The organism is Inquilinus ginsengisoli, from assembly GCF_050434925.1.
Classification (GTDB): Bacteria; Pseudomonadota; Alphaproteobacteria; order DSM-16000; family Inquilinaceae; genus Inquilinus; species Inquilinus ginsengisoli_B.
This window is the reverse complement of sequence record NZ_JBNDJK010000001.1, coordinates 5813489-5926022: the sequence shown is the minus strand read 5'-3', so window position 1 is coordinate 5926022 and position 112534 is coordinate 5813489. Positions and strand designations below refer to the sequence as shown.

Below are 112534 nucleotides of genomic sequence, written 5' to 3'. Positions count from 1 at the left end.
GGGCACTGTGGCGCCGGCGACCGACAGGGTCGGGGTCTCGATCCGCGCCAGGTACCACAGGATCGGGGCGCTCAAGCCTAGATGCGGGTCGTTGGCCAGGATCGGCGCGCCGGTATCGGTGCGGCTGGGCCCCACCACCCATTCGTTCGAGGCTGTGCGGGGTCCGAGCGGCGGCGGCAGCGCCTGGGCCAGCGCGGTCAGCATCGGCGCGGCCTGGTCGAGGGCGGAGAGGGTGGCGGGCGGCAGCGTCTCGAGATCGGGCAACAGGGTGCGGGCGCGATCCGGCCCCAGCCTGGCGATCACCTGGGCGCGCAGAATCTCGTCGCGGTAGTTGGCCGACAGCTGCAGCGCCATCAGCTTGCTCCAGACCAGCGAATCGGCCGGACGCCACGGCTCCGGCCGGGTCCACAGCAGGGTGAATTCGGGCGGCAGCGCGCCGGGGTGGTCGTCGATCCAGGCATTGACCCCGGCGGCGTAGCGGTCGAGGGCCGCCCGCGTCTCCGGCGACTGGGCGGCGACATCCGCCTCGGCCAGGCGATAGATGCCGAGCGTCCGCATCAGCTTGTCGAACCGCAGCCCGGCCCCGCCGATCAGCTCGGACAGCCGGCCGGCGCCGATCCGGCGCTGCATCTCCATCTGCCACAGCCGGTCGCGGGCATGCAGCCAGCCCAGGGCGAAATAGGCGTCGCCGTCGCTCTGGGCGAACATCGTCGGCACGCCGTGGCCGTCGCGATAGACCCGGACCGGGCCGGACAGGCCGTCGAGCGTGACGGAGCCCGATTCGGCGGGCACCCCGGTGCGCAGCCACCACAGGCCGGCACCGGCCAGTACCACGAGCAGCAACAGGAGGCAGGCCAGTGCGCTCGCGCCGCGGCGAAGCCATCTCATCGGTTGTGTCTCCGTGCCGCCCAGGATCGGTCGCGGCGTGCTGTGTTATAATAATCTGTCTGATTCGAAGCGAGGCGCCATCGAGGCGCAGGGGTCGATCCGCGGCGCCGGGTGCGCTTCGGTCTATTTGCATAGGGGGCTAGCCAAGCTGCCGGTCCTCCCCAGATGATGCAGACGTGCCGCGCGTCCGGCGGCGGTCAGCAGGATGGCTCGATGGAATCCTTCGCCGACGCCCTCGCCATGGTCACCGCCCTCCGCCCCGAGGAGCCGGTCTACTGTCTGCGGCCCCAAGTGCTGCGGGAGTCGGCGGCGGAGTTCCGGCGCCAGTTTCCCGGCACGGTGATGTATGCGGTGAAGTGCAACGACCATCCGGCGGTGCTGGCCGGGCTGCATGCCGGCGGCCTGCGCGATTTCGACGTCGCCTCGCTGAGCGAGATCGAGGCCGCGGCGGCGTTGCCCGGCGCCGTCTCGCACTACATGCACCCGGTGAAGAATCGCCAGGCGGTCGAGCTGGCCTATCGCCGCTACGGCATCCGCACCTTCTGCCTCGACCATGAGGAGGAGTTGGACAAGATCCTGGCCGTGACCGGCGGGGCGCAGGACCTGACGCTGGTGGTGCGGGTCGACATGCCCCGCTTCAATTCGGTCTGCGACCTGAGCGGCAAGTTCGGCGCCGAGATCGAGGCCGCGCCGGCGCTGCTGCGCCGCATCGCCGGCACCGGCAGCCGCGCCGGCCTGACCTTCCATGTCGGCTCGCAATGCCTGGACCCGGGCGCCTATGAGAGCGCGCTGACGATCTGCGCCGGCGTCCTGGCCAGGACCGGCGTGCCGGTCCCGGTGATCGATGTCGGCGGCGGCTTTCCCGCCGCCTATGTCGGCACCGAAGCGCCGCCGCTCTCCGCCTTCGTCGCCGCGATCCGCGCCGGCCTGGCCCGGCTGCCGGTCGACCCCGGCCGTGCCGTGTTCTGCGAGCCCGGCCGGGCCCTGGTGGCCGAGGCCTGCTCGCTGGTGGTGAAGGTCGAGTTCCGGCGCGGCCACCGGCTGTATCTGAACGACGGCGCCTATGGCAGCCTGGCCGACATGAAGCTGTTCCGCACCGTCTATCCGGTGCGGCTGCTGCGGCCCGGCGGCGCCGGCGGAAGGCTGGCCAGCTTCGCCCTGTTCGGCCCGACCTGCGACAGCTACGACAGCCTGCCCGGCACCTCGCCGCTGCCCGAGGATGTGCGCGAGGGCGACTGGATCGAGTTCGGCCAGATCGGCGCCTATTCCAACGTGCTGCAGACCCGGTTCAACGGCTTCGAGGCCCGCCGCTTCGTGCAGGTCGAAGATGGCGCGTTGCGCCCGGCCGCGGCGCGGGCGGCCTGAGATGGAGCCGATTGAACATCAGTTCCTCGGGCTTGGCCTCGGCGGCTTCCATCACCTGGCCTATGTCTCCTGGGGCGAGGATCGCGCGCAGCCGCCGGTGCTGTGCGTGCACGGGCTGACCCGCAACGGCCGGGACTTCGACAGTCTGGCCGCCGACCTGGCCTGGTCCGGCCGCAGGGTCGTCTGCCCGGACGTGGTCGGCCGCGGCCGCAGTGACTGGCTCGCCAACCCGGCCCTCTACGGCTATCCGCAATATCTCGGCGACGCCGCGGCGCTGATCGCCCGGCTCGACGTGACGGAGGTCGACTGGGTCGGCACCTCGATGGGCGGGCTGATCGGCATGATGCTGGCGGCCCAGCCGAACACCCCGATCCGCCGGCTGGTGCTGAACGATGTCGGGCCGTTCATCCCGCAGGCGGCGCTGCTGCGAATCGGGTCCTACGTCGGACAGGACCCGGCCTTCGCCGATTCCGGCGAGCTCGAGGCCTATCTGCGGCGGGTGCATGCGCCCTTCGGGCCGTTGACCGACGGGCAGTGGCGGCATCTGGCGGAGCACAGCGCCCGGCGGCGGCAGGACGGCGCGCTCGGCCTGGCCTACGACCCCGGCATCGCCGCGGCCTTTGCCGGCCCGGTCGCCGATGTCGACCTGTGGATGGTCTGGAACCAGATCCGCTGCCCGGTGCTGGTGGTCCGCGGCGCGGAGTCGGACCTGCTGACCGCGGCGACCGCCGAGCGCATGGCGGCGCGGCCCGACACCACGCTGCTCACCGTCCTCGGCTGCGGTCACGCCCCGGCGCTGATGGCGGCCGACCAGACCGCCGCGATCCGCGACTGGCTGGCGGCGGGCTGAAGCGGCGCTGCGGCTGTTCTGCTTGACTGAATGTTCCGTCTTTGTTCTAGTTCGGCATGACCAATACCGTTGCCACGATCAGCATCCCGCACCCGCAAGGCTCAGCCCAGCAGCTCCGCCGCCTCGACGGCGCCATAGGTCAGCACGCCCGAGGTTCCGGCGCGCTTGAACGCGGTCAGCACCTCGATCAGGGCCTTGTCGTAGTCGAGCCAGCCGTTCTGCGCCGCCGCCTTCATCATCGCGTATTCGCCGCTGACCTGATAGGCGAAGACCGGCACGCCGAAACCGTCATGCACCCGGCGGATGATGTCGAGATAGGGCAGGCCCGGCTTCACCATCACCATGTCGGCGCCCTCGCGCAGGTCGAGCTCGACCTCGCGCAGCGCCTCGTCGGTGTTGGCCGGATTCATCTGGTAGGTCTTCTTGTCGCCGACCAGCACGCCGGTCGACCCGACCGCGTCACGGAACGGGCCGTAGAAGGCCGAGGCGTATTTCGCCGAATAGGCCATGATCTTGACGTCCTGCCGGCCGGCGCCGTCCAGCGCCGAGCGGATCGCGCCGATGCGGCCGTCCATCATGTCCGACGGCGCCACGATGTCGGCCCCGGCCTCGGCCTGGACCAGCGCCTGGCGGACCAGGATCTCGACCGTCTCGTCGTTCAGGATCCGGCCGTCGCGGATCAGCCCGTCATGGCCGTGGCTGGTGAAGGGGTCGAGGGCGACGTCGACGACAATGCCGAGATCCGGCACCGCCGCCTTGATCGCGGCGATGGCACGGCACACCAGGTTGCCGGCCCGGCAGGCCTCGGCGCCGTCCTCGCTGCGCAGGGCCCGGTCGATCATCGGGAACAGCGCCACCGCCGGGATGCCGAGGTCGCGGGCGCGGCGGCAGGCCTCGGCGGCGCCGGCCAGGTCGAAGCGGGTGACGCCGGGAAGCGATTCGACCGGCTGCTTCTGGTCGCCCTCGACCACGAAGATCGGCCAGATCAGGTCGGACGGGCCCAGCCGGGTCTCGGCCACCAGCTCGCGGATCCAGCCGTCGGTGCGCAGGCGTCGCGTGCGGGTGGTCGGGTAGGCACCGGGGAAGGGCAGGCGGGACATCGGGACACTCGACGACTAGATGGCGGCGGCTGGGTCAGCGGGCGCACTCTAGGACGGAGGCCCGGCGGGAAACAACTCCGTGCGGCGCGCCGCCACGGCGGACGGCATGAGGCGAGAAACAGAACATGCACGCGAAGGGTTGATAACTTCCGTCGAGAGGATCAAAAATGTCCTCTGTGCCAACCTAAAGCATCGATCTAGCGCGAATTCGTCCTGAATGCGGTGCAAATTGCAGTGAACACCTGTCCTGCTGACAACACTTTCGTTTTGGATGATTTTGTCTAAAGTGGCTTTATGAGTGGTGGAACGGCGGTCTAGATAGTACAAAGCGCCAGTGGGTCGGAGGTCTGAATGCATCATCCCTATTACCGCATGACCGCGCTCATTGAGCGGCTTCACCGCTGCTTTCTGGATGTGGTCAAGGTAGAGTTGGACCGCTTCGGCGTCCAAGACATCAACAACGTCCAAAGTCTGATTCTGTACAATATCGGCATGGACGAGCTGACCATCGGCGAGTTGACCGCCCGTGGCTACTATCTGGGCTCGAATGTCTCGTACAACGTCAAGAAGATGGTCGAGAACGGATATTTGGCGCAGGAGCGGTCGCAGCACGACCGGCGCTCCACCCGGGTCCGCTTGACCAGCAAGGGGCAGACGCTGCGGTCAAAGCTCGAGACCATGTTCAGCCGCCAGGCGGATGCGCTGGAGGGCACGGGTCTGCGGGTCGGCGACGTCGAGACGCTGAACGCCACGCTGCGGCGGCTCGAGGGCTTCTGGTCCGGCAATCTCGCCTATACCACCGACCAGCCGGTGACCAGCGCGGCCTGAGGCCGCCTGCCGTTTGATCACGGAAAAGGCGCGTCCCGAGAGGGGCGCGCCTTTTGCTTATCCGCAGCCTGGCCGTGATCAGAAGGCGGCGAGGCCGGTCTGGGCCCGTCCGAGGATCAGCGCGTGCACGTCATGCGTGCCCTCATAGGTGTTGACCGCCTCCAGGTTCATCACATGGCGGATGACATTGAACTCGTCGGCGATGCCGTTGCCGCCGAGCATGTCGCGGGCCTGGCGGGCGATGTCCAGCGACTTGCCGCAGTTGTTGCGCTTCATCAGGCTGATCGCCTCCGGCGCCGCCTTGCCCTCGTCCTTGAGCTGGCCCAGGCGGTGGGCCGAGATCAGGCCGAGGGTGATCTCGGTCTGCATGTCGGCCAGCTTCTTCTGGATCAGCTGGGTGCCGGCGAGGGGACGGCCGAACATCTTGCGGTCCATCGTGTACTGCCGGGCGGTGTGCCAGCAGAATTCGGCCGCGCCGATCGCGCCCCAGGCGATGCCGTAGCGGGCGTTGTTGAGGCAGCCGAACGGGCCCTTCAACCCCTTGACGTTGGGCAGCAGGTTCTCTTCCGGAACGAACACCTCGTCCATCACGATCTCGCCGGTGGTCGAGGCGCGCAGCGAGAACTTGCCCTCGATCTTCGGCGACGACAGGCCCTTCATGCCGCGGTCCAGGATGAAGCCGCGGATCTCGCCGCTGTCGTCCTTGGCCCAGACCACGAAGACGTCGGCGATCGGTGAGTTGGTGATCCACATCTTGGCGCCGGACAGGCTGTAGCCGCCGGCGACACTGCGTGCCCGGGTCTTCATCGAGCCGGGGTCGGAGCCGGCGTCGGGCTCGGTCAGGCCGAAGCAGCCGACGATCTCGCCGGTGGCCAGGCGCGGCAGGTACTTCTGGCGCTGCTCTTCGGTGCCGTAGGCATAGATCGGGTGCATCACCAGGCTCGACTGCACCGACATGGCGGAGCGGTAGCCGCTGTCGACGCGCTCGACCTCGCGCGCGATCAGGCCGTAGCAGACATAGTTGACGCCGGCGCAGCCATAGCCGTCGATGGTCGAGCCGAGGAAGCCGAGCTCGCCCATCTCGTTCATGATCTCGCGGTGGAAGACCTCGTGCCGGTTGGCCTCGAGCACGCGCGGCAGCAGCTTCTCCTGGCAATAGGCGCGCGCCGCGTCGCGCACCATGCGCTCCTCCTCGGTCAGCAGCTCCTCGAGCAGGAGCGGGTCCTCCCAGTTGAAGGCGGCACGGCCGGTCTGTGCCGGCTTGGCGGCCGCGGTAGCGGCGGCGGAAGTCATGGGCGAACTCCGGAAACGATCAAAACGTGGCGCATAACAGCACAGGGGCCGGGACGCCGCCAGCCCGGCCCGCATGAGATATGCGGGCCAACGCTGCAGCGTCCCGGCCGGGGGCGCAGACGATCAGCCGTGCCGGGCCCTGCCCAGGCCGATCTTCTTGGCGAAGGCGGAGCGCTGTTCCGCATAGTTCGGCGCGACCATGGGATAGTCGGCCGCCAAGCCCCACTTCGCCCGATACTCTTCGGGCGACAGGCCGTAGGTCGTCCGCAGGTGCCGCTTCAGCATCTTCAGCTTCTTGCCGTCCTCCAGGCAGACGATGTAGTCCGGCTGGATCGAGCGCCGGATCGGCACCGCCGGCTTGGCCGCCGCCATCGTCGGCGCGGCCACCGGGCCGGATCCGACATTTCGCAATGCATCGTGAATGGTCCGGATCACCGTCCCGAGCTGATCGGTCGGAACCGTATTGCGGGAAATATAGGATGTCACAATCTGGGTGGTCATTTGCACCAGATCGTCGGCGCTTCGACCGTTCATGCTTGCTTGATCCTCCATTGTTCAAATCCTTTTCTATCTGTCGTCAACAGCGACGCCGAGGTCGCATTTGATATGGCGCGTGTCAACGATAATGGGAAAACTACTGACTATTGTGCAACTGCAAGCTGTGGCCGGATCCGACCGCATGCGCGCCGGAATTGAGCCACGTTCCGGCTCACTCTCCAAAGCAAAATATGCGAAGGTCAACCGTGCCCCATGTGACCGGACCAAAATGACTGACGCCGCCAAGACTGTCGCCATCGCCGCCGACCATGCCGGCTACGCCCTGAAGGACCAGCTCAGGGCCGTGATCGAGGCGCAGGGGCTGGTGGTGCTCGACCTCGGCACCAACGGCCCGGACCGGGTCGATTATCCGGATTTCGGCCATGCCGTGGCGCGGGCGATCGGGGATGGCCGGGCATCGCGTGGCCTCGTGGTCTGCGGCACCGGCATCGGCATCTCGATCGCGGTCAACCGCCATCGCGGTGTCCGTGCGGCGCTTTGCCACGACGTCACCACCGCCCGGCTGTCCCGCCAGCACAACGATGCGAACGTGCTCGCGCTCGGCGCCCGAATCATCGGGTTCGAGACCGCCCGGGATTGCCTTGCCGTGTTCCTGTCCACCGATTACGAAGGCGGTCGGCACGGAGATCGCATCGCCAAGCTCGACGTGCCTGCAGCCTGACCAGGATAATCGCCCCATGAGCTCTCCCGATTCCGCCGCCAAGATGACCGCCGCCAGCTCCCTCTTCACCGCCCGCCTGGAAGACACCGACCCGGCCGTGCTGCGTGGCATCGGGGACGAGCTGAAGCGCCAGCAGACGCAGATCGAGCTGATCGCCAGCGAGAACATCGTCTCCCGCGCCGTGCTCGAGGCCCAGGGCTCGGTCCTGACCAACAAATACGCCGAGGGCTACCCGAACCGCCGCTATTACGGAGGCTGCGAATTCGTCGACGTGGCCGAGATGCTGGCGATCGAGCGTGCCTGCAAGCTGTTCGACTGCACCTATGCCAATGTCCAGCCGCATTCCGGCGCCCAGGCCAACCAGGCGGTGTTCTTCGCCCTGCTGCAGCCGGGCGACACCGTGCTCGGCATGTCGCTGGCGGCCGGCGGCCACCTGACCCACGGCGCGGCCCCGAACCAGTCCGGCAAGTGGTTCAACGCGGTGCAGTACGGCGTCCGCCGCGACGATGCCCGGATCGACTATGACGAGCTGCAGCGCCTGGCCACCGAGCACAAGCCGAAGCTGATCATCGCCGGCGGCTCGGCCTATCCGCGGATCATCGACTTCGCCCGCTTCCGCCAGATCGCGGATTCGGTCGGCGCTTATCTGATGGTCGACATGGCGCATTTCGCCGGCCTGGTCGCCGGCGGCGTGCATCCCAGCCCGCTGCCGCACGCCCACATCGTCACCACCACCACGCATAAGACCCTGCGCGGCCCGCGCGGCGGCATGGTGCTGTCGAATGACCCGGAAATCGGCAAGAAGATCAACTCCTCGGTCTTCCCCGGCCTGCAGGGCGGTCCGCTGATGCATGTCATCGCCGCCAAGGCGGTGGCCTTCGGCGAGGCGCTGCGGCCGGAGTTCAAGCTCTACGCCAAGGCGGTGGTCGAGAACGCCAAGCTGCTCGCCGAGACAGTGCGCGCCGGTGGGCTCGACATCGTCTCCGGCGGCACCGACACGCATCTGATGCTGGTCGACCTGCGGCCGAAGAAGCTGACCGGAAAGGCGGCCGAGGCCAGCCTCGAGCATGCCGGCATGACCTGCAACAAGAACGGCGTGCCGTTCGACCCGGAGAAGCCGACCATCACCTCCGGCGTCCGCCTGGGCAGCCCGGCCGCGACCTCGCGCGGCTTCGGCCTGGCGGAGTTCCGCCAGATCGGCGAGATGGCGGTCGAGGTGCTGGACGGCCTGGCCGCCAACCCCGACGACAACTCGAAGGTCGAGCAGGCGGTGCGGGCCCGGGTCGAGGCGCTCTGCGCCCGGTTCCCGATTTATCCGGATCTCTAGGCCGGACCTCTGAGAGTTGCAGTTCGCGACGGGCTGGCGTCGGCCCGTCGCCGCACTCCATAGATTGTGGTACGCCCACAACGGATGGTATCCATTCGCTGTGGGCGAAACCATTTCCGGGGGGACCGATGCGCTGCCCGTTCTGTGGCCACGACGATACCCAGGTGAAGGATTCGCGGCCCACGGAGGACAATTCGGCGATCCGGCGGCGGCGCTTCTGCCCGGCCTGCGGCGCCCGCTTCACCACCTTCGAACGGATCCAGCTGCGCGAGCTGACGGTGATCAAGTCAGGCGGGCAGCGCGAGCCCTTCGACCGCGAGAAGCTGCTGCGTTCGATGCGCATCGCCCTGCGCAAGCGCGACATCGACATCGAGCGGCTGGAACGGATCGTCAATTCGCTGGTCCGCCAGCTCGAAAGCTCGGGCGAGAGCGAGATCCCGTCCAAGTCGATCGGCGAGATGGTGATGAAGGCGCTGAGCGGCGTCGACAAGGTCGCCTATATCCGTTACGCCTCGGTCTACCGCGACTTCCAGGAACCCGGTGCCTTCAGCGACTTCGTCGAGCAACTGCGCGGCGAGCGACCCTGACCGGCGTCTGGTTTCGTGTGGTTTCGCTGGAAACCACAGCGCGACCGTCATAGGGTGCCCGCCATGTTCAGCGGCATCATCACCGATGTGGGGCGCGTCGCGGCGATCGAGCGGCGAGGCGACACCCGCTACACAATCGAGACGGCCTTCGACACGTCGACGATCGAGATCGGCGCGTCGGTCGCCCATAACGGCGTCTGCCTGACCGTGATCGAGAAGAGCCCCGGCCGCTTCGCGGTCGAGGCTTCGGCCGAGACTCTGTCGCGCAGCACGCTGGGCGACTGGGCGGTCGGCACCGAGGTCAATCTCGAACGCTCGCTCAAGCTCGGGGACGAGATCGGCGGCCATCTGGTCTACGGCCATGTCGACGGCGTCGGCACCATCATCGACCGCCGGCCCGAGGGCGACAGCGTCCGCTTCACCATCGAGGCCCCGGCCGAGCTGGCGGACTATATCGCCTCCAAGGGCTCGGTCGCCATCGAAGGCGTCTCGCTGACCGTCAACGAGGTCGCCGACACCCCGTCCGGCACCTGCCGCTTCGGCGTCAACATCATTCCGCACACGCAGTCATGCACGACCTTTCGAAGCTTAAGCACGGATCGCCGCGTGAACTTGGAGATCGACATGCTGGCGCGGTACACGGCGCGCCTGCTGCGGGATCGCAAGACAACCGGCTGAGTCCCGACGATCAGGCGCTGCTCTCGCCGATCGACGAGATCATCGAGGAGGCGCGCCAGGGCCGCATGTTCATCCTGGTCGACGACGAGGACCGGGAGAACGAGGGCGACCTGGTGATCCCGGCGCAGATGGCGGATGCCGAGGCGGTCAACTTCATGGCCCGCTACGGCCGCGGCCTGATCTGCCTGGCGATGGAGCACAAGCGGATCGACGAGCTCGGCCTGCAGCTCATGACCCGCAGCAATGCCTCGCGCCACCAGACCGCCTTCACCGTCTCGATCGAGGCGCGCGAAGGCGTGACCACCGGCATCTCGGCCGCCGACCGCGCCCGCACCATCGCGGTCGCGATCGACCCGGCCTGCGGCCCGGCCGACGTGGCCACGCCCGGCCATGTCTTCCCGCTGGTGGCGCGTGATGGCGGCGTGCTGGAGCGCACCGGCCACACTGAGGCGGCTGTCGACATCTCGCGCCTGGCCGGGCTGTACCCGGCCGGGGTGATCTGCGAGATCATGAACGACGACGGCACCATGGCCCGGCTGCCGGACCTGGTGAAGTTCGCCCAGTTCCACAACCTCAAGATCGGTACCATCGCCGACCTGATCGCCTATCGCCGCTGCAAGGAATCGCTGGTCGAACGCAAGCTCGAAACCACGATCGAGAGCCGCTGGGGCGGCGAGTGGCAAATGCTGGTCTATGTCAACACCGCGCGCTACGCCGAGCATGTCGTGCTGGTGAAGGGCGACATCTCCGGCGACGACCCGGTGCCGGTGCGGATGCATGCGCTGAACGTGCTGGACGACGTGCTCGGCGATGTCCATGGCGGCAATGCCGGCATCCTGCACGGGGCGATGGCCGAGATCGGCCGCGAGGGCAGGGGCGTCGTGGTGCTGATCCGCGAGCCGCAGCCCGACAGCCTGAGCGAGCGGCTGCAGCGGCGGCTGAAGGGCATGCCGGCGAAGGAGAGCGGGCACGAGTTGCGCGACTACGGCGTCGGCGCCCAGATCCTGCTCGACCTCGGCGTGCGCAAGCTGATCGTGCTGTCCAATCATCCGCGCACTATCGTCGGCATCGACGGCTACGGCCTGACCGTGGTCGAGCAGCGCGCCATCGCTGGCCTCCAGGAGGATTGAGATGGTCGCCAAGACCGAAGAACAGCGGCCCGTGTCCTTCACCGGGCCGGCGCCGCACATCCTGATCGTCGAGGCCCGGTTCTACGAGGACATCACCGACGAGTTGGCGCGTGGCGCCGTGGAGGTGCTGGAGCAGATCGGCGCCACCTATGAGCGCATCGCCGTGCCGGGAGCGCTGGAGATCCCGGCCGCGGTGCAGATCGCCTCGACCTCGGCGCGCCGCTTCGACGGCTATGTCGCGCTCGGCTGCGTCATCCGCGGCGAGACCTCGCATTACGACACGGTGTGCGACGAGAGCGCCCGCGGCTTGCAGGACCTCGCTTTGCGCCACGGCCTCGCCATCGGCAACGGCATCCTGACCGTGGAGACAGAGGCCCAGGCCTGGGCCCGCGCCAAGGTTGCCGAGATGGACAAGGGCGGCGGCGCCGCCCGGGCCGCGCTGGCGATGATCGAGCTCAAGCGGCATTTCAAGCAACTCACGGCCTGACCGATGGCGACTCCCAAACCCTCCGCCAAGGCCCGCCGCAGCGCCGCCCGCTTGGCCGCCGTCCAGGCGCTGTACCAGCTCGAGCAGTCGGGCACGCCGCTCGACAAGGTGATCGCCGAGTTCGTCCATCACCGCTTCGGCGAGCCGATCGAGGGCGAGGCCATGGTCGAGCCCGACGCGCCGCTGTTCGGCGACATCGTGCGCGGCACCCGGGTGCGCAGCGATGAGGTCGACGCCCTGGTTTCCGGTGCGCTCGACAGCCAGTTTTCGCTGGCCCGGCTCGACCTGCTGCTGCGCTGCGTGATGCGGGCCGGCGCCTGGGAGCTGCTGGCCAACCTGCATGTGCCGGCGCCGATCGTGATCTCGGAATACGTCAACGTCACCCGCGCCTTCTTCGGCGGCAAGGAGCCGGCGATGGTGAATGCGGTGCTCGACCGCATCGCCCGCGAGCAGCGGCCCCATGAACCCCGGGACGGCGAACCCCGCGCCGGCTAGGAGCCGCCATGGGCCTCGGTGAGTTCGAGCGCATCGACCGCTACTTCCGGCCGCTGGCCCGCGCCACGAAGGGCGCGCTCGGCCTGGCCGATGACGCGGCGCTGCTCGACCCCGGCGAGGGCCGCGACCTGGTGGTCACCACCGACGCCATGGTTGAGACCGTCCACTACCTGGCGGACGAGGATCCGATGCGGGTGGCGCAGAAGCTGCTGCGCTCGAACCTGTCGGACCTCGCGGCCAAGGGCGCGGCGCCACTCGCCTATACCCTGACCCTGGCGCTGCCGACGCAGCCGGATGAGGGCTGGATCGAACGCTTCGTCGAAGGGCTGGCGGCCGACCAGGCGCTGTACGGCATCGGGCTGCTCGGCGGCGATTCGGTGCGGACCCCGGGAACCGCGGTGCTGTCGGTCACCGCCTTCGGCACGGTGCCGCAGGGCGCGATGCTGCGCCGCTCCGGCGCCCGGCCGGGCGACGACGTCTATGTCAGCGGCACGCTCGGCGACGCCGCGCTGGGCTTGCGCGTGATCCTCGGCCGGCTGCCCGGCCTGGCGCCGGACGCTGCCGAGGCGCTGGCGCAGCGCCACCGCGTGCCGGAGCCGCGCATGGCGCTCGGCCGCGCCCTGGTCGGCCTGGCCCATGCGGCGATGGATGTGTCGGACGGGCTGCCGGGCGACCTGCCGCATCTCTGCGACGCCTCCGGCACGGCGGCGGAGGTCGAGCTGGCACGGCTGCCGCTGTCCGACGCCGCCCGCGCCGCCATCGCCCTCGACCCGTCCCTGCAGGACATCGCCTGGGGTGGCGGCGAAGATTACGAGCTGCTGTTCAGCGCCCCATCAACGACAAGGGCGGCGATCGAGGCGGCGGCCGTGGCGGCGGGCACGGCGGTGACGCGGATCGGCCGGATCGCGGCGGGGCAGGGGGTGCGCCTGCTCGACCGGCAAGGAAGTCCCGTCGAGTCGCTGACCGGCTGGCGGCACTTCTGACCGCGCCGCCGCTTCGAAACGCCCTCAAACCGCCCGAATCGCTGCCTTGTAAGCCTTCCCGGCAGCCGCAAAGCAAAGAAATTTCACGCTGATTGCCCTGACCTTCCTGCTCTGGCATCGTTTGCGCGCAAAAGAAGCGGAGCCGGCCTGAAGCGGGCCGGTGCGTCATCAACAGGGGCGAGGGACTCAAGAAAATGATGTCAGCGGTCCTTGTCTTCGTGCTGGCCTGCGGCCTCGGCGCGTTAGCCTATGGCGTGTGGGCTTCACGGAGCGTGTTGTCGGCCAGTCCGGGCGATGCCCGAATGCAGGCAATCGCCGCCGCGATTCAGGAAGGCGCCGGCGCCTATCTGAACCGGCAGTATCTCACCATCGGCGTGGTCGGCGTGGTCATCGCCATCATCGTCTCGCTGCTTCTCGGCATCTCCGTCGGTATCGGCTTCGTCATCGGCGCGGTCCTGTCGGGCGCCGCCGGCTACATCGGCATGAACATCTCGGTGCGCGCCAATGTCCGTACCGCCGAAGCGTCGCGCCAGGGCCTGGCCGCCGGCCTTGCCATCGCCTTCCGCTCCGGCGCCGTTACCGGCATGCTGGTGGCCGGCCTGGCCCTGATCGCCGTCGCCGGCTACTACGCCATCCTGCTCGCCGCCGGCGCCAGCGGCCGCGGCCTGATCGACCCGCTGGTGGCGCTCGGCTTCGGCGCCTCGCTGATCTCGATCTTCGCCCGTCTCGGCGGCGGCATCTTCACCAAGGGCGCCGATGTCGGCGCCGACCTGGTCGGCAAGGTCGAGGCCGGCATCCCCGAGGACGACCCGCGCAACCCGGCCGTGATCGCCGACAATGTCGGCGACAATGTCGGCGACTGCGCCGGCATGGCCGCCGACCTGTTCGAGACCTACGCGGTCACAACCGTGGCCACCATGGTCCTGGCCTCGATCTTCTTCGCCGGCTCCGCGGCGATGTCGTGGATGATGCTTTATCCGCTCGCGATCGGCGGCATCTGCATCCCGGCCTCGATCGCCGGCACCTTCTTCGTCAAGCTCGGGCCCTCGAACAACATCATGGGGGCGCTGTATCGCGGCTTCGTGGTCTCGGCCGTGCTGTCGCTGGTGGGCATCCTCCTGGTCACCTGGGTGGTGGTCGGCTTCGGCGGCAACTACACCGTCGGCGGTGGCAGCTTCAGCGGCCTGTCGCTGTTCCTGTGCGGCGTCAGCGGCCTGGTCGTCACCGGCCTCTTGATCTGGGTCACCGAATACTACACCGGCACCAACTTCCGGCCGGTGCAGTCGGTCGCCCAGGCCTCGACCACCGGCCACGGCACCAATGTCATCCAGGGGCTCGCGATCTCGATGGAATCGACCGCGATCCCGGCGCTGATCATCTGCGTCGCCATCGTCGTCACCTACCTGCTGGCCGGCCTGTTCGGCATCGCCATCGCGGTCACCAGCATGCTGGCGCTGGCCGGCATGGTCGTGGCGCTCGACGCCTACGGCCCCGTCACCGACAATGCCGGCGGCATCGCCGAGATGGCCGACCTGCCGGCGGAGGTCCGGGTCACCACCGATGCGCTCGATGCCGTCGGCAACACCACCAAGGCGGTGACCAAGGGCTATGCCATCGGCTCCGCCGGCCTCGGCGCGCTGGTGCTGTTCTCGGCCTACACCTCGGACCTGAACTTCTTCATCAGCAATCCGGGCGCGCACCCGTACTTCCAGGGCCTGGTGCTCGATTTCTCCCTGGCCAACCCCTATGTCGTGGTCGGCCTGCTGATCGGCGGCCTGCTGCCCTATCTGTTCGGCGCGATGGGCATGACCGCGGTCGGCCGCGCCGCCGGATCGGTGGTGGAGGAGGTGCGCCGCCAGTTCCGTGAGGATCCCGGCATCATGGCCGGCACCAGCCGGCCGGACTACAAGCGCGCGGTCGACATGCTGACCAAGGCGGCGATCCGCGAGATGATCGTGCCGTCGCTGCTGCCGGTGCTGGCGCCGATCGTGCTGTACTTCGTGATCGAGGCGATCGCCGGCCGCGGGGCGGCGTTCTCGGCGCTCGGGGCAATGCTGCTCGGCGTCATCGTCACCGGCTTGTTCGTCGCCATCTCGATGACCTCGGGCGGCGGCGCCTGGGACAACGCCAAGAAGTACATCGAGGAAGGCAATCACGGCGGCAAGGGGTCGGACGCGCACAAGGCGGCCGTCACCGGCGACACCGTCGGCGACCCCTACAAGGACACCGCCGGCCCGGCGGTCAACCCGATGATCAAGATCACCAACATCGTGGCCCTGCTGCTGCTGGCGATCCTCGCCCACTGATCGCCGCGCTCACGACGAAAACCCCGGCTTCGGCCGGGGTTTTTTTACGGTGTGCGAGCATGACTGACAGCTTGGAGGTGGAAGTCCTCTGTCCAGCCTGATGGCGGTGAAGGACTAGCGAAGCGCAAGGGCGTCGCCGCGAGGCGGGGTCTGAAGGAAGCGTGGAGCAAAGCCGCGGCCCGATGGACAAGAACCGGATATGAGGCCTACCCGGCCGGACGAGCGAGCCGTTGATCGCGAAGTCCAGGGCCATCAATGGCCGGGGTGGTAAATCCGGCGGGCGTGCGGTGAAGGCGGTCGGTCTTACCTCGGGAGGTCTGCGCCGTGTCCCTCGGGACTGAGGTGGCCGCAAGGCCGCCTGATCGCGGCGCAGAAGTCAGCTGAGGGCATAGTAGGCGGCGGTTGCCGCCGAAGGCCCGAACGGTGGAAGAGGCCAGTAGAGCGGCGATCTCGAGCGAGCCATGCGGCAGAAAGATCAGAGCAAGCTGACCCTGGGCCCCTCGGCGGAGGGTGAAGCCCCGAGCCTTGCGGCCCAGGCGACCGAAGCTCGCGCGGCGAGAGCCAGCCTCGAACGCCCGGCGGTCGCGGGACCGTCGATGGAGATCATCCTTGACCGAGAGAACCTGAAGACGGCGCTGGCACGAGTGCGGCGCAACAAGGGTGCGGCGGGGGTCGACGGCATGGATGTCGACGATCTGCCGGCCCACCTGAAGCGGCATTGGCCCGCGATCCGGGCTCAGCTGATCAACGGCACCTACAAGCCGCAGCCGGTGCGGCGGGTGGAGATCCCGAAGGCGTCGGGTGGCGTGAGGCCGCTCGGCATCCCGACGGTGCTCGACCGCTTCATCCAGCAGGCGGTGATGCAGGCGCTGCAGGCGGACTGGGACCCGACGTTCTCCGAGGCCAGCTTCGGCTTCCGGCCGGGGCGCTCGGCGCATCAGGCGGTGGCCCGGGCGCAGACCGATATTGCGTCCGGCTACGGCGTGGTGGTGGATCTCGACGTGGAGAAGTTCCTCGATCGGGTCAACCACGATATCCTGATGGGGCTGGTGGCCAAGCGGGTGGCCGACAAGTGCCTCCTGAAGCTGATCCGCGGCTTTCTGACCGCGGGCGTGCTGGAGGGCGGCCTCGTCGGCCCGACGGAGGAGGGGACGCCGCAAGGCGGACCGCTCTCGCCGCTGTTGTCGAACCTGATGCTGGACGTTCTGGACCAGGAGCTGGAGAAGCGCGGCCATCGCTTCGTCCGCTACGCCGACGACTGCAACATCTATGTGCGCAGCCAGCAGGCGGGCGAACGGGTGATGGCCGGCATCGAGCGGTTCCTGGCCAAGCGGCTCAAGCTGAAGGTCAACAGGGCCAAGAGCGCGGTCGCCAAACCGAGCGCCCGCAAGTTCCTGGGCTTCAGCTTCACCGGCGGAAGAGAGCCGCGGCGCCGGATCGCGCCGAAGGCCATCGACCGCTTCAAGGCGAAGGTCCGGGTCCTGACGCGGCGCACCCGCGGCGACAGCCTCAAGCAGATCATCGAGGAGCTGTCCGTCTACCTGATCGGGTGGCGCGGCTACTTCGGCTTCTGCCAGACCCCGTCGGTGCTGCGCGCACTCGACCAGTGGACCAGGCGGCGGCTCCGCGCCATCGCCTGGAAGCAATGGAAGCGCGGACCCAAGCGCTTTGCCGAGCTGCGACGCCACGGCGTCGGCCGGGATCTGGCGGCCCAGACCGCCGGCAGCCCACACGGCCCCTGGCGGCTCAGCAACAGCCCCGCGCTCACCATTGCACTCCCCACCGCCGCACTTCAGTCCCTCGGTCTCGCCTCCATCGCCAACCCGCTCCCCGCTTAATCCGCCGAACCGCCGGATACGGACCCGTACGTCCGGTGGTGTGGGAGGGGGGAGCCGCGAGGCTTCCCCCTATCCCGATTCTTCGATCCGCGGCTAGTAGTTGCCGCCGGCGACCGAGCTGGCGACGCCGCCGGAGCCGACCGGGCGGCCCCGGGCGGAATTCGCGGTGGAGCCGGTGCCGTCGCTGTTGAAGCGGCCGATATTGCCCAGGAACTGCTCCAGGATGCCGATGCGGCGGCCCAGCGTCGGCGTCTCGCGCGACACCAGCGCCACCTGCTCGCCATCCTCCAGGTTCAGCTCCTTCAGCTCGGTCAGCGTGCTGGTGGTCGGGTCGAACTGCATGCGCAGGACCCGGCGTTTGGTCACCTCGGGGGCGAAGAAGGCCACCGTCTCGACCCGCTGGCCGATATAGTACCAGGTGTTGTCGTCGAAGGTGGACACCGTGGTCGGGGTGCCCAGGATCGTCGCCACATCCGCCTTGGTGCTGGTGCCGGTGTGGACCTGCTCGAGGCGGTAATCCTCGACGAGGTTGCCGCGCGTCGCCACCCGCGGCGTGCAGGCCGTCAGCGCCGCCGCCACGAGCAGGCCGGCCGCCATGGTCCGGACGACCCTTGCTCTTTCCGTCATCGCCTCATGTCTCCGCGCCCCGGAGGGCTCCCAATTGAAGGCTTCCCTCTAGCACACCACGTGGAGTTCGACCAATATCGCCGTCCTTCGCGCAAAAACCGATCGATCCCGTGCTGTCCAAGCTGTTCACCCGCCACCGCCGCGAACGCGTCGCCGCCGAGCTTTACGTCAAGCTGGTCGAGCAGGCGCGCAGCCCCGCCTTCTACACCGCCTGCGGCGTGCCGGACACGCTGGACGGCCGGTTCGAGGCGTTGGCCCTGCACGCCTTCCTGGTGCTGCACCGGCTGAAGCGCGAGGGGCCGCCGGCGCCGGACTTCGCCCAGGCCCTGTTCGACCACATGGTCAGCGACATGGATCTCAGTCTGCGCGAGATCGGCGTCACCGATTTCAGCATCGGCAAGAAGGTGAAGGCGATGGGGCGCGGCTTCTACGGGCGCGTCGTCGCCTATGACCACGGCCTGGCCGCCGCCGATCCGCAGGAACTGGACGCGGCGCTGCGGCGTAACCTCTATGGCACGGTCGAGCCGGAGCCGGGGCAGGTGAGGGCGGTCGCCGTCTATCTGCGCCGCGAGGTGGCCGGCCTGGCGGCACAGCCGGTGGCGGCGTTCCTGGCCGGCGAGGTCCGGTTCGGCCCGGCGCCCGGGCTGGTGGAGGCAGCCTGATGACGACCCCTGAATTCAGCCGCGTGGTCGGCGTCAACACCCTGCCGCGCGGCGGCCGGACGATCGCGATCGAGGCCGACGAGGCCGAGCGCGCCGGGCTCGCCCGCCGCTTCGACCTGTTGGCGCTGGACGCACTGCAGGCCCGACTCACCCTGACACCCGGGCGCGGCGACACCGTGGTGGTGACCGGCACGCTCACCGCCGCAGTGGTGCAGCGCTGCGTGGTGACGCTGGACCCGGTGCCTGCCGCGGTCGAGGACGAGGTCGAGGCCGTCTTCGCTCATGCGGCGGGGCGGGACGAGGCGGAGGTCGAGGTCGACCCGCTGGCGGCGGAGGTCGAGCCGCTGGCCGATGGCCGCATCGATCTGGGCGAGCTGACGGCGCAGCACCTGTTGCTGGCGCTCGATCCCTATCCGCGCTCGCCCGCCGCGCCGGAGCCCGCGGCCGAGCTGCCGGAGGGGGAGACAAAGACGCGCCGCCCATTCGCCGTGCTCAAGGGCGGCGGTGACGACAAGGCAGGTCAGTGACGGGCAAGGGATCGCTTTTCCTTGCCCCGTTGCGCCTTTTCCATTAAGTAACGCCCGTCCGAGGCGGCCCCCCTGGTGCCGCCTTTTCGAATCGAGAGTTCAAGCAAATGGCTGTTCCGAAGAAGAAGACGTCGAAGTCGCGGCGCGACATGCGGCGTTCGCACCACGCTCTGGCCGGCGCCTCCTACGTCGAGTGCGCCAATTGTGGTGAGCTGGCCCGTCCGCACCATGTCTGCGACGCCTGCGGCCACTATCACGGCCGTGAGGTTGTCACCGAGACGACCGCGACCGCCTGATCGACTGCGTCCGCATAGGGAATGTCCGACCCGGCGGCCTCTGGCCCAGTGACGATCGCGCTCGACGCCATGGGGGGCGATCGGGCGCCGGAAATGGTGCTCGAAGGGGCTGAGATCGCCCGCACGCACCATCCGGACGTGCACTTCCTGATCGTCGGTGACGAGGCGCGGATCGCGCCGCTTCTGGCGAAACGGCCGGCTCTGGCTGCGGTGTCGACGATTCGGCATGCCGCCGACGTCATCACCAACGAGGACAAGCCCTCCGCCGCGCTGCGCGGCGGGCGCAACTCCAGCATGCGCCTGGCCATCGACGCCGTGGCCGCGGGCGAGGCGCAATGCGTCGTCTCCGCCGGCAACACCGGCGCGCTGATGGCGACGGCGAAGGTCGTGTTCAAAACGCTGCCGGGCATCGACCGGCCGGCGATCGCGTCGTTGTTTCCAACGCTGCGCGGCGAGAGCGTCATGCTCGATCTGGGCGCCAACATCGAATGCGACGCCGAGAACCTGGTCCAGTTCGCCATCATGGGTTCGGTCTTCGCCAAGGCGGTGCTGGGACTGGTCACCCCGACGGTCGGCCTGCTGAATGTCGGGTCCGAGGCGCTGAAGGGCCCCGACACGGTGCGCGACGCCGCCGCGCGGCTGCGCGAGCTCGAGTTCCCCGGCCGGTTCGAGGGCTTCGTCGAGGGCGATGACATCCCGGCCGGGAAGGTCGACGTGGTCGTGACCGACGGCTTCTCCGGCAACATCGCGCTGAAGACCGCCGAGGGTACGGCCAAGCTCTACGCTACCTGGCTGCGCCATAGCTTCCGGTCCTCCTGGCTCGCCTCGCTCGGCTACCTGCTGGCGCGCGGCGCGTTCCGCCGGCTGCGGCACCGGACCGATCCGCGCCAGTATAACGGGGCGCTGTTCCTCGGCCTCAACGGCATCTGCGTGAAGAGCCATGGCGGCACCGACGGCGAGGGCTTCGCCCATGCCATCGATGTCGGGGTCGATCTGGTCATCCATGGTTTCAATGATAAGGTGAAGCAGGAGTTCAGCCGTTTCGAAGGCAGTCGGAACGGCGACGCCGCAGCTTCGACGGCTTCAACGACTGCTCCGATCGGGATCGAACAACCGCAATGACAGTCCGCCGCGCGCGCATCATCGGATGCGGTTCTGCCCTGCCTGACCGCGTTGTCACCAATGCCGAGCTGGCCCGCACGGTCGACACCTCCGACGAATGGATCGTCCAGCGCACCGGCATCAGCGTCCGCCATATCGCGGGACCGGACGAGAAGACCTCCGACCTGGCGCTGGCCGCCGCCCGCAAGGCGCTGGCCATGGCTAAGGTCGAGGGCAGCGATCTCGACCTGATCGTGCTGGCCACCACCACCCCGGACCAGACCTTCCCGGCCACCGCGGTGCGGGTCCAGGCCGCGCTCGGCATGACCCGCGGCGCCGCCTTCGACGTCCAGGCCGTCTGCTCCGGCTTCGTCTACGCCCTGGCGGTCGCCGACAACATGATCCGGCTGGGCCAGGCGCGCACCGCGCTGGTGATCGGGGCCGAGACCTTCTCCCGTCTGCTCGACTGGACCGACCGCGGCACCTGCGTGCTGTTCGGCGACGGCGCCGGCGCCGTGGTGCTGCGCGCGGTCGAAGGCGGCGGCACCACCGACGACCCCGGCATCCTGTCGACCCATCTGCATTCCGACGGCCGCCACGAGGACAAGCTGTACGTCGATGGCGGGCCGTCCTCGACCGGCACCGTCGGCCATGTCCGGATGGAAGGCCGCGAGGTGTTCAAGCACGCAGTCATCAACCTGGCCGAGGTGGTCGAGGAGGCGCTGGCCGCCAACGGCTTGGCGCCGGCTGACATCGACTGGCTGGTGCCGCACCAGGCCAACAAGCGCATCATCGACGCCACCGCCCGCAAGCTCGACATGCCGATGGAGAAGGTGGTGCTGACGGTGCAGAAGCACGCCAACACCTCCGCCGCCTCGATCCCGCTGGCGCTGGCTGAGGCCGTCAACGACGGCCGCATCAAGGCCGGCGACCTCGTCCTGCTCGAGGCCATGGGCGGCGGCCTGACCTGGGGCGCCGCCCTGGTCCGCTGGTAGCTTGCCGATAAGCAGTTAGCGGGCCTCGCCTTCGGGGTTCGTGAGGAAATTCGCCCAACGCTTTGGAATTGACGGATTATTTTGTGGAGGTTACCGTCCTGCGACGGTCTTCTTCGCAATTGCCCGTCGGGGGGGCGGCATGGCGGAAACGGTGACACGAGCGCAGCTCAGCGAATCGCTCTATCAAGAAATCGGCTTGTCTCGCAACGAGTCTGCTGACCTTGTTGAGACGGTGCTTGAAGAAATCTCCGAAGCACTTGAACGCGGGGAAACGGTGAAGATCTCGTCCTTCGGCACCTTCGGCGTGCGCCAGAAGGGCCAGCGAATCGGCCGCAATCCGAAGACCGGGCAGGAGGTGCCGATCCTGCCGCGCCGGGTGCTGGTGTTCCGCGCCTCGCATGTGCTCAAGGGGCGCATCAACGGCACCAATCCTCCCCTGGACGACGACGAGTAAGCCATGGCCGGAATGGCAGGATCGGAAGCGAAGCCCGCGCCGCTGCGCAAATCGGCGACGGCCTATCGCACGATCAGCGAGGTGTCCGACGACCTTGCCGTGCCGCAGCATGTGCTGCGGTTCTGGGAGACCAAGTTCTCCCAGGTCCGCCCGCTCAAGCGCGGAGGCGGCCGCCGGTACTATCGCCCCGAGGATGTCCAGCTGCTGCGCCGGATCCAGCGCCTTCTCTATGAGGAGGGCTACACCATCAAGGGCGTGCAGCGCCTGCTGAAGGAAGGCAAGTCGGCCGAGGCCGACGCGCCGTCCGCGGCGGCGTCCGACGAGGCCGGCGCCCCGACCGGGCCGGCCAGGCCCGTTGCGGTCACGCGGACCAAACCGGTCGCAAAGCCGCGCGACGAGCTGCAGCTCTCGCTGCTGGCCGGCGCCGGACGCGAGGGCCGCGCCCAGGGCATCTCGACCGAGCTGCGCGATGAGCTGACGGTGCTGCTGGCGGAGCTGAAGCGCCTGCAGGCCGCCTTGCGCGGCGACGCCTGACGGTTCTCAGCCGGCCTGCCGCTCCAGCGCGTCGCGGCTGATCAAGGCCAGGGCCGCGACCGCTCCAAGACATTCCCCCAAGCCCCCGACCAGGAGAGCCGGCCCCAGGCCGGCGATCAACCGGTCCGCTGGAGCGTTGACGTCGCCGCCATGGGCGGCAAAGACGGCGCCGAGGATCGCGACGCCCAAAGTCGCGCCGATCATCCGCGCCGTGTTCACCAGCCCGGCGGCGGTGCCCGACCGCTCCTGCGGCACGCTCGACACGGTCACTGCCATTACCGGGCCGGTGTTGAGGCCGAGCCCGACACCGGTGATCAGCAGCGCCGTCTCGACATAGAGCAGGCCGGTGCCGGCGGAGATCCAGGCGAGCAAGAGCAGCCCGGCCCCGATCAGCGCCATGCCGGCGGTCATCAGCGCCCGCGGCCCCAGCCGGGTCGCCAGTCGGCCGGAGATCTGCGAGACGAGGAAGAAGATCAGCGACATCGGCAGCAGTTCCAGCCCCGCCTCGATCGGCGTGGCACCGCGCACGGTCTGCAGATAGACCGGGACCAGGAACAGCATGGCGTACATGCCGAAGGTCATCGCCAGCGCCACGATCAGTGAGCCCGACAGGGCCGGGCTGCGGAACAGGTCGAGCGGCACCAGCGCCCCCTCGGTGCGGGATTCGACCGCCAGGAACAGCACGATCGCGATGAGGCCGACGGCGACGCCGGCAAGCGTGGCGGCGGAGATCCAGCCCCAGCGGTTGCCTTCGATCGCGGCCAGGGTCAGGGCGCCCAGCGCCATCATGGCCAGGCCCTGACCAGGCAGGTCGAGGCGCCGGCCTTCCGGATCGGCCGATTCGGGCACCGACCGGACGGCCAGCAGCAGGGCGAGGGCGGCCACCGGCACGACCACGAAGAACAGGCTGCGCCACCCCGCGGCCGCGACCAGGATGCCGCCGGCCGTCGGGCCGATGGCGAAGGCCAGGCCGTTGCAGCTGGCCCAGATGCCGATGGCATGGGCGCGCTCCTTGGCGTCGGGATAGGTCGCGGCCAGGATCGACAGCGAGGCGGGCAGCAGCAGCGCGGCGCCCAGCCCGGTGATCGCCCGGGCCGCGATCAGCACCGTGCCGTCCGGGGCGAGGCCGCAGGCCAGCGAGCCGAGGCCGAACATGGCCGCCCCGGCGACGAAGATCCGCCGGCGGCCGAACAGGTCGCCCAGCAGCCCGCCGGTCAGCAGCAGGGTGGCATAGACCAGATTGTAGACGTCCAGCACCCATTGCAGCGCACTGACCCCGAGGCCGAGGGCGGCGCCGATGGCATGGGCGCCGAGATTGACCACGGAGGTATCGATCTGGGCCACCAGCACGCCGAGGCACATGGCGAGGAGGACCAGGCCGGGCCGCGTCTGCGATCGGGGTGTGTTGATGGTGTCGGCTGAACACATGTCGGCTGCTCCCGCTGTCACAGAGGGAACGGTCGCAGCCCCAAGCGGGCTCCCGGCGAACGCTTCGATCCCGGTCGAAGCGTGCGGGCTCAGTAGTCCGTGATGCCGCTGCGCGGGACTCGCACCTCGCGGTGGATCCAGACGCTGAGCAGGATGCCGCAGCCCATCAGCAGCGTCAGCATCGCGGTGCCGCCATAGGACACCAGCGGCAGGGGGATGCCCACCACCGGGATCAGCCCGGTGACCATCGCGACATTGACGAAGACGTACAGGAAGAAGGTTGTGGTCAGGCCGATGCCGACCAGCCGGGCGAAATGGCTGCGGGCACTGAGCGCGATCATCAGCCCATAGACGAACAGCATGGTGTAGAGGAACAGCAGGATCAGCGCGCCGACCATGCCGAACTCCTCGGCCAGCACCACGAAGATGAAGTCGGTGTGCTTCTCCGGCAGGAACATCAACTGGCTCTGCGTGCCGGCGGTGAAGCCCTTGCCGAACAGGGCGCCGGAGCCGAGCGCGATCTTCGACTGCATGATGTTGTAGCCGGCGCCCAGCGGGTCACGCTCCGGCTCCAGGAAGGTGTAGACGCGGTTCTTCTGGTAATCGTGCAGGAACTCCCAGCCGATCGGGATCGCCGACAGGCCGAGCCCGATGGCGATGGCGAATTTCCACAGCCGCACCCCGGTGGCGAACAGCACCGCGCCGCCGGTCAGGATCAGCAGCATGGCGGTGCCGAGATTCGGCTGCATCAGCACCAGCCCGACCGGCGCCAGGATCAGCAGCAGTGGTACGATCAGCGCCAGCGGGTTGCGTACCTCGATCAGCGAGAATCCGTGGAAATAGCGGGCGAGGGCGAGGACCAGGGCGATCTTCATCAGCTCGGAGGGCTGGATCACCAGGGGGCCGAGATTGATCCAGCGCTCGGCGCCCATGCCGACATGGCCCATCATCTCGACCACGATCAGCAGGGCGAAGACGATGGCGTAGATCGGATAGGCGAGCTTCATCCACGTCCGGATGTCGACCAGCGCCAGCAGCAGCATGACCACGAAGCCGGTGGCGAAGCGGGTCAGCTGCCGGCTGGCCCAGGGCTCCCAGGAGCCGCCGCCGGCGGAATACAGCAGCATGACCCCGACCGCGGCGATGGCGCAGACCAGCACCACCAGGCCCCAGCTCATCAGCTGCAGCTTGGTCAGAATGGTATAGTGCGGGGTGTCGTCGCGAATCCGGAAGCTGCTCATGAACCAGGGCTATCCGCCGTCACCGTAAGGCGGCCGGACTATGCTCCGGCAGGCCCGCCCGGGCAAGGCCGGGGGCCGACACGGCGCGCCCGATGGAGCAACGAGGGAGGCCTATCCGCCTGCCGCGTGCGGTTCGACGCATTTGACCGGCGATCTTCGGGGCTGCATCATTTCATAAATATGCAGAGGAACTTTTATGACGAAAATTTGTGGGATCTGCATGCTGAGAGACACCGTAGATCTGGTTCCATTTCTGGTCGGTCATTATTTGAGGATAGGGTTCGATCGAATTCAATTCGTTGACGACCAGTCGTCGGACGGAACGTTCGAGCTCCTGTGCTCCGTCGCCAAGTCGAATCCCAGGGTAACCGTGGAGCGCGTCGTTCATGACATCTTGAAGCAGGCAGAGGTCATGTCCGCCGCCGCAAACCAGGCGCTTGCTGCAGGATTCAACATCGTCTTTCCGTTTGATGCCGACGAGTTCTGGAGTATCGACGTCTCCCAGATTCGGGTCGCGGCGACCAGGCCCGGCCTGTTTGTCGGACGGTGGGTCCAGTTCGTGCAGGACCGGTCGGAGCGGCATCGTCGACGGCGAGGGTTGTTCAGCGTCCGGTACCGTGCCCCGGTGCTGGCCGATACCGATCCCGCCACCGTCGAATCCTTCGATCGGTCATTCGTGTGCCTGACGGTGCCGAAGGTCGGGTTCGTCGCCGATTCCCCGGTGGCCCTGAGCAAGGGACAGCACGCGCTCACGCATGGTCCTTGCGAGATCCTGGCGCAGGATCTGGAGCTGTTTCATGTGCCGATCCGCTCGGCCCGCGAGATCAAGCTTCGGGCCGAACGAGCTGAACGGGTGTTGGCCAACACCCAGGGCGACGACCATTGGCAGACACGGTCCTTCCGCGCCGCCATGCAGGCGGGCCGTCTGGATGCCGTCTGGGCGGCGAACAGCGCAAGCACCGACGGTTTCCTTGACCTGCCCCGGCAGCGGATCATGCTGATCCGGGACAGCCGCTTCCAGACGCTGATGGCCCGGGCCTGGCTGTACATGCTGGTCCGCCACCCCTCGGCGCTTCTCGGGCGGCGGCGGTGGCCGGCGACGGCTCAATACGGGCAGTCGACGTCGCCGGTCTCGACATAGACGCTCTTCAGCTGGGTGTAGTGCTCCAGCGCGGCGAGGCCGTTCTCGCGGCCGAGGCCGGACTGCTTGTATCCGCCGAACGGGATCTCGACCGGGGTGATGTTGTAGTTGTTGATCCAGCAGGTGCCGGCCTGCAGCCGGGCGACGACACGGTGGCCACGGGCCAGGTCGCGGGTGAAAACGCCCGCCGCCAGGCCGTACTCCGTGGCGTTGGCGCGGCGCACCGCCTCGTCCTCGTCGGTGAAGGTCAGCACCGTCATCACCGGGCCGAAGATCTCCTCCCGCACGATCGACATGTCATCGTGGCAGGCGTCGAAGATCGCCGGCTCGACGAAATAGCCGCCGGCCAGGGCCGGGTCGGCCGGGGCGCGGCCGCCGCAGACCAGACGGGCGCCGGCCTTCACCCCGGCCTCGACATAGCCCAGCACCTTGGCCCGATGGTCGGCCGAGATCAGGGCGCCGACCTGGGTCGTCGGGTCCATCGGGTCGCCGATCCGCATCTTTTCGGTGCGGGCCAGCAGCAGGTCCATGAAGCGGTTGTGCAGCGGCGCCTCGACGAACACCCTTGTGCCGTTCGAGCAGATCTCGCCCTGGGTGTAGAAATTGGCCATCATCGCCGCCTTCACCGCGTTCTCGACATCGGCGTCGGCGAAGATGATCAGCGGCGACTTGCCGCCCAGTTCCATGGTGACGTGCTTCATCGCCCCGGCGGCGGCCGCCGCGACCTTGCGGCCGGTCGGCACCGACCCGGTCAGCGACACCTTGGCGACATCCGGATGGGTGACCAGGGCCTGGCCGACATCGCCCTTGCCCTGCACCACGTTGAACACGCCGGGCGGCAGGCCGGCCTCGGCGAAGATCCCGGCCAGCGCCACCGCGGTCATCGGCGTCAGCTCGGACGGCTTGAACACCATGGTGTTGCCGCAGGCCAGCGCCGGTCCGGACTTCCAGCAGGCGATCTGCAGCGGGTAGTTCCAGGCGCCGATGCCGGCGACCACTCCCAGCGGCTCGCGCCGGGTATAGGCGAAGGCGCGGCCGAAATCGTGATGGGTGCCGTGCAGCGACGGCGCCAGCCCGGCGAAGTACTCGATCGCATCGGCGCCGGAATCGATGTCAACCGAAAGCGCCTCGGCGATCGGCTTGCCGGTGTCCTCGACCTCCATCCGCGCCAGCCGGTCGCGATTGGCGCGCAGCAGGCGCACCGCCTCGCGCAGGATGCGGCCGCGCTGGGTGCCGGTCATGCCGGCCCAGCCGTCGAAGGCAGCCTTGGCGGCGGCCACGGCGCGGTCGACATCGGCGGGAGAGGCGGCGGCGACCCGATCGATCACCTGTCCGGTCGCCGGGTTGATGGTGTCGAAGGCCGTGCCGCTTCCTTCGACCGCGCTTCCGCCGATATGCAGCCCGATGGTCATGGCGTTCTCCTGTTTCAGCGCTGCGCCGTCTGCCAGTTGGGCGCTTGGTAGACCGGGGCGTTGGAGGGCGGCAAGGGCGTGCGGCCCAGGATGATGTCGGCCGCCTTCTCGCCGATCATGATGGTCGGCGCGTTCAGATTGCCGCTGACGATCGACGGCATGATCGAGGCGTCGACGATCCGCAGCCCCTCCAGCCCGCACACCCGGGTCTCTGGGTCGACCACCGCCATCTCGTCGACCCCCATCTTGCAGGTGCAGGAGGGGTGATAGGCGCTGTCGGCCTTGGCCCGGACGAAGGCGTCGATCTCGTCGTCGGTGCGCACCGCAGTGCCGGGCGAGATCTCGGGCCCGCGATAGGGGTCGAAACCGCTCTGGGCGAAGATCTCGCGGGTCAGCCTGACGCAGGCCCGCATGTCGGCGCGGTCCTCCTCGGTGGTCAGGTAGTTCGGCTGCAGGATCGGCTTGGCCCGAGGGTCGGCCGAGCGCAGATCGACCCAGCCGCGCGAGGTGGCGCGCATGGTCCCGGCATGGGCCTGGAAGGCGTGGCGATCGCCCGGCTGGCGGCCGTGGTCGTTCACCACCGACGGCAGGAAATGGTACTGGATGTCCGGGTGGGGGATGCCGGCGCGCGAGCGGATGAAGCCGCCGGCCTCGAGATGGGCCGAGGTGGTCAGGCCGCTGCGGAACAGGAACCACTCGACCCCGACCTTCGCCTTGTAGAGCGGGTTCTCGACGCTGTAGAGCGTGATCGGCTTGGTGCACTCATACTGGATGTACATCTCCAGATGGTCCTGCAGGTTGCGGCCGACGCCGGGCAGGTCGTGCACCACGGCGATGCCGTGCCGGCGCAGTTGGTCGGCCGGGCCGATTCCGGACAGCATCAGCAACTGCGGCGAGTTGATGGCCCCGCCGCACAGGATGACCTCGCGGGCGGCGCGGGCGGTGCGGACCTGGCCGGCCTGGGCGTATTCGACGCCGACGGCGCGAGTGCCCTCGAACAGGATCCGGGTGCTCAGCGCCCCGGTCTCGATGGTCAGGTTCGGCCGCGACCGGATCGGCTTCAGATAGGCCTTGGCGGCCGACCAGCGCTCGCCTTGATGGATCGTCATGTCCATCTTGCCGAAGCCTTCCTGCTGGTAGCCGTTCATATCGGCGGTGAACGGGTACCCGGCCTGCTGCCCGGCCTGGATGAAGGCGTCGAACAGCGGGTTCGGCTGGCTGCCGGTCGACACGTTGAGCGGCCCGTCGGCGCCGCGATAGTCGTCGCCGCCCTTGGCCCGGGTCTCGGCGCGGCGGAAATAGGGCAGCACCTCGGCATAGGACCAGCCGGCGGCGCCTTCCCCGGCCCAGCGGTCGTAGTCATAGGCATGGCCGCGGACATAGACCATGGCGTTGAGCGAGGAGGAGCCGCCGAGCACGCGGCCGCGCGGCCAGTACATGCGGCGGCCGTCCATCGCCGGCTGCGGCTCGGTCTCGTAGTACCAGTTGTACTTGTCGTCGCCGAGATTGTAGGTCAGCGCCGCCGGCATGTGGATCTTCCAGGTCCGGTCCTCGGGCCCGGCCTCCAGCACCAGCACGCGGTTGCCGGGCTCGGCCGACAGCCGGTTGGCCAGGACGCAGCCGGCCGACCCGGCGCCGACGATCACGTAGTCGAATTCTGTCGTCATGGCTTCCACTCCTCCGGCTGCGGCCGCATGCTAGCGGGGCCGCAGCGGGCAATGAGTCCGGTTTGCGTCACGCCATGCCGGAAATCGGCCAGCGGCGGCACGCGGGCCATCGTTAGACTCGCGCGGAGGCGCCTTGCCGTTGGTCCGGCGGCAATGTGCCTCGCTGCAACGAAGAAAATCGTGAACAGGCGGGCAAACAGGAGAGTCGCATCATGATGTCGTGGCGTTTGAGCGGGCTGGTGCTGGGGCTGGCCTTGGCCGCCGGGACGGCCCAGGCGGCCGATCCGGCGAGCTGTCAGAAGGTGCGGTTCTCCGATGTCGGCTGGACCGACATCACCGCGACCACCGGAGTGGCCTCGACCATCCTGAAGGGGCTGGGCTACGAGCCCTCGGCCGAGGTGCTGTCGGTCCCGGTCACCTACGTCTCGCTGAAGAACAAGAACATCGACGTCTTCCTCGGCAACTGGATGCCGACCCAGGCGGCGGACGTCCAACCCTATCTCGACGACAAGTCGGTCGAGAACGTGCGCGTCAACCTCGAGGGCGCGAAATACACCCTGGCCGTGCCGGACTACGTCTTCGAGGGTGGGGTGAAGGATTTCGCCGATCTGACGAAAAGCGGCGACAAATTCGACAAGAAGATCTACGGCATCGAACCCGGCAACGACGGCAACCGGCAGATCCAGTCGATGATCGACAAGGATTCCTTCGGCCTGAAGGACTGGCAGCTGGTCGAATCGAGCGAGCAGGGCATGCTGTCCCAGGTGGACCGGGCGATCCGCCGCAAGGAATGGATCGTGTTCCTCGGCTGGGCGCCGCACCCCATGAACAAGAATTTTACGCTGCAGTACCTGTCGGGCGGCGACGACTTCTTCGGGCCGAACTACGGCGGCGCCACGGTGCTGACCAACGTCCGCGCCGGCTATCGGACAGACTGCCCGAATGTCGGCAAGCTGCTGGACAACCTGGTCTTCTCGCTCGAGATCGAGAACGCCGTGATGGCCGGCATCCTCGACGAGGGCAAGTCCGGCGACCAAGCGGCGGCCGACTATCTCAAGGCCAACCCGGATGTGCTGACGCCCTGGCTGGCCGGCGTGACCACCTTCGACGGCAAGGACGGCCTTGCCGCGGTCAAGGCGTCGCTCGGCCTCTGAGACTTCCCGACAGGCGCGCCGCTGCCCCGGCGGCGGCGCGTCGTCCAAAAGGCCGGAACAAGAAGGACGCCGCATGGACCAGCTGAGCGCGCTGCTGTCCCAGAAGATTCCGCTCGGGCTGTGGATCAAGCACCTGACGGATTTCCTGACCGACAATTTCGCCAGCGTCTTCGATGCCATCTCGATCGGCCTCGGCACCGGGATCGAATGGCTGATCGACGTCTTCCTGTGGCCGCCGCCGCTGGTCTTCATCGCCCTCGTCGCCGTCCTCGCCTATGTGCTGCACCGGCGCTGGCAGCTGGTCGTGATGGTGGTGATCGGCCTGCTGCTGATCCTCAATCTCGGCTACTGGACCGAAACCATGCAGACGCTGGCGCTGGTGATCAGCGCCACCTTCCTGTCGCTGGTGATCGGCATCCCGATCGGCATCCTCTGCGCCCACCGGCCGCTGGTCTACGCCGTGATCCGGCCGATCCTCGACCTGATGCAGACGCTGCCGACCTTCGTGTACCTGATCCCGACCCTGATCCTGTTCGGGCTGGGCGTGGCGCCGGGCCTGATCTCGACCGTGGTCTTCGCCGTGGCCGCGCCGATCCGCCTGACCTATCTCGGCATCCACGGCGTGCCGGGCCCGCTGCTCGAGGCCGGCGAGGCCTTCGGCGCCACCAGGCGGCAGCTGCTGTTCAAGGTCGAGCTGCCGCATGCCCTGCCGACGATCATGGCCGGGCTGACCCAATGCATCATGCTGTCGCTGTCGATGGTCGTCATCGCCGCGCTGGTCGGGGCCGACGGCCTGGGCAAGCCGGTGGTGCGCGCCCTCAACTCTGTGAACGTCCCGATGGGCTTCGAAGCCGGCCTCTGCATCGTCATCCTGGCCGTGATCCTCGATCGTCTGGTGAAAAGCGAACGGCCCGTCGGAGGGGCGCATTGATGTCCGACATCCTTCCCGCGGTCCATTTCAACGCCATCGACGTGATCTTCGGGCCGACGCCGAAGCGGGCGCTGGCCCTGCTCGACCAGGGCCGTACCCGGGCCGAGATCCAGGCGGAGAGCGGCGACACCCTGGCGGTCGCCGGGGCAGAGCTCTCGGTCCCGCCGGGCGAGCTGTGCGTCCTGATGGGCCTGTCCGGTTCCGGCAAGTCGTCGCTGCTGCGCTGCGTCAACGGCCTCAACAAGGTCACCCGCGGCCGCATGATCGTGCGCTGCGACGGCCAGGAGGTCGACGTCGCCAGCTGCGACGAGACCACCCTGCGCAAGCTGCGCGCCGACTGGGTGTCGATGGTGTTCCAGCAATTCGCGCTGATGCCCTGGCGCACCATCCGCGAGAATGTCGGCCTCGGGCTCGAGCTGCGCGGCATGCCGAAGGCCGAGCGCGACCGCGTGGTCGACGAGAAGCTGGCCCTGGTCCATCTCGACAAATGGGCCGGCAAGTACCCGCGCGAGCTGTCCGGCGGCATGCAGCAGCGCGTCGGCCTGGCCCGTGCCTTCGCCACCGACGCCGACATCCTGTTGATGGACGAGCCGTTCTCGGCCCTCGACCCGCTGATCCGCACCCATCTGCAGGACGAGCTGCTGGAGCTGCAGCGCCGGCTGAAGAAGACCATCATCTTCGTCAGCCACGACCTCGACGAGGCGCTGAAGATCGGCAACCGGATCGTGATCATGGAATCCGGCCGCATCGTCCAGGTCGGCACGCCGGAGGAGATCGTCACCAAGCCGGCCGACGACTATGTCGCCAACTTCGTCGCCCATGTGAACCCGCTCAACGTGCTGCGGGCCGAGGCGCTGATGACGCCGCTCGACCTGCTGCCGCGCGACGGTGATTCGATCCTGGTCGACAAGGCCATGACCTGCCGCTGCCGGGTCGACGATCTCGGCCGGCCGATCGAGGTGTTGCAGGACGACCGGCCGCTGGAGATCGCCGACGGCATCGTCAACGGCGTGGCCCCGGGGCAGATCGCGACCATGCCGATCCACGCATCGATGCGCCGTTTCATAGCCGCGCATGAAGCCACGCGACAGCCGATCCTGGTGCTCGATGATGACGGCCGACTGGTCGGCAAGGTCGGGGAAAGCGAGCTGGTGGCTCGATTGCTTCGCGGGAAAGATGATTAGGAACAATGCATTAAATGATATAGTTTTCGTATTGGTTTAAATTTCCCTCCTCTGCCATTGATCTAGCCACGCTCGTAGCGGCAACACACGGCAATAAATGGATTGTCTCTCCTGGCGGCATTCGATATACATAGAAGGCGCATTCAATGGCCGCCAGGCCACACTAAAAATTGCCATGTTTCAGGCAATTATGATGTGCGCGACCCTAGTGGCTAGGGGGCGGGGAGTCAGACGAAATTTCAGTGTGGGGTGTTCTGCCGGTTGCGGCGGCGGGACATGTTCTGCTCCTTTGTTTCAGTTTTCTGGGGGTACAGGGATATGCAGTCCGACAGCCTCGTCGATACTGCCGCCGTAGATATTTCCGCGGAGACGCCGATCCAGTCGGCGCGGGCGGGCATGGCGGCGAAGCGGTTGATGGATATCGTATTGTCGATCGTCTTTCTGATCCTGTTTTCACCGTTGTTCCTGGTCTGCGCGGCGATGATCCGGCGTTCCGGCCGGGGGATCTTCTACAGCGACCGCCGCGTCGGCCGCCACGGCAAGATCTTCTACTGCCACAAGTTCAGGACGATGGTTCCCAACGCGAACAAACTGTTGGCGGATCTTCTTCAGAAGAACCCTGAGATGCGGCGTGAGTGGGAATCCGGCTTCAAGCTGAAGAAGGACCCGCGGGTGACCTCGATCGGCCGTTTCCTGCGCAAGACCAGCCTCGACGAGCTGCCGCAGCTCTTGAACGTGCTGAAGGGCGAGATGAGCCTGGTCGGCCCACGGCCGATGTTCGAGGAGGAGCAGGAGCGCTGGGGCGCGGCGATCCGCTACTACCACAGCACCCGGCCCGGCATGACCGGCGTGTGGCAGATCTCCGGCCGCAACGACACCAGCTACGAGACCAAGATCCGCCTCAATGTCGACTATGTGCGGACCTGGACCCTGTGGCGGGACATCGTGATCCTGTTCAAGACTCCGATGGTCTTCCTGCCCGGCGCCGGCGCCTACTAGCCGACCCGGCCCATCCGGCGGCCACCCCGCCCGAGAACGATCGACGCGGCCCCCTTGCGGGGGCCGTGCTCGTTTCGGCCTCGCCACAGCTTCCGACTCGCCGCGCCTGGAGCTATAGGAGGGCGCGACCCGATGCGGAGGATGCCGGCCCGTGCCCATGATGAGACTGTTCCGCCTGTTCCTGCTGCTGGTGCTGGCGGCCGCCCTGCCGGCCCATGCGGCCCGGGCCCAGGCCGGGGCGGCGGCCACCCGCAGCGGCCTGCCCGCCGGGGACGTCGCCTACATTCTGTTCGATGCCCAGAGCGGCCAGTTGATCGACAGCGCCCAGGCAACGCGGCCGATGATCCCGGCCTCGACCATGAAGGTCGCGAGCATGCTGGCGGCGATCGAGATCCTCGGCGCCGACCATCGCTTCACCACCATCGTCACCGCCGGCGGCTCCATCGCAGGGGGCGTGCTGAACGGCGACCTGGCCCTGATCGGCGGCGGTGACCCCACCCTCGACATCAACGACCTGGCCGACCTGGTCGGCCAGGTCCGGCAGGCCGGCATCACCAAGGTGACCGGCCGCTTCATCGTCGACGACACGGCGTTGCAGGCCCTGCCGTTCCTCGACCCGTTGCAGCCCCTGGCAGCCTCCTACAACCCCGGCCTCACCGGTCTCGCCGTCAACTTCAACGCCTTGCGGGTGAGCTGGCAGACACGGCAGGGGCGCTTCGACGCACGCGCCGACGCGGTGGCGGAGGGGCGCAACGTCACGTTGCCCTGGGTCGATGTCAGCGAAGGCGCGGCCACGCCCTACCGTCCGGTCGAAGGCCATGAGGGCTGGATCCTGTCGTCGCGGCTGCCGGACAAGGGCTCCGACCTGCTGCCGATCCGCTACCCGTCGGCGACCGCGGCCGAGATCTTCCGCAGCTTTGCGCGCGACGCCGGGATCGCCCTGCCGGCCCCGGCGATCGGGCCGCGCACCGCCGAAGGGACCATCATCGCCCGGCACGACAGCGAGACGCTGCCGGTGATCGTCACCCGCGTGCTGAAATACAGCAACAACCTGTCGGCCGAGATGATCGGCATGATGGCGGCGCGGCAGGCGCTGGGCCGCGGCAGCATCACCCAGGGGGAAGCGGGCCGGACACTGGCCGCATGGTGGGCGCAGAAGCTGCCGCAAGTGGATTGGAGCGGGCTGTCGATCCCCGGGGCGTCGGGTCTCAGCACCGCCGCCCGGATCTCGCCGGTGCAGATGGCCGCGGTGCTGATCGAGGGCAATCGCATCGGCCTGCCGGCGCTGATGCCGGAGCGGCCCGACGGCGGGGCGGAGGCCGGTTCCGGCGAGCCGCCGCCGCTGCCGGCCGGCCGGCTGCGGGCGAAGACCGGGACCATGGGCTATGTCCGCGGCCTGGCCGGCTATCTGTCGGCCAACAGCGGCAGGCAGCTCGGCTTCGCCATCTTCATCGTCGACGAGCCGCAGCGCGCCGCGGCCGACGCGGCGACCGACCCCCTGGTCCTCGCCGTGTCGCAGCCGGCCCGGCGCTGGCTCGGCCGGGCCCGGGCAACGGAGCGCGAGCTGCTGCGGCAGTGGGCCGCCGCCTACTAAAGCAGGTCGCGCAGCCGGTACCAGGCCATCGCCAGCACCAGCGCCGGCATGCGCAGCATCCGTCCGCCGGGGAAGGGCTGGTGCGGGATCCGGGCGAAGACGTCGAAGCGGTCGGCCTGGCCGCGGATCGCTTCGGCCATCACCCGCCCGGCCATGCCGGTCAGCAGGACGCCGTGGCCGGAGAAGCCCTGGGCGAAGAAGATGTGCGGCGCCAGCCGGCCGAAATGCGGCGTGCGGTTCAGGGTGATGCCGACATGGCCGCCCCAGCAGAACTCGACCTTCTTGTCGGCCAGGCGGGGCAGGGTGCGCGCCATCGTCCGGCGCATGGTCTCGGCCAGGCGGCGCGGCTCATAGCCGGAATAGCTGACGCCGCCGCCGAACAGCATCCGGGTGTCGTGGCCCAGCCGGTAGTAGTTCAGCACGAAGTTGATGTCGGCGACGGCGAAGCCCGACGGGACGGTCTGCTGCGCCAGTTCATCGCCGAGGGGCTCGGTGGCGATGATGTAGGTGCCGACCGGCATGACCCGCGAGCGGATGGTGCGGTCGACCTCGGCCGACAGTGCGGGCAGATAGGCGTTGCCGCACAGCGCCACGAAATCGGCGGTGATCCGGCCCTTCGGCGTCGTAGCCACCGCCGGGCTGGCCTGGTCCAGCCGGGTGACCGGCGTGTCCTCGAAGATCCGCACGCCCAACGCCCGTGCCGCGTCGGCCAGGCCCAGCGCATAGTTCAGCGGATGCAGCTGGCCGCTGCCGCTGTCGAGCAGCCCGCCGACATAGCCGGGCGCGTCGACCAGCGCCCGGATCTCGGCCCGCGACAGCATCCGGCCCTGGTGGTAGCCGAGCCCGTCCCATTCGGCGACATGGGCCTCCAGCTCCTCCATGTGCCGGCGCTTCAGCGCGCCCAGCACATAGCCCCAGCGCAGATCGCAATCGATGCCGTACTGCTCGACGCGCTGCCGCAGCAGCGTCTTGGCCTCTTCCGACATGTCCCACAGCTTGCGGGCGTCGTCGCGGCCGACCCAGCCGGCGATGGTGCCGATGTCCTTGTTGAAGCCGGTCACCGCCTGGCCGCCGTTGCGCCCGGAGGCACCCCAGCCGACCCGCTGGGCCTCGACCAGCACCACGTCGAGGCCGCGCTCCCTCAGCTCGATCGCGGTGCTGAGGCCGGTATAGCCGCCGCCGACCACCAGCACATGGCAGCGCAGATCCCCGTCCAGCGAGGGGAAACGGAGATCGCGGTTGGCGGTGGCGGCGTACCAGGAGCGGACATGGCCGCCCGGGCTGGCTCGTTGCATGACACGGTTTTGGTGGCCTCGGGTGGCGCCTTCAATAGCCCGGGCCGGACCGGGGCGGCCAGCCGGGCGGACGCCCGGTCCGTCATGTCCTGCCCGCATGACGCCAGCCCAAGGCAGCACCGACGGCTGTTCGCTTGTCGCAGCCGGCCCTACGGGTGAAAATAGGACCATAAACCGTGACCCCGGGGTGTGGCTCTTGCCGGTGCGCATGCAGATTCGCGAGGTGGTGGAGGCGGCGGTCCTGACCTTCGTCCTGGCGGTGCTCGGCATCGCCACCCGGGGGCTGGAGCCGCTCGCCCTGTTCTGGCCGGCGAACGGTGCCTTGATCGGCTGGTTCCTGCGCCGCTCCACCCGCCGCAGCCCGCTGTGCTGGGCTGCGGTGACCCTGGCCTTCGTCGCGGCCGACCTGTGCTATGGGCGCGACCTTGGTCTCGCGGCAGTGCTGCTGCTGTCCAATCTCGCCGAGATCGCGGCGGGGCTGGTCGCGCTGGCGCCGCTGCGGCTGGAGGGCAGGGACCTCTCCCATCCCACCGCCGTGCTGCGCGTCGGCATCGCCTGCGTCCTGGCGGCCCTGGCCGGGGGGATCGTCTCGGCGCTCGGCTTCGCCTTGCTCGGCGACCCGGCGATCCTGCTGAACATCGGGACCTGGTGGATGTCCGAGATCGCCGCCCTGGCGGCGGTGCTGCCGCTGGCGCTGACCCTGCCGTCGCGGCCATGGCCGGCTGGTTGGCTCTCTCGCATCATCCGCCAGGACCTGCCGGAGCTGGCGGGTCCCCTGGTCCTGCTCGTCCTGATGGCGGCGCTGGGCGTGGCCACCGGCGGCATCGGCACCACCGGATACCTGCTGCTGCCCCTGATCTGGTCGGCGATGCGATGCGGCATCTTCGCGACCACGGTCATGGCGGCGCTGGTCGGGCTGTGGATCTTCGCGGCCCTGGGTCTCGGCCTCGACCGGCTGCCATCGCAGACGCTGGCCGAGGACCCGCTGCGGATCCTGCTGTCGACCCGGCTCTCCGTCGCCCTGATCTCCCTGGCCGCCGTCCTGGTCGCCAGCATCATGGCGACGCGCCGCCGGATCGAGCTGCGCCTGGCCGAGAGCGAGAACCGGCTGGCCCTGGCCTTCGAGGGCACCAATGACGGTGTCTGGGACCTGGAGGTGCCGTCCCGCCAGCTCTCCGCCTACGATGCCGATCTGCTGGCGGCGCGGACCGATGTGAAGCCGCGACGGCCGCTCGATGACTGGCTGCCCAGGATCCATCCGGCGGACCGGGAGCGGGTCCTGGCGGCGCTGGAGGACCATATCGCCGGCCGGACCCCGACCTGCGTCGCCGAGTATCGCTGGCCCGCTCCGGGCGGCTGGATCTGGCTGCTGGCGCGGGGGCGGACGGTGGAGCGCGACGACGCCGGGCGGCCGCTCCGCATCGTCGGCTCCTACATGGACGTCTCGGCCCGCAAGGCGCTGGAGCAGAAGATCGAGTACATGGCCAATCACGACGCGTTGACCGGTCTGGCAAACCGGCACGCACTCGACGCCGCGCTGCGCGGCCGGATCGCGGATTATCATCGCCGATCGGCGGGCGCCGTGCTGATGGTGATCGATCTCGACGGCTTCAAGGCGGTCAATGACGGGCACGGTCACCTGGCCGGCGACACCGTGCTGCGCGCGCTGGCGCGGCGCCTGGCCGAGACACTGCCGGACGGCATGACGCCGGTGCGGACCGGGGGCGACGAATTCGCCGTGATCGGCGACGAGCTGGGCGCCGGGGAGGTCGAGGCCCTTGCCGACCGGCTCGGGAAGGTCTTGGCGGCCCCGATCGCCATGGGCGCAGGCACGGTCTCTGTCGGCGCCAGCATCGGCTGGGCGTTCCTGCCCCGGGATGCCGAGGACGAGCACGGGCTGGCCGCCGTGGCCGACGCCCGGCTCTATGCCGCGAAGCAACGACTCCGGCAGCCGGAGCCGCCGTCGCGGGCCTCGGCCTAGGGTCCGCCCGGCTAGGCCGCGCGGCGCCAGGCCGGGAAGGGATCGGGCAGGTCGGCCCAGCCGGTCGGGTCGAAGCCGGCCGCGGCCGACGGGTCGAGCAGGCAGGCGTCGAGATCGCGCCGGATTGCCGCCTGGTCCATGCCGATGCCGATGAACACCAGCTCCTGCCTCCGGTCGCCGAACACCGGGTCCCAGCGGGCCTCGATCGCGCCGAGCATCTCGGGGTCCTGAGGCCAGCGCTCCCGTGGCACTGCCGCCCACCAGAAGCCGATCGCCTCGTGCCGCAGGAAGGCCCCGGCCTGGCTCATCTCGCCGACCCAGCGTGGCCGGGTCGCCAGCCAGAAATGCCCCTTGGAACGGATCACACCGGGCCAGGGCCGCTGGAAGGCAGCGTGCAGCCGGGCCGGGTGGAACGGGTGGCGGGCCCGGTAGACGAAGCTCTCGACGCCGTATTCCAGCGTCTCCGGCTTGTGGTCCGCGAACTGGTACAGCTCCTTGAACCAGAGCGGATGCTCGCGGGCACGCTCGAAGTCGAAGCGGCCGGTGCCGAGGATCGAGTCGAGTGGGACTGTGCCGAAATTCGCCTCGACGATCGCCGCCTCCGGATTCAGCCCGGCGACGATGCGGCGGACCATCCGCCGCTGCTCCGGCGTCGCGGTGTCGATCTTGTTGATCACCACCACGTCGGCGAACTCGATCTGGTCGACCAGCAGGTCGACCAGGGTGCGGCCGTCACCGTCGCCGGCGGTCTCGCCCCGGTCCTGGAGGAAGTCGGTCGAGCCGAAATCGGCCAGCAGGTTGGCGGCGTCGACCACCGTCACCATGGTGTCGATGCGGGCGACGTCGCCCAGCGAGGCGCCCTCCTCGTCGCGGAAGTCGAAGGTCGCGGCCACCGGGAGCGGCTCGGAGATGCCGGTCGATTCGATCACCAGGCAGTCGAAGCGGCCCTGCTCGGCCAGGTGGCGGACCTCGCGCAGCAGGTCGTCGCGCAAAGTGCAGCAGATGCAGCCATTGGTCATCTCGACCAGGGTCTCGCTGGTGCGGCTGAGATCGGCGCCGCCGGCGCGGACCAGGTCGGCGTCGATGTTCACCTCGCTCATGTCGTTGACGATGACCGCGACCCGGCGACCCTCGCGGTTGCGCAGGATGTGGTTCAGCAGTGTCGTCTTGCCGGCGCCGAGGAAGCCGGACAGGACGGTGACGGGGAGACGGGCGTCCAGCTGCATGGTCACGACACCCACCGGCGCAGGGCGGGGGCGATCGGTTCGGCGGTGTGGTGCTGCTGGTCTGGCATGACTCTCGTCCGATGATTTAATGTTATATCATAACATTCAAAATCCAAACGCAAGCCTTCTTCAGCGACGCAGCAAGCCGCGATCCGGATCGGCCGGCCCGAGCTCAGCCGCCAGCGGGCGGCCGGCATCCCTGCGGTTTGAACACGCGGGCGGTCGGGGCCGGGTGGCGGGCCAACGCCGCCGGCGGCCGGATCGGCGCGGGGCAAAGCCGCCGCCGCAGTTCGGGCAGCGGCCGCCCAGCACCGTCCCGGCACAGCTCGCACAGAAGGTGCATTCGAAGCTGCAGATCATTGCCTCGCGCGAGTCGGGCGGCAGATCCTTGTCGCAGCATTCGCAGTTCGGTCGCAGCTCCAGCATTCGCTTGTCCTCGAAGGATTCCGGCCGGGAGTCCCGCCCTGGCGGCGGATGCCGCACCGCCGGAAATCATACAAATGGTTAATGCCTCGACAACTGCTGCAAAAGCGGGGCGCGCTGTGTCAATATCCCCTTGACCAACATGGAGATCTCGATGCGCGTCAGCCGAATTGACAACCCCGCAAAGCGAATGCTTGGTTGGCTCGTGCGGTATTCGGTCGCCGGGCGGCACACGCGCAAATTTTTCTCAGATCTGGCCTACGGCGGATCCTCGAAGAAGGCGAAGGCCGCCGCCGAGGCCTTCGCGCTGGAGCATCTGCCCGATCATCAGGAGATCCGGTCGCTGCGGACCCGGCTGCTGCCGCGCCGGAACACGCCGCACGGGATCCCGGGGGTCGCGCGCTATGTCCGCCCCGGCGGGACATCCGCCTTCTGGACCGCTTATTGGACCCAGGACGGCGTGCGCCGGCAGAAGAAGTATTCGATCACCCAGCTGGGCGAGCACGAGGCGCGGGAACTGGCCTTCGCCACCCGCGCGGAGATGACCGCGGGCAATGAGGAGCGGCTGGCGGAGCTGCTCGAGATCTATGTGCACGCCCGCAAGACCGCTGCGGCCAAACGGCAGCGCCGGCAGGTCGAAGAGCCGGCGGCCGCCCCGCCGGAGACGCCGAAGCGGCGGCCCCGGCCGGCGGCAGCCAGCCAGGAGCGCCGCAGCCGGGCCTAGACCTTGCTCAGGTACCAGTCGTATTCGAGCTGGCTGATCTGGGAGAAGAACTTGTCCCGCTCGGCCCATTTCAGGGCCAGATAAACGTCGAGGAAGCGGCGGCCGAAATACTCGTTGAAGAAGGCCGAGCCGTCGAGCTGCTCCAGCGCCACGATCCAGGACGAGGTCAGGGTGGGCTCGATCTTGGCATAGGCGTTGCCCTGGATCGGCGGGCCTGGATCGATCTGCCGCCTGATGCCGTGATGCGCCCCGGCCAACACCGCCGCGACCACCAGATAGGGGTTGCTGTCGGCGCCGGCAACGCGGTGCTCGACCCGACGGTCCTTCGGCTTGCCCGGCGGAATGCGCAGCGAGACGCTGCGGTTGTTGGCGGCCCAGGTCGGGGCATGCGGCACGTAGGAATTCGGCTGGAACCGGCGGAAGGCGTTCTGGTTCTGGGCGAACACCGCCATGCCGTCGGCCATGGTGACGCCGAGGCCGCCGATCGCGTGCCGCAGCATCGGGGTGCCGTGCGGATCCTCGGCGGCGAACAGGTTCACGCCGTCGGCATCCAGCAGGCTCATATGGATGTGGAAGCCGCTGCCGGCCTGGTCCGGGTAGGGCTTGGCCATGAAGGTGGCCTCGACCCCATGCTTGGCCGCGACCGACTTGACCACGCGCTTGAACAGCACGGCGTCGTCGCAGGCCTCCAGCGGGTCGTCGACATGGCGCAGATTGATCTCGTACTGCCCGGGGGCGTATTCCGAGACCAGGCTGTCGACCGGAATACCCTGCGCCACGCAGGTGTCGTAAATCTCGTGCAGCAGGTCGTTGAAATCGTACAGCTCGTCGATGCCGTAGACCTGGGTGGTGTCCTGGCGCTTGCCGCTGATCGGCGACACCGGCGGCCGCGGCCGGCCGTCGTCGCCGCGCTTGCGGTCGACCAGGTAGAACTCCAGCTCCACCGCCACCACCGGGTGCAGCCCGTCGTCGCGCAGGCGCTGGACGATTTTGGCCAGGACGGTGCGCGGATCGGCGAAGAAGGGGGAGCCGTCGAGGTCCTGCATCGCGAGCAGCACCTGACCCGTCGGGCGCGACAGCCATGGCACCGGGTCGAGCGTGTGCGGGACGGGGAAGCAGTCGCGGTCTGCGTCGCCGTCGGCGAAGCCGAGGCCGGTCTCTTCGACCGTTTCCCCGGTGATGTCGGTGGCGAAGAGGGAGCCGGGGAAGGTCAGGCCGTCGCGGAAGATCTTGTCGAGCGCGCTGACCGGGACCTTCTTGCCGCGCAGGACGCCGCACATGTCGCAGACCAGGGCGTCGATGTGGGTGATGTCAGGAAATTGTGCGCGGAAATTGCTTACGATGTCGTTCGATGTGCGTTCATGCATTTGGTCACGCAATTGTTGCCGAGAAGCCTTCATCCTCGCAGCCGGCCTGGAAGTGTCAAGCCGGGCCGAGTCGGAGCGGCCATGCGGCGCCCGTTTCCGCTTCCCACCCCCCCGGGGGGCTCGGCTATGGTGAACCGGCTGAAACGAGAAGCGGGGTCCGCCTAAAGGGGCAGGATCATGATTGTATGCAAAAACTGGAAGACTTCATTCACGACCATGGCGTGACCGAAGTCGAGTGCCTGGTTCCCGACATCAACGGGATTGCCCGGGGTAAAATTCTACCGGACGACAAATTCATCAAGGGCCTGAAGACCCGCGGGATGCGGATCCCGGAATCGATCTTCATGCAGACGGTGACCGGGGACTACCCCGATGACGACGTCACCAATGCGGCCGATATCGACATCTACATGGTGCCCGACCCGGAGACGATCCGGATGGTGCCGTGGTACGAGGAGCCGACGGCGCAGGTGATCTGCGACGCGGAATATGTCGACGGCAGCCCCTGCGAGCTGTCCTGCCGCCATGTGCTGAGGCGCGTGCTGAAGCTGTACGAGGCGAAGGGTTGGAAGCCGCTGGTGGCGCCCGAGCTCGAATTCTACCTGGTGAAGAAGAACATCGACCCCGACTACCCGCTGGAACCGCCGATCGGCCGGTCCGGCCGGCCGGAGACCGGGCGCCAGTCCTACGGCATCGACGCGGTCAACGAATTCGACCCGATCTTCGAGGAGATCTACGACCATTGCGAGGCGATGGGCCTCGACGTCGACACGCTGGCGCATGAGGCCGGCGCGGCGCAGATCGAGATCAACTTCAACCATGGCGACGCGCTCGAGCTGGCCGACCAGGTTCTGATCTTCAAGCGCACGGTGCGCGAGACGGCGATGCGCCACGACGTCTACGCCACCTTCATGGCCAAGCCGCTGCAGAACGAGCCCGGCAGCGCCATGCATCTGCACCAGAGCGTGAACGACGCCAAGACGGGCCGGAACCTGTTCGCCACCGAGGATGGCGGGAACAGCGACCTGTTCCTGTCCTACATCGCCGGCCTGCAGAAGTTCGTGCCGGCGGCGATGCCGCTGTTCGCGCCGAATGTGAACTCCTATCGCCGCCTCGACCCCGAGAGCGACGCGCCGATCAACGTCCATTGGGGCATGGACAACCGCACGGTCGGCTTCCGGCGTGCCGATCGACGAGCCGCAGGCCAAGCGGGTCGAGAACCGGGTCGCCGGCGCCGACTGCAACCCGTACTTGATGTTCGCGGCCTCGCTGGCCTGCGGCTATCTCGGCATCGTCAACGAGATGCAGCCGTCGAACCCGGTCGAGGGCTCGGCCAAGCGCCTGGCCTTCACCCTGCCGCGCCACCTCTATGACAGCCTCAACAAGTTCTCCGCCTCGCGCCCGCTGCGCGAGGTGCTGGGCGAGAAGCTGGTCGATGCGGTGTGGTGGGTGAAGAACAAGGAGTACGACGCCTATCACCGCGTCATCAGCTCCTGGGAGCGCGAGAACCTGCTGCTGAACGTCTGAGCCGGATCGCCCGCCCCGGACCAGCGCCGGGGCGGGCCACCGGATGAAGGGGGAGGGGAGCTTGGTCGGCAAGTTCGAGCCGTTGGATTCCGGCCAGGTGCCGCGCTTCGCCGGCATCCCGACCTTCATGCGCCTGCCGGTGGCGACGCCTGCCGAGGTCGACATCGCCCTGGTCGGCGTGCCGTTCGACGGTGGCGTCACCAACCGCGCCGGGGCCCGGCACGGCCCGCGCGAGCTGCGCAATCAGTCCAGCCTGATGCGCCGCGTGCACCATGTCACCGGCGTCTCGCCCTACGACCTGGTGCGGATCGGCGATTGCGGCGACGCGCCGGTCGACCCGATCAACCTGGCCAAGTCGCTGGAGTCGATCGCCGGCTTCTATGCCGATCTGCACGAGGCCGGCGCGGTGCCGGTCTCGGCCGGCGGCGACCATCTGGTGTCGCTGCCGATCCTGCGCGGCATCGCCGCCGGCGGCCCGGTCGGGCTGATCCAGTTCGACGCCCATTCCGACACGTATGACAGCTTCTTCGGCAACCCCTACAACCATGGCACGCCGTTCCGCCGGGCGATCGAGGAGGGGCTGGTCGACCCGAAGCGGATGGTCCAGATCGGGCTGCGCGGCTCGATCTCAGACGCCGGCAACTACGACTTCGCCAAGGCCTGCGGCATCCGCATGGTCTTCATCGAGGAGTTCGACCGCCGCGGCCCCGACGACGTGATGGACGAGGCGCTGGAGATCCTCGGCGCCGGGCCCGTCTACGCGACCTTCGACATCGACGCTCTCGACCCCTCGATGGCTCCGGGCACCGGCACGCCGGAGATCGGCGGCATCACCACCCGCGAGGCCCAGCGCATGGTGCGCCGCCTGGCCGGGCTGGACCTGATCGGGGCCGATCTGGTCGAGGTCGCGCCGCCCTTCGACCCGTCCGGCCTCACCGCCGTGACCGGGGCGACCCTGATGTTCGAGCTGCTCTGCGCCGTCGCGCCGGGCGTGGCCGCGCGCCGCGGGGCGCGCACCTGACGGGTTCGGCGTCAAACGGCGATCGCGGATCTCCGCGCCTGGCCCGAGTCTCGCGGCTGTCCACGGCCGATCGGCGTTCGTGGCGGATGACCGCCATGCGGCCGGCGCAGCCATGCTGGGTCGCCTCGCGCCTTGAACCGGAGCCGCGGCCGCCAAAGTTCAGGAGATGACATTGCCGCTCTCGGTCCTCGACCTCGCGCCGATCGCCTCCGGCTCCCAGCCCGGCCAGGCCGTCCGCAACTCGCTCGATCTCGCCCGGCTGACCGATCGGCTGGGCTTCACCCGCTACTGGGTGGCCGAGCACCACTCGATCCCCGGCGTGGCCTCGACCGCGCCGGAGGTGCTGATCGGCCATGTCGCCCAGGTGACGCAGCGGATCCGCGTCGGCTCCGGCGGGGTGATGCTGCCGAACCATGCGCCGCTGCGCGTGGTCGAGGCGTTCAAGATGCTGGAATCGCTGCATCCCGGCCGGATCGACCTCGGCCTCGGCCGCGCCCCGGGCTCGGACCAGCTGACGGCGCTGGCGATGCGGCGGTCGCAGGAGGCCGTCGTCGCCAACGACTTCCCCGAGCAATATGCCGAGCTGCGCGCCTTCGCCGACGGCACCTTCCCGGCGGACCATGCCTTCCGCAATGTCCACGCGGTGCCGGAGGATGTGCCGCTGCCGCCGGTCTGGATGCTCGGCTCCAGCGAGTTCGGTGCCCGCTTCGCCGCCCGGATCGGCTGCGGCTTCGCCTTCGCCCATCATTTCAGCCCGCAATACACGATGCCGGCGATGCATCTGTACCGCGCCAACTTCCAGCCCTCGCCGGCGATGCGGGAGCCACATTCGATCCTGACCGTCTCGGTCTACTGCGCCGAGGATGCGGCGGAGGCGGAGCGGCTGGCGGCGCCGCACCAACTGTCCTGGGTACGGCTGCGCACCAACCGCCCGGGCCTGCTGCCGAGCCCGGAAGAGGCGCTGTCCTACCCCTATACGGCGGAGGAGAGGCGCGTCGCCGAGAACTCGCGCCGCAACCAGATCGTCGGCACGCCGGAGACGGTGAAGGCCGAGATCGAGCGCCTGGCGGGCGAGACCCTGGCCAGCGAGGTGATGATCACCAGCATGATCCACGACCACGCCGCCCGGCTGCGCAGCTACGAGCTGGTGGCGCAGGCGTTCGGGCTGCCGGCCGCGGGGTGAGCCATGCGGCGGTTGCCGTTCACGCGGCAGGCCGTGCCTCGTCGGGGCGCAACGTCAGCACCCTGACGCCGTCATGCGTGACCGCGACCGTGTGCTCGAACTGCGCGGAAAGCGTCCCGTCCGCCGTGACGACGGTCCAGCCATCCTTCTCGGTCCGGACCGTCCTGCGCCCCCGGTTCAGCATGGGCTCGATCGTGAAGACCATGCCCTCGCGCAGCGTCAGGCCGGTCCCCGGCTTGCCGAAATGCAGCACTTGCGGCGCTTCGTGCATCTCGCGCCCGATGCCGTGGCCGCAATATTCGCGCACGACCGAATAGCCGTTCCGCCTGGCGTGCCGCTCGATGGCGTGGCCGATGTCGCCGAGCGTCGCGCCCGGGCGCACGACGTGGATGCCCTTCCACATGGCCTCATAGGTGGTGCGGACGAGCCGCCTTGCCGCGGGCGTCACCGTGCCGATGAGGAAGGTCTTGCTGGAATCGGCGATATAGCCCTTCTTCTCGAGTGTGATGTCGAAATTGACGATATCGCCGTCCCGCAGGACCTCGTCCGGCGACGGCACGCCGTGGCAGACGACCTCGTTTCTCGAGCTGTTCAGCACGAAGCCGTAGCCGTACTGGCCCTTGCTGGCGGGCCGCGCGCCGAGCCGGTCGACGATGAAGGATTCGACGAGGTCGTTGACCTGCAGGGTGCTCATCCCGGCGAGGGGCTGCCCGTCCAGATACGCGAACACCGATGCCAGCAGGCGCCCCGACTCCGCCAGCAGCTCGACCTCGGCCGGCGTCTTCGTCACGAGGCCGCGACCGCAACACCAGGGGCATCGACGCCAGCCGCCTTCAGCTCGCGCGCCATGAGCTCCTGGAAGGTAAGGCCCGGGTTCATCTCGCCGAGCATGCCGATCCTGATCCAGAACGCCGCCTGGGCGTTGATCGACCGCTAGGATGCCTTGCTCGCCCGGCGCAACTGCTCGTGCAGCTCATCCTCGATATTGACGATACCCACGAACGCCTCCGATTATATGATTCATATATAATTCATATAAACCTTCCGGAGGCGCGGCAAGGGCCTCTCCTCGGCTTGTCGTTCCGTCGCAGCCGTCGGGGAGGCCCTTGCGCCGTCCGGCCAGTCGCGCTACACCGCCGCCCCTTCACAGCCCCGTCCGACCGGACCCGGGGCTTTTCGCCGTTGGAGCGGAGGCGGAGATGGCGGTCTGCGGCCTGGATTTCGGCACCTCGAACTCGACCCTCGGCATCGTCGATGCGCAGGGCGCGCGGCTGCTGCCGCTCGAAGACTCGGCGACGGCGCTGCCCAGCGCGATCTGGTTCGACCTGGTCGGCGGCGCGCCGCGCTTCGGCCGTTCGGCCATCGACTCCTATGTCGAGACCCTGGACGGGCGGCTGATGCGTTCGATCAAGTCGGTGCTCGGCACGCCGCTGATCGAGGAGGACACCTGGGTCGGGCGCGAGCGCATCGGCTTCAAGCAGGTGATCGCGATCTTCCTGGCCGAGATGAAGGCGCGGGCCGAAGCCGCCTGCGGTCACGCGCTGGAGCGGGTGGTGCATGGCCGGCCGGTGCATTTCGTCGACGACGATGCCGCCGGCGACAGCAAAGCCCAGGACACGTTGCAGGGGATCGCGCGCGAGGCCGGCTTCGCCGAGGTGTCGTTCGAATACGAGCCGATCGCCGCCGCCCGCACCTACGAGGCCGGGCTGGACCGGGAGGAGGTGGCACTGATCGTCGACATCGGCGGCGGCACCTCCGACATCTCGATCGTCCGGCTGGGGCCGCAGCGCAAGACGCTGCCGGACCGCGCGGGCGACATCCTGGCCAATGACGGCATCCGGCTGGGCGGCACAGATGTCGATCGGCTGTTCAGCCTGGCCACGGTGATGCCGGCGCTGGGCCTCGGCACCAAGATGAAGCGCCAGGGCGCGGTGGCGCCCAGCCGCTATTTCCACATGCTGGCGACCTGGAGCCGGATCAACGCGCTCTACGCCCCCAAGGTGGTGGCGGAGGTGCGCGACGTGCGCCGCGAATCGCGCGCGCCGGAGAAGTTCGACCGGCTGCTGCGGGTGCTGGAGGGCAATCTCGGCCACAGCCTGGCGCTGCGGGTCGAGGCGGCGAAGATCGCGCTCGGCAGCCAGGATCCGACCGTGATCGACCTGCGCCTGGTCGAGCCCAAGCTGGGGTTGCGTGCCGGCCGCGCTGTGCTGGATGTGGCGATCGGCGACGCCGTCGGCCGGCTGTCGGCGCTGATCCGGCGCTGCATCCAGGCGGCCGGCCTGACGCCGGACCGGCTCGACGCCGTGTTCCTGACCGGTGGTTCCGCCCTGCTGCCGGCCTTCCGAGCCGCGGCGCTGGCCGAGGCGCCGGCCGCCCGGGTGGTGGAGGGCGACAGCTTTGGTGCGGTCGGGGTCGGCCTGGCCATCGAGGCGCGGCGCCGGTATGGGCCTTGAGGTTGAGGGTCGTTCCGGCGGTGACTCTCCGTTTCCTCTCCGCCATGGCGAGGAGCGAAGCGACGTGGCCATCCAGAGGGCCGGATGCGGGCGGCCCTGGATGGCCACGCCCCTTTGGGGCTGGCCATGACGGATCAATGTATCAGGGCTGGCGGAATCACCCGCGGGCCTGCTCCGGCAGCATCCGGTCCAGCGTGCCGTCGCGGCGGATGGCGACGTGCCAGACCGCGGCGGCGATGTGCAGCGCGACGAGGGCGTAGAGCGCCCATTGCCCGACCGAATGCACGGTGCTGCCGATCCGCCAGATGGCGTCGGTCGCCGGGGTCAGCAGCGGCACCTCGAACAGACCGAAATACGGGATGGCTCGGCCGCGACCGGCGGACATCAGGTAGCCGCTGATCGGCATCGCCAGCAGGACCAGATACAGCAGCCAGTGGCTTGCCATTGCCGCTGCAGCCTCCCAGGCCGCCCACCGCGCTGCGGGCGGCGGCGGATGGATCGCCCGCCAGACCAGCCGCACGGCGGTCAGGCCCAGGATCGTCAGCCCGACCGATTTGTGCAGCATGACGACGGTGGCGCGCGAGGCGTCGCCGTTCGGAAGGCTCTCCATCACCCAGGCCAGGACCAGAACGGCCAACATCAGCGCCGCCGAGACCCAATGCAGCCACTGCGCCGCGGCGGTGTAGCGCCCGGTGGCGGCCCGGGGAGCGGCGGTCATCAGATCCGTGCTCATTCACGGCCCTCCTGCAGCGACGGGGATAGGGCGGCGGCACCGCCGGAGAGGCGCCCCGCCGCTTGCTCGATCCCGCGGCAGGCGACGTAGAAGGCAGGGGTGAAGACCAGGCCGAAGGCGGTGACGCCGATCATTCCGAAGAACACCACCACGCCGAGCGACTGGCGCATCTCCGCCCCGGCGCCGGTGGCCAGCACCAGCGGCACGACGCCGAGGATGAAGGCCAGCGAGGTCATCACGATCGGCCGCAGCCGCACTCGCGCCGCCTCGATCGCGGCCGCGGCGCGGTCGGCCCCCGCGGCCTCGGCCTGGCGCGCGAATTCGACGATCAGGATCGCATTCTTGGCGGCCAGCCCGATCAGCACCACGAAGCCGATCTGCGCCAGGATGTTCACGTCCATGGCGGCGGCCAGCAGCCCGGTCAGCGCCGCCAGCAGGCACATCGGTACGATCAGGATCACCGATAGCGGCAGGGTCCAGCTTTCGTACAGTGCGGCCAGCAGCAAGAAGACGAACACCGCCGAGGCCGCGAAGACCAGCAGGACGCTGGTGCCGGCCAGCCGCTCCTGCAGCGCCACCTCGGTCCATTCGAAGCCGTAGCCCTCGGGCAGGGTCTCGGCCGCGATCTGTTCCATCCGGTCCAGCGCGGTGCCGGTCGACACCCCGGGCGCCGCGGCGCCCTGCACCTCGGCCGCGGGGTACAGGTTGTAGCGCGGGATGCGGTAGGCGCCGGCCCGCTCCTCGAAGGTCGCCACCGACCCGATCGGCGCCATGGCGCCGGAGTCGCTGCGGGTCTTCAGCCCCTCCAGCGCCGCCGGGTCCTGGCGGAACCGGGCATCGGCCTGGGCCCGGACCTGGAAGGTGCGGCCCAGCAGGTTGAAATCGTTCACATAGGCCGAGCCGAGATAGATCTCGAGGGTCTCGAACACACGGGAGGCGGGCACGCCCAGCATCTCCGCCTTCACCCGGTCGATATCGGCGTACAGCTTCGGCGTCGCCGTGTTGAACGGGCTGAAGACATTGGTGAAATCCGGCGACTGGCCGGCCGCGGCCACGACCAGCCGCACCGCCGCCTCCAGCTCCTCCGGCGTGCCGCCGGCCAGGTCCTCGACCATCAGCTTGAAGCCGCCGGTGTTGCCCATGCCGCGGACCGAGGGCGGCTTGATCGGCACCACCCGCGCCTCCGGCACGTCGGCCAGGCGGGCGGTCAAGTCGGCGATGATCCGGTCGACCGTCTCGCCGCGCGCCGCCCGCGCTCCGTAGGGATCGAGGATGGCGAAGACCACGCCGCTGTTCGACGCGTTGGTGAAGGTGGCGCCATCCAGCCCGGCGATGGCGACCGTGTGGGCCACGCCCGGGGTCGCGTCCAGCCGGTCGGAGACGGCCTTCATCGCGGCATCGGTGCGGGCCAGGGCGGCGCCGGGCGGCAGCTGCACCGCGGTCAGGAAATAGCCCTGGTCCATGACCGGGATGAAGCCGGTCGGCGCCCGGCTGAACTGCCAGCCGGTCAGGCCCAGCAACCCGGCATAGGTGGCCAGAACCAGCAGCCCGACGCGCAGCAGCCGGCGGGTCAGCCCGCCATAGCCGAGCGACAGCCGGTCGAAGCCTGCGTTGAAGCCGCGGGCACCGGCGGCCAAGCCCCGCAGCAGGATGTTGCGGGGCTTGGCCGCGTGGCTGTCATGGGACCGCAGCAGCAGGGCGCACAGCGCCGGGCTCAGCGTCAGCGACACGAAGGCGGAGATCGCCGTCGCCGCGGCGATGGTCACGGCGAACTGGCGGAAGAACCGGCCGGAGATGCCAGACATCATCGCGGCCGGGACGAACACCGCGCACAGCACAAGGGCGATGGCGATCAGCGCTCCGCTGATCTCCTCCATCGATTTGTGCGCCGCTTCTTTCGGCGACAGGCCGGCGCGCAGGTGCCGCTCGACGTTCTCGACCACGACGATGGCGTCGTCGACCACGATGCCGATGGCCAGCACCAGGCCGAGCAGGGACAGGTTGTTCAGCGAATAGCCGAGGCCGGCCATCACGGCGAAGGTGCCGATCAGCGAGATCGGGATCGCCAGGATCGGGATGATCGCCGCCCGCCAGCTGTGCAGGAACAGGATCACCACCAGCACGACCAAGGCGATCGCCTCGAGGATCGCCGTGTAGACCTCGCTGACGGATTCGGCGATGAACCGGGTCGGATTGAACGGGATGGCATATTCCACCCCGGCGGGCAGGTTGCGCCCCAGCTTCGCCATCGCCGCGACGACGCGGTCGGCCGTCTCCAGCGCGTTCGAGCCGGGCTGCTGGAACACCTGGATCGGCTGTGCACTGCGCCCGTCGAACAGGGCGCCGCCGCGGAAGCTCTGCGCCGTCAGTTCGACCCGGGCGACGTCGCGGATGCGGGTGACGCGGCCATCGGCGTCGGTCTTGACGATGATGTCTTCGAATTCGCCGGGGTCGGACAGGCGCCCCAGCGTCTCGACATTCAGCTCGAAGGCGCCGTCGGCCGATACCGGCGGCTGGTTCACCACGCCGGCCGCGACCTGCACGTTCTGGGCCCGCAGCGCCGCCAGAACCTCGCCGGCGGTCAGGTTGCGGGCGGCCACCGCGTCCGGGTCCAGCCACACCTGGATGGCGTAGTCGCGGGCCGTGGGCATGCGGACGTCGCCGACACCTTCGACCCGCAGCAGCGCGTCGCGGATCCGCAGCGTGGCATAGTTGGAGAGGTACAGCGGCGTGCGCGATCCGTCCGGCGAGAACAGCTGCACCACCAGCAGGACGTCCGGCGACGACTTCCGCACCGTCACGCCGAGGCGGCGAACCTCCTCCGGCAGCCGCGGTTCGGCCACCGCCAGCCGGTTCTGCACCAGCACCTGCGCGTCGTCGAGGTTGGTGCCGAGCGCGAAGGTGACCGTGATGCTGAGCTGGCCGTCGCCGGTAGCCTGCGAGGACATGTAGAGCATGTTCTCGACGCCGTTGATCTCCTGCTCGATCGGCACGGCCACGGTGCTGCTGACCACCTCCGCCGAGGCGCCGGGATACTGGGCGCGGACGACGACGGTCGGCGGCGTGATCTCCGGATACTGCGCCAGCGGCAACGTGACATAGCCGGCGATGCCGATCAGGACGATCAGGACCGAGAGCACGGTGGCCAGGATCGGCCGCTCGATGCAGAGATGGGGCAGGCGCATGGTCAGTTGACCATCGCGGTGGCGGCTGGTGCGATCTCGCCGGGCTGCGGCGCCACCTTCTGGCCGGCGCGGGCGCGCAGCAGGCCATTGATCACCACCCGGTCCTCCGGCCGCAGCCCGCTCTCGACCACGCGCAAGCCTCCCGGCTGGCGGGCGCCGAGTCGGACCGGCGTGGCCCGCAGCGTATCGTCCTCGGCCACTGTCAGGACGATGCGGCTGGCCTGGTCGGTCAGCAGCGCCGTCTCCGGCACCAGCAGGGCGTCGCGCTCGCCGGACGACGCCAGGCGCAGCCGGCCGAACTGCCCGGGGGTGATGAAGAGGTCGGCATTGGCCAGGACGGCACGGGCGCGGATGGTGCCGGCGCCGCTTTCCAGCCGGTTGTCGACGAAGCTCATCGTGCCCTGGTAGGGCCAGCCGTCATCGTCCTGCAGCCGCGCCTCGATCGGCACGTCCCGGTCCCGGATCGGCCGCAGCTCGCTCGACTTCGCCGCCCGCCCATAGGCGACGAAGTCGCGCTCGCTCATGTCGAAGACGAAGTAGATAGGGTCGAGCGCGACCACGGTCGTCAGCAGGGTGCCGGTGTCCGACACCAGGCTGCCGGCATCGACCCGCCGGTTCGACACGCGGCCGCTGATCGGCGCCTTGATCTCGGTGAAGTCCAGGTCCAGCTGGGCCCGCGTCAGCCCGGCCTGGGCCAGCTCGAAGGCGGCGTCGGCGGCCTGCTTCTGTTGCCGGCGCTGGTCCAGCGTGGAGCGCGAGACGGCGGAGGTGCCGGCCAACTGCTCGGCCCGGCGCAGCTCGAGATCAGACAGGTCGCGCTGCGCCCGGGCGCTGGACAGCTGGGCCTGCGCCTCGGCCACCGCGGCCTGATAGGGGCGGGGGTCAATGGCGAACAGGGTCTGGCCGGCCTGGACGATCTGGCCATCCTCGAAGCCGATCGACTGCAGGTAGCCGGAGACCCGGGCCCGGATCTCCACGCTCGCGGTCGGCTCGAACCGGCCCGCATATTCCCGCTGGTCGACGATCCGCCGCAGCAGCGGCGGCGACACGATTACGCTGGGGATCGGCCGTGCGGCTGCCGTCGTCGCCGCGGTGCTCCGCGACGCCTGCCAACCCAGCCCGGCCAGCCCGCCGGCCAGGGCCAGCGCCACAACCCCCGCCAACGTCCGAATCGCCGGGCGTCCCATGCCTCTCGCTCCTTATGGCCTGGGGCGCAGAGTGCGGGCCGGTTGTCTCAGAACTGTGTCGGGGCGGAACCGGGATTGTCGCGAATTGTCTCAGCGTTGCTGCATTGCACAATTCGATACGAAACGGGCCGGACGATGCGTCATCCGGCCCGTCGCGTCGGTCAGCTGCAGAAGTTCGGCTGGTACTGGTAGACCCACTGGGTCTTGGTGGTCGGGTTGGACGACACCCAGCCGGTCATGCCGCGGATGGTGTCGAACATCAGCTTCGAGCGCTGGTCGACCTTGGCGGTGAAATCGCCGTCCTTGTCCTCGACCTTGAACGACACCTCGGCGCTGGCGACGGTGGAGGACCCGTTGGCGTACCACAGCGTCAGGTCGAACTCGGCGTCCTGCTGGCCCAGGTCGCTCTGCGGCCCGTCATAGGTGCGCTCGGTGATCGACAGCGCGCCGACGATGCTCAGCGCTTCCTGGCTCGGCAGGTTCAGGTCCTCGGTCGGCGGGAACAGATCCACCACGTCGTCGAGGATGTTCAGATTCTTGGTGGCCGACAGCGGCTCGGTGGTGGAATGCGAGTAAACCCATTTGAACGGCGGGGTGATGTCCGCCTCCAACTTGGTCTCGGCGTCGTTATGGCTGCCGCTGACATCGGTGCTGGCGGCTGTCGACTGGCTGTCGGACCGGAACTTCAGGTTGATCTCGCGCTCGGTGCCCTCGACCCGCTCGCGGAAGCTGTAGCCCAGATTGTTCAGCCGGCAGGTGCCCGGCGAATCGTAGTAGCGGACGGTGCGGACCTTATCGACCGCGAAGCTGCCGTCGACGGTGCGGTCGAAGCCGGCCGCGGTCAGCTTGGTCCGCAGCTCGGACAGGAAGCTGTTGGCGGTGGCGACCGGCTGCGCCTGGAACTTTGCCGGATCGAGCAGGACCTTGTATTCCTTGCCCGTCAACGGGTCGGCGGCCTGCGCAGTCCCCGCGCCGGCCACCACGAGGCCGATCAGCCCGAGGCGAAGCCATGTCATCATTTGGTGCGAATCCCCCGGCATGAATGATGTGAACGCGCGGCAGGCTAGGCGATCTGTATGAAGCTGATATGTCACCGGTCCCATGATCGACGTCACATGGCGAGACTCCTTTCCGTGCTCGCGCTGCTGCTGACCGCCGCCTGCGGTGCGGCCGTGAGCACGCCCAAGCCCGCTGAGGTCGCCGAACCGGCGCCCGCGGCCCCGCTCACGCCCGCGCCGGGGTCTTCCTCTTTTGCGGCGCCGGAGGGCAGGGCTGCCGGCCAGCCGTGCCGGGCGGTGTCCTTCGAGGCGGTCGACTACACGGTCTGCGAGATCGACCTGCGCCGCTATCGCCTTGGTCTGTTCTTGGAGGACCGTGACGGCCGGCCCTACGGCTCGCTCTACGCCTTCAAGCGGGCGATGGCGGCGGCGGGCGATCCGCCGCTGGTGGCGATGAACGCTGGCATGTACCACCCGGACCTTTCGCCGGTCGGCCTGTTCGTCTCCGGCGGACGCGAGCTGCACCCGGCCAATGAGGCGGATGGCGACGGCAACTTTTTCATGAAGCCGAACGGCGTCTTCTATACTGACGGTGAGCGCGCCGGGATTCTGGAGACCGGAGCCTTTCTGCGCCAGGCCCCGGCCGCCGGCATCGCCACCCAGTCCGGGCCGTTGCTGGTGATCGACGGCACCCTGCATCCGCTGTTCAGCGATGACGGCCCGTCGCGTAAGACCCGCAACGGCATCGGAATCCGCGACGACCACACCGTGGTCTTCGCCATCTCGCGCGACGGGGTCAGCTTCGGCAGCTTCGCCCGGCTGTTCCGCGACGCCCTGGGCTGCCGCAACGCGCTCTATCTGGACGGCTCGGTCTCGGCCCTGTCGGCACCGGACGGGCTGTCGGTCGGCTGGGGCATCCGGGTCGGCCCGATCCTGGCCGTGTTCGACCGCAGCGCGCCGGTGAGCTGACGGCCCGAGTCGCTCGGCTAGTGACGCCGCGTGCCGGCAGCGATATGCTTGCGGCACCATGACACGGCCACGGCCCCATCGCAGTCGTCAATCGCGCAAGCAGCAGCTGATGCTGCTGTGCGCCCGGATCGGCTATAACCCGCCGCGCGCCTGACTTTGCTACTGGGTCGCCGAGGGAGGCGGCCCGATTTCCGCATTTTGTCCGGATTCACGCGAGGTCGCGTCATGAACAGTTTTGCCGCCAGCCGTACCACCGCCGAGTGGAAGGCGCTCGATACCGCCCATCACCTGCACCCATTCACCGACTACAAGTCGCTGGCAAGCGAGGGCGGCAGCCGCGTCATCACCCGCGCCGAGGGCGTCTGGCTGTGGGATTCCGAAGGCCGCCAGATGATCGACGGCATGGCCGGTCTGTGGTGCGTCAATGTCGGCTACGGCCGCAAGGAACTGGCCGACGTCGCCCATGAGCAGATGCTCGAGCTGCCCTTCTACAACACCTTCTTCAAGACCACGACGCCGGCCGCGGCCGAGCTGTCGCACAAGCTGGCCGAGATCACCCCCGCCGGCCTCAGCCGCGTCTTCTACGCCAACAGCGGGTCGGAGGCGAACGACACCATTGTCCGCATGGTCCGGCACTTCTGGGACCTGAAGGGCAAGCACCGCAAGAAGACCATCATCGGCCGGCAATACGGCTATCACGGCTCGACCATGGCCGCCGTGTCGCTGTGCGGCATGGGGGCGATGCACCGCCAGGCCGACCTGCCGTTCCCGGGCTTCCACCACGTCATGGCGCCCTACTGGTACGACAATGGCGGCGACCTCGAGCCGGAGGCCTTCGGCAAGATGGCCGCCAAGGCGGTCGAGGACCGAATCAAGGAGCTGGGCGCCGACAGCGTCGCCGCGGTGATCGCCGAGCCGATCCAGGGCGCCGGCGGCGTCATCATCCCGCCCGCCAGCTACTTCCCGGAGCTGCAGCGCATCTGCCGCGAGCACGACGTGCTGCTGATCGCCGACGAGGTGATCTGCGGCTTCGGCCGCACCGGCGAATGGTTCGGGTCGGACCTGTTTGGCATCAAGCCGGACCTGATGACCCTGGCCAAGGGCATCACCTCGGGCTACCTGCCGCTGTCCGCCGTCATGGTCGGCGACCGGGTGGCCGAGACGCTGATCGATGAGGGCGGCGAGTTCTACCACGGCTTCACCTATTCCGGGCACCCGGTGGCCTGCGCCGTGGCGCTGGCCAACATCCGGATCCTGGAGCGGGAAGGGCTGGTCGACCGCACCCGGACCGATATCGGCCCATACTTCCAGGACCGGCTGCGCGAGGCCTTCGCCGACCATCCGATCGTCGGCGAGGTGCGCGGCGTCGGCCTGATCGCGGCGATCGAGCTGGTCCAGGACAAGGCCACCCGCCAGCGCTTCCCGAACTATGGGTCGGTCGGCACCCAGTGCCGCAACCACTGCTTCGCCAACGACCTGGTGATGCGCGGGGTGCGCGACGCGATGGTGTTGTCGCCGCCGCTGGTGATCTCGCGCGACGAGGTCGACGAGCTGGTCCGCCGGGCCAAGCTCGCGATCGACGCCACGGCGCGGGATGTCGGCAAGATGTGACGGGCAGGGCGGCCATGATACGGCCGCCCTTCTTCATTCGGGATGGGGCAGGACGGGGTTGCAAATGTCATGATCGCAGGGCACAGGGAGGACGGTTCGAGCCCGTCTTGTGCACCGCGCCATCGCCGCGATTGACAGTTTTCCCAGCGGCGAGTTGCATTGAACAAGAAGGGGAGCCGGCTCGACGGGTCTCGAACAGATCACAGACAGGGAACGGTTACATGAAGCGTCTCGTGCAAAGCCTTCTCGCGACCGCCGCGCTGTGCGCCGTGGCGGTGCCGGCCGCGGCCCAGGAGAAGGTCGTCAACATCTACAACTGGTCGGACTATATCGGCGAGACCACGCTGGCCGACTTCACCAAGGCCACAGGCATCAAGACCGTCTACGACACCTATGACGGCAACGAGGCGCTGGAAGCCAAGCTGCTGACCGGCAATTCCGGCTACGACGTCGTCGTCCCCACGGCGCAGCCTTTCCTGTCGCGCCAAATCAAGGCCGGGGTGTATCTCGAGCTCGACAAGTCCAAGATCCCGAACTGGAAGAACCTCGACCCGGCGCTGATGAAGCTGGTCGAGACCGCCGATCCCGGCAACAAGCACGCCATCATCTACCAGTGGGGCACGGTCGGCATCGGCTACAATGTCGACCAGGTGAAGAAGCGCCTGGGCGACGCGACGCCGGACAGCATCGCCATGGTGCTGGACCCGGAGAACGCCAAGAAGCTGGCCGATTGCGGCATCACCATGCTGGACAGCCCGACCGACGTGCTGCCCTCGGTCCTGAACTATCTCGGCCTCGATCCCAACAGTCAGAAGCCTGAGGATCTGAAGAAGGCCGAAGACGCCCTGATGAAGGTCCGCCCCTATCTGAAGTACCTGCACTCGTCGCAGTACATCAACGATCTGGCGGGCGGCAATGTCTGCGTCTCCCTCGGCTGGTCCGGCGACGTCAATATCGCCAAGACCCGGGCCGACGAGGCGAAGAACGGCGTCACCATCGACTATTTCATCCCCAAGGAAGGGGCGCAGATCTGGTTCGACATGGCGGCGATTCCCAAGGACGCGCCGCATCCGGACGAGGCTTACGCCTATATCAATTTCCTGCTCGAGCCGAAGGTGATGGCCGGGATCGACGACTATGTCGGCTACGGCAACGCGGTGCTCGGCGCGAAGGAGCTGATGAACCCCGACATCGCCAACGATCCGCGCATCTTCCCGCCCGAGGACGTGATGAAGCGGCTGTTCGCGATCACCGAGGCGTCGTCCAGCTACGAACGACTGCGGACGCGGACCTGGACACGGTTCCGCACCGGCCAGTAGACAGCACGGCCGCCGCATCCCAGACCGGATGCGGCGGCCGTTCCAGTTTGGGGGACAGGGCCGGAGACGGGGATGGGCCAAGCCAAGCCGAAGCAGCAGACCGCGCCGCAGCCATGGCGCAATCCGGACGAGAAGCCTTACGTCCGGATCGAGAAGGTGACCAAGAAGTTCGGCGACTTCACCGCCGTCGACGATGTCAGCCTGTCGATCTACCGCGGCGAGTTCTTCGCCTTGCTGGGCGGGTCGGGCTGCGGCAAGACCACGCTGCTGCGCATGATGGCGGGGTTCGAGCGGCCGACCGAGGGCAAGATCTTCATCGACGGCGTCGACATGACCGCGGTGCCGCCCTACGACCGGCCGGTCAACATGATGTTCCAGTCCTATGCGCTGTTCCCGCATATGACGGTGGAGCAGAACGTCGCCTTCGGCCTGCGCCAGGACCGGGTGCCGTCGGCCGAGATCAAGACCCGCGTGGCCGAGGTGCTGGACCTGGTCCAGCTCGGCCGGTTCTCGAAGCGCAAGCCGCACCAGCTCTCGGGCGGCCAGCGCCAGCGTGTCGCCCTGGCGCGCAGCCTGGTCAAGAAGCCCAAGATCCTGCTGCTGGACGAGCCGCTCGGCGCGCTCGACAAGAAGCTGCGCGAGCAGACCCAGTTCGAGCTGGTCAACATCCAGGAGAAGGTCGGCATCACCTTCGTGGTCGTGACCCACGACCAGGAGGAGGCGATGACCATGTCCAGCCGGATCGCGGTGATGAATTCCGGCTACATCTCGCAGCTCGGCACCCCGGCCGAGATCTACGAATACCCGCAGTCGAAGTTCGTCGCCGACTTCATCGGCTCGGTGAACCTGTTCGAGGGCAGGATCGCCGAGGACCACCCGGAGCATGTCGTCATCGACAGCCCGGACGCCGGCTGCCGGCTCCATGTCAGCCACGGCCTGCCGGTGCCGGTCGGGACCCAGGTGTGGGTGGCGGTGCGGCCGGAGAAGATCGCGATCTCCAAGCAGCCCGGCGAGGGCGACACCAACTGCACCCGGGGGGTGGTCAAGGAGATCGCCTATCTCGGCAATCTGTCGATCTACCTGATCGCGCTGCCGAACGGGAAGACGGTGCGGGTGACGGCGCCGAACGTCTCGCGCCTGACCGAGATGCCGATCACCTGGGAGGACGAGGTCTGGCTGTCCTGGCAGCCCTTCGCCGGCGTGGTGCTGACGCAATGACCGCGGTGACGGCGAGCGGCGCAGCGGAAAGCTCGATCCCGCGGGTCGCGGCGGGGCCCTCGATCCTGCGGCGGCTGGGCGGGCGGCTCGGCCGCAGCCTGGTGATCGCCATCCCCTATGTCTGGCTGTCCCTGTTCTTCCTGGTCCCCTTCGTCATCGTCCTGAAGATCGCCTTCGCCGACAAGGTGATCGGCCAGCCCCCCTACACGCCGCTGTGGGACTGGATCGACGAGGCCCATCTCGGCATCTCGCTCAGCATCGGCAACTTCCAGTTCCTGCTCGACGACCCGCTCTATGTCAGCGCCTATTTCAGCTCGGTGAAGATCGCCGCGATCTCGACGGTGCTGAGCCTGCTGGTCGGTTATCCGATGGCCTATGCCATCGCCCGGTCGAGCCAGCAGTGGCGGGTGCCGCTGCTGATGCTGGTGATCCTGCCGTTCTGGACCTCGTTCCTGATCCGGGTCTATGCCTGGATCGGCATCCTCCAGCAGCAGGGGCTGCTCAACAACCTGCTGCTCTGGCTCGGCATCATCGATCAGCCGCTGGAGATCCTGCACACCGACACCGCCGTCTATATCGGCATCGTCTATTCCTACCTGCCCTTCATGATCCTGCCGCTCTACGCGACGCTGGAGAAACTCGACGGCTCGCTGCTCGAGGCGGCGGAGGACCTGGGCTGCCGGCCCTGGAAGGCGTTCCTGCTGATCACGCTGCCGCTGTCGCTGCCGGGCATCATCGCCGGCTCGCTGCTGGTGTTCATCCCGGCGGTCGGCGAATACGTGATCCCCGAACTGCTCGGCGGCATCGACACGCTGATGATCGGCAAGGTGCTGTCGAACGAGTTCTTCCAGAACACCGACTGGCCGGTGGCCTCGGCGGTCGCGATCGTGCTGCTGCTGGTGCTGGTGATCCCGATCATGGTGTTCCAATACGTCCAGGCCAAGCAGCAGGAGGCGGAGCGATGAGGCGGCCCTGGTTCCTGTTCACCTGCCTGGTGTTCGGCTACGCCTTCCTCTACGTGCCGATCATCCTGTTGATGATCTACTCCTTCAACGAGAGCCGTCTGGTCACCATCTGGGGCGGCTTCTCGACCAAGTGGTACGGCACGCTGCTGCAGAACCAGCAGATGCTGGACGCGGCGCGGCGGTCGCTGGAGATCGCGGCCATCGCCGCCACCGTGGCCTGCGTGTTCGGTACCGTGGCCGGTCTGGTGCTGGCCCGCTTCGGCCGGTTCCGCGGCCGCACCCTGTTCTCGGGCATGGTCACGGCGCCCCTGGTGATGCCCGAGGTGATCACCGGACTGTCGCTGCTGCTGCTGTTCGTGGCGATGGAAGGGCTGTTCGGCTTCCCGCAGGGCCGCGGCATGGTGACGATCACCATCGCCCACATCACCTTCTGCCTGGCCTATGTCGCGGTGGTCGTGCAGTCGCGGCTGGTCAGCCTCGACGAATCGATCGAGGAGGCGGCGATGGATCTCGGCGCCCGGCCGCTGACCGTGTTCTTCTGGATCACCCTGCCGATCATCTCGCCGGCGGTGATCGCCGGCTGGCTCCTGTCCTTCACCCTGTCGCTCGACACGCTGGTGATCACCAGCTTCGTCTCCGGCCCCGGGTCGACCACCCTGCCGGTCTACATCTTCTCCAAGGTGAAGCTCGGGGTGACGCCGGAGATCAACGCGCTGGCCACCATCATCGTCGTGATCGTCACCACCGGCGTGGTCATCGCCGGCGCGCTCCTGGTGCGGCACGAAAAGAAGCGGCGGCGGGACGAGCAGCTCGCTTTCGCAGCGGGAACGTAGGGCGAAGCCGGCCGAAACGGCGTTTTCCGCCGATTTCGGCCTCCGCCGCGCAGGACTCTGAGTCATGCGTGGCGCGCAGGTGACCCTCGGCGTTTGTCCCCGGAGCAAAAATCGGGCCGATTGACTATATCTACGGCGTTCAAGAACAATTCATGAGCTTCTCATGTCGTTTCTATCGATCTTTGGAACCATTCGTCTGGCGCCGTTCGGCCGCCGTTTGACGAAGCGGGAAAAGTCGATCTCTCAGCGCCGCATTTGATTGCCACGCTGTCATCTTAGTCCTTCGGGACGATCGGTTTCTCGGGCCTGGCCGGTTGGTCGGGCCCGATCCATATCCGGGGTCCGAAAACCGGCTCTTTCATCCGGACGCGGCGGAGGCTAGCCTCTGGCGCTTGAGCCTGAACCACTGCGGAACCCCATTGTGACCGTCCCTGCATCCCTCGGCTACGTCATGCCCGCGGAATGGGAGCCCCACAGCCGCTGCTGGATGGCCTGGCCCTGCCGCGACGAAGTCTGGGGCGAGCAGATGGACGCCGCCCGCACGGCCTATGCCGACGTCGCCCGGGCCATTGCCGATTTCGAACCGGTGACCCTGGTCTGCAACCCGTCCGATGTGGCCGAGGCGTCGCTGACCCTCGGCAACGGCACTGCGATCGACGTGGTGTCGATGGAGATCGACGACAGCTGGCTGCGCGATTCGGGGCCGACCTTCCTGCTCGACCGCAACGGCCACCTCGCCGGCGCGCATTGGCGCTTCAACGCCTGGGGCCAGAAGTACCAGCCCTACAGCCGCGACGCGGTGGTGGCGAAGCGGATCCTGAAGCATGTCGGCGCCCGGCGCTTCCGCGCGCCCTTCGTGCTCGAGGGCGGGGCCATCCATGTCGATGGCGAAGGCACGGTGCTGACCACCGAGCAGTGCCTGCTGAACCCGAACCGCAACCCGGACATCACCAAGGCCCAGGTCGAGCAGAACCTGCGCGACTGGCTCGGCATTTCCACCGTGATCTGGCTGCCCGAGGGGATCGAGGACGACGAGACCGACGGCCATGTCGACGAGATCGCGTGCTTCGTGCGGCCGGGCGTGGTGCTCGCGCTGTCGACCGACGACAAGAGCGACGGCAATTTCGACACGCTGCAGACCAATCTCGACATCCTGCGCTCGGCCAAGGACGCCAAGGGCAGGCCGCTGCAGGTGATCGAGGTGCCGCAGCCGGCGCGGCAGGAGCACAACGGCAAGCGGCTCAGCCTGTCCTACGTCAACTTCTATATCGCCAATGGCGGCGTGGTGATGCCGGCCTTCGACGTGGCCGAGGACGAGCGCGCCTTCCGCATCATCCGTGATGCCTTCCCGAACCGCCGCGTGGTCCAGGTCCACGCCCGCGACATCTTTCTCGGCGGCGGCGGCATCCACTGCATCACGCAGCAGCAGCCGGCTCCGTAGCGCCGGCTGCTGCTGCGGGAACGGTCAGGCCATCGCCAGGCGCGGGTTGCGCACGGCATCCAGGCTCCACGCCCCGCCGCCGGCGGCGGCGAAGTACAGGAAGACGAAGCTGTACAGCGCCGCCAGTTCGCCCTGGTTCAGGATCGGGAAGAAGCTGCTCGACGCATGGGCCATGAAATAGGCCACGGCCATCTGGCCGGACAGGATGAAGGCGACCGGGCGGGTGAACAGCCCGATCAGCAGCAGCAGGCTGCCGACGATCTCCAGCACGCCGGCCAGGCCCATCAGCGAGAACAGCTGCAGCCCGTCGAAATAGGCGACATGCGGGAAGCCGAACAGCTTGGCGAAGCCGTGCTGCAGGAAGAACAGGGCAGTGGCGATGCGCAGGATGCTGAGCACGCGTGGCGCCCAGGTGCGGTCGAGCTGGTCGTTCAGGTCGGCCATGATCGTCTCCGGATCAAAGGGGAGGGAAGGGTGCCGCGGGGGCTTGCACCCGCTGCGCCCGGCCCGGTGGGCGGCGTTCCGGGCCCGGTGGCAGCGTTGCGATTGAGTTGCTTTTGCGACCCGCGGTCAAGCCGCCGATCGCACAACAATTCGTCGCGCCGCGGACAACAATGGCCGGCGGCTCAGTACCCGACGGTGAAGCGCTGCCGGATATGGGCGGGCTTCTCCAGTTCGTCGATCAGGGCGACGGCATAGTCTTCCTGGCTGATTCGGCTCTGCCCGTCCGCCCCGACCAGGAGCTGGTTGCCGCCCAGCCGGAATTCGCCGGTGCGCTCGCCCGGCGCGATCACCGCCGAGGGCGACAGGAAGGTCCAGTCGAGGCTGGTCTCGCCGCGCAGCAGGTTGAGGTAGTCGCGGCCCTTGGACGCCTCCTCCTTGTACAGTGCCGGAAATTCCGGCGTGTCGACCAGCGCCACGCCCGGCGCGACCTCCAGGCTGCCGGCACCGCCGACCACCAGGTAGCGCTCGACGCCCGAGGCCTTGACCGCCTTCAGCAGCAAGGCGGGGTCGGAGGCGGTGTAATGCACCGAGCTGATCACCGCGTCGTGCCCGGCCAGCAGCTTCGCCAGCCCGTCGGCGTCGAACACGTCGCCGCGCTTGGCGGTCAGCTTAGGGTGCTGGGGCAGCTTCTCCGGACTGCGGACGATGCCGGTGATCTCGTGGCCGCGGCTCAGGGCCTCGGCCAGGATTTTCGAGCCGATATTGCCGCTGGCGCCGATCAGGGCGAGCTTCGCCATGGAATTCTCCGAACTTGGTTACGAATAGGTACCGACGGCAAGTTCGGGATTCCCGCCGATCCGCGCAAGAAGGGTGTTGAAAGTAACCGAGGGACTGCGGAATGACCGGCGGCGGTCAGAACCGCTTGTACCACAGGCGCTTTGGCCCGGTGTCGAGATGGACGAAGTCGGAGCGCCAGTAGAGGCCGAGGCCGCCGCTGGCGACCGCCCGGGCGTGGTTCGCCAGGAACACCATGCCGTAGCCCTGCACCGACAGGTCCACCGCCTTGCCCTGCAGGTGCAGGCTGTTGCGGGCGGCGCCCTCAGGGCGCAGCTTTTCGTTGGTCTCTGGGGTGCGGAAGCCGGAATGCAGGTTGATCGTCACCCGCCGGCCCTTGGCGACCTGGTAGCGCCGCGACATCAGCCAGAGCAGGTCGAAGACGCCCGGATCCATGTCGGTCGCCTTGTCGACATGGTGGTCGCGCAACAGCCAGTTCAGCCGCTTCCAGGCGTCGGGCGAAACGGCGCCGTCGACGGCGTAAACGTCGTCGAAGCGCTCATCGGTGTGCGGATTGTAGAGCCTGAGGCGCCGTTCGCCGGTCTGATCGACGGCGGGGGCCGCGGCGGCGCAGAAGGGAAGGGCGGCGAGCCCCAGCAGGGCCCGCCGCCGCGTCAGCCGAGCTGGCTCAGCCGGCATCCTTGATGCTGTCGATGATCTTGCCGACGACGCCGTAAACCTTCGCCTCCTCGGCCGACATCCAGTAGTTCCGGTCGGTGTCGCGCTCGACCTTCTCGATCGGCTGCCCGGTCTCCTTGGCGATGATCTCATTGAGGCGGCGGCGCATCTTGATGATCTCGCGCGCCTCGATGTCGATATCGACCGCCCGGCCGCCGGCGCCGCCGGACGGCTGGTGCAGCAGGAACCGCGTGTTCGGCAGCGCCAGGCGGTTCTCCTTCTTCGCCGCCAGGTAGATATGGGCGCCGGCGCTGGCCACCCAGCCGGTGCCGATCACCTTCACCGGCGCGCCGACGAAACGGACCATGTCGTGGATGGTGTCGCCGGCCTCGACATGGCCGCCCGGCGAGTTGATCACCAGCCGGATCGGCTTCTTGTCGTCGTCGGCGGCGAGCGCCAAAAGCTGCGCGCTGATCCCCTGCGCCAGCTTCATGGAGATTTCACCGAACAGCAGCACCGTCCGGTTCTTGAAGAGGATGTTGCCGATCTGCGGGCCAAGCTCCTCCTTCTTCTCCTTCTCGGGGCGCTCTTCCTCTTCTTCCTCTTCCTCGTCGTCGAGACGCGGCGGGAACGGGCGGTCGACCATGGGGGATCCTGTCACTTAAGAGATCTGTCAGTCCTGCAAGAGGTAGCGTGCCGGACCCCGCTTCGCAACCAGGGCCTTCCGGCAATGATCGCGAAGCGGGCGGGGCGGCTTACGATTTGAGGCGGGTCCAGACCCGGTCGCGCAGCTCGACCGCGGCGGCAGAGCAGTTCTTGTTCGGGTTCAGCCGGCTCAGATATTCCTGCGGCGTGTTCACCGCCGGGTCGTCGCGCAGCTTCGCGTCCATGAACTCCGGCGAGCCCTTGATGCCGTTGTTGTAGCCGGTGAAGTTGCTGACCGCGGCGATGGTGTCGGGCTTCATCATCCAGTCGATGAAGATCTTGGCGTTCTCGACGTTCCGTGCGCCCTTGGGCACGGCGAAATTGTCGTTCCAGAAGTTGATGCCTTCCGTCGGATAGACATAGGTGACGGTCGGCTTGCCCTCCTTGGTGCGGTGCGAGGCGCCGTTCCATTGCATATGGGCCACCACCTCGCCGGCGACCATGCGCTCGATCGTGCCGTCGGAGTTGTACAGGGCGACGGCCGGCTTCTGCGCCTCCAGCAGCTTGAAGATCTTGCCGGCGTCCTCGCTGCTCTCGGTGCAGAAATCGACCTTCAGGTACATCGCCGCGGCCTTGTAGACCTCGACCGGGTCGTTCAGCATCGCCAGCTTGCCCTTGAACGGGCCGTCCGGGTTGAAGACCGACCACCAGCTGTCATCGACCTTGCCGGCCTCGACCTTGGCAGTGTCGTAGCTGAAGCCGGTGGTGCCCCACATGTAGGGGGCGGAGTATTTCCGCTCCGGGTCGTACCAGGGCTTGTCGTGCGGCGCGCCGACATTCTTGAAGTTGGCCATCTTGCCGGCGTCGATCTCCTGCAGCAGGCCTCCCTTGACCATGATGTCGACCATGTAGTCGGACGGCACCACGACGTCGTAGCCGGCAGCGCCGGCCTGCAGCTTGGCCAGCAAGGTCTCGTTCGAATCATAGACGTCGAGCGTGACCTTGATCCCGGTCTCGGCCTCGAACTTCTTCAGCAGTTCCGGCGGGTAGTAGTTCGACCAGTTGTAGAAATAGAGCTCGCCGGCGGCCTGCGCGGCCGATGCCACGGTCAGCGCCCCGGCAGCCGCGACGGCGGCGAGAAGAAGCTGTTTTGCGGATCTCATCTCAACCTCTCTGTTGTCGTCGGATTATGGTGTTGCGCCCCGCCGACATTCGGGACGACGGTCCGGCCGCGCTCAGGATTTGAGGCGGGTCCAGACCCGGTCGCGCAACTCGACCGAAGCGGGGGAGCAGTTCTTGGCCGGCCGCAGCCGGCTGGCATCCTCCGGCGGCATGTTGATCGCCGGGTCCTCGCTCAGCGCCTTGTCCATGAAGGCCTCGGAGCCCTTGATCGCATTCATGTAGGTGGTGAAGTTGCTGGCGGCGGCGATGTTCTCCGGCTTCAGCATCCAGGCGATGAAGGTCTTGGCGTTCTCCGGGTTCTTGGCGTCCTTCGGCACCACCAGATTGTCGGCCCAGAGGCTCAGCCCTTCCTTCGGATAGACGAAGACCGCGCTCGGCCGCTGCAGCTTGGTGCGATGGGCGGCGCCGTTCCACTGCATATGGGCGACGACCTCGCCGGCGGCCATGCGGTCGACCGACCCGTCGGAGTTGTAGAGCGCGACCGCCGGCTTCTGCGCCTCCAAGAGCTTGAAGATCTTGCCGGCGTCCTCGCTGCTTTCGGTGCAGCGGTCGATGCCGAGATAATAGGCGGCCGCGTTGAACACCTCGACCGAGTCGTTCATCATCGCCAGCCTGCCCTTGAATGGGCCGTCCGGGTTGAAGATCGACCACCAGCTGTCGTCGACCGGGCCCTGCACCTTGGCGCTGTCATAGGTGAAGCCGGTGGTGCCCCACATGTAGGGGGCGGAGTATTTCCGCTCCGGGTCGTACCAGGGCTTGTCGTGCGGGGCGATGACGGCGCCGAAGCCGGGCATTGCGGCGGCGTCGATCTCCTGCAGCAGGCCCTGCTTGACCATGATGTCGACCATGTAGTCCGACGGCACCACGACGTCGTAGCTGGCGCCGCCGGCCTGCATCTTGGCCAGCAGGGTCTCGTTCGAATCATAGACGTCGAGCGTGACCTTGATCCCGGTCTCGGCCTCGAACTTCTTCAGCAGGTCGGGCGGGGTGTAGTTGGTCCAGTTGAACAGGAACAGGTCGCCGGCCGCCCAGGCGGCGGGGCCGGTCAGCAGGGCCGCGGCGAAGGCGGCGGCCAGGCAAGTGCGTCGGATCGGAATTTCGAGCCTCCCTTGTTAGCTCCGCGCCCGGCCAATCACCCAGGACAGGGCGACGAAGACGATCGAGATCAGCAGCATCAGCGCGGAGATGGCGTTGACCTCCGGCGTCACCCCGATGCGGATCATGCCGTAGATGTAGATCGGCAGGGTGGTCGCCCCGGCGCCGGAGACGAAGAAGGTGATGACGAAATCGTCGAGCGAGATGATGAAGGCCAGCATCAGCCCGGACAGGATGCCGGGCCACAGCAGCGGCAGCGTCACCCGGCGGAAGGCTCGCCAGGGCGTGGCGTAGAGGTCGGACGCGGCCTCGCCCAGGCTGACATCCATCCCCTCCAGCCGCGCCCGGATCGGCAGATAGGCGAAGGGGATGCAGAACACGACATGGGCCAGGATGATGGTGAACAGGCCCAGCGGCAGGGTGACGGCGGTGAAGAACAGCAGCGTGGCGACGGCCGTCACCACCTCCGGCACCACCAGCGGCAGGGCGATCAGGGCGCTGACGGCGGCCTGGCCGCGGAAGCGCCGGCGGGCCATGCCGATCGCCGCCGGGATCGCCATCACGGTCGCGACCACCGACGACACCGAGGCGACGATCAGCGAGTTCTTCGCCGCCCGCAGGATGTCCGGGTTGTTCAGCACCACGCCGAACCAGCGCATGCTGAAGCCGCCCCAGATCGTCGCCGTGCTGCCGGCGTTGAAGGCCAGCACCAGCAGCACCACGATCGGGATGTAGAGATAGGCGAAGAAGGCCCAGGCCGCGGCGCGGACGCCGGGGAAGCGGCGCAGGTTCGACGGCGCACTCATTTCGCCACCTGCGGCGCGCCGCGAAAGCGGATCAGGTACAGCATCATCGCCAGCAGCACCACGGCCAGCAGGGCGAAGGACAGGGCGGCGCCGAACGGCCAGTTGCGGGCCGAGCCGAACTGGTTCTGGATCAGGTTGCCGATCATCATCGACTTCGATCCGCCCAGCAGGTCCGGCGTGACATAGGCGCCGAGGCAGGGGATGAACACCAGGATGGCGCCGGCGGCGATGCCAGGCATGGCCAGCGGGATGACGATCCGGCGCAGCGCCCGCCACTTGTCGGCGCCAAGGTCGTAGGCGGCCTCGACCAGCCGGAAATCCAGTTTCTCCAGGCTGGAATAGATCGGCAGCACCATGAAGGGCAGGAAGGAGTAGGTGAGGCCGATGGCGATCGCCGTCTCGGTGTACATCAGGTTCAGCGACCCGGTGGTCAGCCCCAGCCCCTGCAGCGCCGAATCGAGCAACCCGCCGGAGCGCAGCATCAGGATCCAGGCGTAGTTGCGCACCAGCAGGTTGGTCCAGAAGGGGATGGTGACCAGGAAGATCAGCAGGTTGCGCCGCGGTGGCGGCTGCATCGCGATGTGCAGCGCGGTAGGGAAGCCGACCACGATGCACAGCACCGTGGTCAGCAGCGACAGCCAGACCGAGCGCAGCAGGATCTGGGCATAGGCCGGGTTCCAGATCAGGCTGTCGTCGAAGTCGCGCTCATACAGGAAGCGGAGATAGGCGTCGGTGGAGAAGGTGTTCCACTGCACCCCGCCGAACGGGCCGCGCTCGGCGACCGAGACGACCGCCATGATCGCCAGCGGGACGATGAAGAAGACCAGGATGAAGCCGACCGGGACCCCGATCAGGCTCAGAGTCTTCAGCGAGTTGCCGCGTGCCATCGTGGCCCTCAATCGGCCAAGGCGTGGCCGGCGCCGGCCGGCACCGCGATCCCGACCCGGTCGCCGGGCTGGAAGCTCTGGGGCGCCCCGGTCCGGTTCTGCAGCCGGGCGGTGACCAGCGCCCCGTCCTCGGCCAGGCGGATGTGGTAGGTGGTGTCGGTGCCGACATAGACCACCGTCTCCACCGTCCCGGCCAGGCTGTCCGGGCCGGGTTCTGCGGACAGCAGGATCCGCTCCGGCCGCACCGCCAGGGTGGCGCCCTCGGCGCAGCCGAGGCGGGCGGCGAGGGGGCCGTCGAAGAAGTTGGTCTCGCCGATGAAATGGGCGACGAAACGCCGCTCGGGCCGGTCGTAGATGTCGCGCGGGCCGCCGATCTGCAGGATCTCGCCCTGGCTCATCACCGCGATCCGGTCCGACATGGTCAGCGCCTCCTCCTGGTCGTGGGTGACGAAGATGAAGGTGATGCCGGTCTCGGTCTGCAGCCGCTTCAGCTCGATCTGCATCTCCTTGCGCAGCTTGAGGTCGAGGGCCGAGAGCGGCTCGTCCAGCAGCAGCACCTGCGGCTCGCTGGCCAGGGCCCTGGCCAGGGCGACGCGCTGCTGCTGGCCGCCGGACAGCTGCGCCGGCTTGCGGTGCTCCATCCCGCCCAGCTTGACCAGGGCGATCATCTCGGCGACGCGGGCATCGGCCCGGGCACGGTCGACGCCCTTCATCTCCAGGCCGAAGCGGATGTTGTCGCGCACCGTCATGTGCGGGAACAGGGCGTAGCTCTGGAACACCGTGTTGACCGGCCGCTTGTGCGGCGGCAGCCCCTCGATTGGCTTGCCGTGCAGCAGGATGTGGCCGCTGGTCGGCTCCTCGAAGCCGGCGATCATGCGCAGCAGGGTGGTCTTGCCGCAGCCGGAGGGCCCGAGAAGGGTGAAGAACTCGTTGTCCCGGATCTGGACCGACACGCCGCTCAGGGCGCGGACCGCCCCGCTCTGTTCGCTGCCGAAAACCTTGCTCACGTCGACAACGTCGATTGCCGTCCCTGTCAAGATGGCCTCGTTCTTGTTTCGGCAGGGCGCGAGACCTCGGGGGCGGACCGTCGGGGACCCCTGGCGGCACCGCGCCTGGCCGGCCGGGGCCCTTTGGGTCTCCCGCTTCCAGCCGCTGCGCTGATGGGATCGATATCAGCAGGTGCCGCGGGCAATCGCAAGCCTATCCCGCCTGCCATTTGCGCAAGAAAAAACCCGCCGTCGCCGGCGGGTTCTTTCGGGTCAGGATGATCACTTGGCCATAGGGCCCAATCCCCCAACTGTCATCGCCGGGCTTGACCCGGCGATCCAGGGGCCACCCAGAGCGGCTTCGACATCTCTGGATGCCCGGGTCAAGCCCGGGCATGACAGAAGGGGAGCGGGGCGTCCGTATGGCGACCGATCAGACCGAGTAGTACATCTGGAACTCGATCGGGTGCGGGGTGTGCTCGAAGGCGTAGACCTCTTCCCACTTCAGCTCGAGATAGGCTTCGATCATGTCCTTGCTGAACACGTCGCCCTTCAGCAGGAAGGCGTGGTCGGCCTCGAGCGCCAACAGCGCCTCGCGCAGCGAGCCGCAGACGGTCGGGACGTTCTTCAGCTCTTCCGGCGGCAGGTCGTACAGGTTCTTGTCCATCGCCTCGCCGGGATGGATCTTGTTCTGGATGCCGTCCAGGCCGGCCATCAGCATGGCCGAGAAGGCGAGGTAGGGGTTCGCGGTCGGGTCCGGGAACCGCACCTCGACGCGCTTGCCCTTGGGCGAGGAGACGTAGGGGATGCGGCAGGAGGCCGAGCGGTTGCGGGCCGAATAGGCCAGCAGCACCGGCGCCTCGAAGCCCGGGATCAGGCGCTTGTAGCTGTTGGTCGACGGGTTGGTCAGGGCGTTCAGCGCCTTGGCGTGCTTGATGATGCCGCCGATGTAGTACAGCGCGGTGTCCGACAGGTCTGCATAGCCCGAGCCGGCAAAGGTCGGCTTGCCTTCCTTCCAGATCGACTGATGGACATGCATGCCCGAGCCGTTGTCGCCCTTGACCGGCTTCGGCATGAAGGTCGCGCTCTTGCCGTAGGCGTCGGCGACGTTGTGCACGACGTATTTGAACATCTGCAGCGCGTCGGCGCTCTTGATCAGGGTCTCGAACTTGATGCCCAGCTCATGTTGCGAGGCGGCCACCTCATGGTGGTGCTTCTCGACCGTCACGCCCATCTCGGCCAGGGTCGTCAGCATCTCGGCGCGCAGGTCGTGCGCGGCGTCCAGCGGCGGCACCGGGAAGTAGCCGCCCTTCGGCTGCACGCGGTGGCCGCGGTTGCCGTCCGGATAGACCTTGCCGGTGTTCTCCGACGCGTCCTCGCTGTCGAGGTAGTAGAACGCCGAGGTGTTGTTCTGCTGGTAGCGGACGTCGTCGAAGATGAAGAACTCGGCCTCGGGGCCGAAATAGGCGGTGTCGCCGATGCCGAGCGACGCCATGTAGCGCTCCGCCGACTTGGCGATCGAGCGCGGGTCACGGCTGTAGGGCTGGCCGGTGGCCGGCTCCAGGATGTCGCAGGTGATGTTCAACTGCGCCTGGGCGGCGAAGGGGTCCATGACCGCGGTGTCGACATCCGGCATCAGGATCATGTCGGATTCGTTGATCGCCTTCCAGCCGGAGATCGACGAGCCGTCGAACATGACGCCGTCCGTCAGCATGTCCTCGTCCACCGTCGAGACGTGCTGGCTGACGTGATGCACCTTCCCGCGGAAATCGGTGAAGCGGAAGTCGACGTATTTGACGTCGTTCTCTTTGATCAGGTCGAGGACCTTGGTCACACCATCGGCCATGATGTTATTTTCCTGTGTTTCGGACTGTGTTTGCGTTTCTTGAGAGGCGTTCTTGGGCGGCTCGTAGGGCCGACGCTCAGATGGCGTCGGCGCCCTTCTCTCCGGTGCGGATGCGGATGACTTCCTCCACCGGGGTGACGAAGATCTTGCCGTCACCGATCCGGCCGGTCTGGGCAGCCTGCTGGATGGCCTCGATCGCACGTTCGACCAGGGCGTCCTCCATGACCACCTCGACCTTCACCTTGGGCAGGAAGTCGACCACGTATTCCGCGCCGCGATACAGCTCGGTGTGGCCCTTCTGGCGACCGAAGCCCTTCGCCTCGGTCACGGTGATGCCCTTGATCCCGACCTCGTGAAGGGCCTCCTTCACCTCGTCGAGCTTGAACGGCTTGATGATGGCTTCGACTTTCTTCATGGGTTCGGAACCGTTCCCTGGATCGTTTGCGCGCCACCGCCGGGTGCGGAACGCTCTCGCCGAGATGTGAAGCAAGCCCCGTGCCAGTCGCCGACTCCGCGTCGGCGACCGGGACGAACGGGGGCTTGCTCAGAATTTAGGCATAGTGCTGCTTCTTTGGGCTTCGATCAAGTCAGGGCGCCCGCCATGCGGTCCACGGCCTGGCGGATGGCGTCGACGCTGTTGGCGTAGGACAGGCGCAGGAAGCCTTCGCCCATGGCGCCGAAGCTGGTGCCGGCGATGGTGGCAACGCCGCACTCCTCCAGCAGCCGGGTCTGCAGCGCCTTCGCCGACAGGCCGGTGCCGCTGATGTTGGGGAAGGCGTAGAAGGCGCCGCCCGGCTCGACGCAGCGGACGCCGGGCAGCCGGTTCAGCGAGTCGACCACCACCCGGCGACGTTCGGCGAAGGCGGCGCACATGGTGTCGACCGCGTCCTGCGGCCCCTGCAGCGCGGCGATGCCGGCATATTGGGCGGCGGCGTTGACGCAGGAATGGGAGTTGACGGCCAGCCGCGTCGCGCCCTCGCGCAGCGCCTTCGGCCACACGCTCCAGCCCAGCCGCCAGCCGGTCATGGCGTAGGTCTTGGACCAGCCGTCCAGCAGGATCACCCGGTCGCGCAGGGCAGGGTAGGAGAGGAAGCAGCTGTGCTCCGCCCCATCGTAGAGGATGCGGCTGTAGATCTCGTCGCTCAGCACCGCGACATGCGGGTACTTCTCAAGCCCTGCGGCCAGGCGGTCCAGCTCGGCCTTCGGCACGAGGCCGCCGGTCGGGTTGGCCGGGCTGTTGATGATCAGCAGGCGGGTGCGCGGCGTGATCTGGGCCAGCACCTCCTCGGCCGAGAAGGCGAATCCGTTCTCCTCGCGCAGCCGCACCGGCACCGGTGTCGCCCCGGTAAAGCGGATGGCCGATTCGTAGATCGGGAAGCCGGGGTTGGGGTACAGGATCTCGGCCCCCGGCTCGCCGAACATCAGGATGGCGAACCACATCGTCACCTTGCCGCCGGGCATGATCACCACGTCGTCCGGGTCGGCCGTGACGCCGCGCCGGGCCTCGAGGTCATCGGCCACCGCCCGTCGCAGCGCCGGGATGCCGCCGGCCGGGGTATAGCCGTGATGGCCGTCGCGCAGCGCCTTCACCGCCGCCTCGACGATGTGGTCGGGGGTGCGGAAATCGGGCTGGCCGATGCCGAGATTGATGATGTCGCGGCCCTGCGCCGCCAGCGCCTGGGCCCGCGCCAGCACGTCGAACGCGGTCTCGGTGCCGAGATTGGCCATGGCGGCCGACTGGATGAGCATCTGCCTAACCCTGCTGAGTTGTGTCGCAGCGGACTATGGCGTCCCGGAGGGCCGCGGTCATGCCCCGCTGCGCCCTTGATCGGTGGGAATGCGTCTTGCGCTTGACGTCGAAGCGACGATGGCTCATATGAGCCGCCGCAAATGCTGTGGCGGCCATAGCTCAGCTGGTAGAGCACTCGGTTGTGGTCCGAGATGTCGCGGGTTCGAGCCCCGTTGGTCGCCCCATTTCCCTCCCTGCCATCCTCTGATACGCCTGTCTCCACCGCATCGGAGGAGGCTGCCTTGTATCGACCGAACGCCGCGAAACGGAAGCTGCGGGCGGGTGAACCCGTCTATGGCTGCTGGCAGGGCATCGGCCATTCGCTGATCACCGAGCTGCTGGGCCTCGCCGGCTACGACATCGTGCTGCTCGATCACGAGCATGGCCCGGCCGCGGTCGCCGATGCGGTGCCCAGCCTGCAGGCCCTGGCCGGCACCCCGGCCACCGGCATCGTCCGCATGCCCTGGAACGATCCGGTCTATGCCAAGCGCATCCTCGACATCGGCGCCGAGGGCGTGATGGTGCCGCAGGTCAATTCGAAGGACGAGGCGGAGGCCGCGGTCGCCGCCTGCCGCTATCCGCCGGCCGGCATCCGCGGCGTCGCCTACGGCATCGCCCGCGGCGCGGATTTCGGCCTGGCGGCCGATTACCAGCAGACCATCACCGACAATCTCCTGATCCTGTGCCAGATCGAGACCCGACAGGCGGTGGAGGCGATTCCCGACATCGCCGCGGTCGACGGCGTCGACGGGCTGTTCATCGGCCCCTGGGACCTGTCCGGCAGCCTCGGCAAGCTCGGCCGCTTCGACGACCCGGAGGTGCGCGACACGATTCGCCGGGCCGAGCGCGCCATCCAGGACAGCGGTAAATGGCTGGGCTCGCTGCCCTCGCTCGGCCGCTCGCCGGCCGAGATGGTGCGGGACGGCTGCCGAATCGTCATCGGCCCGGCCGAGATCACTTTGCTGCGCGACGCCGCCCGCGCCGACATCGCCGCCTTCAAGGAGGCGGTCGGGAAGATCGCGCGGTGAGGCTCTCCGACCTCGCCCTGCTGACCGCGGCGGAGATGGGCGAGGCCGACCGCCGCACCATCGCCGCCGGCACCCCCGGCATCGTGCTGATGGAGCGGGCGGGGGCGGCGGTGGCGCGGGCGATCCGCGCCCGTTGGTCGCCGCGCCCGGTCGCGGTGCTGTGCGGCCCCGGCAACAATGGTGGAGACGGCTATGTCGTCGCTCGCCTGCTGGCGGAACAGGGCTGGCCGGTGCGGCTGGCGTCGCTGGTCGCGATCAAATCCCTGCGCGGCGATGCGGCCGAGGCGGCGGCTGGTTGGCAGGGCAGGGTGGAAGCGCCGACCCCGGCTGTGCTGGACGGCGCCGGCCTCATTGTCGATTCTCTGTTCGGCGCAGGGCTGAACCGGGCACCGGAGGGCAAGGCCGCGGCGCTGATCGAGGCCGCGGCGCGCTCCGGCCTGCCGGTGGTCGCGGTCGACGTGCCCAGCGGCCTGTTCGGCGACGATGGCTCGGCTCCCGGCCCGGTGGCGCCGGCGGCGCTGACCGTCACCTTCTTCCGCCGCAAGCCCGGCCACCTGCTGCTGGCCGGCCGCACCCTGTGCGGCGAGACCCGGGTGGCCGATATCGGCATCGATGCCGGGGTGCTCGACGCCATCGGGCCGGGGCTGCACGAGAACGGACCGGCGCTGTGGCGCGCCGCCCTGCCGCACGCCGCGCCGGCGCAGCACAAATACGACCGCGGCCACCCGCTGATCCTCGCCGGCGGCAGCCTGACCGGCGCGGCCCGGCTGGCGGCGCGGGCGGCGCGGCGGGTCGGTGCCGGCCTGCTCACCGTGGTCGCGCCGGAGGCGGCGCTGCCGGCCTTCCGCGCCGACTGGCCGGGCGCGATGGCGCTGCCGACGGAACGCTGGGACGGGCTGCTGGCCGACCGGCGCCTCGGCCCGGTGCTGATCGGCCCCGGCGGCGGGGCCGGGCCGGCGCTGCGCCAGGCGGTCGCGGCGGTGCGCAATGCCGGCAAGTCGCTGGTGCTCGATGCCGACGGCCTCGCCAGCTATGCCGGCGAGCCGCAGGCGCTGGCCGGCGCGTTGGACGCCGATTGCGTGCTGACCCCGCATCAGGGCGAGTTCGACCGGCTGTTCGGCAAGGATGAGGCTCCGCGCCTGGTCCGGGCCCGCCAGGCCGCGGCTGCGGTCGGCGCCGTGCTGGTGCTGAAAGGGGCTGACACCATCATCGCCGCGCCGGACGGCCGCGCCGCGATCAACGCCAACGCCCCGCCGACCCTGGCCACCGGCGGCACCGGCGACGTCCTGGCCGGCATCGTGCTGGGGCTGAAGGCGCAGGGCATGCCCGGCTTCGAGGCCGCCTGCGCCGCGGTCTGGCTGCACGGCGCCGCGGCGCAGCGCGTCGGTGCCGGGCTGATCGCCGAGGACGTGATCGACGCGCTGCCCGGCGTGCTGGACCGCCTCGCCGGCGGGCCATGAGCCGCACGGGCGCTCGCGTTTTGCCTGTCGTCCGCAAAAACCCTGTGCTATGACCGCCCCTTCGCAGGGCCGACCCCCTTCGCTGCGCGTCGTTTTGTGCGTGTTTTCGGGAACGTGCAGGGGTGGGGGTCTTCGCGGGCGTGGCGGAATTGGTAGACGCACTGGATTTAGGTTCCAGCGGCGAAAGCCGTGGGGGTTCAAATCCCTCCGCCCGCACCATTGAACATCCCGACAGGGCACAGCTCGACCGACCTGTCACATCGACGGATTCCTGAAGACCGATGCAAGTGATCGAAACCAGCACCGAGGGTCTGCGGCACGAGTTCAAGATCGTCGTGCCTGCGGCCGACATCGAACAGCGCGTCCAGACGGAGCTCGTCAAGCTCGCGGGCCGGGTCAAGCTCCCCGGCTTCCGCCCCGGCAAGGTGCCGGTGTCGCTGATGAAGCAGCGCTACGGCAAGTCGGTCATGGGCGAGGTCCTGGAAGGGGCCGTCGACGAGGGCACCCGCCAGGCCCTGGAGGAGCGCAACCTCCGCCCGGCCCTGCGCCCGAAGGTCGAGGTGACCAGCTTCGACGAGGGCAAGGACCTCGAATACAAGGTCGATGTCGAGGTGCTGCCGGAGATCACCGCGCCGGCCTTCGACAGCGTCGAGATCGACCGCCCGGTCGCCGAGGTGACCGAGGAGCAGATCTCGGCCGGCCTGACCCGGATCGCCGAGACCCGCCGCAAGTTCGAGCCGGTGACCGAGGAGCGCGGCCTGCAGGCCGGCGACGTCGCCGTCATCGACTTCGAAGGCAGCCTCGACGGCGCCGCGCCGAGCGAGGAGATGTCCGGCAAGGACCACCGCCTCGAGATCGGCTCGAACCGGTTCATTCCGGGCTTCGAGGAACAGCTGATCGGCAAGAAGCCGGGCGAGCACGTCACCGTCTCGCTGAGCTTCCCCGAGGAGTATGCGAGCCCCGAGCACGCCGGCAAGCCGGCCGCCTTCGAGGTCGACGTCAAGTCGATCGAGCAGGGCGTGGTGCCGGAGGTGAACGAGGACTTCGCCAAGGAGCTGGGCTTCGAGGATCTCGAGGGCCTGCGCAACGCGGTCAAGGGCCAGACCGAGCAGGAGTTCGGCCGGGTGTCGCGCCTGCGCGCCAAGCGCAAGCTGCTCGACAAGCTGGCCGAGCTGGTCGATTTCGCCGTGCCGCAGGGCATGGTCGATCTCGAGTTCGACCAGATCTGGCAGCAGGTGCAGCAGTCGATCGAGACCGGCGGCGAGGACAATCCGGACAAGAACAAGCCGGAGGACGAGCTGAAGGCCGAGTACCGCGCCATCGCCGAGCGCCGCGTCCGCCTGGGCCTGCTGTTCGCCGAGATCGGCCGCGCCGAGAACGTCGAGGTGACGCAGGAAGAGCTGAACCGCGCCCTGATCGCCGAGGCCCGCCGCTATCCGGGCCAGGAGCAGCAGGTCGTCGACTTCTTCCGCAAGAACCCGCAGGCGATCGAGAATCTGCGCGCGCCGCTGTTCGAGGAGAAGGTCGTCGACCTGATCCTCGGCAAGATCAAGGTCAACGACACCACCGTGACGCCGGAGGAGCTGGCGCGCGACCCGGACGAGGACGAGGCGGGCGACGCCAAGCCGGCCGCCACCGACACCGCTTCCGGCGCTTGATCGGTTGAAGGTCGCCGCGGACCTCCCCTAATGTAGGGGAGAGCCGCGGCGCCCTGCCGGCCCGCGCGAGCCCTTCGAGGAACGTATGCCTCCGTATCAGCCGACCATGAACGCCCTGGTCCCGATGGTCGTCGAGCAGACCAATCGCGGCGAGCGCGCCTATGATATCTATTCCCGCCTCCTCAAGGAGCGGATCATCTTTCTGACCGGGCCGATCTATGACGAGCTGGCCAGCCTGGTCTGCGCCCAGCTGCTGTTCCTGGAATCGGAGAACCCGAAGAAGGACATCGCCTTCTACATCAACTCGCCGGGCGGGGTGATCACGGCGGGCATGGCGATCTACGACACCATGCAGTACATCCAGCCGAAGATCATGACCGTCTGCATCGGCCAGGCGGCTTCGATGGGCTCGCTGCTGCTGGCGGCCGGCGCCCCGGGCAAGCGCTTCGCCCTGCCGAACAGCCGGATCATGGTGCACCAGCCCTCCGGCGGCACCCGCGGCCAGGCCTCGGACATCGAGATCCAGGCGCGCGAGATCCTCAAGCTGCGGCAGCGGCTGAACGAGGTCTACGTCAAGCACACCGGTCAGAGCCTCGAGGAGATCGAGCGCTCGATGGACCGCGACAAGTACATGTCGGCCGACGAAGCCAAGGGCTTCGGAATCGTCGATGAGGTCGTCGAACGGCGCCCGACCGTTGCCGAATAATCGATCTCTTTGCCCGCGGCCCTACCGATCCGGGCCGAAGGGCGCTATCTTGATTCGTGATGATGCGGATCTGCCTTGCGCCGGGACGAGCTTGTCGCAGGGTAGAGCCGCCGCCATCTGGAGGCAGCCGCATCCCGGCCCGCAGGTCCCCGCGGCGGGGAGAACGTGGATCGGTAGCGCGGATGCGGAAGTGAGGCAGTGATGGGTAAGACCGCAGGCGGTGACTCGAAGAACACGCTCTACTGCTCGTTCTGCGGCAAGAGCCAGCACGAGGTTCGCAAGCTGATTGCGGGCCCGACTGTGTTCATCTGCGACGAGTGTGTCGAGCTGTGCACCGACATCATCCGCGAGGAGAACAAGACCACGCTGGTCAAGAACCGCGACGGGGTCCCGACGCCGAAGGACATCCGCAAGGTTCTGGACGACTACGTGATCGGCCAGGAGCACGCGAAGAAGGTGCTCTCGGTCGCCGTGCACAACCACTACAAGCGGTTGGCGCACGGCCAGAAGAACGGCGAGGTCGAGCTCGCGAAGTCGAACATCCTGCTGATCGGGCCGACCGGCTGCGGCAAGACGCTGCTGGCCCAGACCCTGGCCCGCATCCTCGATGTTCCCTTCACCATGGCCGACGCCACCACTCTGACCGAGGCGGGCTATGTCGGCGAGGATGTCGAGAACATCATCCTCAAGCTGCTGCAGGCCGCCGACTACAACGTCGAGCGGGCGCAGCGCGGCATCGTCTACATCGACGAGGTCGACAAGATCAGCCGCAAGTCGGACAATCCCTCGATCACCCGCGACGTCTCGGGCGAGGGCGTGCAGCAGGCCCTGCTGAAGATCATGGAAGGCACCATCGCTTCGGTGCCGCCGCAGGGCGGGCGCAAGCACCCGCAGCAGGAGTTCCTGCAGGTCGACACCACCAACATCCTGTTCATCTGCGGCGGCGCCTTCTCCGGGCTGGAGAAGATCATCTCGTCGCGCGGGCGGGGCAGCTCGCTCGGCTTCGGCGCCGATGTGCGCGGGCCGGATGAGCGGACGACCGGCGAGATCTTCAGCGAGGTCGAGCCCGAGGATCTGCTGAAGTTCGGCCTGATCCCCGAATTCGTCGGCCGCCTGCCGGTGGTCGCGACGCTCGAGGATCTCGACTCGGAAGCGCTGATCGAGATCCTGTCCAAGCCGAAGAACGCGCTGGTGAAGCAGTACCAGCGGCTGTTCGAGATGGAGGACGTGCATCTGTCGCTGACCGACGATGCGCTGAAGGGCATCGCCAGCCGCGCCATCCAGCGCAAGACCGGCGCGCGTGGCCTGCGCTCGATCATGGAGAGCATCCTGCTCGAGCCGATGTACGACCTGCCGAGCATGAACGGCGTGGTCGAGATCGTGGTCAACCGCGAGGTGGTCGACGGCCGCGCCAAGCCGCTGCTGATCTACGCGGAGAAACAGCAGGAACGCGCTCCCGGCGCCTGAAACCGGGAGCCGGACACATCCTGACCGATCTGACAGCCGATGCCTCCGGGCATCGGCTGTTTCATTTCGAAGTTGGCGCAAACGGCCGCCTTTGGCTTGCCACTGCCGCCCGATTGCGCTCTTGTGACCCTACCATGAGGGTTGCAGCATCCCCGTCCCTTGAACGGCCTCCGGTCATCGCCACGTCTATTGGGCGCGCCGGGTCTCCTTCGTCCGGCGCCGGCGCGGCGCCGTTCCTCGGGCCGCTGCCCACCCCAGTAAGGCAGAACGCATGTTGAATCTGAACAAAGACGCGCTGTACCCGGTGTTGCCTCTGAGGGACATCGTGGTCTTCCCGCACATGATCGTGCCCTTGTTCGTCGGCCGCGAGAAATCGGTGCGCGCGCTTGAGGACGTGATGAAGGAGGACAAGCAGATCCTCCTGGTCACCCAGCGTAACGCCTCGCAGGACGACCCGTCGCCGGAGGAGATCTTCGACGTCGGCACGATCGGGACGGTGCTGCAGCTGCTGAAGCTGCCGGACGGGACCGTCAAGGTGCTGGTCGAAGGCGTGAAGCGGGCACGCATCGTGCGCTACGCCGAGAACCCCGAATTCTTCCAGGCCCAGGTCGAGCCGCTCGAGGAGGTCACTGCCGACGCGCAGGAGGTCGAGGCGCTGGGCCGGGCCGCGGTCGCCCAGTTCGAGCAGTACATCAAGCTCAACAAGAAGATCCCGCCGGAGGTGCTGGTTTCGGTCAACCAGATCGAGGATGGCGCAAAGCTGGCCGACACCATCGCCGCGCACCTGTCGCTGAAGATCCCCGAGAAGCAGCAGATCCTCGAGATCGCCTCGATCAGCGAGCGGCTGGAGAAGGTCTACGGCTTCATGGAGGGCGAGATCGGCGTCCTCCAGGTCGAGAAGCGCATCCGCAGCCGGGTCAAGCGGCAGATGGAGAAGACCCAGCGCGAGTACTATCTGAACGAGCAGCTGAAGGCGATCCAGAAGGAGCTCGGCGAGGGCGAGGACGGCCGCGACGAGGCGGCGGAGCTCGAGGAGCGGATCAACAAGGCCAAGCTGACCAAGGAGGCCCGCGACAAGGCCATGGGCGAGCTGAAGAAGCTGCGCTCGATGAGCCCGATGTCGGCCGAGGCCACGGTGGTCCGCAACTACCTCGACTGGATGCTGTCGATTCCCTGGAAGCAGCGGACCCGGATCAAGAAGGACCTGCTGCACGCCGAGCAGGTGCTGAACGACGACCATTTCGGCCTGGAGAAGGTCAAGGAGCGCGTCCTCGAATATCTTGCCGTGCAGCAGCGGACCAACAAGATCCGCGGCTCGATCCTGTGCCTGGTCGGCCCGCCGGGCGTCGGCAAGACCTCGCTGGGCAAGTCGATCGCCAAGGCCACCGGCCGCAACTTCGTGCGCATGTCGCTGGGTGGCGTCCGCGACGAGGCGGAGATCCGCGGCCATCGGCGGACCTATATCGGCTCGATGCCCGGCAAGGTGTTGCAGGGCATGAAGAAGGCGAAGTCGTCGAACCCGCTGTTCCTGCTGGACGAGATCGACAAGCTCGGCGCCGACTACCGCGGCGACCCGTCCTCGGCCCTGCTCGAGGTGCTGGATCCGGAGCAGAACTCGACCTTCAACGACCACTATCTCGAGGTCGATTACGACCTGTCGGACGTGATGTTCATCTGCACGGCCAACAGCCTGCGCATGCCGCAGCCGCTGATGGACCGCATGGAGATCATTCGCATCCCCGGCTACACCGAGGATGAGAAGATCGAGATCGCCAAGCGCCACCTGATCCAGAAGCAGGCCGAGGCCAACGGCCTGAAGAAGGGCGAGTGGACGCTGACCGACGAGGCGCTGCGCGACCTGATTCGCTACTACACCCGGGAGGCGGGCGTCCGCAGCCTGGAGCGCGAGATCGCGGGCCTGGCGCGCAAGGCGGTGCGCGAGATCCTGTCGAGCGACGTCAAGAAGATCGTCGTCAAGACGGAGGACCTCGACAAGTATGCCGGCGTGCGCAAGTTCCGCTACGGCGAGGCTGAACTGGAGGACATGGTCGGCGTCGTCACCGGCCTGGCCTGGACCGAGGTCGGCGGCGAGATCCTGACGATCGAGGCGGTGCCGGTCCCCGGCCGCGGCCGCGTGGTCGCCACCGGCAAGCTCGGCGACGTGATGAAGGAATCGGTGCAGGCGGCGGAAAGCTTCGCCAAGGCCCGCGCCGTGTCCTTCGGCATCAAGCCGACGATCTTTGCCAAGCGCGACATCCACATCCACGTGCCGGAGGGGGCGACCCCGAAGGACGGGCCGTCGGCAGGTGTGGCCATGGTCGTGGCCATCGTCTCGGCGCTGACCGGGAATCCGGTCCGCCGCGACGTGGCGATGACCGGCGAGGTCACCCTGCGCGGGCGGGTGCTGCCGATCGGCGGGCTGAAGGAGAAGCTGTTGGCGGCGGTCCGGGCCGGCATCAAGACCGTGATTATTCCGAAGGACAATGAAAAAGACCTTGCGGATATTCCGGATTCGGTGAAGAAGGCCTTGGCAATCCTGCCGACCGCCAGTGTCGAGGAGGTTCTGAAGAACGCCCTGGTGCGTGCTCTGGAACCGATCGAATGGAAGGATGCGGATGTGGACGACATCGCCCCCGTCGCCGCCGATGGCGACGACGAAGCGGTGATCCGCCACTGACCAATTGCGGCGGCCTTGGAACTCGGCAGAATTCCATGTGTTTCAGGGCCGCCGACGATTGACCGTGTTTCCACGATACGCTTACATTTCGTGACGTTTCGGTGTCGGGAAAAGGCGCATCGAACGGTTGTCGGTTTGGAGAGTACCTAGCCTGTATCCGGCGAACCCGCCGGAACGACCAACACAGAGCCTGAAGGAGGCCGACACGTGAACAAGAACGATCTCGTCGCACACGTCGCGGAAAGCACCGGTCTGTCGCGTGCCGATGCTGGCAACGCCATCGACAGCTTCATCGACGGCGTCACCCAGACGTTGACGAAGGGGGGGGAGGTCCGCCTCGTTGGGTTCGGCACCTTCGGTGTTGCGGCGCGTGCCGCGTCTGAGGGCCGCAATCCGCGCACCGGCGAGACCATCAAGATCGCCGCCTCCAAGCAGGTCAAGTTCAAGGCCGGCAAGGGCCTGAAGGACTCCGTCAACAGCGCCGGCGGCAAGAAGAAGTAAGCCACCGCGTATGGACCTGAACCGGCCGGTCGGCGCCCTGGCCCGACCGGCCGCTTCATGTCCGGGCCCCGCGGCTTCGCCTCTGCGGGCCCGCCCGGGCGATTAGCTCAGTTGGTAGAGCATCGGTTTTACACACCGAGTGTCGGCGGTTCGAGCCCGTCATCGCCCACCAGTTCCCGGCCGCCGCGGCGGCCGTCGCGGCTTCCCGAATCCCAGGTCCATCCTTGATCCGGCCGCTGCGAAAATCCCGCACCGCCCGCTGGCAATACAAGTTGACAGCCCCCGGTGGAGTGGGTATCTCAAGCGCCTCGCCGCGATGAGCGGCCAGATGCGGGTGTAGCTCAGTTGGTTAGAGCGCCGGCCTGTCACGCCGGAGGCCGCGGGTTCAAGTCCCGTCACTCGCGCCACTTCCTGTTTTCCGGTTTCGCTCCGGGTTTCGGCGGTCCGCCGAAGGCCTGCGATCGCTGCCGGCACCCTGCGCGGGTGTAGCTCAGTTGGTTAGAGCGCCGGCCTGTCACGCCGGAGGCCGCGGGTTCAAGTCCCGTCACTCGCGCCACTTCCCCCTGCCATCATCGTTATTGCGCCCGGGCCGGCCTCGTCTTCGACGGGCTTTTTGGCCCTTGCTGCATTTGGACGCGGCTGGACGCATCGGTCCAGCTGAACTGCCCGCGGCCGCTCCCGGAAGCGCGAAGATCTCAGCAAAATCATGCAGTTGAGAAGCATTCGCATTTACAAAATGTGGCGGAAATTCGCTTCTCTCGTCCGACATGCCGGCCTATAAAGGCCGCGCCGGAAGGGCGGCCGTGACGGACGGCCTTCACGACGAAGAAAGAGATTTGGGGTGGAGCGCCTGCCGATCAAGATCGCGCAGGCTCCACGTGTGACGGGTGAGCGATGACGACCTCTCTAGTGTCGGAGTACTTTCCGATCCTCGTCTTCCTGGCGATCGCCATCGTGATCGCCGGCGCCGCGGTCGGCGCATCCCTCGTCGTCGGGAAGCAGAATCCGGACAGCGAGAAGCTCTCGGCCTATGAGTGCGGCTTCGACGCCTTCGCCGATGCGCGCTCCAAGTTCGACGTCCGGTTCTACCTGGTCTCGATCCTGTTCATCATTTTCGACCTGGAGGTGGCTTTCCTGTTCCCCTGGGCCGTGGCGCTCAAGGACATCGGGATGTTCGGCTTCTGGTCGATGATGGTGTTCCTCGGCGTCCTGACCGTCGGCTTCATCTACGAGTGGAAAAAGGGAGCGCTGGAATGGGAGTGAGCGCGACGCAGCCGGGCAGCACGGTGGCGAGCAGCCCCGTGGGCGTCGGTACCCCGATCCCGCCGGGCGCCGGGCAGGACGCGGTGATCCGCGCCGCCAACGCCGAGATCCAGGACAAGGGCTTCCTGCTGACCCAGTTCGACTCGCTGATCGACTGGGCGCGGACCGGATCGCTGTGGCCGATGACCTTCGGCCTGGCCTGCTGCGCGGTGGAGATGATCCACGCCTACATGCCGCGTTACGACCTGGACCGACTCGGGGTCATCCCGCGGCCCAGCCCGCGCCAGTCCGACGTCATGATCGTCGCCGGCACCTTGACCAACAAGATGGCCCCGGCCCTGCGCAAGGTCTATGACCAGATGCCGGAGCCGCGCTGGGTCATCTCGATGGGCTCCTGCGCCAATGGCGGCGGCTATTATCACTATTCCTATTCGGTGGTGCGCGGCTGCGACCGCATCGTCCCGGTCGACATCTATGTCCCGGGTTGCCCGCCGACGGCCGAGGCCCTGGTCTACGGCATCATGCAGCTGCAGAAGAAGATCCGGCGCGGCAACCGGATCGTCCGCTGAGGGATCGGGAAGCGAGAATGGCATCGATCCAGGAACTGACCGATCTCGGCACGGCCCTTGCGGCGGCGCTGGGCGAGGACGTGCTCGGCCACGGGGTGTCGCCGACGGGCGAGCTGACCCTGACCGTACGGCGCGAGGCGATCGTCCGGGTGCTGACCCATCTGCGCGACGCGCCCGACACCCTGTTCGAGCAGCTGACCGATCTCTGCGGCGCCGACTACCCGACCCGGCCGGAGCGGCTGGAGGTCGTCTACCATCTGCTGAGCTTCCGGCATAACCGCCGGATCCGACTGAAGGTGACGACCGACGAGGACACGCCGGTGCCGTCCGCCGCCGGCACCTTCCCGGCAGCGACCTGGTTCGAGCGCGAGGCCTGGGACCTGTACGGCATCTTCTTCGCCGACAACCCGGACCTGCGCCGAATCCTCACCGATTACGGCTTCGAGGGGCACCCACTGCGCAAGGACTTCCCGCTGACCGGCTATGTCGAGGTCCGCTACGACAACGAGCAGAAGCGGGTGGTGTACGAGCCGGTCAAGCTGACCCAGGATTTCCGCACCTTCGACTTCCTCAGCCCGTGGGAAGGCATGACGCGGCCCGGTCCTGATGTGCCCGTGGTTCTGCCGGGCGACGAGAAGGCCGCGCTGAACGAGCCGAAGGCGTAAGCATCATGGTCGAGACCCAGATCAAACCCTACACCATGAACTTCGGCCCGCAGCACCCGGCCGCGCACGGCGTGCTGCGCCTGGTGCTGGAGCTGGATGGCGAGGTGGTGGAGCGGGCCGATCCGCATATCGGGCTGCTGCACCGCGGCACCGAGAAGCTGATCGAGTACAAGACCTATATGCAGGCGACGCCGTATTTCGATCGCCTGGACTACGTCGCCCCGATGAACCAGGAGCACGCCTTCGCCCTGGCGGTGGAGCGGCTGCTCGGCGTCACCGTGCCGGAGCGCGGCCAGTACATCCGGGTGCTGTTCTCCGAGATCAGCCGCATCCTCAACCATCTGCTCAACATCACCACCTATGCGCTCGATGTCGGCGCGGTGACCCCGTCGCTGTGGGGCTTCGAGGAGCGCGAGCTCCTGATGGAGTTCTACGAGCGGGTGTCGGGCGCGCGGCTGCACGCCAACTATTTCCGCCCCGGCGGTGTCGCCCAGGACATGCCGGCCGGCCTGGCCGACGACATCTTCGCCTACACCGAGCGCTTCCCGAAATTCGTCGACGACCTCGAAAGCCTGCTGACCGAGAACCGGATCTTCAAGCAGCGCCTGGTCGATATCGGCGTGGTGACGGCGGAGCAGGCCAAGGCCTGGGGCTTCACCGGCGTCATGCTGCGGGCCTCGAACGTGTCCTGGGACCTGCGCAAGTCGCAGCCCTACGAGGTCTACGACAAGCTCGATTTCGACATTCCGGTCGGCCTGACCGGCGACTGCTACGCCCGCTACCTGCTGCGGATCGAGGAGATGCGCCAGTCCAACCGCATCATCCGCCAGTGCCTGGAGCAGATGCCGAAGGACGGCCCGGTGAAGACCACCGACCGCAAGGTGTCGCCGCCGCCGCGCGCCGACATGAAGCGCTCGATGGAAGCGCTGATCCATCACTTCAAGCTCTACACCGAGGGCTACCACGTCCCGGCCGGCGAGACCTATGCCGCGGTCGAGGCACCGAAGGGCGAGTTCGGTGTCTATCTGGTCGCGGACGGCACCAACCGCCCGTATCGCTGCCGCATCCGCGCCCCGGGCTTCGCCCATCTGCAGGGGCTCGATTTCATGAGCCGGGGGCACATGCTGGCCGATGCGGTCGCGATCATCGGCAGCCAGGACATCGTGTTCGGGGAGATCGACCGATGACGGCCGCAGGGATTGCGCCGGAGGCGGAGCAGCCGAAGGAATTCGCCTTCACGCCCGAGAATCTCGAGCGGGCGAAGAAGATCATCGCCAAATATCCCGAGGGCAAGCAGCAGAGCGCGGTGATTCCGCTGCTCGACATCGCCCAGCGCCAGCACCACAACTGGATCCCGCGGGTGGCGATGGACCATGTCGCCGACCTGCTGGAGATGCCGCGGATCCGCGTGTACGAGGTCGCCAGCTTCTACACCATGTTCAACAAGGCGCCGGTCGGCCGGCACTTCTTCCAGGTCTGCACCACCACCCCGTGCTGGCTGCGCGGCTCCGGCGAGGTGATGCAGGCGCTGCAGGACAAGGCCGGCTGCGGCAACCACGAGACCAGCGAGGACGGCCTGTTCTCGGTGCTCGAGGTCGAGTGCCTGGGTGCCTGCGTCAACGCCCCGATGGTCCAGATCAACGACGATTTCTACGAGGATCTGGATTACGACAAGACAGTCGCGCTGATCGACGCGCTGAAGGCCGGGCAGCAGACCACGCCGGGCCCGCAGAACGGGCGCACCAACTCCGAGGCGCTGTCCGGCGCGACCACGCTGCTGAACATGCGGCCGGGCCATCGCCCGGCGGTGCCGGCCTCGGCGGCCCCTCCGGTCGCGGACGGCAGTAAGGGCGATCAGCCGGACCCGGCGCTCGGCGGCGCCCCGCCGGCGCATGAGGTCGCGGCCCAGGCCGAGGCTTCTCCTGGCGCCCATCGTGGCGATGCCGAGCCCGAGAAGAAGGGCAGGCCGGTGCAGAAGGTCGAGACGAGCGGTGACCATGCCGGGACCGCGGATTCGGGAGAAAAGTGATGCTGCGCGACGAAGACCGCATCTTCACCAATCTCTACGGCTGGGACGACTGGGGCCTGGACGGCGCCCGCCGCCGTGGCATCTGGAGCGACACCAAGGCGCTGGTCGACCTCGGCCGCGACAAGATCATCGACGAGGTCAAGACCTCCGGCCTGCGCGGTCGCGGCGGCGCCGGCTTCCCGACCGGCATGAAGTGGTCCTTCATGCCGAAGGAGAGCAAGGACGGCCGCCCGAGCTACCTCGTCATCAACGCCGACGAGTCGGAGCCGGGCACCTGCAAGGACCGCGAGATCCTGCGCTTCGACCCGCACCGGCTGATCGAGGGCGCGCTGCTGGCCTCCTTCGCCATGGGGGCGCACGCCTGCTACATCTACATCCGGGGCGAGTTCTACGGCGAAGCCTCGAACATGCAGGTCGCGATCGACCAGGCCTATGACGCCGGCCTGCTCGGCAAGAACGCGGCCGGAACCGGCTGGGACTTCGACCTGTACCTGCACCGCGGCGCCGGCGCCTATATCTGCGGCGAGGAGACCGCGCTGCTGGAGAGCCTGGAGGGCAAGAAGGGCCAGCCGCGCAACAAGCCGCCGTTCCCGGCCGGCGCCGGCCTGTATGGCTGCCCGACCACGGTGAACAATGTCGAGACCATCGCCGTCGTCGGCGAGATCCTGCGCCGCGGCGGCGCCTGGTTCGCCGGCATCGGCCGGCCGAAGAACCAGGGCACCAAGCTGTTCTGCATCTCCGGCCATGTGAACCAGCCCTGCAATGTCGAGGAAGAGCTCGGCATTCCGATGCGGGAGCTGATCGACCGCCACGCCGGCGGCGTCCGCGGCGGCTGGGACAACCTGAAGGCGGTGATCCCCGGTGGCTCCTCGGCCCCGATCCTGCCCAAGGACATCTGCGACACGGTCCTGATGGACTTCGACGCGCTGCGCGAGGTCAAGTCGGCGCTCGGCACCGCCGGGCTGATCGTCATGGACAAGTCGACCGACGTGATCTACGCGGTCGCCCGCCTGTCGCGCTTCTACATGCATGAGAGCTGCGGCCAGTGCACGCCGTGCCGCGAGGGCACCGGCTGGATGTACCGGGTGATGCAGCGCATGGTCACCGGCGATGCGCGGTCGGACGAGATCGACATGCTGCTGCAGGTGACCAAGCAGATCGACGGCCGCAGCATCTGCGCCCTCGGCGACGCGGCGGCCTGGCCGGTCCAGGCGCTGATCCGGCATTTCCGCGACGAGATGGAGGAGCGGATTCGCGACTATCGCGACCGCGCCCATCGCCGCGAAGCTGCGGAATAGGAAGGCACCGATGCCCAAGCTGACGATTGACGGGGTCGAGATCGAGGTCGAGCCGGGCACGTCGGTGCTGCAGGCCTGCGAGCGCCTCGGCATCGAGGTGCCGCGCTTCTGCTTCCACGACAAGCTCTCGGTGCCGGCCAACTGCCGGATGTGCCTGGTCGAGATGGAGAAGGCGCCGAAGCCGATCGCATCCTGCGCGATGCCGGCCGGCGACGGCATGGTGATCCGGACGAACACCGATATCGTGCGCGACGCGCGGCGCGGCATCATGGAGTTCCTGCTGATCAACCATCCGCTCGACTGCCCGATCTGCGACCAGGGCGGCGAGTGCGACCTGCAGGACCAGGCGGTGGCCTACGGTTTCGACCGCGGCCGCTACACCGAAGGCAAGCGCGCGGTCACCGACAAGTATCTCGGGCCGCTGATCGAGACCTTCATGACCCGGTGCATCCAGTGCACCCGCTGCATCCGCTTCATCGACGAGATCGCCGGCGTGCCGGTGCTCGGCGGCGTGAACCGCGGCGAGCACATGGAGATCACCACCTATGTCGAGCAGGCGATCGCGTCCGAGCTGTCGGGCAACCTGGTCGATGTCTGCCCGGTCGGCGCGCTGACCTCCAAGCCCTACGCCTTCAGCGCCCGGCCGTGGGAGTTGCGCAAGACCGAGACGGTCGACGTGCTCGACGCCATCGGCTCGAACATCCGCATCGACGCCCGCGGCGGCGAGGTGATGCGCGTGCTGCCGCGGCTGAACGAGGACGTCAACGAGGAGTGGATCAACGACAAGACCCGCTATGCGATCGACGGGCTGAAGCGCCGCCGCATCGACCGGCCCTATGTCCGGCGTGACGGCAAGCTGCAGCCGGCCAGCTGGGCCGAGGCGTTCCAGGCCATCGCCGGCAAAGCCAAGGGGCTGGACGGAAAGCGCATGGCGGCGATCGCCGGCGACACCGTCGACGCCGAGGCCATGGTCGCGCTGAAGGACCTGATGACCGCCTTCGGCTCGCCGAATCTCGACTGCCGCCAGGACGGGGCGAAGCTGCCGGCCGGGCCGCGCGGCGCCTACCTGTTCAACAGCGGCATCGCCGGGATCGAACAGGCCGACGTCATCCTGCTGGTCGGCACCAACCCGCGCTCCGAAGCGGCGATCGTCAATGCCCGCATCCGCAAGCGCTGGCTGAAGAACGGCCTGACCGTCGGCGTGGTCGGCCCGGCTGTCGACCTGACCTACCGCACCCGTCATCTCGGCGCCGGGCCGGAGACGCTGGCGGCGATCGCCGACGGCACCGACGGATTCGCCGAGGTGCTGCGCAACGCCAAGGCGCCGCTGCTGATCGTGGGGCAGGGGGCCCTGACCCGCGAGGACGGCGCCCAGGTGCTGGCCGCGTGTCGCCGGATCGCCGAGACCTACGGCCTGGTCCGCGACGGCTGGAACGGCTTCAACGTGCTGCACACCGCGGCGGCGCGGGTCGGCGGCCTCGATCTCGGCTTCGTGCCGGGCCCGGGCGGCCGCGACGTCGCCGGCATCCTCGACGGCGCGACCAAGGGTGAGATCGACTTCGTCTGGCTGCTCGCGGCTGACGAGATCGACACCGGCCGGCTGGGCAACGCCTTCGTGGTCTATCAGGGCCACCACGGCGACCGCGGCGCCCACCGCGCCGACGTGATCCTGCCGGGGGCTGCCTACACCGAGAAGAACGCCACCTACGTCAACACCGAAGGCCGCGTGCAGCAGGCGCGCATGGCGGTGTTCCCGCCGGGCGAGGCGCGTGAGGACTGGAAGATCCTGCGCGCCGCCAGCGACGTGCTGGGCCACAAGCTGCCGTATGACAGCCTGCGCGAGGTGCGCCAGCGCCTGGTCGCGGTGAACCCGGTCTTCGGGGCGCCGGACACCCGGGCGGCGGGCGAGTGGGGGGCGTTCGGCGCCGAAGGCGCGATGGGCACGGCACCCTTCGCCTCGGCGGTCGAGAACTTCTACATGACGGACCCGATCACCCGCGCCTCGGAGACGATGGCGCAGTGCATCGACGAGATCCTGGGCCAGCACAAAGCGGCGGCGGAGTAACGCGGCGATGGACTTCTGGAGCGGATACGCCTGGCCGACGGTTCTCGTCGTCCTTCAGATCATCGCGATCATCCTGCCGCTGATCGTCGCGGTGGCCTACCTGACCTATGCCGAGCGCAAGGTGATGGCGGCGATGCAACTGCGCCAGGGCCCGATGGTGGTCGGCCCCTTCGGCCTGCTGCAGCCGATCGCCGACGGCCTCAAGCTCCTGAGCAAGGAGACGATCATCCCCTCCGGCGCCAACCGGATGCTGTTCATCCTGGCGCCGATGATCACCTTCTTCCTCAGCCTCGTGGCCTGGGCGGTGATCCCGTTCGACGACGGCTGGGTGCTGGCCGACATCAATGTCGGCGTGCTGTACCTGTTCGCGATCTCGTCGCTCGGCGTCTACGGCATCATCATCGCTGGCTGGTCGTCGAACTCGAAATACGCCTTCCTCGGCGGCCTGCGCTCCGCGGCGCAGATGGTGTCCTACGAAGTCTCGATCGGCTTCGTCATCATCACCGTGCTGCTCTGCGTCGGCTCGCTCAACATCTCCGACATCGTCAAGGCGCAGCAGACCATCTGGTTCGCGATCCCGCTGTTCCCGATGTTCGTGATCTTCTTCATCTCGGCGCTGGCCGAGACCAACCGCGCGCCGTTCGATCTGCCCGAAGGCGAATCCGAGATCACCGGCGGCTTCATGGTCGAGTACTCGTCCATGACCTACGCGCTGTTCTTCCTCGGCGAATACGCCAACATGATCCTGATGAGCGGGATGACGACGATCCTGTTCCTCGGCGGCTGGCTGCCGCCCTTCGGTTTCGCGCCGTTCACCTGGATCCCCGGCGTGATCTGGTTCGTGGCGAAGATCCTGTTCTGCCTGTTCGTCTTCATCTGGGTCCGGGCGACGCTGCCGCGCTTCCGGTACGACCAGCTGATGCGGCTGGGCTGGAAGGTGTTCCTGCCGTTCTCGCTGGCCTGGGTGGTGATCACCGCCGGCGTGCTGACCGCCTTCGGCTGGCTGCCGAACTGAGAGGCCGAGACCATGGCATTCATCGACCGCACCGCCCGCAGCCTGCTGCTCAAGGAAATCCTGGGCGGGCTGGCGCTGACCTTCAGCTACATGTTCAAGCAGAAGGCGACGCTGAACTACCCGTTCGAGAAGGGCCCGCTGAGCCCGCGCTTCCGCGGCGAGCATGTGCTGCGCCGCTATCCCAGCGGCGAGGAGCGGTGCATCGCCTGCAAGCTGTGCGAGGCGATCTGCCCGGCCCAGGCCATCACCATCGAGGCCGAGCCGCGCGCCGACGGCAGCCGCCGCACCACGCGCTACGACATCGACATGACCAAGTGCATCTATTGCGGCCTGTGCCAGGAGGCCTGCCCGGTGGATGCGATCGTCGAGGGACCGAACTTCGAGTTCGCCACCGAGACGCGCGAGGAGCTTTTCTACAACAAGGAAAAGCTGCTGCAGAACGGGGATCGCTGGGAAGCGCAGATCGCCGCGAACATTGCGATCGACGCGCCGTACCGGTAAGACCCGCCTCGCCGGGGGATTCGGCCGGCTCCCACAGGGGAGCGGCGCCGAGGGGAAGAGCAACCGTGACCTCGAGCGTCCGCAGGGGACGACAGGGAGCACCGTGAGATGATCATCCAGGCCTTGGCCTTCTATCTGTTCGCCGCGATCACCGTGGCTTCCGCCGTGATGGTGATCTCGGCCCGCAACTCGGTGCATTCGGTGCTGTTCCTGATCCTCGCCTTCTTCAACGCGGCGGCGCTGTTCGTGCTGATCGGGGCGGAGTTCCTGGCGATGATCCTGGTCGTCGTCTATGTCGGCGCGGTCGCGGTGCTGTTCCTGTTCGTCGTGATGATGCTGGACATCAATTTCGCCGAGCTGCGGGCCGGTTTCCTGCGCTACATGCCGGTCGGCGCGCTGATCGGCGTGGTGCTGCTGGTCGAGCTGTTCCTGCTGTACGGCTCGGTCGGCGGCCCGTCGATCCTGTCCGCGGGGGCGGCGAAGGCAGGCCCGACCAACACGGCGGCACTCGGCCAGCTGATCTACACGCAGTACGCCTTTCCGTTCCAGGCGGCGGGCCTTGTTCTCCTGGTCGCGATGATCGGGGCGATCGTGCTGACCCACCGCCACCGCGCCGGCGTCCGCCGCCAGGTGATTTCGCAGCAGCTCGCGCGCCGGCGTGAGGAGGTGATGGTGATCAAGAAGATCGGCACCGGGGAAGGGGCCTGACGCCATGACGATCGGACTCGGGCACTACCTCGTCCTCGCGGCGATCCTGTTCACGCTCGGCATCTTCGGCGTGTTCCTGAACCGCAAGAACGTCATCGTCATCCTGATGTCGGTCGAGCTGATGCTGCTCGCCGTCAACATCAACCTGGTCGCCTTCTCGGTCGCCCTCGGCGATCTGGTGGGGCAGGTTTTCGCGCTGTTCGTGCTGACCGTCGCCGCCGCCGAGGCGGCGATCGGCCTCGCGATCCTCGTCGTCTACTTCCGCAACCGCGGCTCGATCGCGGTTGAGGACATCAACATGATGAAGGGCTGAGGCGCCCCCGATGGACATCGCAGCAATCTTCCTGCCGCTGGCCGGCTTCCTGATCGCAGGACTGTTCGGCCGCCTCATCGGCGACCGCGCCTCGATGGCCGTGACGACGCTCGCCGTCTGCGTCGCCTGCCTCATCTCCTGGTGGCTGTTCTTCGACGTCGCCATCGACGGCAACGTCCGCACCCATTCGCTGCTGCTGTGGATCAGCAGCGGCACCTTCGTCGCCGACTGGGCGCTGAAGTTCGACACGCTGACCGTGGTGATGCTGATCGTCGTGAACACCGTCTCCGCGATGGTGCACATCTACTCGATCGGCTACATGTCGCACGACCACTCCAAGCCTCGCTTCTTCGCCTATCTCAGCCTGTTCACCTTCGCCATGCTGATGCTGGTGACGGCGGACAACCTGGTGCAGCTGTTCTTCGGCTGGGAGGGCGTCGGCCTGGCCTCCTACCTGCTGATCGGCTTCTGGCACGAGAAGGAGAGCGCCCGCGCCGCCGCGGTGAAGGCGTTCCTGGTCAACCGCGTCGGCGACTTCGGCTTCGCTCTCGGCATCTTCGCCGTCTACAAGATCTTCGGCACGGTGCGGTATGAGGAGATCTTCGCCGCCGCGCCGAGCCTGGTCGATGCCCGGATCAACTTCCTCGGCATGGACCTGCCGGCCCTGACCACCGCCTGCCTGCTGCTGTTCGTCGGCGCCATGGGCAAGTCGGCCCAGCTCGGCCTGCACACCTGGCTGCCGGACGCGATGGAAGGCCCGACCCCGGTCTCGGCCCTGATCCACGCCGCCACCATGGTCACCGCCGGCGTGTTCATGCTGGCGCGCATGTCGCCCCTGTTCGAATACGCCCCGGATGCGCTGGCCGTGGTCTGCGTCGTCGGCGCGCTGACCGCCTTCGTCGCCGCGACGATCGGCCTGACCCAGTTCGACATCAAGCGGGTCATCGCCTATTCGACCATGAGCCAGCTCGGCTACATGTTCTTCGCCATCGGCGTCTCTGCCTACCAGGCGGCGATCTTCCATCTGCTGACCCACGCCTTCTTCAAGGCGCTGCTGTTCCTCGGTGCCGGCTCGGTGATCCATGCCATGGGCGGCGAGCAGGACATGCGCAAGATGGGCGGCATCTGGAAGCTGATCCCGTGGACCTACGCCCTGATGTGGATCGGCAGCCTGGCGCTGGCCGGCATCGGCATCCCGGGCGTGTTCGGCTTCGCCGGCTTCTACTCCAAGGACATGATCCTCGAGGCGTCCTGGGCCGCGCACACGAATGTCGGCGCCTTCGCCTACTGGCTCGGCATCCTGGCGGCGGTGATGACCGCCTTCTACAGCGGCCGTCTCCTGTTCCTGACCTTCCACGGCAAGCCGCGCGCCGACCACCACACCATGGACCATGTCCATGAATCCCCGCCGGTGATGCTGGTGCCGCTGCTGATCCTCGGCACCGGCGCGGTGCTGGCCGGTCTGATCGGCTACGACGTCTTCGTCGGCGAGGGGCGCGAGCATTTCTGGCGCGAGGCGATCCTGGTGCTGCACGGCCAGGACAGCATCGAAGGGGCGCACCACGTCGCCCTCTGGGTCAAGCTGCTGCCGCTGGTCGCCGGCTTGGTCGGTCTGGCCGCCTCCTGGCTGTTCTACATCCAGTCGCCGGGTCTGCCGGGCGCGGTGGTGCGGGCGTTCAAGCCGATCCACCAGCTGTTCTTCCGCAAGTGGTACTTCGACGAGATCTACGACGCCCTCTTCGTCAAGCCGGCCTTCGTCCTGGGCCGGGCCCTGTGGAAGGGCGGCGACGGGGCGATCATCGACCGGCTCGGGCCGGACGGCGTCGCCGCCACCTCGATCGGCATCGCCCGCCGGGCCAGCCGGCTCGAAAGCGGATATGTCTACCACTATGCCTTCGTCATGGTGATCGGCGTGGTCGCGCTGGTCTCCTGGTATGTCTTCGGCGGCCGGATCTGAGAGTGACCCATGGGTAATTGGCCGATCCTCTCGCTCGCCACCTTCCTGCCGCTGGTCGGGGCCGCGCTGATCCTGCTGCTGGCCCGGGGCAGCGACGCCGCCGTGGCCGCCACCTCCCGCTGGGTGGCGCTGTGGACCACGCTCGTCACCTTCGCCCTGTCGGTCGCCATCTGGCTCGGCTTCGACCCGACCGCGGTCGGCTTCCAGATGGAAGAGAAGGTGGCCTGGTTCCCCGACCTCAACATCGCCTATCACATGGGCGTGGACGGCATCTCGGTGCTGTTCGTCGTCCTGTCGGCCTTCCTGATGCCGATCTGCATCCTCGCCAGCTGGGAGAGCATCCACAGCCGGGTGAAGGAGTACATGGTCTCGTTCCTGATCCTCGAGACCATGATGATCGGCATGTTCTGCGCGCTCGACTATGTGCTGTTCTACGTCTTCTTCGAAGGCGTGCTGATCCCGATGTTCGTGATCATCGGCATCTGGGGCTCGGGCGAGCGCCGCATCTACGCCGCCTTCAAGCTGTTCCTGTTCACGCTGCTCGGCTCGGTGCTGATGCTGGTGGCGCTGCTGGCCATGTACGTCCAGGCCGGCACCACCGACATCCCGACGCTGCTGGCGACCGACTTCGGCTACGACATGCAGGTCTGGCTGTGGCTTGCCATGTTCGCCTCCTTCGCCGTGAAGGTGCCGATGTGGCCGGTCCACACCTGGCTGCCGGACGCCCATGTCGAGGCGCCCACGGCGGGCTCGGTGATCCTGGCCGGCGTGCTGCTGAAGATGGGCGGCTACGGCTTCCTGCGCTTCTCGATCCCGATGCTGCCCGAGGCGACGGCGCTGCTGACGCCACTGGTCTACGGCCTGTCGATCGTCGCGGTCATCTACACCTCCCTCGTCGCCCTGGCGCAGGAGGACATGAAGAAGATGATCGCCTATTCCTCGATCGCGCATATGGGCTTCGTCACCGCCGGCATGTTCTCGCTGACCCAGCAGGGCGTCGAAGGCTCGATCTTCCAGATGCTCAGCCACGGCGTGGTCTCGTCGGCGCTGTTCCTCTGCGTCGGCGTGGTCTATGACCGGCTGCACACCCGCGAGATCGCGCGCTACGGCGGCCTGGCCACCAACATGCCGAAATACGCCGTGTTCTTCATGATCATGCTGCTCGGCTCGGTCGGCCTGCCGGCCACCTCGGGCTTCGTCGGCGAGTTCCTGATCCTGACCGGCCTGTTCCAGGTGAACACCTGGGTCGCGACCCTGACCGCGACCGGCCTGGTGCTCGGCGCCACCTACATGCTGCTGCTGTACCGCAAGGTCATCTTCGGCGAGATCACGCGCGAGGATGTGCGGAAGATGACCGATCTCAGTCCGCGCGAGATCGTGCTCTTCGTGCCGCTGGCCCTGGTGGTGCTGTGGATGGGCATCTACCCGTCCAGCTTCCTGAACGTGATGTCGGTCTCGGTCGACCACCTCATCACCCAATACCACGCCGATCTCGGCCGCGCCGACGCGGTCGCGTTGGCCGTCCGCTGAGCCGGGGATCCGATCGCCATGGTGTCTTTTCCCGATCTGATGCCGGCCCTGCCGGAGATCTTCCTGGCCAGCGCCGGCATGGCGCTGCTGCTGATCGGTGTCTTCCTGGGCGAGAAGTCGACCCGGATCGTCGCCTCGCTGGCGGTGATGTCCTTCATCATCGCCGGCGCCCTGCTGGTGATGGGCCCGGGCGGCCGGACGGTGACCTTCAACGGCATGTTCGTGGCCGACGGCTTCGCCGTCTTCATGAAGATCCTGGTGCTGATCGGTTCGGCCCTCGCCCTGATCCTGTCGCTCGACTATCTCGAGCATGAGGGCATGTCGCGCTTCGAGTTTCCGGTGCTGTTCGTGCTGGCCACCGTCGGCATGCTGCTGATGATCAGCGCCAACAACCTGATCTCGCTGTATCTCGGGCTCGAGCTGCAGAGCCTGTCGCTCTACGTCGTCGCCGCCTTCAACCGTGATTCGGAGCGGTCGAGCGAGGCCGGGCTGAAGTACTTCGTGCTCGGCGCGCTGTCGTCGGGCCTGCTGCTGTACGGTGTCTCGCTGGTCTACGGCTTCCTCGGCACCACCAGCTTCGACGCGCTGGCCCAAGCCCTGTCCGGCCAGGCCGCGTCGGCCGGCGTCGTGGCGGGCGGCTCCTCGATGGGCGTGATCATCGGCCTGGTCTTCATCTGCGCCGCCTTGGCCTTCAAGGTCTCGGCCGTGCCGTTCCACATGTGGACGCCGGACGTCTACGAAGGCGCGCCGACCCCGGTCACCGCCTTCTTCGCGGTGGCGCCGAAGGTGGCGGCCATGGCGCTGTTCGTCCGCGTGCTGGTCGAGCCGTTCGGCCATCTCACCAGCCAGTGGCAGCAGATCATCGTCGTCGCTTCGGCGCTGTCGATGATCCTCGGCGCCTTCGCCGCGATCGCGCAGACCAACATCAAGCGGCTGATGGCCTATTCCTCGATCGGCCATGTCGGCTTCGCGCTGCTCGGCCTTGCCGCCGGCACCCAGCAGGGCATCACCGGCGTGATCGTCTACATGGCGATCTACGTGCCGATGAGCCTCGGCGCCTTCGCCGTGATCCTGTCGATGCGGATCAACGGCAAGCAGGTCGAGGGCATCCAGGACCTCGCCGGCCTCGGCAAGTCCAGCCCGGGCTTGGCCTTCGCCCTGGTGGTGATGATGTTCTCGATGGCCGGCATCCCGCCGCTGGCCGGCTTCTTCGCCAAGCTCTACGTGTTCAAGGCGGTGATCGAGCAGGGCTTCATCGTGCTCGCGGTGATCGGCGTGCTGGCCAGCGTGGTGTCGGCGGTCTACTACCTGAAGATCATCCGCGTGATGTATTTCGACGAGCCGAAGGTCGCCTTCGACAAGGCGGAAGGCGCGGCCATCCCGGCGATCCTCGCCGTCTCGACCCTGTTCATCGTCGTGTTCTGGCTGCTGCCGGCGCCGCTGACCGGGGCAGCCCAGGCGGCCGCGGCCAGCCTGTTCGGGGGCTGATGCCCGACAGTCCCACCCAGGTCACGCTGCCGGAAGGCTGGCGCCTCGACGCAAGGGACAGCGTCGGCAGCACCAATGACGAGGCACGGGCGCTCGCCGTTGCGGGCGCCCCGCATGGCACCATCGTCTCGGCCCGGCGACAGGACGCGGCCCGCGGCCGGCGCGGCCGCGCCTGGTCCGCGCCGGAAGGGAACCTCTACTGCTCCGCGATCCTGCGGCCGCAGGTGCCGTTCAGCCGGGCCGGGGAGCTGACCTTCGTGGCCGGTGTCGCCGTGGCCGACGCGGTGGCCGGCTTCGGGCTCGAGCCGAAGCTGAAATGGCCGAACGACGTGCAGATCGCCGGCGACAAGATGTGCGGCATCCTGCTGGAGGCCGCGGTCGCGCCTGACAAGACCGTCGACTGGATCGTTGCCGGCATCGGGGTGAACGTCGCGCATCATCCACAGCTCGCCGATTACAACGCCACCAGCCTGCATGCCGCCGGCGCCAGGGATGCGACCGTGGAGGCGGTGCTGGAACGCCTGGTCGCGGCGCTGGATCGCCGCCTGGCGGAATGGCGGACGGACGGCTTCGATGCCACCCGGGCAGCCTGGCTGGGCCGTGCCGTCGGCCTCGGCGCCCGCATCAAGGTGCGGCTGGAGACCGAGACGCTGGAGGGCGTGTTCGAGCATATCGATCCCAGCGGCGCTCTGATCTTGCGCACCGACACCGGCCGGCACAGCATCACCGCAGGCGACGTTTTCTTCGGGAGGGGCTGAGATGCTTCTCGCCATCGATGCGGGCAACACCAACATCGTCTTCGCGGTGTTCGACGGGACGCAGCAGAAGGGGCAGTGGCGGATCGCCACCGACAGCCGCCGTACCTCCGACGAATACGCCGTCTGGCTGGTCTCGCTTATGAAGATGCGGGGGCTGCGCCCGGTCGACGTCACCCGCTCGATCCTGTCCAGCGTCGTGCCGGCCGCCACCTTCAACCTGGCCAAGCTGTGCCGCGACCATTTCGGCACCGACCCGATGCGGGTCGGCGACCCCGAGGTCCAGCTCGGCATCAAGAACCTGTTGCGGAACCCGCGCGAGGCGGGCGCCGACCGGCTGGTCAACGCCGTCTCCGCCGGCGCCGCCTATCCCAAGCCGCTGATCGTGGTCGACATCGGCACCGGCACCACCTTCGACGTGATCAACGCCGATGGCGACTTCATCGGCGGCATCATCGCCCCGGGACCCCAGCTGGCGCTCGACGCGTTGCACAAGGTGGCGGCCCAGCTGCCAAAGGTCGAGATCGTGCGGCCGGAGCAGGTGATCGGCTACGGCACCATCAGTGCCATGCAATCCGGCATGTTCTGGGGCTATCTCAGCATGATCGAAGGGCTGATCACCCGCATCAAGGCCGAGCTGTCGCCGACCGGCACGCCGCCGGTGACGGTGATCACCACCGGCGGCCTCGGTAGCGTTTTCGCCCAGGCGACCCATATGATCGATCACATCGACAACGAACTGACCCTGCGCGGACTGCGCCTCATCTACGAGCGAAACACCACCACATGAATGCATCTCCCGCGGCCGGCGCCAACGGCCCCGACGACGCCCTCTATTTCCTGCCCCTCGGCGGTGCCGGCGAGATCGGGATGAACCTGTATCTCTACGGTCATGCGGGCCACTGGCTGATGGTCGATTGCGGGGTCACCTTCGCCGACGAATCGATCCCCGGTGTCGACCTGATCGTGCCCGATCCGGTGTTCATCGAGCAGCGGCGCGACAAGCTGCTGGCGATGGTCATCACCCATGCGCATGAAGACCATATCGGCGCCATCAGCCATCTGTGGCCCGATCTGCGCTGCCCGATCTACGCCACGCCCTTCACCGCCGCGGTGCTGCGGATCAAGCTGCGCGAGACCGACTTCGCCGACCAGGTGCCGATCATCGAGGTGCCGCTGGGCGGCGATGTCGAGATCGGCCCGTTCGGCGTCGGCTTCATCACCATGACCCATTCGGTGCCGGAGCCGAACGCCCTGGTGATCCGCACCAAGCACGGCAACGTCATCCACACCGGCGACTGGAAGCTGGACCCGGCGCCGCAGATCGGCGCCGTGACCGACGAGGCCAAGCTGCGCCGGCTCGGCGACGAGGGCGTGGTCGCGGTGATGGGCGACAGCACCAACGCCCTCAACCCCGGCCGTTCCGGATCGGAGGAGGAGGTGCGCATCGGACTGGCCGAGGTGATCAAGGCCCAGCGCAACCGCGTCGTCGTCACCTGCTTCTCCTCCAACGTCGCGCGCATCCACAGCGTGGCGCTGGCGGCGCAGCAGGCCGGGCGGCAATGCGCCCTGGTCGGCCGGTCGCTGTGGAAGATCATGGAGGCGGCGCAGGCCACCGGCTACATGAACGACCTGCCCCAGCCCTTCGTGCGCGAGGACCAGGCCGGCTACATCCCGCGCGACAAGATCGTGCTGATCTGCACCGGCAGCCAGGGCGAGGCGCGGTCGGCCCTGTCCCGCATCGCCGGCGACAGCCACCCGCACATCACGCTCGAAGCCGGCGACACGGTGGTGTTCTCGGCCCGCGAGATCCCCGGCAACGAGAAGGCGATCGGCCGGGTGCAGAACGCGCTGGTGGGGCAGGGCGTCGTCCTGATCACGCCGGATGACGCCATGGTGCACTGCTCCGGCCATCCGGCGCGGGACGAGCTGACCACCCTTTACCAATGGCTGAAGCCGCAGGCGGTGGTGCCGGTGCATGGCGAGGAGCGGCACATGCGCGCCCATGCGGCGCTGGCCGAGGCCGGGCAGGTGAAGCAGACCCTGATCCCGCGCAACGGCGCCCTGATCCGCCTGGCGCCCGGGCCGCTGGAGATCGTCGACAATGTCGAGCACGGCAAGCTGGCGCTGGACGGGCACCATCTGGTGCCGATCGGCGGCGAGGCGATCCGCGACCGGCAGCGCATCATCCACAACGGCGCCGCGGTGGTGACCCTGGTGCTGGACCGCGACGGCCGGCTGGCCGCGGACCCGCGGGTGGCGCTGCTCGGTATCGAGGACGCCGAGGACCAGGCTGACAGCGAGGCCGAGGTGGCGGACGAGGTCCGTTCGGCGATCGGGTCCCTGCCGCGGGCCCAGCGCAACGACGACACCGCGATCGCCGAGGCGGCGCGGGTGACGGTGCGGCGCACGATCCGCAGCTGGCACGGCAAGAAGCCGGTGACCGAGGTGCATCTGGTCCGGCTGTAAGGGGCAGGGGCTGCCTCTGCCGGCCTTTCCTTCCACTGTCATGCCCGGGCTTGACCCGGGCATCCAGAGACTGTCGACATCGTCTGGATTGCCGGGTCAAGCCCGGCAATGACAGAAAAAGGGTACCGACGAGGGAGCGCATCATGATCGGCCGGCTCAACCACGTCGCCATCGCCGTGCCGGACCTTCCGGCCGCAGTGGCGCTCTATGGCGGGACGCTGGGGGCGGAGGTGTCGGCGCCGGTCGACCTGCCGGAGCACGGCGTCACCACCGTCTTCGTCGTGCTGCCGAACACCAAGATCGAGCTCCTGCACCCGCTGGGCGAGGGCTCGCCGATCGCCAAGTTCCTGGAGCGCAACCCGAAGGGCGGCATCCATCACCTCTGCTACGAGGTCGATGACATCCTGGCGGCGCGCGACCGGCTGGTCGCGGCCGGGCTGCGCGTGCTCGGCGACGGCGAGCCGAGGATCGGCGCCCATGGCAAGCCGGTGCTGTTCCTGCACCCGGCCGACCTCGCCGGCACCCTGACCGAGATCGAGCAGGTCTGAGGCCAGGACGAAACGACCCATATCTCGCCGCGTGCCGGCCGGGTAAGCAGGGCGGAACACTCCGGGAGGGACCACATGGGCCTGGTCAGCGGCATCGTCGTATTCGTCATCATCTGGTGGACCGTGATCTTCATGGTCCTGCCCTGGGGCGTGCGGCCCGAGGTCGATGAGGCGCAGCCGGGCCATCAGGTCGGGGCGCCCGCCAATCCGCGGATGTGGCGCAAGGTCCTGATCACCACCGCCATCACCATCGTGCTATGGGTGGTGATCGATATCCTCATCACCGAGAACGTGTTTTCCTTCCGGGATTGGGCGGAATCATGGACGAGAGCGCAGCAGTGACCGAACCGGCGCCGGCGAAGACCTACTGCGCCTTCGCCGAGCGCGACCCGTTGCACAAGGCCTATCACGACACCGAATACGGCTTCCCGGCGCGTGACGACGCCGTGCTGTTCGAGCGGCTGATCCTCGAGATCAACCAGGCCGGCCTGTCCTGGGACCTGATGCTGAAGAAGCGCGAGACCTTCCGCCGCGCCTATGCCGGCTTCGACATCGACAAGGTCGCGGCCTTCGGCGACGCCGACCGTGCCCGGCTGCTGGCCGATCCCGGCGTGATCCGCAACCGGCTGAAGGTCGACGCCGCGATCGACAACGCCAGGCGGCTGCAGGCGATCCGCGAAAGCCATGGCAGCTTCGCCGCCTGGCTCGACGCTCATCACCCGCTGACCAAGGCGGAATGGGTGAAGCTGTTCAAGAAGACCTTCCGCTTTACCGGCGGCGAGATCGTCGGCGAGTTCCTGATGAGCCTGGGCTACCTGCCCGGCACGCATCACCCCGGCTGCCCGGTCTATGCCACGATCCTGACGCTCGACCCGCCCTGGCGGCGTGGGGGCTGAGAGCCCACCCAGGATAGCTGATCAGGCGGGGCGACCCCAGCCGGGTCCGTCCCGCTCGCCATCATGGGCGCCGATACTGGTGAGGTTTGGCCATTGGTCGGGGACCTTGCCCTGGGCTTCCCATTCAATCTGCCGGACCAGATTCTCGAACAGGGCGAGATAGCTTTCCCAGGCGACGGGATTGACCCGGCCGGCAGGCGTCGTCTGTCGGACGCGCTCGTAGGCCGTCCCGGCCGCAGCGCGGAACGCATCCTGATTTCGGGGCGTCAGCCAGCGCACATCAAGATGGGAGTAGAGTTCCACTCTCGACAGGTCGCCGGTCAGCCAGTCTGCAAGCTCGCGGTGCCCATTCTCTTCGAGTACGACGGAGATATCCGCCATCAGGTCTCTCAAAGCCCCACGCGAGCAGCCGAGGCCGACAGTGTCCGACACAATCAGGACGCCCATGGGTGCACCGAGCGGCATATGTAGTCATGCACAAAAAAACGGCAGGGCCGAAGCGCCTGCCGGTCGAAAACCTGTCTTTTTAATTGTGTCCGGCGGACTTTAGTCCTGCCGGCACTCCCGACAGTTTCCTCCCTAAACTCGAGCCTGCCCTTGTTGTTGATTTTGTTAAGGCGAGGCGGACCTTAGCGAGGAAAAACACGGCTGTCACGCAGAATCGCATGCCCCCCATGCGGTCTGATCAGGGCGAATTTGTGCACAAACAAAATCGCCCGGAATCGCGTCTGCCGGACGGATATCCCACACGCATCCGGCGAGCGTTCTAACGCCCATATAGACAATGAAGCCGAAGCCTATTCCATGGGCGATTGCGCAAGCCGGCGGCATCGCCGCGGCGCAGACCACGAAGGTCATTCATTCCGGTCATGCATTGAACCATACCAAAACCGGGGCTGGCGATCTCCGCCGCTTCCGCTCACTCATTGTGGTCTCGGCGCCGCGCCGGCGGGGTCGTTCAGTATTCCTTTGGTTATTCCACGCTGATTCACAATTGGCTCTCAGGCACAGCAACGGAGGACAGGCCGATGGCGGATGCACCAGACACCGGACAAGGGACCGGAGGCCGGAGCGGTGGCGCCGATCTGGCGAACCAGCCGGGCGTCATCAGCTGGGTCAATGCCCTGACGAGTTCTCACGCCAGTGGACATCAGGAGGGGGGCTTCACAGCGGCATCGTCGCAGCCTGAGGGCGATTGGATCGAGATGCTGCCGTCCGGGGCGGAGGTGACAGCGGCAGTCACCGAGTTGCTCAGCCGCGACCTCGAGCTGGCCCGGAAGGTGGACGCCGTCTTCAAAGATCCCGACTTCGTAGCCTTCATGGGTGCGCGGACCGACCCGGACGATCCGGCACAACCGGCTCCCGACCTCGAGGCGGTCCAGGACGCCGTCCGGCAAATCATCAACCAGATTGGCGCGAGACCGTCCGACAAAGATGACGCCATCCGCTGGGGGCTCAATTTCTGGCAGGTTGCCAAGACGACGGGCCTGATCAGCCTCCTGGGTTTCGGTCTCCGGCCAGGTTTCCAATCCCTGACCGCTCAGTCGCTGAAGCTCGGCCAGCCTGACGAAAATACCCGGCTTGCCGAAGGCGTCTTCTACACAGGTCAGGCCGTCAGCTCTCTCATCATGCTGACCTCGGCTGCCTTGAACGCCAAGGACCAGAAGTGGGATGCGACCATCGGAGACCTTATCTATACCTTGTCCATGCTAGGCGGTATTGGATTCGCGAGAAGCTACGACGTCGCTGCCAGCCTTGCGCCGGCGACGGTGGGCGCCGCGTTCTATGCAAGTTTCACTGAAATCCTGAAGACATTCAGGACGATGAAGGTGCCGCAGCTCGCCGGCGTCGACCCGACCGGTTGGAGAAAGATCGGAGTATATCTGGCGGGGGCCACCACATTTACCTTGAGCTTCATTCCTGCCACAGCCTGGTCATATTCAAACGATTACGTCGGGCCCGGCGGGTTTGCAGACCAGAATGCCGGCGACATGATTCGAAGAGGAGCCCAGATCGGCGTCTTGTGGGCCGGAGCACTGGTCGGTTACAACACCCTGACGCCGCCGCTCGTGAAACTGGTCGCGGGCAACCAATTCGGGGCCATCGGTCCGCTCGAATACGAGGCCGAGTGGAAATCGAACAAGGAATTGCTCGAGAAGAGTCCAAAGGAATTGCTAAAATCTGCATTTTCGGTGGCAAACGATAGCAATAAGTTCTTTGCGTTTGTCTTGGTTTTCAATACATTTCTGGCCCTCAACGGGGGAGTGCGGCTGGGTCCGGCCGGGCAAGATGCAATTCCGAATGAAGCACTCCGTATCTTCGTCAATACGGTGATTTCGACCATATTTTGTGAGGCTCTGTGCTATATTTACGAAATGCAATACGGCACAAGGAAGCAGAAGCCAAGCGAGGTCCTGACCGAAGGCAGCGAAGGACACGATCGGGTGGAGGCTGCCCTGGACGCGTTTTACGGTGAGGTGATCGCAGCGGAAGAACCGATCCCGATAGCCGACCTGCCCGATCTGATCGCACAACGTGCAACCACTTTGGAGACCGATGCGGAGAGCGCCCTGTTCACCGTGCTTGTCTACACCCAGACGATGCCCCGGGGGATCGAATAGGACCGGATATCGAATGTGGCGTCCACGCCACCGCAATCAGAGGGGGGTGGATCGGACGCAGGGGATCCGGAGCCGGCCGTGTCGCCGCCGGAGGGAGGATCGGACCCGGTTGATCCAGAGTGAGCAGCCTTGTCGGAGACGAGGTGAGTCGGGCTGAAACCCGATGACCGGAGGCCGCCCTGCCGGCGGCCTCCGACATCACTCCCGGGGCACGAGCATTGCGGCGAGTGTCGGCAGATTCGTCGGCCCGCGTCAGGGCTACGAATCCAAGTTACCGGTCTGGCATGGAGAGTAGCGAGCTGAGGTATTCAGGGGACCAGGCGGCGATTTTGCGGCGGAGTTTGAGAGATTTTTTATCGTGGGCGTTGCGTAGGAGGTTGAGAGCGAAGTGTCGGACGACGGCCATGTTCTGGGCACCGTGTCCCTTGCGGAGCCTGGACTGGTCTTCGCGGAAGGTGACGTCGAGGACCCAGTGCAGGCGGTTCTCGATGGCCCAGTGTCCGCGCACGGCCTCGGCGGCCTGGGTGGCGGAAGGCTGGCGGAGGAGATGAAGTATCGGGTGTCCTGGCGGCAGCGGTCGGCCAGTTCGACCTTGGCGTGGACGCGGAGGATGCAGGCGACGCCGGGCAGGCGGAGCTCGCCGGGGAAGCGGCGTTCGCCGGAGAGCCAGTCGACCTCGCGGAGCACATCGACGCGGCGGTGCTCGATGCGGCCATGGGCTTTGTCGAGATCGATGTCGGTATCGAGGCTGTGAGGTTCGGCAGCGGCGAAGCCGGCTTCGATCTCGGCCCTGAGGGTCGGCTGGTTGGCTTTGACCGCCAGCAGATAGTCGGCGCCGACCTTTCGGATGGCCGTGGCGATGTCGGCATTGGTGGCGATGGCGTCGATCGAGACCAGGGCGCCTTTCAGCCCGTCCTCGGCGCCGAGCCGTTCGAGCAGGACGGGGATCGCGGCCAGCTCATTGGCCTTGTCGGGCACGGCCTCCTGGCCGAGCACCAGCCGGCGGGTGGTGGCGAAGGCCGAGACCAGATGCAGCGGCCCGGCGCCCGCCGCCCGGTCATGGCTGCGGCGCGAGGTCTTGCCGTCGATGGCGACCAACTCCGGCCGTTCCGGCCAGGTCTCGCGCACCCAGTCGCTGAAAGCGGCCGAGAACAGCGCCGGGTTGATCCGGTTCATCAGGATCGTCAGCCAGCGCTCGCCCGGCACCCCGTGCTCATACGGCAGATAGCGCCGCAGAAACGGCAGATGAGCCTCGCCCCACGACGCGATCCCCTCATAGTCGTCGCAGTCCGCCAGCGTCCCGCACACCACCAGCAGCAGGATCTCCGGCAACGGATGCAGAATCCGACGCACGTCCCGCGGATCCTCGATCGTCGAAAAATGCTCCAACAACGCCCGCAGCCGCGACTCGGCCACGCACTCCCCTGCTCTTCGCTCATCTCGGCGGCTCCGAATCATCCGCCTCCAGCGATTCACCCTTTCTCCCCCCTGTCACCTGTAACTTGAGTTCGCTGCCCTGGGCCCGCGGAACCCCGCATGGACAGGCTGCCGGTCCTTCCCTAAAGTCGCGCGCCTGAAGTGTCCCAACGGTTCCAGACGAAGGCCCGCTCGATGCGCCTGTCCCAGTTCTTCCTGCCCACCCTGAAGGAGAATCCCAGCGAGGCGCAGATCGTGTCGCACCGGCTGATGCTGCGTGCCGGCATGATCCGCCAGCAGGCGGCCGGCATCTATTCTTGGCTGCCGCTGGGTTTCCGGGTGTTGAAGAAGATCGAGCAGGTGGTGCGCGAGGAGCAGGATCGCTTCGGTTGCCAGGAGATCCTGATGCCGACGATCCAGCCGGCCGATCTGTGGCGCGAGAGCGGCCGCTACGACGATTACGGCAAGGAGATGCTGCGGATCCGCGACCGCAGCGACCGCGACATGCTGTACGGGCCGACCAATGAGGAGATGGTCACCGACATCTTCCGCTCGTCGGTCAAGAGCTACAAGCAGCTGCCGCAGCTGCTGTATCACATCCAGTGGAAGTTCCGGGACGAGGTGCGCCCCCGCTTCGGCGTGATGCGCGGCCGCGAGTTCCTGATGAAGGACGCCTACAGCTTCGACATCGATTACGAATCCGCGCGACGGTCGTACAACAAGTTCTTCGTCTGCTATCTCAGCACCTTCGCCCGGCTGGGGCTGAAGGCGGTGCCGGTGAAGGCCGACACCGGCCCGATCGGCGGCGATCTGAGCCATGAGTTCCAGATCCTGGCCGAGACCGGCGAGAGCCAGGTCTATGTCGATCCGCGGCTACTGGAGCTGGACACCGAGGCCCGTCAGCTCGGTCCCGAGGACGACCTCGCCGCCTTCGTCGACCGCGTCACCGGCCTCTACGCCGCGGCGGACGAGATGCACGACCCGGCCAACTGCCCGGTCCCTGCGGCCGAGCTGCAGACCCGGCGCGGCATCGAAGTCGGCCACATCTTTTATTTCGGCTCCAAATACTCGGCGCCGATGGGCGCGACCGTGGCCGGGCCGGACGGCACGCCGCGGCCGGTCGAGATGGGCAGCTACGGCATCGGCGTGTCGCGCCTGGCCGGCGCCATCATCGAGGCCAGCCATGACGAGGCCGGCATCATCTGGCCGGATGCGGTGGCGCCCTTCGATGTCGGGCTGATCAACCTGAAGCCGGGCGACGCCGCCTGCGACGCGGCGGCCCAGGACCTGTACCAGCGCTTCCAGGCCGCCGGCCTCGACCCGCTCTACGACGACCGCGACGAGCGGGCGGGGGCGAAGTTCGCCGAGATGGACCTGATCGGCCTGCCCTGGCAGGTGGTGATCGGGCCGCGCGGCGCCGCCAACCGCGTGGCCGAGATCAAGCGCCGGGCCACCGGCGAGAAGATCGAGCTGCCGCTCGACGCGGTGGTGGCGCGGATCAAGGGCTGAGCCGGCTTGGCTGGCCCGGAGGGATCGGTCTCAATGACCAATACCAAATTGTCATTGCCGGGCTTGACCCGGCAATCCAGAGGATGTCGACAGCTTCTGGATGCCCGGGTCAAGCCCGGGCATGACAGCCAGGGGGGCGTCGTCCTCCTTGGCCTGGCAACCTGACCCTCCACCCCATGTTTAACGCCTTCGAACGGACCGTCGCCTTCCGTTACCTGCGGGCTCGCAGGAAGGAGGGCTTCATCTCCGTCATTGCCGGCTTCTCCTTCGTCGGCATCCTGCTGGGGGTGGCGACGCTGATCATCGTCATGTCGGTGATGAACGGCTTCCGCGCCCAGCTGGTGCAGCGCGTGCTCGGCCTCGACGCCCATCTCAAGGTCAGCGCCGCGGCCGGGGCGGGCGTGCCGGACTACGGCCCGCTCGCCGACCGGCTGCGGCAGGTGCCGGGCGTGGTGCGGGTGTCGCCGGTGATCGAGGACCAGGCGCTGGTCAGCCGGGATTCCGACTTCACCACCTTTCAGGGCGCGCCGGTGGCGGTCGAGGGTGTCGAGCCGGCGGATTTTCTCGGCCGTCCGGCGATCGCCCGGTCGATCCTGATCGACCGGCCGGAGGATTTCTCCGGCACCGACGGGATCGCCATCGGCAGCGGCCTGGCCGGGCAGTTCGGCGTCCGCCTGGGCGACGAGCTGACGCTGATCACGCCGCATTTCAACCGCACCGCCTTCGGTTTGGTGCCGCGGGCCAAGACCTACACCGTGGCCGCGATCTTCTCGACCGGGCTGCAGGAGCCCGATGCCGCGACCGTCTACATGCCGCTGGAAGCGGCGCAGCAGCTGTTTCAGATGAAGGATCAGGTCGGCGGGCTCGACATCTTCACCACCGACCCGGAGCGGCTCGACGCCGTGCGGGCGAAGGTGGCCGAGTTGGCCGGGCCGGACCTCAAAGTGTCGGATTGGCGCGACGCCAACGCCACGATCTTCACGGCACTGCAGGTCGAGCGCAGCGCCATGTTCGTCATCCTGACCCTGATCATCCTGGTGGCGGCCTTCAACATCGTCTCCAGCCTGGTGATGCTGGTGAAGGACAAGGGCGGCGACATCGCCATCCTGCGCACCATGGGGGCTTCGCGCGGCGCCATCCTGCGTATCTTCTTCCTGGCCGGCGCCACCATCGGCATGGTCGGCACCCTGGCCGGGCTTGCGCTCGGCCTCGGGCTCGCTGCCAATATCGACGCCATCCGCGAGTGGCTGCAGGGCGTTCTAGGTCCGGACACCTTCGCCGCCGAGTTCAGCTTCCTGGCCTCGCTGCCGGCGCTGGTCGACCCGGGACAGGTGGTCGCGGTCTGCCTTCTCGCCATCGGCCTGACCTTCCTGGCCTCGATCTTCCCGGCCTGGCGGGCCGCCCGGCTCGATCCGGTGGAGGCTCTGCGCTATGAGTGACGCCATGCCGTCTTCCGCCGCCGAGGTCCTTCGCCTCGAAGGGATCCGCCGCAGCTTCCACCAGGGCGAGACCCGGCTCGACGTGCTGCGCGGCGCCGAGCTGTCGCTGGCCGGGGGCGAGATCGTCGCTCTGGTCGGTCCCAGCGGCGCCGGCAAGTCGACCCTGCTGCACATTGCCGGCCTCTTGGAGCAGCCGGATGGCGGCACCATCACCATCGCCGGCCAGCGCTGCGACGGCCTGGGCGACGGGCCGCGCACGGCGCTGCGCCGCTCGGCCATCGGCTTCGTCTACCAGTTCCATCACCTGCTGCCGGAGTTCAGCGCCATCGAGAATGTGGTGCTGCCGCAGATGATCGCCGGCCGCTCGCGCTCGGAGGCGCGCCAGCGCGGGCGGGATCTGCTGGCCCGGGTCGGCCTGGCCGGCCGGCTGGAGCATCGCCCGGCCCAGCTGTCGGGCGGCGAGCAGCAGCGCGTCGCCATCGCCCGGGCGCTGGCCAACGCGCCGAAGGTGCTGATCGCCGACGAGCCGACCGGCAATCTCGACCACACCACCTCGGATTCGGTGTTCGAGATGCTGGTCGAGGTGGTGCGCTCGACCGGCGTCGGCGCCCTGATCGCGACCCACAACCTTGAGCTGGCCGCGCGCATGGACCGGGTGGTGGAGATGCGCGACGGCGTGCTGGCGGCGCGTTGAAGATACGGCGGGCGCCCGTTCCATGATATACTTTAAGAAATGTATATGGATGGAGGTTGCCATGCAGGTCGCCAGATGGGGAAACAGCTTGGCCGTCCGCTTGCCCGCCGCCGTGGTCGAGGCGCTGAATCTGAAGGAAGGCGACGACATCGAAATCCACGTCCAGGACAAGCGGGAGTTCGCCGTGTCGCGCAAGCCCGGGCGGGAGGAATGGCTGGCCCGGCTTCGCGCGTTCCGCGGCCGCCTGCCCGAGGATTTCAAGTTCGATCGGGACGAGGCGAATGCCCGGTAGCTTCTTCGATTCGAACGTGCTGCTCTACATCGCCTCCGCGGATCAGGCCAAGGCGGATCGGGCGGAACGCCTGATTGCCGAAGGCGGCACGATCAGCGTTCAGGTGCTGAACGAAATCGCGAATGTGGCGCGCCGGAAGATGACGTTGTCGTGGGACGAGACACGGGCGTTCCTGTCGATGGTGCGTGCCCTCTTGCCGGTGGAGCCGTTGACAACGGCGCTTCACGACACGGGCCTCGCGATGGCTGAGCGATATGGCTTCTCGATCTACGACGCCATGATCGTTGCCGCGGCGCTTCAGGCCGATTGCGATACGCTCTGGTCGGAGGACATGCAGCACGGGCTGATCGTCGAGCGCCGGTTGCGGATCGCCGACCCTTTCGCACCGGCTCCCGGCCCCTGAGAGACCCATGTTCAACGCCTTCGAACGCACCGTCGCCTTTCGCTACCTGCGGGCCCGCCGCGGCCAGGGCTTCGTCTCGCTGATCGCCGGCTTCTCGCTGCTGGGCATCATCATCGGCGTCGCCACGCTGATCACCGTCACCTCGGTGATGAACGGCTTCCAGACCGAGTTGCTGGCCCGGTTCCTCGGCCTCAACGCCCATGTCAGCGTCGCTCCCCTGGGCGGGCCGGCCATCGCCGACTATGAGCCGATAGCCGGTCGGCTGCGCGGGGTCGACGGCGTCACCCGGGTGGTGCCGGTGGTCGAGGGCCAGGCACTGGCCAGCGCCGGCAAGGCCTCGGCCGGCGTCCAGATCCGCGGCGAGAGCCCGGAGGATTTCCTGGCCCGGCCGCTGATCGCGCAGAACCTGCAGCTGCAGGCGCCCGGCGCCTTCGCCGGCGGCGATGTGGTGGCGATCGGCCGCGGCCTGGCCGAGAAGCTCG

General features: G+C 67.8%; 105 protein-coding genes, 5 tRNA genes and 2 pseudogenes (2 of these 112 cut by a window edge). 78 read left to right on the top strand and 34 right to left on the bottom strand.

Annotated elements, in window-relative coordinates; translation table 11 throughout:
* Positions 1 to 888, bottom strand: the 5' portion of a protein-coding gene (locus tag QFZ27_RS28345) for a penicillin acylase family protein (RefSeq protein ID WP_429229795.1). 1482 nt of this gene lie to the left of the window's left edge; 888 of the gene's 2370 nt are visible here — the first part of the coding sequence; it begins with the start codon at positions 886 to 888; its stop codon lies off the left edge, out of view.
* Between the two features lie 213 nt (positions 889 to 1101).
* Here QFZ27_RS28345 and QFZ27_RS28340 point away from each other — a divergent pair, with 213 nt between their 5' ends.
* Positions 1102 to 2253, top strand: coding sequence for a type III PLP-dependent enzyme (locus tag QFZ27_RS28340; protein WP_429229794.1), 1152 nt, complete (start codon positions 1102 to 1104; stop codon positions 2251 to 2253).
* A gap of 1 nt (position 2254) precedes the next feature.
* Positions 2255 to 3103: an alpha/beta fold hydrolase gene (locus QFZ27_RS28335; protein WP_429229793.1), complete on the top strand. Its 849-nt coding sequence runs from the start codon at positions 2255 to 2257 to the stop codon at positions 3101 to 3103.
* A 101-nt stretch (positions 3104 to 3204) separates the two neighbouring features.
* On the opposite strand, the gene hemB is transcribed toward QFZ27_RS28335, so the two are convergent.
* Positions 3205 to 4203: a porphobilinogen synthase gene (gene hemB, locus QFZ27_RS28330; protein ID WP_429229792.1), complete on the bottom strand. Its 999-nt coding sequence runs from the start codon at positions 4201 to 4203 to the stop codon at positions 3205 to 3207.
* A gap of 351 nt (positions 4204 to 4554) precedes the next feature.
* Here hemB and QFZ27_RS28325 point away from each other — a divergent pair, with 351 nt between their 5' ends.
* Entirely contained in the window at positions 4555 to 5031 is a 477-nt protein-coding gene (locus QFZ27_RS28325) for a MarR family winged helix-turn-helix transcriptional regulator (protein ID WP_429229791.1), read from the top strand.
* 78 nt (positions 5032 to 5109) lie between these two features.
* On the opposite strand, the gene QFZ27_RS28320 is transcribed toward QFZ27_RS28325, so the two are convergent.
* Positions 5110 to 6324, bottom strand: a complete 1215-nt coding sequence (locus QFZ27_RS28320) for an acyl-CoA dehydrogenase (RefSeq protein ID WP_429229790.1) — start codon at positions 6322 to 6324, stop codon at positions 5110 to 5112.
* A gap of 123 nt (positions 6325 to 6447) precedes the next feature.
* Positions 6448 to 6876 carry a Ros/MucR family transcriptional regulator gene (locus QFZ27_RS28315; RefSeq protein WP_429229789.1) on the bottom strand — a complete coding sequence of 143 codons (429 nt, stop codon included), beginning with the start codon at positions 6874 to 6876 and terminating at the stop codon, positions 6448 to 6450.
* A gap of 214 nt (positions 6877 to 7090) precedes the next feature.
* Between QFZ27_RS28315 and rpiB the strand changes: the two genes are divergently transcribed.
* The 10 genes from rpiB (at position 7091) to ltrA (ending at position 17374) form a co-directional block, all read left to right on the top strand.
* Positions 7091 to 7543, top strand: coding sequence for a ribose 5-phosphate isomerase B (gene rpiB / locus QFZ27_RS28310; protein WP_429229788.1), 453 nt, complete (start codon positions 7091 to 7093; stop codon positions 7541 to 7543).
* A 43-nt stretch (positions 7544 to 7586) separates the two neighbouring features.
* A complete protein-coding gene (glyA, locus tag QFZ27_RS28305; protein WP_429232507.1) occupies positions 7587 to 8870 on the top strand; it encodes a serine hydroxymethyltransferase in 1284 nt (427 codons plus the stop codon).
* A 128-nt stretch (positions 8871 to 8998) separates the two neighbouring features.
* On the top strand, positions 8999 to 9457 hold the full coding sequence (nrdR, locus tag QFZ27_RS28300) for a transcriptional regulator NrdR (protein ID WP_342235068.1): 459 nt from the start codon (positions 8999 to 9001) through the stop codon (positions 9455 to 9457).
* 63 nt (positions 9458 to 9520) lie between these two features.
* Positions 9521 to 10135, top strand: coding sequence for a riboflavin synthase (locus QFZ27_RS28295; protein WP_429229787.1), 615 nt, complete (start codon positions 9521 to 9523; stop codon positions 10133 to 10135).
* Positions 10132 to 11265 carry a 3,4-dihydroxy-2-butanone-4-phosphate synthase gene (gene ribB, locus QFZ27_RS28290; RefSeq protein ID WP_429232506.1) on the top strand — a complete coding sequence of 378 codons (1134 nt, stop codon included), beginning with the start codon at positions 10132 to 10134 and terminating at the stop codon, positions 11263 to 11265. The genes QFZ27_RS28295 and ribB overlap by 4 nt, the downstream gene beginning before the upstream one ends.
* 1 nt (position 11266) lies before the next feature.
* Positions 11267 to 11752, top strand: coding sequence for a 6,7-dimethyl-8-ribityllumazine synthase (locus tag QFZ27_RS28285; RefSeq protein WP_429229786.1), 486 nt, complete (start codon positions 11267 to 11269; stop codon positions 11750 to 11752).
* Between the two features lie 3 nt (positions 11753 to 11755).
* Positions 11756 to 12247: a transcription antitermination factor NusB gene (gene nusB / locus QFZ27_RS28280; protein WP_429229785.1), complete on the top strand. Its 492-nt coding sequence runs from the start codon at positions 11756 to 11758 to the stop codon at positions 12245 to 12247.
* An 8-nt stretch (positions 12248 to 12255) separates the two neighbouring features.
* Positions 12256 to 13230, top strand: a complete 975-nt coding sequence (gene thiL / locus QFZ27_RS28275; protein WP_429229784.1) for a thiamine-phosphate kinase — start codon at positions 12256 to 12258, stop codon at positions 13228 to 13230.
* Positions 13231 to 13427: 197 nt separating this feature from the next.
* Positions 13428 to 15536 (top strand): sodium-translocating pyrophosphatase, encoded by a 2109-nt coding sequence (locus QFZ27_RS28270; protein WP_429232505.1) that lies wholly within the window; start codon positions 13428 to 13430, stop codon positions 15534 to 15536.
* Positions 15537 to 15997: 461 nt separating this feature from the next.
* Positions 15998 to 17374 carry a group II intron reverse transcriptase/maturase gene (ltrA, locus tag QFZ27_RS28265; RefSeq protein ID WP_429229783.1) on the top strand — a complete coding sequence of 459 codons (1377 nt, stop codon included), beginning with the start codon at positions 15998 to 16000 and terminating at the stop codon, positions 17372 to 17374.
* Between the two features lie 93 nt (positions 17375 to 17467).
* Here ltrA and QFZ27_RS28260 read toward each other — a convergent pair whose 3' ends face one another.
* Complete coding sequence (locus QFZ27_RS28260; RefSeq protein ID WP_429229782.1) at positions 17468 to 18001, bottom strand: outer membrane protein assembly factor BamE; 534 nt, start codon at positions 17999 to 18001, stop codon at positions 17468 to 17470.
* A gap of 110 nt (positions 18002 to 18111) precedes the next feature.
* On the opposite strand from QFZ27_RS28260, the gene QFZ27_RS28255 reads away from it, so the two are divergent.
* From QFZ27_RS28255 to QFZ27_RS28225, 7 genes are all read left to right on the top strand, one after another.
* Complete coding sequence (locus tag QFZ27_RS28255) at positions 18112 to 18663, top strand: ubiquinol-cytochrome C chaperone family protein (protein ID WP_429229781.1); 552 nt, start codon at positions 18112 to 18114, stop codon at positions 18661 to 18663.
* Positions 18663 to 19190, top strand: a complete 528-nt coding sequence (locus QFZ27_RS28250) for a YceD family protein (protein ID WP_429229780.1) — start codon at positions 18663 to 18665, stop codon at positions 19188 to 19190. The genes QFZ27_RS28255 and QFZ27_RS28250 overlap by 1 nt, the downstream gene beginning before the upstream one ends.
* Before the next feature lie 107 nt (positions 19191 to 19297).
* Complete coding sequence (rpmF, locus tag QFZ27_RS28245; RefSeq protein WP_429229779.1) at positions 19298 to 19486, top strand: 50S ribosomal protein L32; 189 nt, start codon at positions 19298 to 19300, stop codon at positions 19484 to 19486.
* Positions 19487 to 19507: 21 nt separating this feature from the next.
* Complete coding sequence (gene plsX / locus QFZ27_RS28240; RefSeq protein ID WP_429229778.1) at positions 19508 to 20608, top strand: phosphate acyltransferase PlsX; 1101 nt, start codon at positions 19508 to 19510, stop codon at positions 20606 to 20608.
* Positions 20605 to 21582, top strand: a complete 978-nt coding sequence (locus QFZ27_RS28235; protein ID WP_429229777.1) for a beta-ketoacyl-ACP synthase III — start codon at positions 20605 to 20607, stop codon at positions 21580 to 21582. Before plsX ends, QFZ27_RS28235 begins: the two co-directional genes overlap by 4 nt.
* Before the next feature lie 139 nt (positions 21583 to 21721).
* Positions 21722 to 22036, top strand: a complete 315-nt coding sequence (locus QFZ27_RS28230; protein ID WP_342235057.1) for an integration host factor subunit alpha — start codon at positions 21722 to 21724, stop codon at positions 22034 to 22036.
* Between the two features lie 3 nt (positions 22037 to 22039).
* Entirely contained in the window at positions 22040 to 22570 is a 531-nt protein-coding gene (locus QFZ27_RS28225; RefSeq protein WP_429229776.1) for a MerR family transcriptional regulator, read from the top strand.
* Positions 22571 to 22576: 6 nt separating this feature from the next.
* On the opposite strand, the gene QFZ27_RS28220 is transcribed toward QFZ27_RS28225, so the two are convergent.
* Both QFZ27_RS28220 and rodA read right to left on the bottom strand, forming a co-directional pair.
* Positions 22577 to 23998 carry an MFS transporter gene (locus tag QFZ27_RS28220; protein WP_429229775.1) on the bottom strand — a complete coding sequence of 474 codons (1422 nt, stop codon included), beginning with the start codon at positions 23996 to 23998 and terminating at the stop codon, positions 22577 to 22579.
* An 89-nt stretch (positions 23999 to 24087) separates the two neighbouring features.
* On the bottom strand, positions 24088 to 25239 hold the full coding sequence (gene rodA, locus QFZ27_RS28215; protein WP_429229774.1) for a rod shape-determining protein RodA: 1152 nt from the start codon (positions 25237 to 25239) through the stop codon (positions 24088 to 24090).
* Positions 25240 to 25459: 220 nt separating this feature from the next.
* Here rodA and QFZ27_RS28210 point away from each other — a divergent pair, with 220 nt between their 5' ends.
* Positions 25460 to 26380 (top strand): glycosyltransferase family 2 protein, encoded by a 921-nt coding sequence (locus tag QFZ27_RS28210; RefSeq protein WP_429229773.1) that lies wholly within the window; start codon positions 25460 to 25462, stop codon positions 26378 to 26380.
* On the opposite strand, the gene betB is transcribed toward QFZ27_RS28210, so the two are convergent.
* Entirely contained in the window at positions 26344 to 27792 is a 1449-nt protein-coding gene (gene betB / locus QFZ27_RS28205; protein ID WP_429229772.1) for a betaine-aldehyde dehydrogenase, read from the bottom strand. The genes QFZ27_RS28210 and betB overlap by 37 nt on opposite strands.
* A 14-nt stretch (positions 27793 to 27806) precedes the next feature.
* Positions 27807 to 29459 carry a choline dehydrogenase gene (betA, locus tag QFZ27_RS28200; protein ID WP_429229771.1) on the bottom strand — a complete coding sequence of 551 codons (1653 nt, stop codon included), beginning with the start codon at positions 29457 to 29459 and terminating at the stop codon, positions 27807 to 27809.
* A gap of 212 nt (positions 29460 to 29671) precedes the next feature.
* On the opposite strand from betA, the gene QFZ27_RS28195 reads away from it, so the two are divergent.
* From QFZ27_RS28195 to dacB, 5 genes are all read left to right on the top strand, one after another.
* Positions 29672 to 30613, top strand: coding sequence for a choline ABC transporter substrate-binding protein (locus QFZ27_RS28195; protein ID WP_429229770.1), 942 nt, complete (start codon positions 29672 to 29674; stop codon positions 30611 to 30613).
* A gap of 73 nt (positions 30614 to 30686) precedes the next feature.
* Positions 30687 to 31544 (top strand): choline ABC transporter permease subunit, encoded by an 858-nt coding sequence (gene choW, locus QFZ27_RS28190; RefSeq protein ID WP_429229769.1) that lies wholly within the window; start codon positions 30687 to 30689, stop codon positions 31542 to 31544.
* Complete coding sequence (gene choV / locus QFZ27_RS28185; protein WP_429229768.1) at positions 31544 to 32728, top strand: choline ABC transporter ATP-binding protein; 1185 nt, start codon at positions 31544 to 31546, stop codon at positions 32726 to 32728. Before choW ends, choV begins: the two co-directional genes overlap by 1 nt.
* Before the next feature lie 276 nt (positions 32729 to 33004).
* A complete protein-coding gene (locus QFZ27_RS28180; protein WP_488168135.1) occupies positions 33005 to 33727 on the top strand; it encodes a sugar transferase in 723 nt (240 codons plus the stop codon).
* A 157-nt stretch (positions 33728 to 33884) separates the two neighbouring features.
* Positions 33885 to 35321, top strand: coding sequence for a D-alanyl-D-alanine carboxypeptidase/D-alanyl-D-alanine endopeptidase (gene dacB, locus QFZ27_RS28175; RefSeq protein ID WP_429232504.1), 1437 nt, complete (start codon positions 33885 to 33887; stop codon positions 35319 to 35321).
* Here dacB and QFZ27_RS28170 read toward each other — a convergent pair.
* Positions 35318 to 36616: an NAD(P)/FAD-dependent oxidoreductase gene (locus QFZ27_RS28170; protein ID WP_429229766.1), complete on the bottom strand. Its 1299-nt coding sequence runs from the start codon at positions 36614 to 36616 to the stop codon at positions 35318 to 35320. The genes dacB and QFZ27_RS28170 overlap by 4 nt on opposite strands.
* A 208-nt stretch (positions 36617 to 36824) precedes the next feature.
* On the opposite strand from QFZ27_RS28170, the gene QFZ27_RS28165 reads away from it, so the two are divergent.
* The gene (locus QFZ27_RS28165) at positions 36825 to 38597 is read left to right on the top strand and encodes a diguanylate cyclase domain-containing protein (RefSeq protein ID WP_429232503.1); all 1773 of its coding nucleotides are present in this window, start codon (positions 36825 to 36827) and stop codon (positions 38595 to 38597) included.
* Positions 38598 to 38608: 11 nt separating this feature from the next.
* On the opposite strand, the gene zigA is transcribed toward QFZ27_RS28165, so the two are convergent.
* Both zigA and QFZ27_RS28155 read right to left on the bottom strand, forming a co-directional pair.
* Positions 38609 to 39823, bottom strand: coding sequence for a zinc metallochaperone GTPase ZigA (zigA, locus tag QFZ27_RS28160; protein WP_429232502.1), 1215 nt, complete (start codon positions 39821 to 39823; stop codon positions 38609 to 38611).
* 129 nt (positions 39824 to 39952) lie between these two features.
* Positions 39953 to 40249, bottom strand: coding sequence for a DUF1272 domain-containing protein (locus QFZ27_RS28155; RefSeq protein ID WP_429229765.1), 297 nt, complete (start codon positions 40247 to 40249; stop codon positions 39953 to 39955).
* Between the two features lie 187 nt (positions 40250 to 40436).
* On the opposite strand from QFZ27_RS28155, the gene QFZ27_RS28150 reads away from it, so the two are divergent.
* Positions 40437 to 40970, top strand: a complete 534-nt coding sequence (locus QFZ27_RS28150; protein ID WP_429229764.1) for an AP2/ERF family transcription factor — start codon at positions 40437 to 40439, stop codon at positions 40968 to 40970.
* Here QFZ27_RS28150 and QFZ27_RS28145 read toward each other — a convergent pair.
* Positions 40967 to 42337, bottom strand: a complete 1371-nt coding sequence (locus tag QFZ27_RS28145) for a glutamine synthetase family protein (protein ID WP_429229763.1) — start codon at positions 42335 to 42337, stop codon at positions 40967 to 40969. The two genes, QFZ27_RS28150 and QFZ27_RS28145, sit on opposite strands and share 4 nt — an antisense overlap.
* A gap of 185 nt (positions 42338 to 42522) precedes the next feature.
* Between QFZ27_RS28145 and QFZ27_RS28140 the strand changes: the two are divergent.
* The 3 genes and pseudogenes from QFZ27_RS28140 (at position 42523) to QFZ27_RS28130 (ending at position 46068) form a co-directional block, all read left to right on the top strand.
* A pseudogene (locus QFZ27_RS28140) lies at positions 42523 to 43864 on the top strand (glutamine synthetase family protein).
* A 61-nt stretch (positions 43865 to 43925) separates the two neighbouring features.
* The gene (gene speB, locus QFZ27_RS28135; RefSeq protein WP_429229762.1) at positions 43926 to 44885 is read left to right on the top strand and encodes an agmatinase; all 960 of its coding nucleotides are present in this window, start codon (positions 43926 to 43928) and stop codon (positions 44883 to 44885) included.
* Between the two features lie 172 nt (positions 44886 to 45057).
* Positions 45058 to 46068 carry an LLM class flavin-dependent oxidoreductase gene (locus QFZ27_RS28130; protein WP_429229761.1) on the top strand — a complete coding sequence of 337 codons (1011 nt, stop codon included), beginning with the start codon at positions 45058 to 45060 and terminating at the stop codon, positions 46066 to 46068.
* Between the two features lie 19 nt (positions 46069 to 46087).
* Here QFZ27_RS28130 and map read toward each other — a convergent pair whose 3' ends face one another.
* Both map and QFZ27_RS28120 read right to left on the bottom strand, forming a co-directional pair.
* Positions 46088 to 46858, bottom strand: coding sequence for a type I methionyl aminopeptidase (gene map / locus QFZ27_RS28125; protein ID WP_429229760.1), 771 nt, complete (start codon positions 46856 to 46858; stop codon positions 46088 to 46090).
* Positions 46855 to 46995, bottom strand: coding sequence for a TA system antitoxin ParD family protein (locus QFZ27_RS28120; protein WP_429232501.1), 141 nt, complete (start codon positions 46993 to 46995; stop codon positions 46855 to 46857). The genes map and QFZ27_RS28120 overlap by 4 nt, the downstream gene beginning before the upstream one ends.
* A gap of 272 nt (positions 46996 to 47267) precedes the next feature.
* Between QFZ27_RS28120 and QFZ27_RS28115 the strand changes: the two genes are divergently transcribed.
* Positions 47268 to 48521 (top strand): Hsp70 family protein, encoded by a 1254-nt coding sequence (locus QFZ27_RS28115; protein ID WP_429229759.1) that lies wholly within the window; start codon positions 47268 to 47270, stop codon positions 48519 to 48521.
* 157 nt (positions 48522 to 48678) lie between these two features.
* Here QFZ27_RS28115 and QFZ27_RS28110 read toward each other — a convergent pair whose 3' ends face one another.
* The 4 genes from QFZ27_RS28110 to QFZ27_RS28095 form a co-directional block, all read right to left on the bottom strand.
* Complete coding sequence (locus QFZ27_RS28110) at positions 48679 to 49254, bottom strand: cytochrome b (protein WP_429229758.1); 576 nt, start codon at positions 49252 to 49254, stop codon at positions 48679 to 48681.
* Positions 49251 to 52439, bottom strand: a complete 3189-nt coding sequence (locus tag QFZ27_RS28105; protein WP_429229757.1) for an efflux RND transporter permease subunit — start codon at positions 52437 to 52439, stop codon at positions 49251 to 49253. The genes QFZ27_RS28110 and QFZ27_RS28105 overlap by 4 nt, the downstream gene beginning before the upstream one ends.
* Positions 52440 to 52441: 2 nt before the next feature.
* Entirely contained in the window at positions 52442 to 53626 is a 1185-nt protein-coding gene (locus QFZ27_RS28100; protein WP_429229756.1) for an efflux RND transporter periplasmic adaptor subunit, read from the bottom strand.
* A gap of 161 nt (positions 53627 to 53787) precedes the next feature.
* Positions 53788 to 54645, bottom strand: a complete 858-nt coding sequence (locus QFZ27_RS28095) for a hypothetical protein (protein WP_429229755.1) — start codon at positions 54643 to 54645, stop codon at positions 53788 to 53790.
* Positions 54646 to 54741: 96 nt separating this feature from the next.
* Here QFZ27_RS28095 and QFZ27_RS28090 point away from each other — a divergent pair, with 96 nt between their 5' ends.
* The 7 genes from QFZ27_RS28090 to aguA all read left to right on the top strand — a co-directional run bounded on the left by QFZ27_RS28090 (position 54742) and on the right by aguA (position 62980).
* Positions 54742 to 55593: a phosphodiester glycosidase family protein gene (locus QFZ27_RS28090; protein ID WP_429229754.1), complete on the top strand. Its 852-nt coding sequence runs from the start codon at positions 54742 to 54744 to the stop codon at positions 55591 to 55593.
* A gap of 225 nt (positions 55594 to 55818) precedes the next feature.
* Entirely contained in the window at positions 55819 to 57204 is a 1386-nt protein-coding gene (locus QFZ27_RS28085; RefSeq protein ID WP_429229753.1) for an aspartate aminotransferase family protein, read from the top strand.
* 221 nt (positions 57205 to 57425) lie between these two features.
* Positions 57426 to 58523, top strand: a complete 1098-nt coding sequence (locus tag QFZ27_RS28080) for a polyamine ABC transporter substrate-binding protein (RefSeq protein WP_429229752.1) — start codon at positions 57426 to 57428, stop codon at positions 58521 to 58523.
* A gap of 72 nt (positions 58524 to 58595) precedes the next feature.
* Positions 58596 to 59741: an ABC transporter ATP-binding protein gene (locus QFZ27_RS28075; protein WP_429229751.1), complete on the top strand. Its 1146-nt coding sequence runs from the start codon at positions 58596 to 58598 to the stop codon at positions 59739 to 59741.
* The gene (locus QFZ27_RS28070) at positions 59738 to 60706 is read left to right on the top strand and encodes an ABC transporter permease subunit (protein ID WP_429229750.1); all 969 of its coding nucleotides are present in this window, start codon (positions 59738 to 59740) and stop codon (positions 60704 to 60706) included. Before QFZ27_RS28075 ends, QFZ27_RS28070 begins: the two co-directional genes overlap by 4 nt.
* Complete coding sequence (locus QFZ27_RS28065) at positions 60703 to 61539, top strand: ABC transporter permease subunit (protein WP_429229749.1); 837 nt, start codon at positions 60703 to 60705, stop codon at positions 61537 to 61539. The genes QFZ27_RS28070 and QFZ27_RS28065 overlap by 4 nt, the downstream gene beginning before the upstream one ends.
* Positions 61540 to 61960: 421 nt before the next feature.
* Entirely contained in the window at positions 61961 to 62980 is a 1020-nt protein-coding gene (gene aguA / locus QFZ27_RS28060) for an agmatine deiminase (RefSeq protein ID WP_429229748.1), read from the top strand.
* Positions 62981 to 63004: 24 nt separating this feature from the next.
* Here aguA and QFZ27_RS28055 read toward each other — a convergent pair whose 3' ends face one another.
* The 12 genes from QFZ27_RS28055 to QFZ27_RS28000 form a co-directional block, all read right to left on the bottom strand.
* The gene (locus tag QFZ27_RS28055; RefSeq protein WP_429229747.1) at positions 63005 to 63424 is read right to left on the bottom strand and encodes a DoxX family protein; all 420 of its coding nucleotides are present in this window, start codon (positions 63422 to 63424) and stop codon (positions 63005 to 63007) included.
* Positions 63425 to 63606: 182 nt separating this feature from the next.
* On the bottom strand, positions 63607 to 64221 hold the full coding sequence (locus QFZ27_RS28050) for an NAD(P)-dependent oxidoreductase (protein WP_429229746.1): 615 nt from the start codon (positions 64219 to 64221) through the stop codon (positions 63607 to 63609).
* Positions 64222 to 64336: 115 nt separating this feature from the next.
* Positions 64337 to 64897, bottom strand: a complete 561-nt coding sequence (locus QFZ27_RS28045) for a YcbK family protein (protein WP_429229745.1) — start codon at positions 64895 to 64897, stop codon at positions 64337 to 64339.
* Positions 64887 to 65522, bottom strand: coding sequence for an ATP-dependent Clp protease proteolytic subunit (locus tag QFZ27_RS28040; RefSeq protein ID WP_429229744.1), 636 nt, complete (start codon positions 65520 to 65522; stop codon positions 64887 to 64889). Before QFZ27_RS28040 ends, QFZ27_RS28045 begins: the two co-directional genes overlap by 11 nt.
* Before the next feature lie 109 nt (positions 65523 to 65631).
* Positions 65632 to 66684 carry an extracellular solute-binding protein gene (locus QFZ27_RS28035; protein ID WP_429229743.1) on the bottom strand — a complete coding sequence of 351 codons (1053 nt, stop codon included), beginning with the start codon at positions 66682 to 66684 and terminating at the stop codon, positions 65632 to 65634.
* Positions 66685 to 66756: 72 nt separating this feature from the next.
* A complete protein-coding gene (locus QFZ27_RS28030; protein ID WP_429232500.1) occupies positions 66757 to 67752 on the bottom strand; it encodes an extracellular solute-binding protein in 996 nt (331 codons plus the stop codon).
* 63 nt (positions 67753 to 67815) lie between these two features.
* A complete protein-coding gene (locus tag QFZ27_RS28025; RefSeq protein WP_429229742.1) occupies positions 67816 to 68604 on the bottom strand; it encodes an ABC transporter permease in 789 nt (262 codons plus the stop codon).
* On the bottom strand, positions 68601 to 69491 hold the full coding sequence (locus tag QFZ27_RS28020; protein WP_429229741.1) for an ABC transporter permease: 891 nt from the start codon (positions 69489 to 69491) through the stop codon (positions 68601 to 68603). Before QFZ27_RS28020 ends, QFZ27_RS28025 begins: the two co-directional genes overlap by 4 nt.
* A gap of 8 nt (positions 69492 to 69499) precedes the next feature.
* On the bottom strand, positions 69500 to 70498 hold the full coding sequence (locus tag QFZ27_RS28015; protein WP_429229740.1) for an ABC transporter ATP-binding protein: 999 nt from the start codon (positions 70496 to 70498) through the stop codon (positions 69500 to 69502).
* Positions 70499 to 70910: 412 nt separating this feature from the next.
* Positions 70911 to 72323: a type I glutamate--ammonia ligase gene (gene glnA / locus QFZ27_RS28010; protein ID WP_429229739.1), complete on the bottom strand. Its 1413-nt coding sequence runs from the start codon at positions 72321 to 72323 to the stop codon at positions 70911 to 70913.
* 76 nt (positions 72324 to 72399) lie between these two features.
* Positions 72400 to 72738 carry a P-II family nitrogen regulator gene (locus tag QFZ27_RS28005; RefSeq protein ID WP_034832554.1) on the bottom strand — a complete coding sequence of 113 codons (339 nt, stop codon included), beginning with the start codon at positions 72736 to 72738 and terminating at the stop codon, positions 72400 to 72402.
* Positions 72739 to 72905: 167 nt separating this feature from the next.
* The gene (locus tag QFZ27_RS28000; protein ID WP_429229738.1) at positions 72906 to 74072 is read right to left on the bottom strand and encodes a pyridoxal phosphate-dependent aminotransferase; all 1167 of its coding nucleotides are present in this window, start codon (positions 74070 to 74072) and stop codon (positions 72906 to 72908) included.
* A gap of 149 nt (positions 74073 to 74221) precedes the next feature.
* On the opposite strand from QFZ27_RS28000, the gene QFZ27_RS27995 reads away from it, so the two are divergent.
* From QFZ27_RS27995 to QFZ27_RS27840, 32 genes are all read left to right on the top strand, one after another.
* Positions 74222 to 74297: transfer RNA gene (locus tag QFZ27_RS27995), tRNA-His, on the top strand.
* Between the two features lie 57 nt (positions 74298 to 74354).
* Positions 74355 to 75140, top strand: coding sequence for an HpcH/HpaI aldolase family protein (locus tag QFZ27_RS27990; RefSeq protein WP_429229737.1), 786 nt, complete (start codon positions 74355 to 74357; stop codon positions 75138 to 75140).
* Positions 75137 to 76600, top strand: coding sequence for an NAD(P)H-hydrate dehydratase (locus tag QFZ27_RS27985; RefSeq protein ID WP_429229736.1), 1464 nt, complete (start codon positions 75137 to 75139; stop codon positions 76598 to 76600). The genes QFZ27_RS27990 and QFZ27_RS27985 overlap by 4 nt, the downstream gene beginning before the upstream one ends.
* 134 nt (positions 76601 to 76734) lie before the next feature.
* Positions 76735 to 76819 (top strand) — tRNA-Leu (locus QFZ27_RS27980).
* Positions 76820 to 76881: 62 nt separating this feature from the next.
* On the top strand, positions 76882 to 78258 hold the full coding sequence (gene tig / locus QFZ27_RS27975; RefSeq protein ID WP_429229735.1) for a trigger factor: 1377 nt from the start codon (positions 76882 to 76884) through the stop codon (positions 78256 to 78258).
* Positions 78259 to 78343: 85 nt separating this feature from the next.
* Complete coding sequence (gene clpP, locus QFZ27_RS27970; protein ID WP_429229734.1) at positions 78344 to 78964, top strand: ATP-dependent Clp endopeptidase proteolytic subunit ClpP; 621 nt, start codon at positions 78344 to 78346, stop codon at positions 78962 to 78964.
* A gap of 201 nt (positions 78965 to 79165) precedes the next feature.
* The gene (gene clpX, locus QFZ27_RS27965; RefSeq protein WP_429229733.1) at positions 79166 to 80431 is read left to right on the top strand and encodes an ATP-dependent Clp protease ATP-binding subunit ClpX; all 1266 of its coding nucleotides are present in this window, start codon (positions 79166 to 79168) and stop codon (positions 80429 to 80431) included.
* A 271-nt stretch (positions 80432 to 80702) separates the two neighbouring features.
* Entirely contained in the window at positions 80703 to 83108 is a 2406-nt protein-coding gene (gene lon / locus QFZ27_RS27960; RefSeq protein ID WP_429229732.1) for an endopeptidase La, read from the top strand.
* Between the two features lie 207 nt (positions 83109 to 83315).
* Positions 83316 to 83609: an HU family DNA-binding protein gene (locus tag QFZ27_RS27955; RefSeq protein ID WP_138891105.1), complete on the top strand. Its 294-nt coding sequence runs from the start codon at positions 83316 to 83318 to the stop codon at positions 83607 to 83609.
* Positions 83610 to 83705: 96 nt separating this feature from the next.
* Positions 83706 to 83781, top strand: a tRNA-Val gene (locus QFZ27_RS27950).
* Positions 83782 to 83939: 158 nt separating this feature from the next.
* Positions 83940 to 84016 (top strand) — tRNA-Asp (locus QFZ27_RS27945).
* A gap of 72 nt (positions 84017 to 84088) precedes the next feature.
* Positions 84089 to 84165, top strand: a tRNA-Asp gene (locus QFZ27_RS27940).
* A gap of 338 nt (positions 84166 to 84503) precedes the next feature.
* Complete coding sequence (locus QFZ27_RS27935; protein ID WP_034832298.1) at positions 84504 to 84872, top strand: NADH-quinone oxidoreductase subunit A; 369 nt, start codon at positions 84504 to 84506, stop codon at positions 84870 to 84872.
* Positions 84863 to 85441 carry a NuoB/complex I 20 kDa subunit family protein gene (locus QFZ27_RS27930; RefSeq protein ID WP_429229731.1) on the top strand — a complete coding sequence of 193 codons (579 nt, stop codon included), beginning with the start codon at positions 84863 to 84865 and terminating at the stop codon, positions 85439 to 85441. The genes QFZ27_RS27935 and QFZ27_RS27930 overlap by 10 nt, the downstream gene beginning before the upstream one ends.
* Before the next feature lie 17 nt (positions 85442 to 85458).
* On the top strand, positions 85459 to 86106 hold the full coding sequence (locus tag QFZ27_RS27925) for an NADH-quinone oxidoreductase subunit C (RefSeq protein ID WP_429229730.1): 648 nt from the start codon (positions 85459 to 85461) through the stop codon (positions 86104 to 86106).
* 5 nt (positions 86107 to 86111) lie between these two features.
* Positions 86112 to 87293, top strand: coding sequence for an NADH-quinone oxidoreductase subunit D (locus QFZ27_RS27920; RefSeq protein WP_429229729.1), 1182 nt, complete (start codon positions 86112 to 86114; stop codon positions 87291 to 87293).
* Entirely contained in the window at positions 87290 to 88135 is an 846-nt protein-coding gene (gene nuoE, locus QFZ27_RS27915) for an NADH-quinone oxidoreductase subunit NuoE (protein ID WP_429229728.1), read from the top strand. Before QFZ27_RS27920 ends, nuoE begins: the two co-directional genes overlap by 4 nt.
* Positions 88135 to 89433, top strand: a complete 1299-nt coding sequence (gene nuoF, locus QFZ27_RS27910; protein ID WP_429229727.1) for an NADH-quinone oxidoreductase subunit NuoF — start codon at positions 88135 to 88137, stop codon at positions 89431 to 89433. The genes nuoE and nuoF overlap by 1 nt, the downstream gene beginning before the upstream one ends.
* 10 nt (positions 89434 to 89443) lie before the next feature.
* Positions 89444 to 91498 carry an NADH-quinone oxidoreductase subunit NuoG gene (gene nuoG, locus QFZ27_RS27905; protein WP_429229726.1) on the top strand — a complete coding sequence of 685 codons (2055 nt, stop codon included), beginning with the start codon at positions 89444 to 89446 and terminating at the stop codon, positions 91496 to 91498.
* 7 nt (positions 91499 to 91505) lie between these two features.
* A complete protein-coding gene (nuoH, locus tag QFZ27_RS27900) occupies positions 91506 to 92513 on the top strand; it encodes an NADH-quinone oxidoreductase subunit NuoH (RefSeq protein WP_429229725.1) in 1008 nt (335 codons plus the stop codon).
* Positions 92514 to 92525: 12 nt separating this feature from the next.
* Positions 92526 to 93014, top strand: a complete 489-nt coding sequence (gene nuoI / locus QFZ27_RS27895; protein ID WP_429229724.1) for an NADH-quinone oxidoreductase subunit NuoI — start codon at positions 92526 to 92528, stop codon at positions 93012 to 93014.
* Between the two features lie 108 nt (positions 93015 to 93122).
* On the top strand, positions 93123 to 93722 hold the full coding sequence (locus QFZ27_RS27890) for an NADH-quinone oxidoreductase subunit J (protein ID WP_429229723.1): 600 nt from the start codon (positions 93123 to 93125) through the stop codon (positions 93720 to 93722).
* A 4-nt stretch (positions 93723 to 93726) separates the two neighbouring features.
* Positions 93727 to 94035, top strand: a complete 309-nt coding sequence (gene nuoK / locus QFZ27_RS27885; protein ID WP_034832270.1) for an NADH-quinone oxidoreductase subunit NuoK — start codon at positions 93727 to 93729, stop codon at positions 94033 to 94035.
* A gap of 10 nt (positions 94036 to 94045) precedes the next feature.
* Positions 94046 to 95992 (top strand): NADH-quinone oxidoreductase subunit L, encoded by a 1947-nt coding sequence (nuoL, locus tag QFZ27_RS27880; protein ID WP_429229722.1) that lies wholly within the window; start codon positions 94046 to 94048, stop codon positions 95990 to 95992.
* 9 nt (positions 95993 to 96001) lie between these two features.
* Positions 96002 to 97522, top strand: coding sequence for an NADH-quinone oxidoreductase subunit M (locus tag QFZ27_RS27875; RefSeq protein ID WP_429229721.1), 1521 nt, complete (start codon positions 96002 to 96004; stop codon positions 97520 to 97522).
* Between the two features lie 21 nt (positions 97523 to 97543).
* On the top strand, positions 97544 to 99010 hold the full coding sequence (nuoN, locus tag QFZ27_RS27870) for an NADH-quinone oxidoreductase subunit NuoN (RefSeq protein WP_429232499.1): 1467 nt from the start codon (positions 97544 to 97546) through the stop codon (positions 99008 to 99010).
* Positions 99010 to 99768 (top strand): biotin--[acetyl-CoA-carboxylase] ligase, encoded by a 759-nt coding sequence (locus QFZ27_RS27865; RefSeq protein WP_429229720.1) that lies wholly within the window; start codon positions 99010 to 99012, stop codon positions 99766 to 99768. The genes nuoN and QFZ27_RS27865 overlap by 1 nt, the downstream gene beginning before the upstream one ends.
* 1 nt (position 99769) lies before the next feature.
* Entirely contained in the window at positions 99770 to 100555 is a 786-nt protein-coding gene (locus QFZ27_RS27860; RefSeq protein ID WP_429229719.1) for a type III pantothenate kinase, read from the top strand.
* Positions 100552 to 102234: a ribonuclease J gene (locus QFZ27_RS27855; RefSeq protein ID WP_429229718.1), complete on the top strand. Its 1683-nt coding sequence runs from the start codon at positions 100552 to 100554 to the stop codon at positions 102232 to 102234. The genes QFZ27_RS27860 and QFZ27_RS27855 overlap by 4 nt, the downstream gene beginning before the upstream one ends.
* A 143-nt stretch (positions 102235 to 102377) precedes the next feature.
* A complete protein-coding gene (gene mce / locus QFZ27_RS27850) occupies positions 102378 to 102782 on the top strand; it encodes a methylmalonyl-CoA epimerase (RefSeq protein ID WP_429229717.1) in 405 nt (134 codons plus the stop codon).
* A gap of 75 nt (positions 102783 to 102857) precedes the next feature.
* Positions 102858 to 103124 carry a DUF1467 family protein gene (locus QFZ27_RS27845; RefSeq protein WP_429229716.1) on the top strand — a complete coding sequence of 89 codons (267 nt, stop codon included), beginning with the start codon at positions 102858 to 102860 and terminating at the stop codon, positions 103122 to 103124.
* The gene (locus QFZ27_RS27840; RefSeq protein ID WP_429229715.1) at positions 103121 to 103678 is read left to right on the top strand and encodes a DNA-3-methyladenine glycosylase I; all 558 of its coding nucleotides are present in this window, start codon (positions 103121 to 103123) and stop codon (positions 103676 to 103678) included. Before QFZ27_RS27845 ends, QFZ27_RS27840 begins: the two co-directional genes overlap by 4 nt.
* A 21-nt stretch (positions 103679 to 103699) precedes the next feature.
* On the opposite strand, the gene QFZ27_RS27835 is transcribed toward QFZ27_RS27840, so the two are convergent.
* Both QFZ27_RS27835 and QFZ27_RS27830 read right to left on the bottom strand, forming a co-directional pair.
* The gene (locus QFZ27_RS27835; RefSeq protein ID WP_429229714.1) at positions 103700 to 104059 is read right to left on the bottom strand and encodes a hypothetical protein; all 360 of its coding nucleotides are present in this window, start codon (positions 104057 to 104059) and stop codon (positions 103700 to 103702) included.
* A 270-nt stretch (positions 104060 to 104329) separates the two neighbouring features.
* On the bottom strand, positions 104330 to 104536 hold the full coding sequence (locus tag QFZ27_RS27830) for a hypothetical protein (protein ID WP_429229713.1): 207 nt from the start codon (positions 104534 to 104536) through the stop codon (positions 104330 to 104332).
* Between the two features lie 170 nt (positions 104537 to 104706).
* Here QFZ27_RS27830 and QFZ27_RS27825 point away from each other — a divergent pair, with 170 nt between their 5' ends.
* Positions 104707 to 106299, top strand: coding sequence for a hypothetical protein (locus tag QFZ27_RS27825; RefSeq protein WP_429229712.1), 1593 nt, complete (start codon positions 104707 to 104709; stop codon positions 106297 to 106299).
* A gap of 271 nt (positions 106300 to 106570) precedes the next feature.
* On the opposite strand, the pseudogene QFZ27_RS27820 reads toward QFZ27_RS27825, so the two are convergent.
* A pseudogene (locus QFZ27_RS27820) lies at positions 106571 to 107757 on the bottom strand (ISAs1 family transposase).
* Between the two features lie 153 nt (positions 107758 to 107910).
* Here QFZ27_RS27820 and proS point away from each other — a divergent pair.
* From proS to QFZ27_RS27790, 6 genes are all read left to right on the top strand, one after another.
* Complete coding sequence (gene proS, locus QFZ27_RS27815; RefSeq protein ID WP_429229711.1) at positions 107911 to 109224, top strand: proline--tRNA ligase; 1314 nt, start codon at positions 107911 to 107913, stop codon at positions 109222 to 109224.
* A gap of 176 nt (positions 109225 to 109400) precedes the next feature.
* Positions 109401 to 110663: a lipoprotein-releasing ABC transporter permease subunit gene (locus tag QFZ27_RS27810; protein WP_429229710.1), complete on the top strand. Its 1263-nt coding sequence runs from the start codon at positions 109401 to 109403 to the stop codon at positions 110661 to 110663.
* Between the two features lie 4 nt (positions 110664 to 110667).
* Positions 110668 to 111357 carry an ABC transporter ATP-binding protein gene (locus tag QFZ27_RS27805; protein WP_429229709.1) on the top strand — a complete coding sequence of 230 codons (690 nt, stop codon included), beginning with the start codon at positions 110668 to 110670 and terminating at the stop codon, positions 111355 to 111357.
* Positions 111358 to 111418: 61 nt separating this feature from the next.
* On the top strand, positions 111419 to 111649 hold the full coding sequence (locus QFZ27_RS27800; RefSeq protein WP_429229708.1) for an AbrB/MazE/SpoVT family DNA-binding domain-containing protein: 231 nt from the start codon (positions 111419 to 111421) through the stop codon (positions 111647 to 111649).
* Positions 111639 to 112052, top strand: coding sequence for a PIN domain-containing protein (locus QFZ27_RS27795; protein ID WP_429229707.1), 414 nt, complete (start codon positions 111639 to 111641; stop codon positions 112050 to 112052). The genes QFZ27_RS27800 and QFZ27_RS27795 overlap by 11 nt, the downstream gene beginning before the upstream one ends.
* 7 nt (positions 112053 to 112059) lie before the next feature.
* Positions 112060 to 112534, top strand: partial view of a lipoprotein-releasing ABC transporter permease subunit gene (locus tag QFZ27_RS27790; RefSeq protein WP_429229706.1) — the beginning only. It continues 773 nt past the right edge of the window; 475 of the gene's 1248 nt are visible here — the first part of the coding sequence; it begins with the start codon at positions 112060 to 112062; its stop codon lies beyond the right edge, outside the window.

Bases quoted from the DNA above. Each gene is read 5' to 3' on its own strand.
- QFZ27_RS28340 (WP_429229794.1), top strand. From the start codon at position 1,102: ATGGAATCCTTCGCCGACGCCCTCGCCATGGTCACCGCCCTCCGCCCC.
- QFZ27_RS28335 (WP_429229793.1), top strand. From the start codon at position 2,255: ATGGAGCCGATTGAACATCAGTTCCTCGGGCTTGGCCTCGGCGGCTTC.
- hemB (WP_429229792.1), bottom strand. From the start codon at position 4,203: ATGTCCCGCCTGCCCTTCCCCGGTGCCTACCCGACCACCCGCACGCGA.
- QFZ27_RS28325 (WP_429229791.1), top strand. From the start codon at position 4,555: ATGCATCATCCCTATTACCGCATGACCGCGCTCATTGAGCGGCTTCAC.
- QFZ27_RS28320 (WP_429229790.1), bottom strand. From the start codon at position 6,324: ATGACTTCCGCCGCCGCTACCGCGGCCGCCAAGCCGGCACAGACCGGC.
- QFZ27_RS28315 (WP_429229789.1), bottom strand. From the start codon at position 6,876: ATGGAGGATCAAGCAAGCATGAACGGTCGAAGCGCCGACGATCTGGTG.
- rpiB (WP_429229788.1), top strand. From the start codon at position 7,091: ATGACTGACGCCGCCAAGACTGTCGCCATCGCCGCCGACCATGCCGGC.
- glyA (WP_429232507.1), top strand. From the start codon at position 7,587: ATGACCGCCGCCAGCTCCCTCTTCACCGCCCGCCTGGAAGACACCGAC.
- nrdR (WP_342235068.1), top strand. From the start codon at position 8,999: ATGCGCTGCCCGTTCTGTGGCCACGACGATACCCAGGTGAAGGATTCG.
- QFZ27_RS28295 (WP_429229787.1), top strand. From the start codon at position 9,521: ATGTTCAGCGGCATCATCACCGATGTGGGGCGCGTCGCGGCGATCGAG.
- QFZ27_RS28285 (WP_429229786.1), top strand. From the start codon at position 11,267: ATGGTCGCCAAGACCGAAGAACAGCGGCCCGTGTCCTTCACCGGGCCG.
- nusB (WP_429229785.1), top strand. From the start codon at position 11,756: ATGGCGACTCCCAAACCCTCCGCCAAGGCCCGCCGCAGCGCCGCCCGC.
- thiL (WP_429229784.1), top strand. From the start codon at position 12,256: ATGGGCCTCGGTGAGTTCGAGCGCATCGACCGCTACTTCCGGCCGCTG.
- QFZ27_RS28270 (WP_429232505.1), top strand. From the start codon at position 13,428: ATGTCAGCGGTCCTTGTCTTCGTGCTGGCCTGCGGCCTCGGCGCGTTA.
- ltrA (WP_429229783.1), top strand. From the start codon at position 15,998: ATGCGGCAGAAAGATCAGAGCAAGCTGACCCTGGGCCCCTCGGCGGAG.
- QFZ27_RS28260 (WP_429229782.1), bottom strand. From the start codon at position 18,001: ATGACGGAAAGAGCAAGGGTCGTCCGGACCATGGCGGCCGGCCTGCTC.
- QFZ27_RS28250 (WP_429229780.1), top strand. From the start codon at position 18,663: ATGACGACCCCTGAATTCAGCCGCGTGGTCGGCGTCAACACCCTGCCG.
- rpmF (WP_429229779.1), top strand. From the start codon at position 19,298: ATGGCTGTTCCGAAGAAGAAGACGTCGAAGTCGCGGCGCGACATGCGG.
- plsX (WP_429229778.1), top strand. From the start codon at position 19,508: ATGTCCGACCCGGCGGCCTCTGGCCCAGTGACGATCGCGCTCGACGCC.
- QFZ27_RS28235 (WP_429229777.1), top strand. From the start codon at position 20,605: ATGACAGTCCGCCGCGCGCGCATCATCGGATGCGGTTCTGCCCTGCCT.
- QFZ27_RS28230 (WP_342235057.1), top strand. From the start codon at position 21,722: ATGGCGGAAACGGTGACACGAGCGCAGCTCAGCGAATCGCTCTATCAA.
- QFZ27_RS28225 (WP_429229776.1), top strand. From the start codon at position 22,040: ATGGCCGGAATGGCAGGATCGGAAGCGAAGCCCGCGCCGCTGCGCAAA.
- QFZ27_RS28220 (WP_429229775.1), bottom strand. From the start codon at position 23,998: ATGTGTTCAGCCGACACCATCAACACACCCCGATCGCAGACGCGGCCC.
- rodA (WP_429229774.1), bottom strand. From the start codon at position 25,239: ATGAGCAGCTTCCGGATTCGCGACGACACCCCGCACTATACCATTCTG.
- QFZ27_RS28210 (WP_429229773.1), top strand. From the start codon at position 25,460: ATGCTGAGAGACACCGTAGATCTGGTTCCATTTCTGGTCGGTCATTAT.
- betB (WP_429229772.1), bottom strand. From the start codon at position 27,792: ATGACCATCGGGCTGCATATCGGCGGAAGCGCGGTCGAAGGAAGCGGC.
- betA (WP_429229771.1), bottom strand. From the start codon at position 29,459: ATGACGACAGAATTCGACTACGTGATCGTCGGCGCCGGGTCGGCCGGC.
- QFZ27_RS28195 (WP_429229770.1), top strand. From the start codon at position 29,672: ATGATGTCGTGGCGTTTGAGCGGGCTGGTGCTGGGGCTGGCCTTGGCC.
- choW (WP_429229769.1), top strand. From the start codon at position 30,687: ATGGACCAGCTGAGCGCGCTGCTGTCCCAGAAGATTCCGCTCGGGCTG.
- choV (WP_429229768.1), top strand. From the start codon at position 31,544: ATGTCCGACATCCTTCCCGCGGTCCATTTCAACGCCATCGACGTGATC.
- QFZ27_RS28180 (WP_488168135.1), top strand. From the start codon at position 33,005: ATGTTCTGCTCCTTTGTTTCAGTTTTCTGGGGGTACAGGGATATGCAG.
- dacB (WP_429232504.1), top strand. From the start codon at position 33,885: ATGATGAGACTGTTCCGCCTGTTCCTGCTGCTGGTGCTGGCGGCCGCC.
- QFZ27_RS28170 (WP_429229766.1), bottom strand. From the start codon at position 36,616: ATGCAACGAGCCAGCCCGGGCGGCCATGTCCGCTCCTGGTACGCCGCC.
- QFZ27_RS28165 (WP_429232503.1), top strand. From the start codon at position 36,825: ATGCAGATTCGCGAGGTGGTGGAGGCGGCGGTCCTGACCTTCGTCCTG.
- zigA (WP_429232502.1), bottom strand. From the start codon at position 39,823: ATGCAGCTGGACGCCCGTCTCCCCGTCACCGTCCTGTCCGGCTTCCTC.
- QFZ27_RS28155 (WP_429229765.1), bottom strand. From the start codon at position 40,249: ATGCTGGAGCTGCGACCGAACTGCGAATGCTGCGACAAGGATCTGCCG.
- QFZ27_RS28150 (WP_429229764.1), top strand. From the start codon at position 40,437: ATGCTTGGTTGGCTCGTGCGGTATTCGGTCGCCGGGCGGCACACGCGC.
- QFZ27_RS28145 (WP_429229763.1), bottom strand. From the start codon at position 42,337: ATGCATGAACGCACATCGAACGACATCGTAAGCAATTTCCGCGCACAA.
- QFZ27_RS28115 (WP_429229759.1), top strand. From the start codon at position 47,268: ATGGCGGTCTGCGGCCTGGATTTCGGCACCTCGAACTCGACCCTCGGC.
- QFZ27_RS28110 (WP_429229758.1), bottom strand. From the start codon at position 49,254: ATGAGCACGGATCTGATGACCGCCGCTCCCCGGGCCGCCACCGGGCGC.
- QFZ27_RS28105 (WP_429229757.1), bottom strand. From the start codon at position 52,439: ATGCGCCTGCCCCATCTCTGCATCGAGCGGCCGATCCTGGCCACCGTG.
- QFZ27_RS28100 (WP_429229756.1), bottom strand. From the start codon at position 53,626: ATGGGACGCCCGGCGATTCGGACGTTGGCGGGGGTTGTGGCGCTGGCC.
- QFZ27_RS28095 (WP_429229755.1), bottom strand. From the start codon at position 54,645: ATGATGACATGGCTTCGCCTCGGGCTGATCGGCCTCGTGGTGGCCGGC.
- QFZ27_RS28090 (WP_429229754.1), top strand. From the start codon at position 54,742: ATGGCGAGACTCCTTTCCGTGCTCGCGCTGCTGCTGACCGCCGCCTGC.
- QFZ27_RS28085 (WP_429229753.1), top strand. From the start codon at position 55,819: ATGAACAGTTTTGCCGCCAGCCGTACCACCGCCGAGTGGAAGGCGCTC.
- QFZ27_RS28080 (WP_429229752.1), top strand. From the start codon at position 57,426: ATGAAGCGTCTCGTGCAAAGCCTTCTCGCGACCGCCGCGCTGTGCGCC.
- QFZ27_RS28075 (WP_429229751.1), top strand. From the start codon at position 58,596: ATGGGCCAAGCCAAGCCGAAGCAGCAGACCGCGCCGCAGCCATGGCGC.
- QFZ27_RS28070 (WP_429229750.1), top strand. From the start codon at position 59,738: ATGACCGCGGTGACGGCGAGCGGCGCAGCGGAAAGCTCGATCCCGCGG.
- QFZ27_RS28065 (WP_429229749.1), top strand. From the start codon at position 60,703: ATGAGGCGGCCCTGGTTCCTGTTCACCTGCCTGGTGTTCGGCTACGCC.
- QFZ27_RS28055 (WP_429229747.1), bottom strand. From the start codon at position 63,424: ATGGCCGACCTGAACGACCAGCTCGACCGCACCTGGGCGCCACGCGTG.
- QFZ27_RS28050 (WP_429229746.1), bottom strand. From the start codon at position 64,221: ATGGCGAAGCTCGCCCTGATCGGCGCCAGCGGCAATATCGGCTCGAAA.
- QFZ27_RS28045 (WP_429229745.1), bottom strand. From the start codon at position 64,897: ATGCCGGCTGAGCCAGCTCGGCTGACGCGGCGGCGGGCCCTGCTGGGG.
- QFZ27_RS28040 (WP_429229744.1), bottom strand. From the start codon at position 65,522: ATGGTCGACCGCCCGTTCCCGCCGCGTCTCGACGACGAGGAAGAGGAA.
- QFZ27_RS28035 (WP_429229743.1), bottom strand. From the start codon at position 66,684: ATGAGATCCGCAAAACAGCTTCTTCTCGCCGCCGTCGCGGCTGCCGGG.
- QFZ27_RS28025 (WP_429229742.1), bottom strand. From the start codon at position 68,604: ATGAGTGCGCCGTCGAACCTGCGCCGCTTCCCCGGCGTCCGCGCCGCG.
- QFZ27_RS28020 (WP_429229741.1), bottom strand. From the start codon at position 69,491: ATGGCACGCGGCAACTCGCTGAAGACTCTGAGCCTGATCGGGGTCCCG.
- glnA (WP_429229739.1), bottom strand. From the start codon at position 72,323: ATGGCCGATGGTGTGACCAAGGTCCTCGACCTGATCAAAGAGAACGAC.
- QFZ27_RS28005 (WP_034832554.1), bottom strand. From the start codon at position 72,738: ATGAAGAAAGTCGAAGCCATCATCAAGCCGTTCAAGCTCGACGAGGTG.
- QFZ27_RS28000 (WP_429229738.1), bottom strand. From the start codon at position 74,072: ATGCTCATCCAGTCGGCCGCCATGGCCAATCTCGGCACCGAGACCGCG.
- tig (WP_429229735.1), top strand. From the start codon at position 76,882: ATGCAAGTGATCGAAACCAGCACCGAGGGTCTGCGGCACGAGTTCAAG.
- clpP (WP_429229734.1), top strand. From the start codon at position 78,344: ATGCCTCCGTATCAGCCGACCATGAACGCCCTGGTCCCGATGGTCGTC.
- clpX (WP_429229733.1), top strand. From the start codon at position 79,166: ATGGGTAAGACCGCAGGCGGTGACTCGAAGAACACGCTCTACTGCTCG.
- lon (WP_429229732.1), top strand. From the start codon at position 80,703: ATGTTGAATCTGAACAAAGACGCGCTGTACCCGGTGTTGCCTCTGAGG.
- QFZ27_RS27935 (WP_034832298.1), top strand. From the start codon at position 84,504: ATGACGACCTCTCTAGTGTCGGAGTACTTTCCGATCCTCGTCTTCCTG.
- QFZ27_RS27930 (WP_429229731.1), top strand. From the start codon at position 84,863: ATGGGAGTGAGCGCGACGCAGCCGGGCAGCACGGTGGCGAGCAGCCCC.
- QFZ27_RS27925 (WP_429229730.1), top strand. From the start codon at position 85,459: ATGGCATCGATCCAGGAACTGACCGATCTCGGCACGGCCCTTGCGGCG.
- QFZ27_RS27920 (WP_429229729.1), top strand. From the start codon at position 86,112: ATGGTCGAGACCCAGATCAAACCCTACACCATGAACTTCGGCCCGCAG.
- nuoE (WP_429229728.1), top strand. From the start codon at position 87,290: ATGACGGCCGCAGGGATTGCGCCGGAGGCGGAGCAGCCGAAGGAATTC.
- nuoF (WP_429229727.1), top strand. From the start codon at position 88,135: ATGCTGCGCGACGAAGACCGCATCTTCACCAATCTCTACGGCTGGGAC.
- nuoG (WP_429229726.1), top strand. From the start codon at position 89,444: ATGCCCAAGCTGACGATTGACGGGGTCGAGATCGAGGTCGAGCCGGGC.
- nuoH (WP_429229725.1), top strand. From the start codon at position 91,506: ATGGACTTCTGGAGCGGATACGCCTGGCCGACGGTTCTCGTCGTCCTT.
- nuoI (WP_429229724.1), top strand. From the start codon at position 92,526: ATGGCATTCATCGACCGCACCGCCCGCAGCCTGCTGCTCAAGGAAATC.
- QFZ27_RS27890 (WP_429229723.1), top strand. From the start codon at position 93,123: ATGATCATCCAGGCCTTGGCCTTCTATCTGTTCGCCGCGATCACCGTG.
- nuoK (WP_034832270.1), top strand. From the start codon at position 93,727: ATGACGATCGGACTCGGGCACTACCTCGTCCTCGCGGCGATCCTGTTC.
- nuoL (WP_429229722.1), top strand. From the start codon at position 94,046: ATGGACATCGCAGCAATCTTCCTGCCGCTGGCCGGCTTCCTGATCGCA.
- QFZ27_RS27875 (WP_429229721.1), top strand. From the start codon at position 96,002: ATGGGTAATTGGCCGATCCTCTCGCTCGCCACCTTCCTGCCGCTGGTC.
- QFZ27_RS27865 (WP_429229720.1), top strand. From the start codon at position 99,010: ATGCCCGACAGTCCCACCCAGGTCACGCTGCCGGAAGGCTGGCGCCTC.
- QFZ27_RS27860 (WP_429229719.1), top strand. From the start codon at position 99,770: ATGCTTCTCGCCATCGATGCGGGCAACACCAACATCGTCTTCGCGGTG.
- QFZ27_RS27855 (WP_429229718.1), top strand. From the start codon at position 100,552: ATGAATGCATCTCCCGCGGCCGGCGCCAACGGCCCCGACGACGCCCTC.
- mce (WP_429229717.1), top strand. From the start codon at position 102,378: ATGATCGGCCGGCTCAACCACGTCGCCATCGCCGTGCCGGACCTTCCG.
- QFZ27_RS27845 (WP_429229716.1), top strand. From the start codon at position 102,858: ATGGGCCTGGTCAGCGGCATCGTCGTATTCGTCATCATCTGGTGGACC.
- QFZ27_RS27835 (WP_429229714.1), bottom strand. From the start codon at position 104,059: ATGGCGGATATCTCCGTCGTACTCGAAGAGAATGGGCACCGCGAGCTT.
- QFZ27_RS27830 (WP_429229713.1), bottom strand. From the start codon at position 104,536: ATGACCTTCGTGGTCTGCGCCGCGGCGATGCCGCCGGCTTGCGCAATC.
- QFZ27_RS27825 (WP_429229712.1), top strand. From the start codon at position 104,707: ATGGCGGATGCACCAGACACCGGACAAGGGACCGGAGGCCGGAGCGGT.
- proS (WP_429229711.1), top strand. From the start codon at position 107,911: ATGCGCCTGTCCCAGTTCTTCCTGCCCACCCTGAAGGAGAATCCCAGC.
- QFZ27_RS27810 (WP_429229710.1), top strand. From the start codon at position 109,401: ATGTTTAACGCCTTCGAACGGACCGTCGCCTTCCGTTACCTGCGGGCT.
- QFZ27_RS27805 (WP_429229709.1), top strand. From the start codon at position 110,668: ATGCCGTCTTCCGCCGCCGAGGTCCTTCGCCTCGAAGGGATCCGCCGC.
- QFZ27_RS27800 (WP_429229708.1), top strand. From the start codon at position 111,419: ATGCAGGTCGCCAGATGGGGAAACAGCTTGGCCGTCCGCTTGCCCGCC.
- QFZ27_RS27795 (WP_429229707.1), top strand. From the start codon at position 111,639: ATGCCCGGTAGCTTCTTCGATTCGAACGTGCTGCTCTACATCGCCTCC.